Source organism: Microvirga vignae, from assembly GCF_001017175.1.
Classification (GTDB): Bacteria; Pseudomonadota; Alphaproteobacteria; order Rhizobiales; family Beijerinckiaceae; genus Microvirga; species Microvirga vignae.
This window is the reverse complement of the sequence record NZ_LCYG01000056.1, coordinates 1-111,408: the sequence shown is the minus strand read 5'-3', so window position 1 is coordinate 111,408 and position 111,408 is coordinate 1. Positions and strand designations below refer to the sequence as shown.

The window sequence follows — 111,408 nt, the reverse complement described above, 5'->3', positions numbered from 1 at the left end:
TGTTGAACCGCTCGGTCACCGCGGCGCGGTTCGCGCTCCACCAGTTTTCGTCAGCGACCCGCATCTTCTTGAGATTCTCGGGTGAGGTCGGTAGCACCTTCGCCCGCTCCTGCGAGATGCTCTTGTAGGCATCGAGATTGGTCGGTCCGTAAGCCAGAACGTCCGTGAAGGCGGCCTGACGGTCAGGGGCAGAGCAGAACTTGATGAACTGCTTCGCGGCGTCCGCGCGCGGGCAGCCCTTGGGAATTGCCCAGCCCTCGATGGAATAGAGACCCTGCTCCCAGACGATCGTCGCCGGTGCACCGCCGTCGATCGCCGCCTGGAGGCGCGCGTTCCAGCCACTGATGAGATCGACCTCGCCACTCTGAAGGAGCTGGGTCGACTGTGCGCCGCCTGTCCACCACACGGCAATGTGTTGCTTGATCTTGTCGAGGCTCTTGAATGCGCGGTCGACATCGAGCGGATAAAGCTGATCGATGCTTACGCCGTCAGCCATCAAGGCCTGCTCGAGGGAGTCGATGGGGTTCTTGCGCAGAGAGCGGCGGCCGGGGAACTTCTCCACGTTCCAGAAGTCGGCCCAGCTCTTCGGTGCATTGTCCTTGAAGCGATCGTTCCTGTAGGCGAAGACCGTGGAATACACGTCCGTGCCCATCCAGAGATCGGTGATTGCCTCCGGCATCAGGCCGGGCGCTGCATCCCGGGTGAAGCCGATGGGTTCGAGGAGGTTCTGCTTCGCAAGGATGTCCCGCGCCGAAAGGGTCAGCGTGCAGACATCCCAGGTGTAGGACTTGGTTTCGACAATCGCCTTGAACTGGGCCGTGGGTTCGGCCTCGCGGGCCACGCTGACCACCTTGATGCCGGTCGCCTTTTCGAATGGGTCGTAGAAGGCCTTCCGGAAGGCGGGGCTAAAGGGGCCGCCGGGATCGGCGACGGTGATCGTCGTTGCCGCCAGAGCCCGGCCGGAAAGGCCCGGCATTCCGAGGGCCAGGGCTGCGCCGCCTGCCGTCTTGAGCAGGTGCCTCCGGTTCATCGTCAGACTGGTATCGCTCATGTTCGTCCTCCTGTTTCCGCAGGTCGTGAACCCGCATTCCCTCACGTCGTGGCAGGGGCTTCAGCCCTTCTTTGCCGCGGCCTTGCGAGCCAAGAACTGTTCCATCATCCGGGCCGGTTCTCCGGATGCGTATGCTTCGCGCTGAATACGGGCGCCGGCGGCAAGGCTGTCACGAAAACCTTCCTCCGTCATTTCACGAAAGCGCTGACGATCCAGGCGCATGGCGACAGGAGGCTTGCTCGCGAGGAGTTCTGCAAGTGCCAGCGATTCACTCATCACCTTGTCCTGCGGCACCAGGCGGTTGATGACGCCGATATGGTGGCATTCATCCGCATCCATCATGCGGCCAGTCAGCGTCAGGTCAATGGTTCGAGCGAGGCCGATGATCTCGCGCATGATCCAGGGACCGGTGGTGCTGGCGATTCCGGAGTTGATCTCAGGCTGGCCCATGGTCACGCCAGGGTGGCCAACCCGAAGGTCGCAGAGGAGCGCCACCTGAAAGGCCGAGCCAGCTGCGACGCCGTTCAATGCCGCAATAATGGGCTTCGAGAGCGACCGGATGCGGTCATAGAGGCGCTCCCATTCGCCGATCCACTGCTCCGCCCGATCAGGGTCGAAAGTCTTGGTCTCGTTGAGGTCCTGCCCGGCCCCAAAAGCCCGGTCACCTGCGCCGGTGAGGATGATGGCGCGGACTGCGGCATCCTCCTCCATGGCCGTCAGGGCGGCGGTCAGTTCGTCCCGCATGGCCGCGTTCCAGGCATTGAGAACCTGGGGGCGATTCAAGGTGACGATGCCGACAGCACCCTGCCGCTCACTCAAGACAAATTCGGCCATAGCCCGGATCCTTCTACTCGGTTTATTGCAATGCAATAGCTATTATTGTATGTTCTGCCCAATCGGGTGCTATTGTCAACTACCTTCGAGATTTTTATCGAAGCCGTTCCAATGAGAGAGAATTCAAGAATGGCGATCAGCAAAACAAAGAAGATCGAAGAAGAGGCACCGGCAAAGCGCGGCCGTGCCACAGATCCGCTGATGGTGATGTCGGTCGAAAAGGCCTTTCGTGTGCTTTCGGTCTTTGATCAGCAGAGCGCGAACCTGAGCCTTTCCCAGATCGCCGCCGCGACCGAGATGGATGTCAGCGCGGCACAGCGCTTCACACACACGCTGACTCGGCTGGGCTATTTGCGAAAGGACCCCAATACGAAGCGGTTCGAACTGACGGCCAAGACGCTCCAGCTGGGCTCCCATTACCTGCGCAGCAATCGTCTTGTGGAACGGGCGATGCCCTATCTCATGCACCTCTCCAAGGAGACGGAAGAGACGATCAACCTCACCGTGCTCGACGACACCGAGATCATTTTCATCTCTCGCTTCATGAGCCGGCATATGCTGAACACGAATGTCATCATCGGCTCCCGCATGCCGGCCTATTGCACGGCTCCCGGCATGGCGATCCTGTCGCGTCTGCCGGAGGATGAGGCCGTCGCGATCCTCGAGCGCTCCGACCGGAAGCCGATCACTCCCTCAACAACGTGGAAGCTCGACGATCTCGTGAAGAAGCTGCGCGTTTCGCGGGAGCAGGGATACGCCACCGCCTTCGATGAGTTCTATCGCGGCGATGCATCCATCGCCGCAGCGGTCATCGCGGCAAACGATCGTCCGGAAGGCGCAGTCAACATCGCGGTTCCACTCTCGCGTTTCTCAAGCGAGGAAGTCGTGGAGCGCTTTGCAATGCACATCATTTCCGCAGCGCATTCCGTCTCGTCCACCTAAGACGCAAACGCCTGACACCCGGGGAGCCGTATCGTCCCGGAGCCCAGCGTCTTTCCCTTGACAGCGGTTTTCCGACAATCTTACCATTCCACAAAAATTATTGCATCGCGATAAAAGTGTGGTGGTCAAGGATGCCGGACGAGACAAAGCAGACGGCGCACAAGGGACAGTTCGTAAGGGTTGTCCCCCGTCACGGCACAAAGCTGCGTCTTACGATTGACGGGGCCGCGGTCGAGGCTGTCGAGGGCGACAGCCTGCTTGCGGTGCTCCTGCTGAACGGAAGAGTTGTCCGGCATCTCGAATTCGGCGGCGAGCCCCGCGCCGGCTTCTGCCTGATGGGAGCCTGTCAGGATTGCTGGGTCTCTCTCGGAAACAGCGAGCGCGTGCGGGCATGCACGACCCTCGCGGCCGACGGCATGGTCCTATGGACTAATCCTCGGAAGGATAACGTCGATGCCTGATGTGGTGATCGTCGGTGGCGGCCCGGCCGGTATACGGGCAGCATCCATTCTGGTCGAGGCAGGCCTGAGGCCGGTTCTCGTGAATGAGGCACGTGAAGTGGGAGGCCAGGGTTACCGAAAGCCGGCCAGAAGCCTTGCCCTCGATATCAACGCGCTGATGGGCTCGGAGGCAGGGAAATACCAGCGCCTGCATTCACTGTTCGCTTCCCTCCGAGAGCGGATCGATTATCGCCCCGGCACCCTTGTCTGGGGCATCCATGAGAAGACGCTCCACACACTGTCCGATGATGTGGCGGGTACGATCCCGTATGACGCGCTGATCCTCGCAACCGGCGCTACGGATCGCATCATGCCGTTGCCGGGATGGACACTGCCCGGCGTCTTCACCCTGGGCGGCGCACAGGTGATCCTCAAGGATCAGGGTTGCCTGATCGGCAGCCGTATCGTCTTCCTCGGCAGTTCGCCGCTGCTGTTTCTGGCGGCGCTGCAATACCGCAGGTCCGGTGCATCGATTGCGGCAGTCGTGGATACGACTCCGTTCTCCGCAAAACGGGCGGCCATACGCGACCTCGCGGCGAGTCCGCGAACGCTGGCACGGGGGGTCATGTACCGTACGGCACTCCACATGGCCGGTATTCCTGTCCTGGACGGCGCAACGCCGCTCGGGATCGACGGCAAGGATCATGTCGAGGGAGTTCGGGTCAAGGATAGCCGGGGGCGCGAACGGCTCATTTCCTGTGATGCCGTCGCGTATGGCCACGGCCTCAAGCCGGAGACGCAATTGGCCGAGCTGGCCGGGGCTCGTTTCCGGTTCGATCCGGACTTCCGGCTGTGGTTGCCCGAGACGGATCTCGACGGACGAGCCGGAGCCGACCTCTACCTAGCCGGTGATGGGGCAGCTATCGGCGGAGCGGATGCCGCAGAGGCCAGCGGTGCGCTCGCCGCTCACGCGCTGCTCGCGGACATGGGTCGGCCGCAGTCGGAGACCGAGCTAGTGCGCTTGCGGCGGCAGGTCGAGCGCTTGCGGCGATTCCAGAAGGGGCTGGCCCAGGCTTTCGCATGGCCGATCGCGCAGGCGGCTGCACTTCCCGACGAGACCATCGCCTGCCGATGCGAGGCGGTGACAGTGGGCGAAATTCGCGCTGCCGTTCAGGCCCCGCTCGGCCCGCGAGAGGTCAATCGCGTCAAGGCCATCACGCGCTGCGGCATGGGCCGATGCCAGGGGCGCTTCTGCGGTCCGGCCCTGCAGGAGATCGTGGCGGGCGCTTGCGAAGCACCAATCGCGGAAGCCGGTCGATTGCGCATACAGGCGCCGGTGAAGCCCATTCCTCTTCATGCAGCCTTGGAGCTAGAGCCATGACGACAAAGACGACACGGGTTGTCGTTGTCGGGGGCGGGCTCATCGGCACTTGGACAGCGTTCTTCCTGGTCAAGCGCGGATGGGATGTGGTCCTGATCGAGAAAGGCGTCGTCGGGGCCCAGTCGAGCGGGGTGAATTTCGGCAACCTGCGTCTGCAGGGACGCCATCCGGGGCAGTATCCGCTTTCTCTCAGGTCGCAGGCGATCTGGGAGGAAATCGAAGGCCTGATCGGCGACCGTTGCGAGTTCGAGAGAACCGGCCACCTCTACGTTGCGATGAACGAGGCCGAGCAGGAGAAACTGGAGCAGCACGCACGGGTCGCCGAAGGGCATGGACTCGCGATCGAGCGGATCGGCCGTGATGAACTTCGCCGTCGTTGGCCATGGCTGGGGGAGGGACTTCAGGCGGCAACCTATTCGGCACGAGATGCCACGGCCAATCCTCGTCTCGTGTCGTTGGCCGTGGCAAGGGCCGCACAGCGCCTTGGCGCTGAGATCGTCGAGCATACGCGCGTGACGGAGGTGCGTCGGAACGGCGTCGGCTTCACTGTGGAGACCGATACCGGGCTCGTGGTGGACTGCAACGCCGTGGTGAACTCTGCTGGAGCTTGGGCTCTGGCCATTGCCGAAGCCTTCGGCGAGACGGCGCCCATGTTCGCAGCCGGGCCTCCGCAATTCGTGACCGAGCCTATTCCCTATCAGGTCGTGCCCTCCGTGCAGGCGGTGGACGGTTCCGTCATCTTTCGGCAGATTCCGCGCGGCAATGTCATTTTCGCAGGCTATCCGCGGACCGCGGCGGATCCGGTGCTCAACCGGGCTCCCGTGCCGCCGAACAAGACCCTCAGCGGCATGCGCAATCTCGTGAGGATTGCTCCGTTCCTGAGATCGGCGCAGGTCATTCGCGTCTGGTCAGGCATAGAGGGCTATCTGCCCGACATGTTGCCGGTCATCGGCGAGAGCGAGACGACTCCCGGTCTGTTTCATGCCTTCGGGTTCTGCGGGCATGGTTTCCAGGTGGGGCCTGGAGTCGGTGCGGTGCTTGCCGATCTCATCGTGGATGGCAGAACCGACACTCCGATTGCTCCTTTCTCCATCAGTCGCTTCAGGAACGCGGTTCAGGTCTCGGACAAGCTGGCGCATGAATTCGATGCACCGGCTGCTCCCGGCGGTCGAGCAGGGTGAAGCCAATGAGGAGACTGCTTTATCTTTCGAGCGAGGACATTGCCGCACTCGAAATAAAGCCTCGGGCCGCACGAGAGGCGCTTGCGCATGCCTTCCGGCTGCATGCCGAGGGGAGGACCCACGTTCAGCCGAAGCTCACCGTGCCCATCGGTCCAGGGCACTTTTTTCAGTCCCTCTGCGCTGCCATGCCCGATCCGCCATTCGCGACGACGAAATGGATTGGGGTTGCTGCGGACAACGACGAGCGCGGGCTGCCGAACGTCAACGGTCTGATCGTGGTGAGCGATTTCACGACCGGAGTTCCGGTAGCGGTTCTCGACGGAAACAGCCTCACGGTGCTGCGCACGGCTGCCATGTCGGCCCTGGCAGCTTCCTATCTTGCTCGTGCCGACAGTTCCACCATAGGCTTCATCGGATGTGGCGCCCAAGCCTACGGGCATCTCGCCAGTCTCCGGGATGTGCTGCCTGGGCTCCGCAAAGCCGTATGCAACTCACGTCGCCGCTCGTCCGCAGAAAAACTCGCGGTGTACGCGCGGGAAATCGGCCTCGACGCCGAGGTGGCGGATCATCCGGGCGAGGCACTCGCCTGCGACGTGGTCGTTACGACGGTTCCGGCGCAGCCCGGACTCGAGCCGTTTCTTGACGCTTCGCTCCCGAGGCCCGGGTGCTTCGTCGCCGCGGTCGATCTCGGCCGTCCTTGGCGCGGCGAGGCGCTGCGCACGTTCGACATCCTGGCCACCGACGATCATGCTCAGGCGGCCGATCCGGCCAACCGAGCCAAGCTCCGCTACCCGGGTCCCTTCGATGCGGATCTGGCATCCCTCGTGGCCGGGACTGCTACCGGCCGCACGGATGAGGGGCAGCGCGCCATGTTCCTTTTCCCGGGCTTTGCTCTCGGCGATCTCGCCATCGCGGCCGAGGTCATCGCCGAGGCCGGGCGAACCGGCCGCGGACTACATCTGCCACTTTGAGGGAGGGGGCCTTGGCCAACATCGCCATTGTCGGAGCAGGCGTCATCGGGGTCTCGTGTGCTGCCTTCCTCCAGCGGGACGGGCACTCCGTTACGATCTACGATCCGTTGCCACCGGGGAAGGGATGCTCCTTCGGCAATGCCGGAAGCATCGGCCCCGGCTCCGTGGTGCCCCTGTCGACACCGGGCATCGTGCGACAGGCCGTGTCGTGGATCGCAGATCCCGACAGTCCGTTGTGGATCGATTGGCGCTACCTGCCTCGCGCCATGCCCTGGCTCGCCAAATTCATTGCGGCGGGAGCACGGCCGCGCATCGACGGCATCGCAAAGGCGCTCCGTTTGCTCCACGCCGACAGCTTCAGGCATTACCGGACGCTTCTGGGTGTCGATGCCGGAAGCCTGCTTCATGTCTCCGGTCAGCTCTATCTCTACGAAAGCGATGCAGCCTTCGCCAAGGATGCTCTCGGCCGAGAGCTCAGGGCTTCGCTCGGGATCCGTTCGGAAGTTTTGGGTCCCGACGAGATCCGTGAACTGGAGCCTTCACTGGGGCCTCGGTTCGTAAAGGCGATCTACCTTCCTGATTCCGGCCATTGCAGCAATCCGCATCGCCTTGTGGCAACCATAGCCGAAGACGTCGCTCGGAACGGGGGACGCTTCGTCCGGGCATCGGTCAAGGATTTCGAGCAGGATGCCGGACAGGTCCGTGCCGTCATGACGGAGGCTGGCCGCATGCCATGCGATATGGTGGTCATAGCAGCCGGCGCATGGTCCCAGCGGTTGGCCGCGCGGCTCGGCCTTCGGATCCCACTCGAAAGCTTGCGCGGCTATCATGTGATGCTGCCCATGCCGACGCCGGCTCCAAGCCGCCCGCTCTATCCGCTGGCCTCAAAAATCATGATGACGCCGATGGAGCACGGCCTTCGGATTGCGGGAACGGCGGAGATCGCTGGTCTCGACGCACCGATGAACGAGCGGCGTGCCGCCGCACTCGGGAGAATCGCGAAGCGCTATTTCCCCGGCATTGCCGGCGAACCGATCTCCGTTTGGATGGGGCACCGCCCAGCGACACCCGATTCCCTTCCGGTTATTGGACCTTCGCCTCGGCACAGGAACGTTGTGCTTGCTTTCGGCCACGGCCAGACAGGGCTGATCGGCGGCTCAACAACGGGCCTGCTGGTCTCTGACCTGGTCGCAACCAGGAAACCGACAATCGATCCTTATCCTTATCGAGCGAACCGCTTCTAGAGCATCGTGCTTCAGAAGTGGACCCGGTCTTCACTGCCGTGGCCCTTCGGGTCGCTTAAGCGGACCTCCGGTTCCGCCCCGAACGATGCGCTGCTCTCAAGAATGAGCATCGGATCGATCCCAAAAGTGCATTCCACTTTTCACGTGCGAGGCTCTAGCAGCCTGACCTGCGCATGGAAGAGCCTCGCAACCGATCAGGAGATCATTCACCCGTGTGGAGCGAGCCGCAGAGACGAGGCGTGGGCTCGATAGAGCTCAGTTCCAATAACTCATAAGGAAAAGGTAATGTCCGCAAGTGGCACTTCTCGGACCTGCACCGAATGTCTCCTTTAGGGCGGAGAAGCAGACGTTCCTGACCGGTAGGGGAGTTTCCGAGTCTGACCCATTCGAGACCTTCGGCAATGGCGCAAAGGGATGTGATGTCTGGCCGACGATGGCCGGCCAGTGACGGAGCCCGGGAGTGTGAATCTGACGTTGCCTCAGGGAAGGTGCTCAATCCATCATGGCCTGTCCGCCGATGCCGTGGACGTTCCTTTCGACTTCGACGCTTGTCGCGCAGGTGCAGCTACTTCTGCACCGGGTGCTCCGCCTTGCGGATTTGAATGCGAACCCGATCGGGGCCTACCTCATCCGGCCGGCCACTGGTGTCCATGTCGGTTCTGGCCCGGGTCATGTCCGGGGAGCCGGTGAGATCGTGTCCCTCTCCTGTGCCGCCCTGGGCAGGATTGGCGGATCCTGTGAGACTGCCAGCCGGCCCTGCGGCTTCCTGCCATCCTTCGGAGCGCCAGAGGGCCTGCTGCTCCTCGAGGTCCAGCACGCCCTCTTGGTCCAGGATGCTGACGACCTCGTCGATCTCGCCGTCACATTTCACGATGACCAGGGAACCACCGCGGCGCACACCCTCGGCATAGGCATGCGCATCGGCTCGCGACACGCCCTCATCTTCCAAGAGGGGAGCCAGATTGTGCGGGGTCGACCAGATGTCGATTCCATCTCTTGGGATGCCAGCCTGCTCCAGGCGGTTTGCGGCGCTTGTTGCGTGCTGCTCGTTATGGAAGAGGGCGGTGACAGTTTTGGTCATCGGATCGATCTCCTGCAAGGCTGTGCGGTTTCGAACCCGCTTGCGAAGAGCTAAGCCGGTTATGCTGGACGGCAGGCGTACTCGGGAGCGCTGGCGCGGCGGCCCGATCTACAAGGGCTCGGCCGACGGGCCGTCTGGCTCAATCTGCGACCCTGCCAATGTACCACCGAGCACCTAGCTTTACCATCTGCCCGCGCGATCCCTCCTTCGTGAACGGCACCACCTCACCTGAGCAAGTCCGACAGGAGCGGCTTCAAGACTGTGTTTCATGGAGTTCACGCGCAAATCCTCAGAGGTCAAATAGCCGCTTGAGTGGAGAACTCCGAGAGGTCGGCTCATGACACTGAGCGGAAGTAAGCCGAACGTCCCCGTTTGCGGGACGAGCGGACCCTTACACAGCCGCGCTGAAGGGCAGTGCCTGACCCAAAAGCGACCTCCAGCACATAGCGCCAGCCCGATGCCGATGAGTAGACCCCGCTCTCGACTACCCTACCTTGAGTAAAAGCAGCCGGTCTCCGCACGTTGCGTGGAGATGGGTTGGGTCGTCCGCGTTGAGGTCCGGGCAGGACGGTTGAGCAATATGAGCCTATGGAGGGAATGGGCAATGCAGAGCGCGACGTTGAGAGCAGTTGCCGTGGCAGCCGTTGTATTTGGGAGCCTGACAGCCGCGAAGGCGCAGGACACGATCTTCTACTCAACTCAGCTCCGGCCCATCGAGGAAGCCACCAAAGTCCGCGAGGTTTTGCTGAAAGGCGTTCCCGGCAAGGTGACCTATGTGGTGGACGAGCCGCCCGCCTTCGCCGTGCGCCTGAAAGCAGAAACGCAGGCGGGAAAGCGCACGATCAGCCTTGTCGGCGCTCTCCATGGGGAGCTTCAGCCCCACGTTCCGGACGATCTCCAGCCCATCGAAGATGTGGCGGCCAAGGTGAGCAATCTCGGCATACCGGCCAACCTCATGCAACTCGGCAAGCTCGGCACGGACAAGCAACAATACATCCCGTGGATGCAGGCGACCTATATCATGGTCGCCAACAAGCAGGCGCTTCAATATCTGCCGGCCGGCGCCGACATCAATGCGCTCACCTATGAGCAATTGCAGCAATGGGCCAAGGCCATCGCCGACCGCACGGGACAGCGCCGTCTCGGTTGGCCCGCCGGACCGACGGGCCTGATGGCGCGCTTTTTCCAAGGCTACTTCTACCCATCGTTCACGGGCGGCGTGGTGACGCCGTTCAAGTCCGCCGACGCCGAAGCGGGTTGGAACATGATGAAGCAGTTGTGGACGGTCTCAAGCCCCAACTCCACCAGCTACAACTTCATGCAGGAGCCGCTTCTCGGGGGTGAGATCTGGATCGCATGGGATCACGTGGCCCGTGTCAAGGAAGCGCTGGAGGCTCAGCCCGATCAGTTCGTAACCTTCCCGGCGCCCGCAGGCCCGAAAGGGCGCGGCTACATGCCGGTAATCGCCGGCCTTGCGATCCCGAAGGACGCGCCCAATCATGACGGCGCAGTAGCCGTGATCCAGCATCTCACCAAGCCCGAGACGCAAATCAAGACCGCGCAGGAGGTGGGCTTCTTCCCGGTCGTCAAGGCCGAGTTGCCTGCGGATCTGAGCCCAGGTGTGAAGCTGCTGTCCAGCGCCGTGAGCGCGACACAGAATGCCAAGGACGCAGTGGTTTCCCTGCTGCCGGTGGGGCTCGGCGCCAAGGGCGGTGAATTTAACAAGGTCTATATGGACACGTTCCAGCGCATCGTTCAGCGCAATGAGCCGGTGAAGGCCGTTCTTGAGGACCAGGCCAAGGTGCTCGACACCCTGATGAAGCAAACCGGCGCGCCTTGCTGGGCCCCCGACAAGCCAAGCCAGGGGGCCTGCATCGTCGATTGACGTTGCCTCAAGCCCGGCGGGGGCCACCCGCCGGGATCCATCCTGCCCGATGGGAACCGTCATGACCTCGCGCGCCTCCTGGATCCCATATGCACTCATCGCTCCGGCGGTGTTGTTCCTTGCCGCCTTCTTCATCGTGCCGCTGGTGCAGACGATCTGGCTCTCCTTCTCGTCGGAGGAGGGCGTAGGGCTCGCCAACTACGCCCGCATGGCGGGTGACCTCAACTTCTCGCTCGCGATCCGCAACACCTTCCTGCTCACCGCCATTGTCGTGCCGCTGCAGGTGGCGCTCGCACTCCTCATGGCCGTGATGCTGACAAAGATCGAGCGCGGACGCGATCTCGTGCTCTGGGTGCTCACCATCCCGCTCGGCATCTCGGATCTCGCGGCGGGCCTCGCCTGGCTCGCCATCCTGCAGAACACAGGCTACCTCAATTCCGCACTCTATGGGCTCGGCCTCATTCCTGGGCCCACCGGCTGGCTCACTCAGGAAACGCCGGTCGCGCTGTTCATCGGCATCGTGCTGGCCGAACTATGGCGAGCCACAGCCATCGTGCTCGTCATTGTGGTGGCGGGCATCCAGCTCATCCCGAAGGAATTCGCCGAAGCTGCCGAAATCTTCGGCGCGAGGCCCTGGACCCGCTTCAGGAAAATCACGCTTCCGCTGTTGAAGCCGAGCCTGCAGTCGGCTCTGATCCTGCGCACGGTGCTTGCCTTTGAAGTCTTTGCCGTCGTGTATGCCCTCGGCGGAACCAACTTCCCCGTACTCGCCGGGGAAGCCTACACTTGGCAGAACATCAACCAGAACTACGGTGTCGCAGCGGCTTACGCCGTTCTCATCATGGCGATCTCGCTCGCCGCCACCGCGCTTTACCTGAGTATCCTGCGCGTACGTCCGGAGCAGCAGCCATGACGGCCACTGGCATAACCACGCCCCGTCCTGCCCCCACGAGCGGCATCGCGGTGCCAAGTGCGCGCCGATTCCTGCTCTGGACGGGGATCGTGGTTCTGCTCATCTGGGTCCTGCTGCCGATCTATTTCGTGGCGCTCGGCGCGTTCGGCGGACGGCTCGGCGTCTTTCGGTGGCCCAAGTCCATCTGGCCCACTGACGTATCGGTTGCGCCCATGATGCAGTTTCTCGGGATTGAGGGCGTGTTCAGCGCGCTCATCAATTCACTGATCGCTGCAGGACTCACCGTGCTGTTCTCCGTTCTTCTCGGCGCGCCCGCTGGGTACGCTCTTGCGCGCTATGCCTTTCGCGGACAGACGGCGTTTCGCCTGATGGTGCTGCTCACGCGGGCCTTTCCGCTCGCGATCCTGGCGCTGCCGCTGACCGTGTCGTTCATCCGGTTCGGCCTGTACGACACTCCTTTCGGCGTTTCGCTGATCCACACGGTGCTGGCTCTGCCCTTCGCGGTTCTCGTCACGCAGAGCTTGTTCATGGGCATTCCGCGCGAATATGAGGAGGCCGCCTGGGTGTTCGGCTGTACCCGGCTCCAGGCCTTCATGAAGGTCGTGCTGCCGCTCGCTCTGCCGGGACTTGCGGCGACCGCGATCTTCGCCTTCGTGATTTCGTGGAATGAGGTCTTCGCCGCGTCGATCCTCACCGTGCGCGAGCGGACGCTGACGGCCTACCTCCTGAAGGTTCTCTCCGAGAGCCCGCTGCATTACCGCTTCGCAGGCGGCTTCATCCTCATCATTCCATCCGTGCTCTTCATCTTCGCGGTCAGGCGGTACCTGTTCGCGGTCTGGGGCATCGCGAGCAAATAGCGGAGATCACGATGGCCGATATTGTCATCGATCGGGTTGCCAAAAGCTTCGGAGATTTCCAGGCGCTCAAGGAGGTTTCCCTCTCCGTCGGCGACGGCGAATTCGTCGCTCTGCTGGGACCCTCTGGCTGTGGCAAGACCACGCTTTTGCGCATCATCGCCGGGCTCGAAACGCAGAGCTCCGGGCGCGTCGTGATCGGCGGGCGCGATGTGAGCGGGCTTGCGCCGCGTGAGCGCGGGCTCGCCATGGTGTTCCAGAACTATGCCGTCTTTCCACACATGACCGTCTTCGAGAACATCGCCTTCGGCTTGCGGATGCAGAAGGTCGGGCAGGTGGAGGTGAAGCGGCAGGTGGACCGTGCAGCGGCGCTTCTGCACATCGATCAGTATCTTGATCGTTATCCGGCCAAACTGTCAGGCGGTCAGCGTCAGCGCGTGGCAGTGGCCCGCGCCTTGGCCGTGCAGCCCGCCGTGCTTCTGATGGATGAGCCCTTGTCGAACCTCGATGCGTTGCTTCGGCTCGAAATGCGCACCGAGCTGAAGGCGGTTCTGCGGGAGGCCGGCACCACCACGATCTATGTCACGCACGATCAGACCGAAGCGATGGGCTTGGCTGATCGCATCGCCGTCATGTATGGCGGGCGAATCGACCAGATCGGCACACCTCTCGAGGTCTATGCCACGCCCGCTACACGTTTCGTCGGCGGCTTCATCGGCAACCCGCCGATGAACTTCATCAAGGTGAAAGCCTCCGGCGGGCAGATCCGCGTTGGCTCCGCCAGCCTGCCTGCTCCCGTCCGCGACGCGGAGATCGATCTGGGGCTCCGGGGCGAAGATGCCGCCCTGTCGGCAGATGGATCCGGCATTCCGTTCGATGTTCGGGTTGTGGAACCCATGGGCTCGCACCTTCTGCTGACGGGAGCGATCGAGGGTCAGCTCGCCCGCATCGTGACGCCACCAACCGCCAGAGTTCAGGCCGGCGAGCGCGTCGGCTTGACCGTGGATCCTTCACGCCTGACATGGATCGATGCCGCTACCGGGCGCGCTATTGCCCGAACCTGAGGACGCATGATGAGTGACGATATCAAGCTCGACCGGCATGACGACGCGCGCGCGATCCTGGCCCGCAACGACCGGGGTGGCTACACGGTGCCCACCGACAGGCTCTATCCCTTCCAGTGGAACTGGGACTCGGCTTTCGTGGCCATGGGCTTCGCCACCTTCGACATCGACCGCGCCTATCGCGAGTTGGAACGGCTCATCGAAGGTCAGTGGGAAGACGGAATGATTCCTCACATCGTCTTCCATGCGCCGAGCGACACCTATTTTCCAGGTGCTGATGTATGGGGCACCCGCCACAGGATTCCGACCTCCGGCATTACCCAGCCGCCGGTCTTCGGCATGGCGCTCCGTTTTATTCACGATGCTGCCGTCGCTGCAGGGCGGCAGGATGCACTTGAGAGAACACGTCCCTTGTTCGCGGCGGCCCTGCGTTCCCATCGCTGGTGGATGAAGGCGCGCGATCCCGAGAGGAGGGGCCTCGTCGCCATTCTTCACCCATGGGAGAGCGGCAGCGACAATTCTCCGGCCTGGGACGAGGCGCTCGCTCGCGTGCCCACAACCACGACGACGCAGATCCGACGCAAGGATACAGGCCATGTCGATGCGGCCATGCGGCCGCGAGACGTGGACTACCAGCGCTTCATTCATCTGGTCGACACATACCGCGATTGCGGCTGGAACCCGGAGAAGCAATGGGCCTCGGCTCCCTTCAAGGTTGCCGACGTGCAGATGACGGGAATCCTGGCGCGGGCGACGGCGGATCTCATCCGGCTCGCGGCTGTGCTTGGGGCGCAGGATGAAGTCGCCGAATTATCGGAGATGCATCGCCTCCTCACGGAAGGGCTGGGGCGCCGCTGGCGGGATTCTCTCCGGCGCTTCGTGTCGCTCGACCTTGTCTCGGGCGAGGATATTGAAGCGCCCACGCAAGCAGGCTTCATCCCCCTTGTGGCGGTCACCCTTGATGGTCAGCAAAGAGCCGCTGTGGCGGCGGAGATCGCGCGATGGTGTGACGGCATGGTGGTAAGCCTGCCGTCCACGGCGCCCTTCTCCCCGGCTTTTGAGCCGAAGCGCTATTGGCGCGGTCCGGTTTGGGCGGTGATCAACTGGCTCATGGCCGATGGCCTTCGTGCCAATGCCATGAACGAACTCGCCGGTAGCCTTGAACGGGGGACCGTATGGGCTATCGAGCAGGCCGGGTTCTGCGAATATTTCGATCCGACCACGGGTGAAGGATTGGGAGGTAACACATTCTCCTGGACAGCTGCGGCTTACCTTGTCCTCAGCCGTCGTGTCACAGACGGCTGAGATCTTTGTAGTGTCTCGAAGGATCGATTTCGTGAACGAAGGTCAGCTCCTGGCACTTCTCGGAAGGAATGCCTTAGTCCGCTTTCTGCGCAATAAACGGACCTTCATGGAGCGCTTGGAAATTCAGTCTCTGACCCGGAGGCGACCTTCAAGGGGCCATGTTGCCTCGGGCCTATGGGTCTCGCACGAGGTCCGGCAGGACCTGAACCAGGGCCTGAGGGTCGAACGGCTTCTGCCATCGTGGGATGTCCTGGTACCGATCCGGCACGGCGGTCTCGTCATAGCCGGTGGCGAACACAACCGGGATGCCACGGGCTGCGAGAGCCTCCATCACCGGGAAGACCATCTCGCCGTTCAGGTTGATGTCGAGAATGGCGGCATCGAGGCGCTCGCCCGTGGCCAGGATCGCCTGCACCTCATCCCGGGACGCCACCGGCCCGACCACCTCCGCTCCGAGCGCGTGCAGCGCCCGGGCGATGTCGCGGGCGATGAAATACTCATCCTCGGCAATCAGCACCCGGCGGTTCGCCAGAGCGCCACGGGGTGGAGCGGTCATCCCTCTCCCCTAATCTATGCCTCGTCAGGGGCTTCCGGCAGGAGTAAGCTAGCAGCGGTCGCGCCCACAGTAGCACAGGTTCTGCGGCCGTGCTGTTGGATTCGACGGGGAAGGCTGGACGGTCTACCTCCTGACCGCACCGCCGACCATGAGATTAGAGGCTTACGCAAACGTTTGGCTTCCAAGGAAAAGCTGTCTTCGGTTGATAATGTCGGCGTGCAATCGGGAGTAGATTTCGCCCTCCTTGCTGTTGTGAGTTTTGATATCCTTGCCGGGATTGCCCGCGTCCGGTTCCGGGACGTCACGTCGGACCATCCGCAGGCCAAGTTGGACCCTTGCTTCAATGTCGAGTGACAGACCACATTTAACCGTTACCGATGACGGTTCTCGGCGCTTTCCAAGGATCCGCGAGCTGGAAAGGATCGCGGGCGGACACCCGCTTTTGCCCATCCTTGAAGTTTTGCCGGCCGCTGTGTACACCACCGATGCCGCGGGGCGGATCACCTTCTACAACCAGGCCGCCGTTGACCTGTGGGGGTGCCGCCCAGAGCTCGGAAAGAGTGAATGGTGCGGCTCCTGGCGCCTGTTCTGGCCGGATGGGCGGCCAATGCCGCACGATGAGTGCCCCATGGCCGTCGCGCTGAAGGAGGACCGGGCCATCCATGACGGGGAGGCCATCGCCGAGCGTCCCGATGGCACACGGGTTCCTTTTCTGGCCTCTCCGACTCCGCTGCATGACGCTTCCGGGGCGGTGATCGGAGCCGTCAACATGCTGGTCGACATGACCCAGCGCAAGAAGGCCGAGGAGCACCAGAAGGTGCTGCTGGCCGAGTTGCAGCATCGCGTCCGGAACACCCTCGCGGTCATCCGCTCCATCGCGCACCAGACGGCGGAGACAAGCGAGACGATCGAGGACTACGCGATGCATTTCGACGGCCGGCTTGGTGCCCTTGCCCGGGTGCAGGCGGCGGTGACGCGGGATCCCACCGCCGGGATCGCTCTGGCGTCCCTGGTCGCGGAGGAGTTGCTCTCCTTTGCGGCCCAAGAGGGCGAGCAGTTCAGCCTGTCGGGCCCGGACCTTCGTCTCCAGCCCAAGGCGGCCGAGACCTTGGGCTTGGCGATCCATGAGCTGGCGACCAATGCGGTCAAGTATGGGGCGCTGGCGAGCCCCAACGGGGACGTGACGGTAACCTGGCGCCTGGAGGACCAGGACGGCGACCGAAGGCTGAGGATCGAATGGACGGAGGCGGGGGTGCCGGAGCTCTCGCTCTCACCCCGGCGCAGCGGCTTTGGGACCGAGCTTCTGACGCAGACCTTGCCGTACCAGCTCAGGGGAACAACGATGCTGACCTTCAAGCCGGGCGGGCTCCAATGCACCATCGAGCTCCCGGCCAAAAGGGTGTTGCAGTAGCAGGAACCGGCGGATTGGTGCGGCTGGTGCGCTTCATGCCAAATGCTTGGACTTTGCGTGTGCGTCCTATGCCTGGCACGGCTGCGATCCCAGCAGTCGGCACGAAGGTCGCCTCCCGGCACGTTCCAGACCTTGCATTTTGGTCAGCTTGTAAGCGGGAGGCGGACGTTCGAATGGCCAGAGGGATTTCCGCCTTTGACCCGGAGCAGACCTTAAGTTGATCGGCAGGAGGTAGGTATCTACCCCCTGCGCAGGTGACGTGGGCTGACAGAACCAGCCAGCTAACCTCGATGAACCAGGTAGCCACCAGCCGAATGCCTGCAGAAAGGATCGCGGTCACCGTGATCCAGCCGAGCACGTTGGTCCATCGGCTGTTCACCCGATGGCCCATGAGTGCGCCGCCGAGAAAAAGTGCATGACGACGGGTGGTTTGGGACATGATTAGATCCCTACGAGGGCCGGCCGGCAACTAAAACGCTGATGCACGCCCGTCGTCGATGGAGGCCAACCAAGTTCGCCCAGGCTGTCTCTGCCACAGTGATGCGCGGCATCTGGTTTCGACCGAAACCAAGAAAGTCCATCCGGCGTTACCGAACCGTAGCAGTTTGGTTGTGAGGTCAGGTCGATGCGGCAGTTCCTGCGGGACAACGGGTTGTCAGTGACATTGTTTCTGCTGTTCCTGATCTCTCTTATTGGCCAAGCAGTCGTAGGCTGGAGGGCGAATGTCGAGGAGCTTCGCCTGCATGATCTGCCGGAGATCGGCTTTCTCGCGTACCTGACGACCGGCCACTTTATCTCGGCGGTGTTCGAAAACTGGGAAAGCGAGTTCCTCCAGATGGCGGCCTACGTTGTGTTGACTATCTTCCTGTTCCAGAAGGGCTCGTCCGAGTCCAAGAAGCCCGACGAGGACAACCCCGAAGAAGAAGCGCCGGAAAAGCACCGTCACGATCCAGACGCACCCTGGCCCGTTCACCGCGGCGGGCTGGTCTTGAAGCTCTACTCCCATTCGCTCAGCATCGCCTTGGTGGCGCTGTTTCTTCTGTCCTTCTGGTTGCACTTGGCGGGTAGCACACGGCGGGCGAACGAGGAGGCACTCCAGCACCAACAGCCCACCCAAACCATGGTCAAGATGTTGGGTGATCCGGAGTTCTGGTACGAGAGCTTCCAGAACTGGCAGAGCGAATTCCTGTCGATCGGAGTGCTTCTGGTGCTCGGCATCTATCTGCGCGAGCGCGGCTCACCCGAGTCGAAGCCAGTGGCGGCTCCGCACGCTACGACCGGGCACTGATGGCCGTCGGTCCAAAGTCTCATGAGGGACAGCATCTGGCCCCAATCACAGAGCTCTGCGACCTTCAAGTCTCCTGTTCGAGGAACTCGGCCACTGTATATCCGTCTGGATTGTCGCCCAGGCAGATGAAATCCAGGAAGTCCTCCGGAACCTCATCGAGGCTTCTGATCATCCGAGGCTTCTTGTCCCCATCGAAGTAAGGCAAAAGGCTCTCCTCATCCGCATCGCCCTGGTCCTCATACTCAAGGGTATGGAGAAGGCTGTCGACATCCTTGGCCAAGGCGAAGATCGCGGTTGGCTCTCCGTCGGCTGTGACGTTGAGGCGGTACAGCTTCATCGGTTGCAAGCCTCTCTGCAGTTATTCAGGCGATAGGTCCGGCCAATAGAGAAGCCGATGGAAGTTATGTCTGGGTTAAGAGACGTGGATTCGAACCAGACGCCGATCCTATGCTGTTCAGCGATCACGACTTTGGCCGTGTCTCCGGCGATGACACGGTCGTCCCATAGCACCCAGCCTTGCCCGCCGACGCGAACGCCAGATGAAGCGCTTCAAGTCAGCGCGACAGGCGCAGCGCTTTCTCTCGATCCATGACACGATCAGCAACCTGTCTCACCCGCGGCGTCAGCGCATGACCGCCACTCCCTGTCGCCAAGCCCGCAGGGCAGCCTTCGAGGCATGGGCGGACATTATCTCTGTGGTGCGTGTCGCCTGAAACCAATCTCTTCGCCTCCGGAATTCGGCCGAATGCCCGTTGACGTGACGATGCCGGCCAAAGGCGCAGAAGACTGAGAAGAAAATACCCCTTTTGCTTCACCTGTGGTTGGGTTGATCCGCTTGCGAAGCTTGGGCTTGCCCGACACAATTCTGTGGTCGCAGATCCAAGGGATTGCCACCATGAAGCAACAAGCCGTAGGAGTGAGGTCTCCGCGCCTGCTGGATGCCTCAGCCAAGTTCAAGGCTTCGGTACAGGACATCCCGGTGCGCCAGGCTCGCACTTCCGACGAGCCGTCCAATCCGATTTACCTTCTTGCCGCAATCACCATTGGCATTCCGATCCTGTTGATGATCCCGTTGGTCGGGATGAATCCCGGAGTGCAGGAAGGGATGCTCGCAACCCTGACGATGTTCTCCGTGTTTTCTGCCTTCCTCGCTGCTGCGGTCTTCGAGATCAAGAGGCTTGCCGACCAGCCCTCCGATGCCGAACACCATCAGGGCAGAGGTTAGAGGGCCTTCGGATTCTACTCGCCATCAATCCGATTATGGTCGCTTCTTCTCAGGGAACCCACTCTCCCGCGCCTTTTTTGCCGGTGGACCGGCTCAGGTCCTCTGGCTGGTTACGACCGCGAACAGAGGCATGCTCTCGCTCAGGCCCTTGAGAGTATAAGCGCCTCGATCCTCCAGGCGCAGATTGGACCCTGCCACCAGATCGCGCACCGTTCGCGAGACCAGCACCTGCCCAGCCTCTGCCAGCGCAGCGATACGGGCTGCGATGTGAACCGCAATGCCGCCGATGTCCTCGCCCTTTATCTCGATCTCGCCCGTATGGACGCCGCAGCGGACCTCCAGGCCCAGCGTCCTCACGGCTTCGGCAATCGCCGTGGCGCATCTTACCGCTCGGGCGGGACCGTCGAATGTTGCGAGAAAGCCGTCGCCGAGGGTCTTGACCTCACACCCCCGATAGCGAGCAAGCTCCTCCCGAACAAGCTGATCGTGCTGCTCCAGCAACCCCTGCCAGCGCCGGTCACCAAGCTCCACGGCTCTCTTCGTGGAGTCCACGATATCGGTGAACAGGACGGTCGCAAGAACCCGGTCAGGTTCGAGAGTGGCTCGTGCACCTGTCAGGAATTCTTCGATCTCGTCGGCCAGACGATCAACGTCGCCCACCCAAGCCACGTGATCGGAGCCGGGGAGCTCAACGTACTTTGCGCCGGGAATGACAGTCCCGAGGTAACGGCCTGCGTCCACGCTGACCCTCGGATCACTGGTGCGATGCAGGACAAGGGTCGGTACGCGGATCGCCGGAAGGATGTGACGAACGTCGATCTCGTTGTTCATTCGCATGAGCGCAAGCACGGCGGACGGGCTGGCCCCGAGCCGCTCGAAACGTGCCCACCAGCGCTTGAAGCGCTCGTCAGACAGCTTGCTGGGCGCAAAGGCTTTCAGGCTTGCGCCGGTTCCCCAGTCCCGCTCGATCATTTCAAGAAAGGCTGTGAACTTCTCGGGCGGCAGCACCCAGGACGGGAAGTGGCCGTAAGCTCCATAGAGCACCAGCGCTTGCGTGCGCTCAGGGTAGGTTGCGGCAAAGAGCGTGCTCATTGCGCCTCCCTCCGAGATGCCAAAGAGGGCAGCCCGCGTGCTCCCCACCGCATCCATGACGGCGCGCACATCGTCCATACGCTCCTCGAGGGTCGGCAGGTTTCCGAAGCGGTCGGAGAGGCCGGTTTCACGCTTGTCGAACAGGATCAGGCGGCTGAACGAACTCAGGCGGGAGAGGAAGTGCGCCAGGGTTGGTTCGTCCCAGTAATGATCAAGATTGGAGATAAAGCCTGGGACGAAGACCAGATCGAGCGGACCCTTGCCGATTACCTGATAAGCGATGCGAAGATCGCCGCTTCTGGCGTAGCGCGTTTCAACTATCATGACTTGCCCCTTGCATAGAGCGGTTCAGGGACGGCGGCAGATCATCTCGACCGGCGCAATCAGTCCCTGTTCCAGGTTAGCAAGCATGTTCGCCATTTTCGCAGGAGCGTCCTGCCCCATGAGGACATGGAGCCCCAGCGGAGGCGGGCCGCTTTCGGCAATCCGGGCCCGCATCCGCTTGAAGAACTCGATAGCGAAGTCTCGCCGCGTGCGCTCGAAAACGATCTTGAACCCAGCCTCCAGCAACGCTCTCTGGTAGGTTTCCGGCTTCTCAAGAAACGAGGTCGCCTTGTGCGCGGCCCAAGGGACGGGAAAGGTGATCTCCCCATCTCCAATCTGCATCACATCATAGATTGCGAACATTCCTTCCGGCTTGAGGACCCGGTGGACGCCCGCACAGAGGCGCTGCTTGTCGGGAATGTTCATGCCTACGTGCAGCAGGGTTGCCCGGTCGAAGCTCTCGTCGGCGAAGGGCAGGTCAAGGGCACTGGCTATGCGGAACTCCACCTGATTGGACAGGCCCACAAGCTGCGTCAACGACGTGGCGACCTCGACGGATTCCGGTGTGAGGTCGATGCCAACGGCACGGCAACCGTATCGTCGGGCAAAGAACCGTGCGGCTCCGCCGATCCCGGAGCCGATGTCGAGGACAGTTCCGCCTGCCGCGAGATCAAGCCGCTCCGCGATATCAGCCGTGGCCTCATGGCCACCGATGTGGAACTCGTCTATCCCGGCAAGGTCCTCCGGTGTGATGTTGGAGCGGTCTCGGCCCATGGCTTCGAGGCCGGTCAGGATCGCTGCTGCCAGTGATCCGTGGCAGTAGTGCTGTGCGACCTCGCGCTCGACTGTCGTCATTGCCACCTCCACAATCGGAGATTACCTGCCAGGCAGCACCTTCGAGCTGTCGGTCCGGCTGCGCCAGTGGCATGACGATACCTCAAATCCAGGGTCGGTTCAGCCATTCTCACTGAGAATTGCCCGGATCGCCTGCCGAGTTCAGGGAAGCGATGGCGAACGGCCCTTGTCCGCTTACTTCTGCTTGCTCCAATCCAGGAGCCGACGAGTCTTTGCGGCGCTCACGAAGGAGAAGGCATGTACGTCAACTGGAATATCGAAGTCCCTGGTCCCGGAGGACTTCCTCTCCTGGCCTATGGTAGCTATGGAGGACCCGGCTACGTACGCGGTCACCGGCGGATTGTAGGGGCAAGGTAATCAGCGTACCATGGCTCACGAGCAGGCGCCCGTGTCTCCGAGCTGGCGGAAATATATCCGGGTCGGGCGCTTGCCGTTCTTTCAAGAGGGACAATCGCGTTGTCGGCATCATTCGCCGGGCGATGTCGCGGAGATCCGGGGCGGACTGCTCTGATGGGCGTCTCGGAACCGGGTGGGCCGCACTCTCAATCCGGTGGACCTCATCGCCGATGGTCCCGGGACCTCACGTTCAGGCGGCGAGGACGACACGCGTGCCTGCCTCGCTCGGCAAGGGCCGAAGCAATGCCAGTGCAGTATCTAAGTTTCCAGGATTGCGCGAATACCAGACAGGGATTCGCCGAGACAGCGAGGTTTTCTCAGACCTGGGCCTCACTGTTATTGCGAGAGCGAGCGCAGCGTTGACTGTCCGCCTGAACGCCGGATGCCCTGTTGCGGGTCTGGGCTGCGTCGAGCAGACCTTGCTCATTCCCTTTGCTGCACGCGCGCTCGCCCGCCGACTCTTTCCCAGCCGAGGCTTTGCTGATCCGGCTGCCGAAGCAATCGCCGCGCGCCTCGCTTGCGATCTCACTCCGTTCGAAGCTGATCGAGAGATGCTGCGCGGCTTAGTCGAGCGCAGTCTGGTCTTGGATCAACTCTTGCGCGACTTTCTCAAGCATCACCCCGACGCTCAAGTGCTTAGCCTCGGGTCTGGCCTGTCGACCCAGTTCGAGCGGCTTGATAACGGTCGGCTCCGCTGGGTGGATGTCGATCTCCCCGAGGTCGCGGAGCTGCGACGCACTCTCTTCCCGCCCCATCCGCGCAGGCACCTCGTGATCGCCTCGGTCACCGAAGTAGGCTGGACCTCCAGACTTGGATCTCTGCAAGGCCCGACCTTTGTCGTGGCCGAGGGTCTCCTGATGTATCTCGAGCGCGCTCAGGTTCTCCAGTTGGCGCGAGATCTCGCAGAGGTGCAAAGGGGTGGCCCGGCCGAGTTTGCCTACGACTATTATTGTGCCCAGATGGTAGGGCAGGCTTGGCTGAACGCATCCCTGTGTCGGCTCGGCGCCGAGTTCAAATGGGGTCTGGCGGGCTCAGAGGAGCTTTCGCTCGGCGAGCCGCGCTGGCGCGTGATTGACACCTACCCGGTAATGGAGCGGCTGGGTTGGCCCTACGATATTCTCTGGTCGTGGTTTCGCTTGTTCACCGGCGTTCGGCCCTATGGCATCGCACATTTGCGGCTCTCGAACGATGCCTTGGGAGCATGCGGGCCGAGTCCTTGAAGAAAGCTCAGTGGCAATCGGGACGAGCCAACGGCAGTTCGGACTAGCATCGGACGAGAAAAGTGGATTTGCACTTTTCTCGTCCGATGCTCCTTCTTTGGAGGAGCGCAGCGTTTGCGCAGATCTTCGGTTTCGCACGATGCGCTAGGAAGCCGATAGCATCAGCTGCGATGGCCTGTTCCCCTGTGCTCAGCTCTTCACCCGGACATAACTGCCCGGAGCATCCTCGAGGGGGGTGAGCTTGCCCCCGCCGATTCCCCGGGCCGGGACGAGCCTCCTGTCCTGCGCCTCGCTCCAGGACTGCCAGTCGGGCCACCAGGAGCCCGGATGCTCCTGCGCGGCTTCGAGCCAAGTCTCGAGTTCTCCCGCAGGTGGTTCACCAGTCCAGTGTTGATACCGGTTGCGTGCCGGCGGGTTCACAACCCCGGCGATATGACCCGAGCCGGCAACGACGAACCGGACAGGACCACCAAGGAACTGCGCACCCAAGAAAACCGACCGCGCTGGTGCGATATGGTCCTCCCGAGCCGCCAAGTGGTAGATCGGTATCGTCACCTTCGAGAGATCAAGGGTGACGCCTCCCATCTGGATGCGCCTCTGCGAGAGATCATTGTTGATGTAGCAGTGTCGCAGATAGAAGCGGTGGTTGGCTGCAGGGATACGCGTCGAATCCGAGTTCCAGTACAGCAGATCCAAAGGCAGCGGAGTCTTGCCTTTCATGTAAACGTCGACGACGTACGGCCAGATCAGGTCGTTCGAGCGCAGCAGATTGAAGGCGGCCGCCATCTTGTGACCGTCGAAGTATCCGTGCCGGGCCATGTCCCTCTCGATGGCGACAACCTGATCTTCATCCATGAAGACTTTCAAATCACCGGCATGGCTGAAGTCCACCTGGGTGGTAAGGAAGGTGGCACTCTTGACTTGGTTGTCCCGTTTCGCTGCCAAATAGGCCAACGTGGCTGCAAGCAGGGTTCCGCCGACGCAGTAGCCGAGTGCATGGATCGCCCGCTCGCCGGTAGCTTGCCGGACCGTGCCCAGCGCCTCCAGAATGCCCTCGTGCATGTAGTCCTCAAAGGACTTGTTGGCGAGTTCCTTGCCGGGATTCACCCAGGAGATCATGAAAACCGTCTGGCCCTGGTCCACCGCCCATTTGACAAACGACTTCTCAGGGCTGAGATCGAGGATGTAGTACTTGTTGATCCAGGGCGGCACGATCAGGAGCGGACGCTTCAGGACTCGCTCCGTTGCGGCCTCGTACTGGATGAGTTCCATCACAGCATTCTGGTAGATGACCTTGCCAGGGGTGATCGCCAAGTTCTTGCCGACCTCGAACTTGGTCGCATCGGTGTGCCGGATTTTGAGGCGACCGCTCCCGCGCTCGATGTCTTCGGCGAGGAGCTGCATGCCTCGCACCAAGTTCTCTCCATCGGACGCGAAGGTCTCGTGGAGCAGCTCCGGGTTCGTGAACACCCAATTCGATGGGGCGACTGCATTGACGAGCTGCGTCATATAGAACTTGGCTTTGTTCCGGGTGTGTGGATCGAGATCGTCAACCGTATTGACCAGGGATTCGGCCCAATGCGAGGTGATCAGGTAAGATTGCTTCAGCAAGTCAAAGTAGGGGTTCTCTGACCAGGCGGGATGCTGAAACCGGGGATCTTCCGGAAGCGAGACGGCAAGTGGCCTTGATTCCCCGGTCTCCAGTCCCATGAGCCGGCGCATCGAGGAATGCCACAAGTCAAAACAGTTGCTCCAGAGCGCAACCTGGGCGTCCAAGACTTTGTAGGGCTGCTGCATCCAGGCTCGCTGGAGTTGAGCCAGTGTTCTGAGGGCCGGAGCGAGATCATCATAGAGGGCGAAATGCGCCGGGTTGACTGCATGGGGCTGCAGAAAGATTGCAGCCGCCTTGCCCGCTTCCTCGCCCAGCCGTGCCATGTTCTCGGCAAAACGCTGCGGGTTCCTGATTTCGAAGCCAAGGTTCCGTGCCGCCTCAAATTGTTCCTGGCCCATTCTGGCCTCAAGTAACTGGCTGTCACACTGCCTACTGCAGGACAATATCCTAACAATGATACCATCAGTCCTGCTGTAAGATATTAACCTTGATTAAATGGACTGTATCGGAGCGATTTCATCCTGACCTAATGCTCAATCGCTTGGGCCGGCCATGCGAGCAGGGCCTGCACTTCTGGAGTACCACTACAGAACTATGAGGCTTGACCATCTGGCTTGACCTCTCCCGGATGCTGACTTTCCGCGCTCTGGCGAGGATCCAGATACGGTGCACGTTCAGGTGGAGGGCAACGAACCTCATTTCTGAGCAGCCTTGTACTCGCCGTACCTGGACGTGCCACTTGGGAGGGGAGACCGTCCTGGGTGACGAGGCGATTGTTGAAGAGCCATCCGCCGCAAGCGGCCCTCCCTTACTCCCGCGATGAGCCCCAAGCCGTAGGCTGACCCACAGGGGCACAACCCATGACAGCCGCGGCGTCGGTCCAAGCCGTTGCGCGCTGATGGGGCGCCGCACAGATGCTTGCAGAATGAGCAGTCAGCCCGCAAAACAAGCAGCTGTGCCGCAAGTCTCGGATTGAGGGCCACACCTGATCGGGTACAACTGCGAGGCGCTTCATTGGTGGCGGGGGGCCTATGATCTCCCTTGAAGACCTGATCGGCTTCTGCGATCTCACACCTGAGGAAGTCCAAGTTGTGGCCGAGCACGAGCATGTCTCCCAGGCCATGGCCGCCGTGCTTGGCAATTGCCTGCTCCAGAGCCAGCACGGGTGCGGGAGGATCCGGGACATGCTGACGGATGAGATTCGCACGGCCGTTCGACGGCACGATGTTCCTCGTGCTCGGCAGCTTGTCTCGACGCTGCGGCACTTCCTGCACGAACATCCGAATGCTGCGATCCGCCACGCCGCGTGAAACACGACGGGTTGCCTGAAGAGCGACGATCACAGCAAGAGCACGCAGCACAGTGGACGCCGAAGCAACGGTTCACCTGCTTGAGGTGAAACTTCAGCGACCCTGCACAGCCTTGAGGTCAATTCCGTCGATCAATTCAGCTCGACGCATCTCACCCGCTCTTAATTTTGCGGCGATTTGTTCCAAGGAGCCCCGGCTCGAACCGAAGAAGCCTATTCCGGCAATCGTGGCAGCAATTCCAATGATGAGCACCAGAGGATCGGACCGGATCAGTCCAAAGAGAGATGCTCCGGACACCGCGACACCTGCTGCAATCACCACCTTCGCCACGACCATGCTCTTTCGGCACTGCTCTGCGGCATCAGACAAGTGATCGATCTCAGCTTCGAGATCAGTAATCTGCTGGTGGAGGTCAGTCATGAGAGTGTGTAATACGGTGTGAGGGATTTAGCACCCATCAGCCTATGAGGCGAGCCAGCAGGACGACTGCTATCGCTCCTATGGTGGCAGTGATGATGCGATTCGCGGCCTGATTGCGAACACCCAGGTCGATGCCAAGGCGCTCCAGGAGAAAGCCGCCAACGAGTGATCCGGCGAGCCCGCTGACCACGTACTGGAGTAGACCCGAGCCGCCAACAAGCCAGCTTGCCAGCCAGCCTGCCACGACGCCAATCCCGACCTGGGCGGCGATGGCCCGCTTGTCCAGGGCGTTCAGGGCCTCTCGATCCACGCTGATGCGGATCGGCAGCCGAGTGCCGGTTGGTCCAGGTGCTTTGCGCGAGCCTCGCGTTTTGCCAGGGCCCCGCTTCGATGTTTTTGCCATGCCTTCCATATGGCTGGCCGGGGAGAAACAATCCAGGAGCTGGGCTGGGAGAACCTCAGGGCCGGTCATAATCCTGCTGTGGACGTATGCTTCGATGAAATCGCCCACCAATCCGTGACGGAGGCTGCAATGCGAGTTCTCCTCCCTGCGTTGCTGATGGTCACTGCCTTTGGCTCAGCATCGGCCCAAACAGCCGGGCAGACACAAAGTTCTGCCCCTGAGCATGCGATTTACCTGAAACCTCAAGACATGAAGTGGGACAGGATTGTCCCGGAGCTTGGGGCTGGCTCTCCGGAGATTACAATTCTGCACATCGATCAAAAAACCGGTGCGACGAAGCTCATGATCAGGGTGCCCCAGAATTTCCATGTGCCCAAGCACTGGCATACGGCCAATGAGACCCACACCGTCGTCTCCGGAACTTTCATCATGGCTCATGATGGAAACCGGGAGGAGCTTGGGCCCGGGTCGTTCAACTCTGTCCCGAGCAAGCTGGTCCATGAGGCATGGACCAAACCTGATGAGGGAACCCTGCTCTTCATAACCGTAGATGGCCCTTGGGATGTCAATTGGGTCGAGGGTCCACCCAAAGGACCAAGCCAGTAGGAGTTCACGCCAGAACTCATTGAGACACGGGAATTCCGCCAGCGGGACAGCAAACAGATAAGTGGCCGGTGTACCCCGCTCAGGCAGCTGCACTGACTGGAGGCTCTCAATGATCGATACGACCGTCACGAAAGTAAGCAGCGCCTACTCTCCGACCGGTGCCCAGGGAGAGGTCCATCCCGTATCAGGCAAGCGGATGTCCATGCGGCTGTAGCGAGATGAGCAGCCGACCCAAGATAAGCCCACGCGCAAGCACGGGTATGAGGTGGCCGGCTATGTGATTGCAGGGCCGGCCGAAGTGGAGATCAAGGGGCAGATCGTGCGTCTGGAGGCGGGCGACTCCTGGGTAGTGCCCACAGGGGCGGAGCACACCTACTGTATTCTAGAGACGTTCACCGTCGTCGAAGCGACGGCTCCTCCTGCTCAGGTGCATGGGCGGGAACAATCCTGGCAACCCTGCTGCAACGGTGCCGGGGCAGGGTGGCTGCCTTAACACAGGTTATCGCCAAGCTTGCCCGTTCAGGGCAAATTCAAGCCCGATGGGCGAAGGCTTACCGGATGACCACGCATGCCACCAGCAGACCGCTTGTCCTCGTTTTGGAGGACGAAGCCCTGATCGCGCTCAACCTCCAGGACGAGTTGCAGGATGCCGGCTATGATGTGGCTGGTCCTTTCACCACCTGCGCCGCTGCCCTGGAATGGCTCGGGACCGAAACGCCTGGCGCGGCCATTCTGGATGCGGCTCTGAAGGACGGTCCCTGCCGCGAGATTGCGCTGGAGCTTGGCCGCCGTGAGGTGCCGTTCCTGATCTATTCAGGCCACCACGAGGATCGGCAGCTTCTGGCTGAGTTTCAGCACATCACCTGGATAGAGAAGCCAGTCCCGTCTGTGGTGCTGGTCGAAGCCTGCCGGCAGCTTCTCATCGGCTGCCCCTAATTTGCTTGGGATAAGGCCGCTTGAGGTTGAACCCGAGCACAACCAGCACGTTCATACAGGCGGTTCCTGCGGTAACGGGCTCGTGTTGAACGATCAAAGGCTCCCTTCCTGGACAGAGGATGACCGGCTTGCAGCCCTGCGCAGCTACCGGGTTCTCGACACGCACCCGGAGCCTGCGTTCGACGATCTGGTGCAGCTTGCTGCCAGTGCCTGTCAGGCTCCGATAGCTCTCATCAGCCTCATCGACGAGCGCAGGCAATGGTTCAAGGCCGAGGTAGGGCTCGGGGTGCGCGAGACGCCGCTCGACCGCTCGATCTGCCTCAGCGTGATGCTTCAGACCAGACTGACCGTGGTTCCTGACCTCGCCGAGGACCCTCGCTTTGCCCGTAACCCGCTGGTGGCCGGGGAGCCGCGCCTGCGCTTCTATGCCGGGGCGGTGCTGCGAACCCCCGATGGGGTGCCCTTGGGTGCTTTGTGTGTGCTCGATCATGTGCCCCGTGACCTCACAGAGGAGCAGGCTTCCACCCTCACGCTGCTCGCGCGACAGGTGATGTCGCAACTGGAACTGCGCCGGGAGATTGCCGAGCGCGATAAGCGGCTGGAGGCCGCTCGCCAGATCGAGCAGCGACAGGCTTTGCTCGTGCGCGAGCTTCACCACCGGGTCAAGAACACGCTGGCGATGGTCCAGGGGCTCGTCGGTTCCACAGGCCGGTCCACCGACAGCTTCGAGGCGTTCTACCGCTCGGTTTCAAACCGGATCGCCTCCTTGGCGAAGACCCACAACCTGTTGACGGAGGACTACTGGCAGACCGCACCGCTGCGGGAGATCGCCCTCAACGAACTCAAGCCGTTTGCGGAAAGTCGAGAGCCTCGCTTCATGCTGATCGGTCCAACGGTCGAGTTAGCGGCAGATTTGGCGGTGCCGGTTGGCATGGCGCTCCACGAACTGACCACGAATGCCGTCCGGTACGGGGCTCTCTCGGCTCCGACAGGCTACGTCCAGATTCGGTGGAGTGTGAACGAGGTCGAGGGAGCCAGAAAGCTCCATCTGGAATGGCAAGAGCACGGCGGGCCTCCCGTGAACAAGCCGCAGCATCAGGGCTTTGGCTCGATGCTTCTCCAGCGGGTTCTGCCGATGCAATGCAGTGCCGAGGTCGAGGTCCTCTATGACAGGGCGGGCCTGCGCTTCTGTATGGATGCGCCTCTGATCGAACGGCGGTTAGTCCCGCCTTATTAGCTGGCGCGGCTGCCATGATCAAACCGGGCCAGAGCCCCTCAACGCTTCCCGCCCTGCGTCATACTGAGCTTCCGTATCATTGGCGGAAAGTCCAGGGAGCGGAGGGCTGAATGCCTCGAGATCGGTGAGCCGTGCCTTGCATTCGGGGGCATGCTCGTCGGGAGGTCGCTTTCACGGGGGAGACTTTCTCGGACAATCGAAAGCGACCCTGTCGATCACATCGCATAGCGTGAGAGCGACTTCGTACCTCGCGGCCAACCGGGCGAGCCTGCCAGATCGCCAGGGAAGCTCCGTAACAGCGATTCACTCCAATCCTGGCGAAGACCCTTCGCCTAGAGCATCGGACCCAGAAGTGGACTTGCACTTTTGGGATCAATCCGATGCTCGCTCTCTAGAGGAGCGCATCGTTGGGGCGGAAAACCCGGCCCACTTTTGAAGCACGATGCGCTAGTGCTTGGAACTGGCTTTTGCTTCAACGACCTCACTGACGGCCCACTTGCTGGGCTGGGTTTTCATGCTGCCCTTTTCCTTCTTGGGCTTTTTGCTTTCGCGGTTACCATGCTGTTCGCGGTGTGCCATGACCGAACCTCCGGTGCTTCAGGTGGCATGATGTGGTCAGCCAACCATTGCCAAAGTATTCTACACCTTTTGCGGAGCGGCATCTCTGGGGCAGACGTGGTGTCTATAGGCAACCACGGGCTAAATTTACGAGCTACGGTCGAAAGGGGGACGTCGTGCTACCGCTTCATGGCAGGCTGGACCGAGATTATGCTGAGGTTGTAGGTCCCTGACCTCGACGTACGAAGGCTAAGCTCGGCAACAGGAGGGGAGTTATTCATCATGATTGCCCGCGTCTGGCACGGTTGGACAACAGCACAGAAGGCAGATGCCTATGAAGCGCTGCTCCGGACCGAGGTCTTCCCCGGCATCCGGGCCAGGCAGATCGCCGGTTTCGAGCGGATCGAGCTATTCCGACGCCTCTCTGAGACCGCTGACGAGGTCGAGTTCATGACCGTCATGTGGTTCACCACGCTTGATGCAGTGAAGAGCTTCGCGGGTGAGGACTACGAGGCAGCCTATGTGCCTGCGGCGGCTCGCTCTCTCCTGACCCGCTTCGATCATCGCTCACGCCATTACGAGGTGCGCGAACGGCAGAGCGCGTGATGGCGCAACCCCGGTCGAAAGTACGGTGAGGTGATCCTCCACACGTCGCATCTCTCATCTGGGTGATACTACTTCAACAATGGCCTTGAATGGGCTTCGACCCCGATGGAGGCACTGATGATGGAGGCCCGGATGAGCATCTCTGAGAATAGGCTCTCATCTTCCGCCCCCCGCCTGCTGGGGACTCTTCCGGATGGTCAGGTTCAAACGGCGCGAACTGAGGATCAGTCTCGGGTCATTTCGGCTCTTGTTCTTGCGTTCAGCGCGGACCCCGCCAATCGCTGGATGTATCCCGCGCCCGAAGCCTTCCTGAGGTACTTTCCTGACTTTGCAAGGGCCTTAGGCGGCAGGGCCTTTGAGTGCGGGACAGCCTATTTCATAGGCGATGTCCAAGCCGCTGCGCTGTGGCTGCCGCCGGGCGTACAGCCTGACGAGGAAGCTCTGATGATCCTCTTCCAACGAAGCCTCCCCGAGCAGGGTCGGAGAGACCTGTTCACGATCTTCGAGCAGATGGGGAGCTACCATCCTCACGAGCCGCACTGGTACTTGCCGTTGATCGGGGTTGACCCGGTCCATCAACGCAAGGGTTACGGCTCAGCCCTGTTGGACCACGTCCTGAGAGGTTGCGACGAGGAAGGGGTGTCAGCCTTCCTTGAGGCGTCTAGCCTGGAGAGCATTCCTCTCTATCAGCGGCATGGTTTTGAAGTACTTGGGAGCATTCAGGTGGGGACCTCCCCGCCAGTTACACCCATGCTCCGCCGTCCTCATTGAAGAGCGACCACGAACAATAGTGCCTGATGCAATGTAAATCTCGCAGTCCAAGCCAATACAGGTCAGAGCCAGGAGAGATGTAATGCAGGTCGTCTCCAATCGGGTATGCGCTGCGGTGGACAGCTTCGAGCCAATCCGGCAGTTCTATTTCGACTCTCGCTATGCGGAGCGGCGGGGTGCGCCTGACATCTGTGACTTCACCTTCGGCAACCCGCACGAGATGCCGCTGCCGGGACTGGTCGAGGCAATCCGGTATCATGTTGTGCCGCACAACAAGGATTGGTTCGCATACAAGGCCAGCGAGCCTGAGCTCCAGACATTCCTGGCCGAGCGCTTGACGCAAGAGCTGTCGCTGCCGTTTGAGCCTGCTGATATTGCACTGACCAATGGGGCTATGGCGGCCATCGCGGTGGCATTCCGCCTGCTGCTCGATGTGGGGGAGGAGGCGATCTTCTCGACTCCAGCGTGGTTCTGCTACGAGCCCATGCTCCTCGCAGCGGATGCTGTGCCCAGAAAGGTCAGGCTCCAAGGTGAGCGATATGATCTGGACCTCTGTGCCATTGAAGAGGCGATTTCATCGCGAACGCGTCTCGTCATCATCAACACGCCGCATAACCCTACGGGCCGCATCTACAGCCGCGATCAGCTTGTCGCATTGGCAGACCTGCTCGACCGCGCCTCCGAGCGTATCGGGCGGCGCATTTTCCTTCTCTCTGATGAGCCCTACCGTCGCATCCGCTTTGACGGGCATGACTTCGTCAGCCCGGCGGCGGTCTACCCGTGGACGCTGATCTCCTACAGCTATGGCAAGGTGCTGCTGGCTCCGGGGCAGCGGCTGGGCTACCTGGCCCTGTCGCCACTGATGCCAAGCGCAGATAAGCAGGCCCTCCAGAGCAGCTTGTTTGCCACTCAGATGGCGCTGGGGTGGTGCTTTCCCAACGCGGTGATGCAGTACGCTCTGCCTGATCTGGAGGGGCTCAGCATCGACATGCACACGCTCTCGGCCAAGCGGGCCCGGATGACTGAGGCTCTGGAGCAGGCAGGCTACGAAGTGCTCCGACCTGAGGGCACCTTCTACCTGTTCTGCAGGTATCCTGGTGGGGACGGCGAGCAATACTGGGACGCTCTGGCGGATCGTGATGTGTTCGTCATGCCCGGTCGTGTCATGGACGTTCCAGATCACTTTCGCATCAGCCTCACGGGCTCCGAGCCGATGATTGAGCGCAGCCTCCCTGCCTTTGCAGAGGTTGCCCATGCAATTCAGACTGAGCGGCAGGCTGCTGAGTGAGACGACATCCCGATGGAGATGTCCTGTGCCCGTGATAAAGACTAGTTCCTGGACCATCGACTATATCGAAACAGGGAGCGGTCCTTGTGTGATCCTCCTGCACAGTTCAGTGGCGGGTAATCGCCAATGGCGCGCGACGATCGAGGCGCTCCAGGATCAGTATCATGTCATCGCAATCAACCTCTTCGGCTACGGGCAGACGAGCCCCTGGTCCGGTGACCGGGAGCAGACCCTTGTTGATCAGGGCGAGTTGGTTCAGCCGTTCATTGATCAGGCTCCCGGCGATGTCGCCTTGGTCGGGCACTCCTTCGGTGGCGCGGTGGCGATGTCTGTCGCCTTGCGCCGTCCGAACCGAGTATCCCGTCTGATCCTGCTGGAGCCCATTCCCTTCTGTCTGCTCGATGAGGCGGGGCGGACGGAGGCCTACGTCGAGGTCCTCAGGCTGCGTGACACCGTTAAGCGGTGTGGCGGATCGGGTGACTGGGAGAGGGGAGCCGCCTGTTTTGCGGACTATTGGAACGGAGAGGGTACTTGGGCTGCCATGCCGCCCGAGCGGCGGATGACCTTTGCCTCATCCATGCGGCCCAACTGCCATGAATGGGATGCCGTACTCGGGAGGACGGCTCAGCAAGAGTGGCGCAACCTTCATGCCCGGACCCTGGTGGCCTGGACCCGAGATACGAAGCGGCCCATTCGCGAGATCGTTGAGGTGCTGCGGGAACGGGTTCCGCACTGGCAATACTGCGAACTCAGCGAAGGCGGGCATATGTTTCCGTTGATCCAGCCGAATATCACAAACCGCTTGATCTCCAAATTCTTGCGCGACACGGATGTGGGAGTGCAACCCACGCATCACTTTCTTCAACCTGACAGATCGAAACCCGGTACGGGCTATTCCGCAAAGCGGACGAACGCCCTGAGTCCCTTGATCAGCAACTCGCGCTGATCATCCGGGAGATAGCCCTTGCACGTGGCATCGACGAGGGCTGCCAGTTCCTCCCTGCTTGGACGCCGCTCTCTGATCTCGCTCGCCCACATGATGATCTCAGAGGCGCGGTTGGCACAGGATGGGCACTCGTCAGCGATCTGGCGGGCCAGTGCAGCGATGCTGTCGAGAGGTGAGGCTTCAGGATTGTCGGGCATCCTGTGCTATTCCCGTCTTACATCCAGCCAAAGGGCGGTTCGGCCCTTTGGCTCGTGTCTGCTGACTTTTCCGGCGACCGTGATTGCGACCTCAGATGGGCCAGTAGTAAGGGGCTCGCCAGTAATCGTGCAGTTCGCGCTCGCGCTCGCGGTCTGACCAGTCATAGTCGTCACGATCCCGGTAGAACGCCGGAGCCCCGCGTAGCTGCTCTTCGGTGATGTCCGTGCGGTAGCCGCCCAGACTGGTGTCGTAGGTCAGCTTGCTCCAGGGGATGGTGTGCTCATCCTCGCCCATCCCAAGGAATCCACCAAACGACATTACCGCATAGGCGACCTTGCCGCTGATCTTCTCGATCATCAGTCGCTTGATCGAGCCAAGGTGGTTGCCCTGCGGATCATAGACAGCGGTGCCTTCCACGCGGTCACTTTCGATCAGGGGCTTGCCCGTCATCACGCCCGGTGCATCGGTGCGGGCTGTCGTATCTGTCTGGGCCATTGCTCGTCTCCTCTGTCAGTTAGTTCAACAAGGATCGTTTCCTTCGCCTGCTCCGGTGCGCCGATCACTCCTCGTGTTGATCGTCACGGTGAGAGGTATAGCCGCGTCTGGTTCTGGCATATTCCGGCACGTGCCTCTCCCGACCGCGTGCCTCGCCATGGATCATCCAGGCCAGCGCGTAACCAACTGCTCCAGCCATCAGGAGCCAGGGCCAAGGGTTTGCTGTTATCTGCTGGCGCACCAGCCGACGACTCTCCTGGTAGGAGCGCTCAGCCTTGGGATAGCGGTCGCGAGCTTGCCGTAAATAGTGCTGGCCCTCGTGGTAGGCCTCACGTACCGTTCCGGAGGCCGTCTGCGCCACGTCCTGCATGGCCTCCCTCACCTGATCCAGAAGCTTTTCGGCGGTTTCCTGTTCGGCTTGATCCCGACCGTCTCGGCTCTGGCGGCTGGAAGCCGTGGACGCCCCCGCTTGCTGATCGGGAGTGACGGCCGTCTTGGTGACCGTCACCGAGACTGGATCGCTGGTCGGGAAGGTCTCCTCGATGGCATGATCAAGCCTCGCATCAAGGTTCTCCTGGGAGTTTTCAGGCAGCTTGTTGTCCGGAGGACACGCCTCAGACTTACGCTCCTTTCGCTCAGGAGCGGATTGGCTGCTGATACCGGGTGCGTTCACCATATGAGCCCTCCAGAATACTCCGTGCAGGTTGGTCGGCAACTTGCCTCCAAGGCCAACGCCAAGGCGGTGAGCCCGTTCCGGAATTCTTAGCCTATGTGAAAAGCTCGGCTAAGAACCAAGGCATCAATCAGGTTCTGTCGCAAACTCGAAGTATAGGGGTTTTTCAGCGCGATCTTGCGTCACGATAGGGGCGCTAAGCCATTAATTCGACAGCAGCTGGTCGACTAGGCCCGCTAGTACCGACAGGTAAAAAACGAGCTTGCGACAGACCTGCGCGACAGACCCCGTCTTCTGGATTCTGGTTGTGACGCTGATCTTGCTGGCGGCGGTGCCGCAGGCGCTGGCCCGGCGCAAGGTCAAGCTCGGAGGCGCCGCAGCCATGAGCCACTCAGATCAATCCCAGTGCCGTGGTGAGTGAGTCTCTTATCGAGCGCGGGCACTCCGGATGGTCGAGCGACTGGCTGGCGAGCCACCGTAGGTGTATACTGGCGCCATGGCTAAAGGCGAGGCGTCGCCGTGACCAGAACCGCTCACAGTCACAGCCCCGTTCGCCTCGGGACAGGCGCTCCCCTCGACGCACCCGGCGCGGACAAGCAACCTTCGGACAGACACACTTCACGACACGGGCGCAGCATTTGGCCCTCATCGAGGAGGCCCGTGCGGCGCTGCGGAGCGGGCACCACACCGACGTCACCCCTCAGCAGGGAGGAGAACCATGAAAGCAGCTCTCGTGTTTGCCGGCAGTGGACCAATCGTGATCCTGACCTCCTATCCATCCTTGTCTGATCCCGGCTTGCTGCGCACCCTCAAGGCGCATGGGGTCGGCAAGTTCATTGCCTATGAGCTTCCGCTCGAGACCGTGGCGGCCCGCTATGGTGGCCATTTCCAGGTTGTGATGAACGATGCCCAAGACAGTGACGACTTGCGGGTACTCGATGTCAATGGCGACCGCGCCTTCCGGCTCTTTCGGTTCTCCGAGCTTGGTCCGCCGATCATGCATGATGAGGACCAGTCCGAGGGCAGGAGCGAAACTGCGGCGTGACGTGCCAGCGTGAAGGGCACTATCAGCTTAACCTAGCGGCGACTGGCACCGGGCACAGGGATGGCAGACCGATACGCCATCCTCGTTATGCCCTGCCAATCGCTTCCCGGCCGAAGGGATCAGCTATGCCATCTGGCTGTACTTCCGGTTCCGCTCAGCCTGCTCATGGTCGAGGACATGCTCGCGGCTCGGGGTATCCTGGTCAGCCATGAGGATCATGGAGCGTCTCGATAAGATCTCTGGTACTTATGTTGCTGTTGAGAAATCGCTGTTAGTGCATACGCCGGAGCCGTTCTCGGCGAGATTTGGTGTTGCCCAGATCGGTGCCTGAGTTCCTAACGAAGAAGCTGAATTGGCCTATCGGTTGAACCAGCCCATTCGCCAGATCACGACCGATCGGCTGGATATCGCTCTACGGGCGCAAGGCTAATTCTAGCGCATCGTGCGGAAAAGTGGACCCGGTTTTCCGCGCCCAACGATGCGCTCATGAAAGGGGAGTGAGCATCGGACCCAAAAGTGGATTCCACTTTTGGGTCCGATGCTCTAGGCGCCAAATACCAAAGGTTGAAATCGAATCAACTAAAAAGTCCCTCCGTGTCCTTCTACCGACCCGGGTCCGACACCTATGGCTCCGGGACAGGGATGATGTCAGGCGCGATCACCCGTATTCTCGTATCGAACCTGGCAGGAGGCGCGGTGTTTGGTTCAATGCCGCCTGTCGTCTCCGGACCCTTTGAGGAGGACTTCTGAACGGTCGATGCACTGATGGTCGCGCCTTCGGGTTTGCCCCGTTTGGTCTTAGGCCGCCGCAGCACCGGGTTGGCCATCTGCTGAGAGATGGCTTCTGTCACCAAGACGTCGCTCTTCTTGCGCTCGATCATGCCTTCAGCCTTGCGCAGCACATGGGCCCAGCTCTCATCCGGCTTCTTACACGAGCAACTCGGATCATAGGCTTTCCGGTAGCGCAGCGCGTTGGGTAGCTTCATGTACGGCTCACCATTCTCAGACACTGCATCCTCAATGCCGCCCTCACGGGGCGCATGGAAGACCATCACCTGCGCGCTGGGGCACAGGGCGCGGCATAGGGCTGCTGCGCTCTCTCGGCCCTTCGGTTGGCTGTCCAGAGGGAAATAGCCGCCATCGCACGACCGCACGCACACCAGCCGCCCGCGGCCCATCAGCTTGGTCGCTGGAATGGACTCCGGTTCTGCCGAGGCGTCACACACTTTGATGATGGCGGCCCTGAGCTGGCGCTGGCGTTCACCGATGGCCTCAGCATTCGCAGCCTGGCCAACGAGCAATTGGTAGCTCGCCTGCAGGGCGCGGATCTGTCCGGCAATCGGACCGCATTCGGGCCGCGGGCGGAAGAAGAAGCCGCCCCGGTCACAGCCGATGGCGCGGTAGTAGCCCGCCAGCCGCTCGATCTCGCCACGGTGCCGCGCCGCGTTGGCCTCGGCCATGCGAGATGAGGCGCCGCTGCGGTTCAGGGACGCAAGCTCAGCCTTGTACCTCTCGCAATCCGCTGTCTGAGCCAAGGCAACATCCTGTCCCCCAAGGAAGAGTAGGAGTGTCGCTCCGATGGTAAGCAGCGGCTTTTGAATGGGGCCGCATCGCGTCGTCATGCCTGTCTCCCGCACTTGAAGCATCGCGCCTCAACGAGGGATGCCTTGCCCTGCCGGGAGTTAAGGCGACGAAGGCGCCACAGGAGGCGGGAAGGCAGGCGGTGGATGAATTGCGAATGCCTGGCGAGTCAATAAGCCGATGATCGGAGCAGTGGTTTCGGTCTTACTGCTTTTGCGCCAACCATTACCAACTTGGAGGGTTCTGTCGTAAACTTGAAAGATAGGCATTTTTAGCGCCCTCGCGCCGTCATGATAGTGGCACCAAACCATTGATTTTGCGGCATCCGGTCAGTGCAGACGCGCCAGTATCGGTAAGTAAAAGTGAGTTTGCGACAGACCCACCTCCCGACACTTTTGTGTCGTAGGCCAAGTGTGTCGTAGCCCAAGCGAGGCCAGCTTCAAAGCTGCAACAGATCCGCCCGACGGAGCGCAACTCGTTGACGGTTCTGTAGGTTAGTATTACTTTTCATAAGTATTCCAGTGTGTCTATGCTACCGTGTACAGGAGAGCCAGGTCGCCGAGGGCAGGCTGTCACGCAGATTATCGACGCTCCACGGCTGGAGAGCATGCGGGGTTTCCTGAACGCTTTCAGTTGGAGCGGGTAACACTGCCATCCTTTACCTGAAAGGATCGGCGACAGGTATCATCGGGGCGCTGGGGCTTAGGCAGTGAGGAGGCTCGCATGCAGCCTTCGATTGATGCCAGCGCCTTCTTTGCCTGGCTTGAGTCTGGTATCGCTTGGCTCTTCAACGAGCTTTTTACCGCCACCAACATTGTCTACACGGCGATGCAAATCCCTGCTGTCGTCGCGACGGGATTCGCAGCATGGTGGGTGCACGACTTCGTCCATCCACTGGTCCTGCAGCGGATCGAGCGCTCGTCGGCGAATGCCTTCTCGCAGATGATGCTCAGCAAGCTGGCCTCCCTGGTCCTGCCGCTGCTGTGGCTACTCGGCTTGGCCTTGGCGATGGGCCTCGCGGCCAAGTTCGGCTGGCCCTACAACGTCGTGCGTATCGCTATCAACCTTCTGGCCGCCTGGATCGTCATTTGGCTCGCCTCCATCGCCGTGCGCAATCCGCTCTGGTCACGGGCGATCATGGTTTCCGCCTATGCGATCGCGGCCCTCAACATCCTTCACCTGCTGACGCCTACCATGGATGTGCTCGACAGCCTCTCCGTGACGTTCGGCGACCTGCGCGTCTCGGTCCTGACGGTGCTCAGGGGCATGCTGTCGCTTGCCGTCCTCCTGTGGATCGCAATGCTGATTTCCGGCATTCTCGAAAGGCGCATCCAGAGGCTGCCCAACTTCACGCCGTCCGTGCAGGTGCTGATCGGCAAGCTGTTCAAAGCCACCGTCATTACCATTGCGATCGTCGTTTCACTGGCAGGTGTCGGCATCGACCTGACCGCCATCGCGGTATTCAGCGGCGCGGTCGGCGTCGGCATCGGCTTTGGCCTGCAGAAGGTGGTCTCGAATTTGATCAGCGGCATCATCGTGCTGATGGACCGATCCATAAAGCCTGGAGATGTCATTCAGATCGGTGACACTTATGGCTGGGTGTCATCGCTCGGCGCGCGCTATGTCGCGATCGAGACCCGCGATGGCACCGAGTTCCTGATCCCCAATGAGGACGTTGTGACCAAGCAAGTTACGAACTGGACCCACAGGAACGATCTGGTGCGCCTCAAGGCGAAGGTCCCGGTCTCCTTCAAGGCCGACGTGCCCAAGGCATTGGAGCTGATGACGGCCGCTGCCGCCGAGTCGCCCAGGGTCCTGTGTGAGCCCCAACCCACGGCGCTCATGCTTGGCTTCGGCGATTATGCGATCCATCTTGAGCTGCGCTTTTGGATCAAGGACGCCCAGAATGGCGTCCGCAACGTAACGAGCGAGGTCCTGCTCGAGACCCTGAAGCTGTTCCATCAGCACGGCGTCGAGATCCCGTTGCCGCAACGCGACGTATACGTTCACGGCGCGGCGGTGGACCAGCCGCCTGCATTTCGTGTGGCTGCGCCGACGTAGCAGCGGAAGGTGGGTAGCGACTGGCCGCACGCTCGAGCGGCGCAACAACGTGCCTCACGAGTGAGGTGGTGCGGATTCAGACGATCCTCAAAGATCTGGGTTTGCATGCTCAAGGATAGGAATGCCCGATGGAGTCCAAGATCGCGTGGGTCTTCTCCTTCATGATGCTGTATTGGGCATACTGCGTCTTCTGGGGGATCAAGGGAGCATTGCAGGCGCGCACGGCGACTGAGTATTTCATTGCCGGCCGCTCCCTGCCGGCTTGGGTCTTCGTCTTCGCCGCGACAGCAACGTCGTTCTCGGGCGCGACCTTCGTTGGTCATCCGGGTCTCACCTACACGGATGGATTGCCGTACGCTCACCTCTCCTTATGGGCGATCGCGATCCCGCTGACCGGCACTCTCTTCCTCAAGCGCCAATGGATGCTTGGGAAACGCTTCGGCTTCATCACGCCGGGCGAGATGCTGGCCTATTACTTCCAATCCGACCTCATACGCCTCTTGGTTGTCATTGTAGCCTTGTTCTTCTCAGTTCCCTATCTGGGGCTTCAGCTTCGAGCCGTTGGCTTCTTGCTGGCGGTACTGACCGATGGCTTGCTCGGTATCGAATTCGGCATGTGGGTGCTGACATTCGTTCTGATGAGTTATGTCGCCACCGGAGGGCTGCGCACCGTCGCCTACGTGGACGTTGTTCAGGCACCCCTGAAGATGCTTGGAATCGTCATCTTGGGGATGGCCGCCCTGTCGCTCATCGGTGGCTGGGAGCGGCTTGTTGGCGGCATCGCCGCCCTTGCCCAGATGGATGGTAACCGGACGCTGGCCGGCCACAGCCATTATCTCGCCATTCCCGGGCCGATCCAGCTCGTGCGCGAGGGCACGCGCGCGCAAGGCAGCGCCTGGACCGGCAGCATGATTCTTACCTTTCTCTTCGGCTCGATGGGGGTCATGGCGGCGCCGGCCTTTTCGATGTGGGCGTTTGCGAGCAGCAGCTCGCGGGGCTTTGCACCTCAGCAGGTATGGATCTCCTCGTTCGGGATCGGGGCGATCCTGATCCTGTTCACGGTCATTCAGGGGTTGGGAGGTCACCTTCTCGGTGCCGATCAAGCCTTCCTCAAGGCCCATCCGGAGCTCGTCAATCCAATCCTCGTCGAGCGTCTCGGAGGCCAGGATCTTCTGGCAACCCCGGCAAGACAGGAGAGCCTGGTGCCTCAGCTCATGACCGTGATGAGCCACCGCGCTCCGTGGTTGGTCGGTCTGCTCGCCGTCTGCGCCTTGGCGGCGGTGGAGTCCACTGCCTCGTGCTACATGGCGACGGCGGGCGCGATCCTGACGCGCGACGTGCTCAAACGCTTCCTCATGCCGGCGGCCGACGACCGCACGCAGATTTTCATTGGCCGCATGGCCGTCGTCGTCGTCGTGTTTCTGGCGCTGACCATCGCCTCGACCGCAACTGACGCGCTCGTGCCGCTCGGAGGCCTTGCTATCGCCTATGGCCTGCAGATGTGGCCTGCGCTGATTGCCGTCTGCTACTGGCCGTTTCTGACCCGACAGGGCGTCACCTGCGGCCTCATCGTAGGGCTCATCGCCGTCACGTTGACCAACGGATTTGCCTCTACTTGGCTTGGCATCACGGCGTGGGGACGCTGGCCTTTGACGATCCATTCCGCCGCATGGGGCATCTTCTGCAACTTCGCATTGGCCATCGCCGTATCGCTCTTCACCAAAGATGATGCCCGGCGCAAGAGCGAGTTCCATGCCTTCCTGCGCCAGGGCGCTTCGCTTCCAAGCCGAAAGAAGCGTCTTGTGCCATTGGCATGGGGGATGGTGGTGGTCTGGTTCGTCTTTGCCGCTGGCCCCGGAGCCGTAATCGGCAACTCGATCTTCGGCGACCCTGACACCGCCGCCAGCTGGTGGATTGGCATGCCGTCGCTTTGGGCTTGGCAGATCGTAGGATGGATGCTCGGGGTCGGTATGATTTGGTTTCTCGCCTATTACATGGAACTGGCAACTCCTCCAGCACAGCCAGTCGCTATATCTGGCGTGGCAAGCGCTCCCGGGAGCGACGGACCGAGCGGACCTGAATCGGATCAGCCAGCCTACGAAACAGGACAAAGGAGCAGCGCCAGTTCCCAATGACACGCTGGCATTGACAACCAAAGAAGCCCTTCCTCGAAGACTGAGGTTTTGCGCAAGGTCCTGATCTCATGGTTGGCGGCGGGATTAGGAGGTCACAATGGGCGTCGATGCTCGGGCTATGATTTGGCCCAACGAGCAGATTCGTCCCGCATGCGGCGACGCTGCTCCATCGCGCTCGTCGCGGTCGCTGTCGCCCGCGAAGGTCCGTTCCTGGCACATTCCGGAAGTAGGCCGAATGTCCGCTCGCTGGATACGTGGGTCTGACAGACTGCGAAGTGGCTGCGCAAGAAGCCGGATCTACTCTGTCCGCTGTTAACCTCCGGCTGGCTGTGCGTCTTCTCAATTCAGAGCCAGCATCTTGATCAGGTTCGGCAACCCGGCCCCCTGCGCGTATAAATCCCGTCGTAGATCGATACAGCTGTCCAGCAGGATCTCCTTTGCCCGCTCGGGGTAGCCGATGAACTCCCGCCGGAGCGACAGAAACGCCGCGAGGATGCCTGAGACATGCGGCGTTGCCATGCTGGTTCCGCTCATCTGCACATAAAGATCGTTTCGACCAGCCGTGCCGTCAGCGGAGGCGGTTCCCCAATCGTGGCGAGCCGACAGGATCTTCTCGCCAGGCGCAACGACATCCGGCTTGCGGCGCCCATCCGCAGTGGGCCCCCTGGATGAGAAGTACGAGACGCCATAGGTGTGCGGATTGGTCTTGTGCACAGATCCCACGGCGATCGCTTCCTCCAGGTTCGCCGGGTCACCAATCGACAAGTCGAGGTTAGCCTGCACCTCGCCCTCCGAGCCGGACAGGATGACATAGCCTTCATTTCCCGCCGCCAGGCAGACGATGACTCCCTGTCGCCAGAGCCGGCGCAGCTCCTGGCACAGCGGGGTATGGCCGGTGCCGAAGACACTCGGGTCGAAAGTCCCGCCCAGGCTCAGGTTCACCCCGTGGATGACAAGCTGTCCGGCGCTCTCGTTGATCTCGGTGATCTTGTCGAGAGCCTTGATGATCCAGCTGTCCCGACCGCCACCCTGATCATCCAGAACCTTGAAACCGTAGAGAGAACAGCGCGGCGCCATGCCGGCAAAGGTGACGTCCATGCCAGCCTCGTCGGGCACGATGTGTTCGCCCGCGATGATGCCAGCCACATGCGTGCCATGACCGTTCCTGTCCAGTTTGTCGAAGTCAGGCATGCCGCGGCTCAGCTGCCGTGGCTCACCGCGGCGGGTGCAGTCCCACTGCTCGAGCACGTTCCCGTATCTCTGGAAATGTGGGTGATCCGCCCGGATGCCGGTGTCGAGAACGGCCCAGCAGATGTTCTTCCCGTCCGCGCCGTAGCCGAGGTTGGCCGGTCGAGCCTGCACCGTGTGGGTTGACGAGGTCACCAGAGCCCTCTTGGCGTAATTGCGCCAGATCCCGTCAATGCGAAGATCGGCAAACAGTGAGCGCAGCGTCTCGACCTCAAGGCGGGTGAGCTTTGCGGTCACAAAGTGCCTGAGCCGCTCGACCTCTGGATCCGCCGCTGGGTCACCTCCGGCCTCCACCATCTGCCGGATCTTGGTCTCGACTGCGCCGGCCAGTTCATCCAGGCGTTTGCGCTGGGCTGGCTGGCCGGGCCGATCTTCTGCGAGCTGGATCAGGACCTCATGGCGCTCGCCGCGATGCGCGTTCTCAAGATCAGCCGCAAGATCCTTGGCGATGGCAAACGGGGCGATCGCCTGCTGGAAGGCGGTGCCGACCGTCTCGCGCACGGATTCACGCACGTACCTCGTTCTGAGATAGCCGGTTCCGGAATGGGGATGCTGGGGCGAGTCAGGATTGATGCCGATACCCAGCTCTCCCGATCGCGGGACATTCTCGATCCGGCCCTCGAAGTCATCGGACAGATCCACATCGAAAGCCACCGGATCGAGCCGATCGGCTACGTTCAGCCAGCGATCGACACAGGGCGGGAAGGGGAGGGTGCCTCCGGTCCACTGGCGGAGCATGTCCTGCACCTCCTGCATGCCCAGCGGAGATCCCATGGTGACGAACAGCGGCACGTGCAACCGGGCGCGATCGAGCCGTCTCAGCACGTCATAGGCGATCATCGAGCCTTGGCTGTGAGCAATGACCACGAAAGGCCCGCCGCCGGCGGCCAGGCGATCAAGGAAGTTCTGCTCCATCGCATCGCGGCGCTCTTTGACGAAGAGGAAGTCGTTCACGTCCCGCAGGAACGCCCGTGTGATCTTCTGGGCGATCAGCCGGCGCAGGAACTCCGGCAGGGGCAGCACCTTGGCTTGTATGGAACTCACTGAGAGCTGAGCCTCGCTGATCCGGCTTCCAGCGAGCATCTTGCCCGCTACCCTGCCCAGGAAAGCCTGGCGGACAGGATCGTCGCTCAGGGCCGCGATTTCGTTCGCGATTGCCTGTTCCTCGTTGACTCGCTCGCCGCGCGCCAGCGCCATGATGGCCCGCGTGGTGGCCTCGTCATCGTCGATGCTGATGAGATCGCCCGACGCGCAGGTCTCGTTGAGCGGTCGCGGGTAGTACTCCCGGTTGACCCAATAGGCCATCCGGCTGCGGTCGCCGAGCGGGGTCCCGAACAGGGCCGTGTCCCACTGGCACTTGAGCACGGATGCCAGCGGTTTGTTGTTGATGCCGTGAACGTAGATGATGGTGTTGGCAGCTTTTGCCCCGGGCACCCGCGGGGCTGCGGCCTTCGCCCCGAGGTCGGGCATGCTGAGAGCGGTAGGGGGCGCCGCTGCAGGCAGGGGGATCAGCTTGGTTCGCGGGCGCGTGGACGCTCGTGGACTTTTGGATCGGGGCTTGCTCTTCGCCGGCGCAGGTCGCTTGACCATTCCAGGCTCCTCTCGGCCACCGGATGGGTACGGCTGCAGGGCCGATGGTTCGGGTTGTGGTAGTCCGGGTGGCTGAACGCGCGACGTTCGCATGGCTGCGCGGCAGGTACCCGTTCCGGCAATGATAGAAGCCTACCACCGACCTTGACCGCAGGGAATCCGCCCTGCGAGAAGCCCGTGGACCTGTATCTTCCCGGGCGAGTCATCTTGGGGACGGCATCGGAGTGGGCTGCCATCGCCAGTTCCCTTGCCTTCATTGCGATCTGGCTCGGAATCTCATTTGCCTGACACGCGCTTCCGCGAGAGGCTGAGCGGCGAGGCAGCGCGGTCGCCGGCTCTCGTGCGACCGCGCTGCTCCAAGAGAGGGAGGCGGCCATGACTCCACAACTCCGTCCCGTCGAGCCGGCCGATGCGGAGGCCTGCGGGCGCATCATCTTCGAGGCCTTCAGGGGGATAGCGGACCAGCACGGCTTCCCATGGGACTTCCCGTCGGTGGAGGCGGGAACGCAACTTGCCGAGACCTTCATCGCGGCCCCATCCATCTATGGTGTGGTCGCCGAGCTGGACGGGCGGGTGGTCGGCAGCAACTTCATGGCCGAAGGCGACCCGATCCGCGGCATCGGGCCGATCACCGTCGATCCGGCCGTCCAGGGCAGCGGCGTCGGGCGGCGGCTCATGGAAGCGGCTCTCGAGCGCGCCGGTGACGCTATAGGTGTGCGCCTCGTCCAGGATGCCTTCAATACCCGTTCGATGTCGCTTTACGCCTCGCTGGGGTTCGACGTCCGGGAGCCGCTCCTGCTCATGTGCGGCACACCCCACAGCGGGCCGGACCTGGGCTTCTCAGTCCGGCCGATGACCGTCGAGGATGTAGGCGCATGTGGCGCGCTCTGCACGGTTGTCCATGGCATCGGGCGTACCCATGAGCTCCAGGAGGCGCTGCGGGTGTTCATGCCATTCGTGGTCGAGCGGGAGGGTCGCATCACGGGCTATCTTTCGGCGGCAACGTTCTGGCTGATGAACCACGGCGTCGCCGAAACCGAGCTGGACATGAGGGCACTCCTGGCGGGCGCGGGAGCCATGAGCGCGGAGCCGCTCTCCCTGCTCCTGCCGACGCGGCAGGCGAACCTCTTCCGCTGGTGCCTCCACCAAGGGATGAGGGCCATCAAGCCGATGACGCTCATGGCTATGGGCCACTACCAGGAGCCGGAGGGCTGTTACTTCCCTTCCGTCCTCTACTGACCGCGCTCCAGGATCCCTGCCGGTCCTACTCGGCCGCCTTGACCTCGTGGCTCATGGCGGCTGCGGCGCGGCTTCTGACCTCCTTCGCCGCTTCCTTGCGTTCGCTGCGTCTTGGCAGCATCCCCGCATGTGGCGAGGCGGTTCATGACGGTTAACCCGAAAGACCAAGAGTATGATCTCTAACTCCCTGAAGGCGCTTCTGCGACACGCGGGAGACTATCGTGACTTCTATCCGGACGGGACCTGTGGTGAGTAAGAGCCGGGCAAGAGGCGCTGGTAGATGCGCCGGATCCGGCCGTAGCATTCGCAGGTGCTGTCTTCGAGCCCCGCCCGGTCGACCACGGTGATGCTGCCGCGGCTCTGCTGGATCAGTCCGGCCGTCTGCAACGTTCGCAGGACAACGCTCACGGTCGGGCGTTGCACCCCCAGCATCTCGGCCAGGAATTCATGCGTGAGGGAGAGAGTGTCCTGATCCGCCCGGTCATGCGCCATCAGGATCCAGCGGCAGCAGCGTGCCTCGACCGAATGAACGGCATTGCAGGTGAGGATCTGAAACGTCTGGGCCAGCAGCACCTCGCCGTAGTTCTGGATCAACCGCCTGATCTTGGGACGGCCGTTTCTGACCTCCTCAAGGTGTTCGACCGAGATGCGCGAGGCAGTGCCGGCGATCTGCACGACATAGCGGCCGAAGGCTTCCCGCGACACGAGCGCACTCAAGAGACCCAGGACGCCGCCGCGCCCGAACACCGCCACCTCGACGGAGCCGCCATCCTCCAGCACGTTCACGAGCGACACAACGGCATAATGCGGGAAATAGGCGTGGCGGACGGGATCCCCAGGTTCATAGAGTACCTGACCGCGCGACAGTTCGACGAGTTCGAGGTGAGGCCCAAGGGCCGCAAAGTCCTCCGCCTCCAGACTTGCGAGGAGCCAGTTCGTGCGGTGATCGGGTCTCATTCCTTAGCCATGGCGACAACATCACTTCGCCCGGACAACGCAGATGGGCGCAGATCGTCTCAGCGTGTCCGGTTTCATAAATGCGGTTCTGCGAACTACACACGAGTTTTCTCACGCATGCGACTGGCCTGTTCGGTAGCCTCATCCAACCTCCAGAGCTGGCGCATCTTTTGATACTCACAAGTATCTATAGAATAATATATAATAATTGCGATATCTACACATAAAATCATGTATATCTTAAGATAGATATAAGTTACTTGGCACATAAAACTTACGTCCATCACAAGATACGGCAATATTAATTGCCAACTCCAAAAAATTTGCCATTATCAAAACTATGGCATCGCTGTTTGTGCGATGATTGATCGACACAATACATAGCTCTGTTTCCTTGCTTGGAGTTTGCTGCTCTTGCGGACGCGCAGATCCGTGCGGGGGGATCACCTTCGATTGATCTCAGGATAGCGAGCAAGTCCTCCTCGCTAACGATCCCGCTCGGCCCTTGAGGACGGGAGGCAGTGTCATGAGTGAGCAGGACATCAAGTTTGAGAAGACCATTGACGCCGAGATCGACAGCGAGGTGGCGCTTGACTGGGACATCGAGTTCGACAAGGACGTCGAGGCTGATGTGAAGGTCGACTCTGACGTAGACCTGGATGGCAACTCGACCATGGTGACGGTCGATGCCGAGGCCTACGGCGACAACTCGCTTGTCGAGGTCGACACAGCGGTTCTGACGACCGACAAGCTGTCGCATGCTTCCGTTGCCGTCATCTCCGCTGTGAGCGAAGAGGCCAAGCCGCTCTTGATCGACTTCGAGGGGATTGCTCCCGAGGGAGGAACCGCCGAGATCCAGGACGGATACAAGGGCCTGAACTGGGATAATTTCTGGGCGCAAGACGACAGTCAGTTTGCCGCGAGTGGCTATAATAACGTCATCAACTCCCCAGACTCTGCGGGCTATGATGCGTTTGCGAATGGAGCTTCGTTCAGCTCCCCCGATCCCGACGAGGATTTCGATCTCGTGAGCGGCTACTTCGCGGCGGCTTGGAACAATGATCTCGTTGTGACAATCCAGGGTTTTGACGACGGTGTTCTCGTCGGCACCAAGGTTGTCACACTCGATCCGACCAAGACCTTCATCGAGTTCGGCGACGAGTTCGAGAGCATTGACGAGGTTCGCATCGATGGGGCGGGAGGAACCAACGCCGGACTAGACGGAGCTGGTGAGCACGTCGCCATGGATGACCTGCTGCTTCGTGTCCCGGTCGACTTCGCATAGCATTATGACAGAGCGGGTGACAGGCTCGCCTGTCCTCAACAGCGGCTCTCTCCTGGGGAGCCGCTTCTCCCGTTGATAGCGCGTGGCATTCCATAAAGACGCCTCTCGGAAATTCGCGCTCAACGGCTGGGGGACTGTTTTTCGGGTGCCGCTATCCGGACGAGTTCTTCTCGAACGAGTTGCGCGCTCTTGCGCCCGATACCTGGGAGCAGGTGGAGTTGGTCCGCAACAGCCCTGAGCCAGTCGATGTGCATGATACCCTGCGCGCGCAGCGCAACCCAAACGCTTTGGGGCAGACGCAGACCTGGGATATGTCCCTCGCGCCTAGAGCTGTAGTAAGCCTTGGCCATCTACCCTCACCTCCCTGGTTGACGGGCCTAGCCTTCGAAAGGGTCTCGAGTGCAATCTCCTCGGGCTGAGCGGGGGTGGCTCGGCGGTGACAGGCCACCGCCGAGCCTCGCCATGGTAGCTCGACGCCCTTCTCCCACGGCGGAGTCTATTTGTAGTCCTTGCTGCCGCTGTTGTCCCCAACACAGAAGGCGGAACAGGATCATCGGCAGGATGAGGTTCAGACATCGAAGGACGTATGGAAGGCAAAGCCTGGCGCGAGGTCGCCTTCCTTCTGCTGTTCCGTAGACAGTCTTTGCGGAATTGCGCCGTTTATTCCTCGTGCGACGGCTTAGGATCGGTGAACCGATGAGTTCGCCAAGCGGCCCGACCTTTTGGCGTGATGCGGTAGTGCTTGGCCTCTCGACCATTCCAAGCCGGCAACGTCACCCTTTCCAGGTATCCTCCTCGCACAAGCCTCACCACCCCGTCCTCAGGGTAACGACGCAAGGCTTGAGTGTGGCCGCGGACCTCCTCCGCGAGCACGCCGAGCAGATAGTAGTCCCGTTCCGTCAGTTGTATCTCGTGGTCGCTCACTTGGGGATCCTTGGAGGCCAGGGGGAATGACTGGCATCGGGAGGATCATATTGACACGATGAGGGAGAAACCTCCTGGCTCTAGACTTATGGCCCAGGAAAAGTTGGAGTAACGAGGGATGCTCAATCCGACGGGTAGCCATTGCACATATAGGCTTGGCGGAAACACAGGACACGCCTCAGCACTGCAGATGGCTGACACGGCCTCATGCATTCCGGTCGAGCGTCTCAATGAGGTCCGGAAGGCTTGCTCCAGGCTGCAGCACTTGATCCAGAACTACGGCGAGGCCTTGATGATGGCGCAGATCATTCAGCGGGTCTCGTGTAATGTCTTGCATCCGGTCGAGGCGCGCTGCCGCCGCTGGATCCTCAGCATGCAGGGGCGAATCACGGGAATATGCCTGGATGGGACTCCTAAAGGTCCAGGCAAAAAGAAAGCGCCCGTTGTCTCAGGGGCGCTGGGAGGTTCGACCCGTAGGGGCAAATCACAAGGTCGGTATGCCTCACGTACTCAGCCAGACCCGTGCTGTCAGTCGGGTGACAGACAATTCTGAAGAAATTCTGCTGACTATTTATGGGGCCGGTGAGTGCATTTGAGATGATGGTCAGGAACGGGAACTCTCGGGAGATCGACATCATCCGCATAGGCCCAACAAGAAGAACAAGACCTTTAGCCCCGTTTTTGAAGATACCCCTGCCACCCGTCATCCGGTGTACCTGGGCAACCGGAGCCCCTTGGGCAGACCAGGACGAGATTAAACGTAGCACTAGTGGCGTCAGGCAATGATTGTCTCGCCTGCCCCGAGATCTGAAATTTGCGGGACATCGAGTGAGGTGCCGGGTGTCTGATCCCTCCAACTGAGACTCATGGAATACTGCCAAGGCGGAGCCGCTGTCATGCCCTGTCGGCGAGATACTCAACGAAAATCCGTTGGTCCATCTCTTCACCGAGATAAGGGGATACACGGCGTGTGGTGCCTTGGTGCAGCGGTCGCTGAGATCCGCAATCGGCTCATATCGTAATTCGTAATTCGCAGAAGGCCATTTATCGAACAGCGATTAAGTTGTTAAGCTGGCGCTGGCCGATGGGGTTCTCGTTGCAAAGTTCTTCTGCCCCGTCAACGGCGGGCAGGAAATTCGCCGGATCAATCTCTGGCACTGGCAATGTCCCAGTCTCATCGACGCAGCTATCGCGGTTCCCGTCGAGGAAATACCGGCTGGAGCGGAGATCCATGATCAGGAACGGCTTCTGTTCGAGCATGTGGTCACAGGCCATATAGAACGCTGCCATGGCATGAGGGCCTGTGGAGGCGTTGGAATAGTATAGTCCCTTGATCAGTCTGCCGGTCGCCAGCACGTGGGGGTTGCTGCGTAGGATGAGACCGTGCAGGTCCGGCATGGGCTGCTGTCCTGATGAGCAGGATTGCGCTGACGCTACATGGTGGACCGGACGGGCCAGACAGACACCTGCGAGAAGCAAGAAAACCGGAAGGCAGAGTAGGACGGCAAGCATCACAGCCTCCTCTCCTGAGATTGCCGAATATACCTCCGCTCTGACCAGGAGTTAGTGTCTCACACACGCGGCGCATTTGGTGGGCTTATGGTCGGACTCCTGATCCGTCACTTTTTCCGAGATTTCCGAGGCATTACCCGATGCGCCGGTCCTCTGATTTTCGCGGAACGCCCGTCATGGAATTGGGCGGAAGATTATCCCTCCTGCCGTTCGATCATATCGGTGCATTGCTACTGTGGCGGAGCCGGGTGGGACTCGGGGACCTCTGGTGGGCTGACCTGAAAGATCACCAGCTTCACGGGTGTCTGCCCCTTGTTGGTGGCGCGGATGATAGTGTTGACCGGCTCGATCGCAGCCTGCCCCGCCTGGGTATGGACCGTCTCCCCATCCTTTCTTTCTACGGAAAGCGTGCCCTCCACCACGTAGACGATCGGGGGCGTGGGATGGGTATGCCACTGGCCGACTGCGCCCGGTTGGATGGTTGAGGTGCGAACCCGGACCTCAAGCTGCTCCTTGGTTGGCAGAGTCGGGGTGATCTGTTTCAGGACGAAGTTAGGACCAGGGGGTTGCGGTGCTGACTGCTGCGCCTGAGCAGTCGAGGCGACACATACAAAGGCGCATACGAGAACGATGCTCTTCATATCGCGCTCCTCCTCAAGGAGAGAAGCAAGTCTACCACAAAGCACGTGCCGGAGACAGGCTTCACGGGCTCCGTGAGCGGCTCTGCAGCGGCTGCACGGAGCTTCGGACTGCTCACCGCTGCATCAGGTCCAACACCAACAATTCCAGGCCCTGTTAGTTTGCCTGGTGGGGCTTCTTTGTGCCTCTGTCAGCCAAGTTTGGCTGTCTACGGCTTCGGTCGGAACGTTTCCCCTCAGAAGTGAGGTTCAGCGAAGGATGCTGGTGGGAGGAATAGTGTGAAGGAGGGTTCCTTCAGGGCGCACAACGTTGAGCCGCCATCCCGCCCATTCTCCGACGGCTCCACCGAACTCCTGTCGCATGTCATCGATGGCTTTTAACGCCTGGGCCTTCGTGACATCCAGGTTGGGGACTTCAACACCCACGTCATCCAGAATTGCAACGATCCCAACCGACAAACCGGCCTCTTATCCAAAGGCGCTCTGGCGTCTGAAGCGAGACGGTTACTTGGCACATCACGTGGAGCACCGGACGTCGAAATACCTCAACAACGTCATTGAGGCCGATTACGGAGCGATCGGGCGCGTGATCCGGCCGACCCGCGGGTTCCAGAACATGAATATGGCGGGCACCACGTCGAAGGGTTTCGAGATGATGCGCATGATCCGCCGTGGCCACTGCATCCTAACGCAGCCAGGAGCGGCAGGCGAAGTGCGTCTCGCTGACAAGCTGTTCGGTCTTGCCGCCTGACGAAGCACTCCGGGCTCGGATTGCTGTGCCTTAACTTGGATAAGGCAACAGAGCCGGCAGGGCAGTCAATGCGACGACGTCCCAGCGCTCAACTTTCCTGAGGGCGGTAATCGATGTCATCATTCGAAGCATGATGTAGTTGCTGTGTGATCAGACGACGCATTTCATCGACAAGATGATCCACAATCTGGTTCTTGGCAGATTGTGGCGGCTTGACCGCAAGGTATGAGATCGGAATCTCTGGGATGAAAGGCTTTTGCACGAGCTTTACTTCAGCTCCCATCACCGTCACGGGATCAACGATGGCTACACCGGTTCCGGAGGCAGCCAGATAGCAGCAGTTCAGCATGGAGGTTTCGACCGCGGTCGCCGTTGTTAGCTCTTTCCGGGCAAGAATGCGATCAAGTTCGACGCGCAACGGCGTCTTGCGTCCAGGAATAAGTACTCGGAAATTGCACAGATCCTCTATCGTCAGTTTCTCATGAGTGGCCAGTTCGTGGTCTGGTGCAACAGCCGCTACGGCGCGCGTGGTGTAAAGCGTTTCCACACTCGTGGTTGTTGAACGCGGCGAACCATAGATGAAGCCCAGATCATAGCGGTTGGCGGCCATCATTTCAGAAATATGACTGGTGCTTTCCACGTCGATGACGAGCGGAAGGTCCGCCTGCCTGCCCAGCACTCCTGAAATCACTTCATGCAGATAGGGTTTGACGAGCGATGGAACCGTGGCAATTCTCAGGACGATGTTCTTGTGCGACCGAATGTCGTCGGCAGCGCGCGCGATCTGATCGAGGCCGAGATACAGACGATCGACCTCACGGAAGAGCAAGATCGCTTCCGAGCTTGGAGTAAGGCGGCTGCCTTCGCGCTCGAAGAGCTTCAAGGCGACAGATGCCTCAAGATCACGGATGAGTCGGCTGACCGCGGGCTGCGTGACATTCATCATTTCCGCTGCAGGCGTGATCCCCCCAGTGACCATCACGCTGCGAAAAGCTTCTATCTGACGCGGATTCAAGCGAGCCAAGGCCTACTCCTCATAACATTCTGTTATGAAGTCAACAGCAAATGCGATTTTTAATCAACCGGGAAGCGCGATAGCGTGCCCTGCCGGTCGCGCAGCGGGAGCCAAAAGACTGCCGACGACTTGGCGGAGGAACCACCGGAAGGAGTTACCAGAGCCATGAGAACTTCCACTCTCGCTGCCCTTTTGGTGGCGTCGGTTGCTGGCGCACCTGCTGCTGCATGGAGCGCGGATCTGACAATCGGCCTTGCGGCCTCCACGACGTCGATGGACCCGCAGTTTTATGTGGTCGGCCCCAACAGCGCGATGGCCCGCAACATCTTCGACGGGCTGGTGAATCAGGATGGAAAGCAGCAGATCCAGCCAGCCCTCGCGGAATCCTGGACGATCGTTGACGATACCACCTGGGAATTCAAGCTGCGGCCGAACGTCAAATTCCATGATGGCAGCGATTTCAACGCTGATGACGTGATCGCGAGCATCAAGCGCGTGCCGCTGGCATCGCAGAACAGTCCGAGTTCCTTTGCCGCCTACGTCAAGGCTATCGTCGACGTGACGGCCGTCGATCCGCTGACGGTGCGCATAAAGACCGATGCGCCAACACCGCTTCTGCTCAACAATCTGAGCCGCATTGCCATAATGCCGGCGGAGCTCGAAAAGACCCCAACGCAGGAGCTGAATTCCGGCAAGGGCGTTATTGGCACCGGCCCGTTCAAATTCGCGTCCTGGACGCCGGACGACAATGTCGTTCTCGAACGCTTTGACGGCTATTGGGGCGAGAAGGCCCCTTGGGACAAAGTGACATTCCGGGTCTTCAAGAATAGCAGCGCCCGTGTCGCGGCGATGCTTTCGGGCGACGTCGACATGATTGAAAGCATCCCGACCGCCGACACGCGCAGTCTTGAGAAATCCGACACGCTGCATGTGGTCAACGTTCCCGGCAATCGTATCATGTACCTGCACATGGACCAGGGACGAGACGTGTCGCCCTTTGCCAAGGGCCCTGACGGCAAGAACCCGCTGCAGAAGCCGGAAGTTCGCAGGGCGCTGTCGATGTCGATCAACCGCGAGGCGCTTGTGGATCGCATCATGGACGGTCAGGGCGTGCCGGCCGGACAGCTCGTGCCGGAAGGCTACTTTGGCCATGATCCAAACATCAAGATTGATCCATATGATCCCGTGAAGGCTAAGGAGCTTCTCACAAAGGCGGGTTACCCGAACGGCTTCTCGCTGACCTTCCACGCTTCGAACGACCGCTATCCGAATGACGCCAAGCTCGCTCAGGCGATCGGCCAGATGTTCAGTCGGATCGGCGTCAAGACTGAGGTTGTGACGATGCCGGGAAGTGTCTACTTCACCCGAGCTTCGGCACTCGAATTCAGCTTGATTATGGGCGGCGCCGCTGTTGAGACGGGCGAGCCATCGGGTGTGCTTGGACCGCTTCTGGAGACCTACAGCGAGAAGGCGGGACAGGGCAATCGTGGCCGCTACTCTAACCCGGAATTCGACAAGACGCTGATCCAAGCACGCTCGACGCTCGATGCCGCCAAGCGCGAGCAATTGCTTCGATCGGCGACTGAAATCGCCATGAAGGATCTGGGCGTGATCCCGGTGTTCTTCCTCGCCAACACGTGGGCAATGAAGAAGAATTTCACCTATGAAGGTCGCTCGGACGGCTACACGCTGCCTTACTACGTGAAGCCTAGGTGATCGCCTGATTTCCGGCCTCTCTCATCGAATGCTCCAAAATGTCATTCAGCGGTGTGTTTCCCTACCTCGTGTCACCCGTCGACACATGCGGCACTGTACTGACCGGCGTGCTCTCGGATCTGGTCGAGCATCTCGTTGGAGCCGGGGTCCACGGGCTGGCGCCGCTCGGCAGCACCGGCGAGTTCGCCTACCTGTTGCGCGAGCAGCGGTATCAAGTTGTCGAAACTGTGCTCGCGGCCAATCGCGGCCGCGTGCCAGTTGTCGCGGGCGTTGCTTCGACCACCATCGCCGATGCGGTCGCGCAAACTGAGCGGCTGGTGGAAATGGGCGTCCATGGCATATTGGCTATTCTGGAAGCCTACTTCCCGATCAACGACGAGGGCGTCGAGGCCTATTTCACCGCGATTGCCACCGCGGCCAAGGGGCGTTCGGTCGTCCTCTACACGAATCCGCAGTTCCAGCGCTCCGATCTGACGCTGCCGGTTATCGAACGCCTGAGCAAAGTCGATAACATCCTCTATATCAAGGATGCCTCAACCAACACCGGGCGCCTTTTGTCGATCATCGAGCGCACCAAGGGGCGGATGGAGGTCTTCGCCGCCTCTGCCCATATCCCTGCCTGCGTGATGCTGATCGGTGGCGTTGGTTGGATGGCAGGTCCGGCCTGCATCGTTCCGCAGCAGAGCCTCGCGCTCTATCAAGCGGCAAAGGCCGGTGACTGGGCGAGGGCAATGGAGCTTCAGCGCCCGCTTTGGCGCGTCAACGAGATCTTCGCCAAGTATTCGATCGCTGCCTGTATCAAGGCAGCTCTCGATCTTCAGGGCTTCAAGGTCGGTGACCCGCTGCCGCCGCAGCGACCGCTGAACGAAGCAGCCCGCGCGGAAGTGGCCGACGTTCTCAAAAGCGTCGGCGCACTCTGAGCAACTTTTGTATCAATAATTGACAGTAACGGATCGATACCATGACGGCTCTCCCGATCATTATCGATTGCGATCCGGGTATCGACGACACAATCGCTCTCCTCGTCGCATTCGTCTCCCCCGAGTTCAATGTTCTCGGGATCACTCCGGTGTGTGGGAACCAGCCGCTTGAACGAACAATGCGCAATACCCTACAGATTTGCGAGCTGGGCGGGCGCAGCGATGTTCCGGTCTATGCAGGGTGCTTCCGGCCCCTGCTTCGCGACCCGATCCACGGCCAGTTCCACGGAAAGACGGGACTCGGCAACACCGTGCTTCCTGACCCAGTCAAAATGGCGGAGGAGAAATCTGCCGTCGATTTCATGATCGAGAGCTTTGAGGCCGCAGCCGTGAACGGGCAAAGGATCACCGTATGCTGCCTCGGCCCCCTAACCAATATAGCCGTCGCGCTGCGGATGAAGCCCACGATCGCCCATGGCATCGAACGCGTAGTGATGATGGGCGGAGCCTACCGCGAACCCGGCAACCGTACCATGACCTCCGAATTCAACGTGCTGGCTGATCCGCATGCCGCCCATATCGTCTTTTCAAGCGGCATCCCGATCGTGGCGCTGGCACTCGATGCTACGCATCAGGTGATCCTGACACCGAGCCACGTGACACGTTTTGCAGCAGTCAGTGGCCGCATCTCCAAGCCGCTCTCAGAACTGATGGCCTTTTGGGATCGTAATGATGTTCGGCGCTACGGTTCACGTGGCGGCCCGCTGCACGATCCGCTCGTGATCGCCTATCTTCTTGCGCCGCAGCTTTTCGAAGCGCAGAAGGCCCGCGTTTTCGTCGAGCACGAAAGTGAGCTCTGCATGGGGCAGACGATTGCCGATTGGTACGGTAAATCGGGGCTGGAGCCGAATGCCGATATCATTGTGAAGGTTAACGCCGATGGCGTCATTGACCTCTTCCTCGACCGGCTTTCACGTTATGCGCAGGAGCATGTGCAATGAGCCATCAGCGCATCATCATCGATACGGATCCCGGCGTTGACGACGCAGCCGCCATCCTGCTGGCGCTTGCTTCGCCTGAACTCGAGGTCCTGGGCATTTCGGTGGTCGGCGGCAACGTTCCGCTCGAGGCGACGGTCGCCAATGCCTGCAAGATCATGGCGCTTTCTAATCGCGCTGACGTGCCAATCTATGCCGGAGCGCCCGGTCCCCTGATCCGGGAGCAGGTCTATGGCAAATACGCCCATATTGGAGCCTTCAGTGACCAGCTCGTGCCGGCGACCGACATCAAGCCTGAGGCCGAGCATGCGGTAAGCTTTCTTATTCGGACGACGCGGAACGCGGCCGAAGTCGGCGATCCAATCACGATATGTGCGATCGGTCCGCTGACCAATATCGCGTTGGCGCTGGTACAGCATCCAGATGTCGCCCGAGGTATCAAGCAGATCGTCTCAATGGGGGGAGCCTTCACCGCGCTCGGACACCGCACGCCCTGGGCCGAGTTCAACATCTATGCCGATCCGCATGCGGCCGAGATTGTCTATGGATCGGGTGTCCCGCTTGTCATCATGCCGCTCGACACGACGTTCCAGGCACTCCTCACAAGGCAACACATCGAAGGGATTCAGGCGGCGGCCGGCGCGCCGGGCAGGGCGCTTGCCAACCTTCTCCTCGCCTTCGACCGCAGCGATATCGGCCGCTTCGGCAGGCCGGGTGGTCCTATCCATGACGCGACAACCATCGCATGGCTGCTGAAGCCGGAACTGTTTCAAGGACGCAAAGCCGCAATCGGCGTTCAGGTAACCGGCCGGACCGCCGGCTATACCTATGCCGACTATTATGGAAAGACCGACCGCCCCCCGACATCGACCATCATGCACAGTGTCGACGAGCAGGGATTCATCGATCTCCTTTTTGAGCGCCTCAATGTCTACAGCAGATCTAATGACGACCTTAGGGCGTTGGGAGGATAGAAATGGCAAGCTATGTTCTCAGCAGATCTCTCCAGACTGTCCTGACACTGTTCGTCATGTCGATCCTGGTGTTCACCGGCCTCTATTTGGTCGGCAATCCGGTGGACGTGCTGTTAAGCACAACCGCAACGCCGGCTGAACGCCTCGAGGTCATACAGGCGCTTGGACTCGATAAGCCGGTTTGGGAGCAATACTGGTTGTTTCTGGTCAAGGCACTCTCGGGCGATCTTGGGAACTCCTTTGTGTTCAACCAGCCCGCGCTGACGCTCATCCTGAGCCGTATGCCGGCGACGCTCGAACTTGCCTTTGTCGCGCTGGCGATGGCACTCGTCATCGGCGTCCCGCTTGGGGTCTACGCCGGGATCCGTCCTAAGGGACTAATCTCGAAATCGATCATGACATTCTCGATTTTGGGCTTCAGTCTGCCGACCTTCTGGATCGGTCTCGTCATGATCCTGCTCTTTAGCGTTCAGCTCGGTTGGCTTCCTGCCTCTGGCAGAGGCGAGACGACCGATCTGTTTGGTGTGCCAGTAAGCTTTCTCACCTGGGACGGGCTGTCGCACCTCATCCTGCCGGCCATCAATCTCGCGCTGTTCAAGATCTCGCTGGTGATCCGATTGACACGCACTGGTGTTATCGAATGCATGCAGCTTGACTTCGTTCGTTTTGCGCGCGCGAAAGGTTTGCCGGAAACTCGCATCGTGCTCGTCCACGTGCTGAAGAACACGCTCATCCCGCTGATTACGGTGGTCGGCCTCGAGCTCGGTTCGCTTATTGCCTTTGCCGTCGTGACTGAGACGATCTTCGCTTGGCCTGGCATGGGCAAGCTCATCATTGATGCAATTGGCAGGCTCGATCGACCCGTCATTTTGGCATATCTGATGATCACGGTCGTGATGTTCAGCCTCATCAACCTTCTGGTCGACATTCTCTACTCAATCGCTGACCCCCGTGTCCGTCTCGAAGGCAAACCCCAATGAGCACCGACATTCAGACCGACAATTCGGTCCACAACCGTACCACAGGCAATAAACCGGCCGCTCGCTCGCCTTTCCGCGAAACGATCTTTGCGCTGCTGCACGATAAACTCGCACTGACCGGTCTGATTATCATCGCCATTCTGCTTCTGGCCGCGGTCCTTGCGCCAATGATCGCGCCGCAGAACCCCTATGACCTGACACAACTAGACATTATGGACAATCGCCTGCCTCCGGGCTCGAGAAGCATGACCGGTGCCGTCTATCTGATAGGTACTGACGATCAGGGGCGCGATCTATTCAGCGCCATCCTTTACGGTCTGCGTACCAGCGTCATCGTTGGAATCTCGAGCGCGGCAATCGCTCTTGTCATCGGCGCCTCGATCGGCCTGATCAGCGCCTATGCTGGCGGCCGCACCGACTCTTTTCTGATGCGCATCGTCGATATTCAACTCAGCTTTCCGGCAATCCTGATCGCGCTGATCTTTCTCGCAATCTTCGGTCAAGGTATCGACAAGATCATTCTAGCCCTCGTTGTCACCCAATGGGCGTACTATGCCCGCACCATTCGTGGCTCGGCGCTCGTTGAGCGCCGACGCGCTTACGTCGACGCGGCCCGGAGTATGGCGCTGCCCGATCGCCGCATCGTGTTCCGGCATATCCTGCCGAACTGTCTACCGCCGCTGACAGTCGTGGCGACGATGCGGGTAGCCTACGCCATTATGCTTGAAGCAACGCTGTCGTTCCTCGGCATCGGCCTTCCGGTAACTGAGCCCTCGCTAGGCCTATTGATCTCGAACGGCTTCGAGTATCTGCTGTCCGGCGACTACTGGATCAGTTTCTTCCCAGGTCTGGCACTTCTGCTGCTGATCATTGGCATCAACCTCATCGGCGATGCGCTGCGCGACATCCTCAATCCCAGACGCGAGGGGTGAACCATGCCAAGGCCGGTTCTATCAATCTCCAATCTCAATACTTCGTTTCGCGTCGGTGGCGAATGGATGAACGTCGTACGTGACGTCAGTTTCGACATCGCGCCGAAAGAAACGGTCGCTGTTGTCGGCGAATCCGGTTCTGGCAAAAGCGTCACGGCGCTATCGATCATGCGGCTATTGTCACCTGCCAACTCGCGCGTCACCGGCAGGATGGACTTCGACGGGAAAAACCTGCTCGACCTGCCACTCGACGAGATGCAGAAAGTGCGTGGGAACCGCATCGGCATGATCTTCCAGGAGCCGATGACAAGCCTCAATCCCGTGCTGAAGATCGGGCGCCAGATCACCGAGGTGCTGGTTCAGCATCGCGGCATGTCGCACGCTGATGCGGAAGTGGAAGCCGTGCGGCTGCTCGACAGGGTTCGGATTCCATCCGCAAGGTCGCGTCTTAACGAATACCCAATGAGCTTCTCGGGCGGTATGCGCCAGCGGGTTGTCATCGCGGTCGCACTTGCCTGCAGCCCAAAGCTCCTGATTGCGGACGAGCCAACCACTGCGCTCGATGTGACGATTCAGGCGCAAATCCTGGAACTCATTAAGACGTTGCAGGAGGAGGAGGGCATGTCCGTTCTCTTCATCACTCACGATATGGGTGTCGTTGCCGAAATCTCGGATCGGGCGGTCGTCATGTATCGGGGCGAGGCCGTTGAAGCGGGCACAACCCAGGAGATCTTTGCAAACGCCAGACATCCCTATACCCGTGCGCTCCTTTCGGCCGTTCCTCAGCTCGGATCTATGACCGGAACGTCGAAACCGATGCGCTTTCCGCTGGTCGATCTGGCGACCGGCGAGGCGGCGCCGTTGAAGGAGACTGCTGATACAATCAAGACCGGACGCTACCCAATCCTCAAGGTTGAGAACCTGGTGACGCGATTTAATCTGAAATCGGGCCTTTTCGGCCGCGTCTCAGGGCGCGTCCACGCGGTCGAGAACGTATCCTTCAGCGTGCGCGAGGGTGAGACGCTGTCACTTGTTGGTGAATCCGGCTGTGGCAAATCAACCACGGGACGATCGATCATTCGTCTCACCGAAGCGAAGGAGGGCAAAATCGAGATCGCCGGAAAGGATGTGCGTCGCGCGCGCAAGTCGGATCTCGTCGCCATACGCCGCAATGCTCAGATGATTTTCCAGGATCCGTTCGATAGTCTCAATCCACGCGTTCGTGTCGGTTCTGCAATCGCCGAGCCTATACTTACGCACGGATTGGCGACTCAGAAGGAGGCGAGCGAGCGTGTCGCTGACCTGCTCGAACGCGTCGGCCTCTCGGCCGCGATGGCCGATCGTTTTCCGCATGAGTTTTCAGGTGGACAGCGCCAACGAATCTGCATTGCGCGTGCGCTTGCGCTTGAACCAAAACTGATTGTCGCAGATGAATCTGTTTCCGCGCTCGATGTCTCTGTCAAGGCTCAGGTCATTAACCTGATGCTCGACCTACAGGAGAAGCTTGGGCTCGCCTATCTCTTCATCTCGCATGACATGGCGGTCGTCGAGCGGATCAGCCATCGCGTTGCCGTGATGTACCTCGGCGAGATTGTTGAGATTGGCCCCCGCGCCTCACTGTTTGAGAATCCGCAGCATCCCTACACGAAGCGGCTGATGGCTGCAGTTCCGATTGCAGATCCTGTGCGACGCCATCTGCGTCGTATATCAAACGATGAAATCAGGAGCCCGGTTAGGCCTCCGGATTATGTCGCTCCAAAGCGAACCTACCGTGAGGTTTCGCCGGACCATTTCGTTCAGGTCAGCGATCCGTAGGGGTGGCCTTCCATGATTGCGGTTTTCGGCTCGCTGGACGTAGACTTCGTCTTTGACATGTCGGCGATCCCTCATTCTGGCCAGACTCTGCTCGCGCACGGGCTCCGCAGGAGGCGGATGGCTAGGGGCAAATCAAACCGTGGCCGCAGCGCGTGATGGTACCCAGGTGGCGATGGCCGGTGCTGGGGCGGCCGACGCTTTGCGCGATGTCGCGATGCATAATCTCACATTGGTTGGAATTGGCATTTCCCGTGTTCGGGCATCAACATTAGCGGCTGGTTGCGCGTCGATCATGATCGACCGTGTGAGCGCAACGTGATTGCGGCCGCGTTGGGCCAATGCAGATGCTCATGCAGAACAGATTGATGATGAACTCTTGCGCTCGACTCGGATCATTCCTCTCCAAGCGGAAACAGACCGGGGGACATAGCAGGTGTGCTGCGGCGGGCGTCACCCTCCAACAACTTGACGATGCCCGCTGGGTGTTATCTTGCCATCATCATCTGCCGATTCAAAAGGTCTGCTGCCCCCAGGAGGCCGGCATTTGGACCAAGGAGCGCCGGCTTCAGGGAGGGCCGGAGAAGCGCAGGGAAGTGCGATAGAGCTTTCTCGAGGCGGGAAAGATAGCCCGGCGCGAGGCCCACACCACCACCAATCACGATGACCTGCGGATCGATGACGGCCTGCAATCCTGACAGATATGCGGCGAGATGGTTGACCGAGCCGTTAATGATGCACTCGGCCCAACTCTCGCCTGCTGCAGCGGCAGCGAAAACGGCTCTGGCATCCGCCTCATGTCCGGCTTTACGGGCTGCGGCGGCAATGGCGAAACCGGAAGCCACCTCTTCTAAGGAGTGATATTGCATCCCGGACGTCGGCATGGGCATCTGACCGACATGTCCAGCAAGGCCGCTTGATCCGTGCAGGAGCTGTCCGCCGCTTACGATACCCCCGCCGATTCCGCTTGAAATGGTGAGGAAAAGAAGATTACGCCCCTGGCCGGCACCAAAGCGATATTCACCCCATGCGGCTGCCTGGGCGTCGTTGACCGCCACGACAGGTCCCGAAAAGAGCCCCTTCAGTCGCGACGCCAAATCGAAGCGTGCCGGAACAGGCAGTGTTGCCGGATTGACGGCAAACCACCGCCCTTCGCGCACGAGCCCGGTGACGGCAGCTGCAACACCGTCATATTGCCCGCGCCAGTCCTGCGCCATGTCGGCGATCGATTGCAGCCACACCTCCACGCCATCGGCCGGTCTTGTCGGGACCTGTCTTCGCGCGACGACGCCATTCCCCCGGACTAGCGCGACGGCTGTCTTGCTGCCGCCGATATCGATCGCGAGGACAGGTTGAGCGATCGCGGTTTCGGCTGCCATCGCATCCACAAACCAGCGTGTGATGTGCTCCGGTCGTGTGATCGCGGAACCAACGACGACGGCCGTGGCGCCGGCTCGAATGGCGGCCGCCGCGAGGCGTGGCTCGTTGTAGCGGCCTTCCGCGATGACAGGCTTGCCGAGATCACGGGCCTGGACCACCAGATCCATATCGGGCGCTCGGGGTGGCGGCTCCATGCCGGTATAGCCCGACATCGTCGTGCCTATAATGTCGACGCCAAGCCCGGCTGCACTCCTGGCTTCGGCAATCGTCGCGATGTCGGCCATTGCACGACGGCCTTGGGCATGCACCGCTTTGATTAGATCCTCGACTGGTACGGGCCGTGTTCGATCTGTAGCGTCAAAGGCAATGATTGTGGCGCCCGCCTCGGCCAGCGCTTTGACATCCTCGATCCAAGGGGTGATCCGGACTGGCGTATCGGCCAGGTCACGCTTCACGAGGCCGATGATCGGAATCGAACAGGCAGCGGCGACCGCGGCGACGTTCGAAACGCCTTCTATGCGCAAGGCCTTGGCACCAGCGTTCTGTGTCGCCAGCGCGAAGCGCACGACGGAGTCGGGATCATCAAACGGCCCACCCGGCACTGGTTGGCAGGATACGATGAGACCGCCTCGTATTGCGTCGATGAATGCGGCTCGCGGAGCCGCAAGATGCGATGTCATGATAGGTCCCGATCATCAATTCTGGCGCTGTCGGACGACACTCTATTCGAAGCTCGCACTGGGCAGTTGGACTTCACGTCGCTCGGCGCTGGCCTGATAGGCAGCCTCGATGCACGCGATGACATGGCGTCCATAGGTCCCGCTGACGGGGGAGGGCGCATCGTTCATGATGCTGGCGGCCATTGCCTGCCATTCGCGTGCAACGGCCTTGTCCATCCAGTCTGTCTCGATCGAGTCCGGAATCGGATTCCAGACAGCCCCCTGGCCCAGAGAGACGCCGTGATCGAAATCGATCCGGATGATGCCCTTTTCGCACACAAGGTCCATGGCAAACGATACCGCACCATCGCGGTAGCCAATGCTGGCGACTTGACCGATTCGGTCATTGGCGAAGCGCAGTCCGATCAGCGCCGAGTCGTCAGCCTCCTGATCGTGGAAATAGGTGCCAGTCATTGCGGTCACCCCGGTCACGGGCTGTCCCATGAGCCATATCAAGCGATCGAGCGCGTGGATACCCGCAGTCAACAGCATGCCGCCGCCTGAAGCCCGGTTGAGATGCCAGGAGCGGCGGTTGTCCTCCATCCAGAGCTTGATCATCCAGCTTGACCCTAGGATCGGCGCACCAAGTGTGCCCGACTCGACAATCTCCTTGGCTCTGAGACAGGGTAGGGCGAAATGCATGATATGTCCGATCATGAGCTTGATGTTGTTCGCGTCGGCGGCTGCCTGGATCCTGTCGCAGGCGGCCACGCTAGGCGCCATTGGCTTCTCGAGCAGGATGTGCTTGCCCGCTTGTGCGGCACCAATGGCGATCTCCTCGTGACGATGGTGTGGCGTCGCGATCAGAACGGCATCGATCTCCGGATCTTCGAGCAGAGCGCGCCAGTCGGAATAGCTCTTACCGCCATGTTCAGCCGCGAAGGCGGCTGCAGCGGCTCTGTCTTCCCGGCAGGAGGCGACGAGCCGGACCTCTTTCACCCTCGCCATGGCACGGGCGTGAACGGCACCAAAATGACCTGCCCCGATAATGCCTACTCCGATCATGAATTTGCCTTTTCATAGGCCATGTCGATGAGCTGCATGGCCGAATGGTAATCCTGGATCCCGACCGCCGGTGCTGCACCGGTGCGCATCCTGTTGAAGGTATCGGCCATGAACAGCCTGTAACGCGTGCTGGTGGGCTCAGGCGGCAGCGCGCGCACGCTCCCGTCGTCCAGGGTCGCGCATTGAGCCGTTTCTCCCCGATCGATGAGGTAGGCATTGCTGGTGGCGAGCCGCCACTCGAAATCCCCGCCGGGCGCCATCGATGCGTAAGTGTAGCCAGCCTCGATTGTGAAAAGCGTTCCGGCCTCATCCAGGAGCGCGACATGGGCATGATCCTCGACACGCTCGCGATGGATGCGGTTCCCGATCAAGGCCGAGACAACGCGCAATGCTCCCTGCGCAAGAGCGCGGGCCGCGTCGATGCCGTGAATGCCGAGATTGCGCAGCGCCCCGCCACCGCTAATGGCAGGGTCGAGCATCCAGCCGACGCCGTCGTCGCGGTAGCGTTGTGGCGGACCATTGACGATCCGAAAATGACCATGCGCGAGCTTTCCAAGGCGACCTTGGCCCTCAAGTCCGGCTATTTCCCGAAAGATCGGGCTGAAGCGGTTTGGCAGAGGCACGCCGACAAAGCTGCCGCGCCTAAGGGTCTCCTCCACGATCAGTGCCAAACTATGGGTCATGCTGGATGCCGGTTTCTCAAGGATCATGGGCACATCGGCGGCCATGACCTCTAAGGCAATCTCCAGCACGTTTGGAGGGGAGCCCATCAGGACCACGAGGTCGGGCCTCGCGGCGAGGGCTTGTCCCAAGCTCTGACAGGCAGAAAGTCCATGGAGCGCGGCAAAGGTCGCCCCGATATCGGCGTTCCGATCCCAGGTCGCGATGACCTCGCCGCCGGAAAACCGGATCGCGTCCAAGTGCATTCGTGCGTGCCAGTGGCTGACGCCCAGTAAAGCTACCCGCATAAGCCATGCCTCACCTACATCGCTTGCAGGATATCCTACAAGCTGATATGCTACAAGGCACTTGGCAGCTCGTCCGCTACGAATATGGTTCATGTCGCGGTGAGCAGGAGCAACCGATGTCCCGGATGAAAGCCATAAAGCCCGTGAGCAGGCCCCCCTTGCTGCATGTGACCGTGCAGGAGAGCCTGCGCAGCTACATCGAAGAAAATAAGCTCAAGGCCGGCGATCCTCTGCCTCCTGAGTCCTTTCTCGCCCAGCAGCTCGGCGTCAGCCGGAATTCGGTTCGGGAGGCCATCAAGGCCCTCGAATCCATCGGGATTCTTGAGACCCGGCGAGGTATCGGCGTGTTCGTGAAGGAATTTTCCTTCCAGCCGCTGCTCGATAATCTCGCCTACGGTCTCGGCGATAGCTTGCGGGATGTCGAGGAGCTTCGCGAATTGCGCCGCGTCCTCGAGGTAGGCCTCATTCACAAGACCGTCGAGATGGTCGGCGAGGAGGATCTCGCAGCTCTGCGCGAAGTTACGGAGCGGATGCGCCAGCGCGCCGAGCGTAATGAAAGCTTTGCCGAGGAGGACGAGCAGTTTCACCGGTTGCTGTTCCGCTGCCAGAACAACCGGATGCTGACCGGACTCATCGAGATCTTCTGGCGTGCATTCTACAAGGCCTCCAACTTCGCCAATCTCGCCAACTCCGATCCGCTCTCAACGTGGCGGGATCACCACGAAATCGTCGAGGCCGTTGCGGCGCGCGACGTGGAAAGAGCCCGCAAGAGGCTCGCTGAACATTACGAGGGGATTCTTCAGGTCATCGACAAGAACAGGCGGTCGATCTCCGCCTAACGGGAGGAAACGATGCAACTGAGAGCATTAAGACGGGCCTTCGCCGCTGCGGCGCTCCTCGGGGCGACTGCCCTGACATCGCCAGCGACAGCCCAGGAGCAGAAGACGATCACGGGCGGCTTCGACGTTGGTCCGGGCGGCTTCCAAGGCAACTTCAATCCGCTCGCAGCAACGGGCGGCTTTACCTGGCTCAATGTCTATTTCGAGCCATTGGTAAACTACAATGCCGATCTGACGGCGATCGAAGGGGCGCTGGCGACAGAGTATTCCATCAACCCGGACAAGACCGAGTACACGTTCAAGCTTGCCAAAGAGACTTGGCACGACGGCAAGCCGTTCACCTCCAAGGATGTGAAGTTCACCGTCGACCTCGCCAAGAACGGAGAAACCGGAACGGTATTCGCGGCCCGCCTCAATGCCATCTCGTCAGTCGAAATGCCCGACGAGCGCACCGCAGTCATCAAGCTCTCACGCCCCGATGCCGGCCTCCTCGCGACCCTGACCAAGCTCATGATACTGCCCGAGCATGCTCTTTCGGGCTTCACGCCGAAGGAGCTCGCGACCAGCACCTGGTGGGCGACGAATCCCATTGGCACCGGCCCGTTCAAGTTCAAGCAATACGTGACCGACCAATATGTCGAGCTGGTTGCCGATGAGGATTATCGCTTCGGCCGCCCAAAGTCCGACCGACTGATCAACCGCTACTTCAAGAACACTGCCGCCGCTGTCGCCGCCCTGCGCGCCGGCGAGATCCAGTTCACCTACGTCGAGTCCGATGACGTCCCGACTTTCAAGAACAACAACGCCTTCCGGTTGATCGAGGGCCAGTCCTTCGTCGTCAATTACCTGGGCTTCAACCAGCAGGTTCCGCTCTGGAAGGATATCCGCGTTCGCCAAGCAGTGATGCATGCCATCGACCGCCAGGCGATCATCGATAGCCTCTATAGCGGCGCTGCCACCGTGGCCAATTGCGGCTACGTCGCCAAGCATCTCGTTCCAGAAGGGCTCGATCCATACAAGTACGATCCGGCCAAGGCCAAGGCTCTGCTGGCCGATGCCGGCTGGGAAAAGATCAATGGCACTAAGCCGATTACCTGGCTAACCTATTACAACACGCCGCAGGCCGCCAATGTCATGGCCGCCGTGCAAGCCATGCTCGCGCAAGTTGGCATCAACGTGGTTCCACGGGCAGTCGACACACCGACCTACAACGGCATCATCTACGCTGCGAATCCGGATTTTAATCAGTTCCCGCTGGTTTACGCCGGGCTTCAGAACGGGCCCGATCCGTCGGGTCTCAACATCGGCCTGAATGCGGCGCAGAAGCCTCCCGCAGGAGCGAACTTCCTGCGCATCGACATGCCCGAGCTGACTAAAGCGCTGGATGCTGCACTTGCCGAGACCAATCCACAGCAGCTCACCACTCGCTACCAGGAGGTCTGCAAGGCGATGAACGCCAATCTCCCCTGGGCCACGATGTGGGTCGCCAATCGTTATGGCGTCGCCTCAACGAAGCTGAAGGATTTTGTCTGGATGCCTGCTCCGGCTGGCGGACCTTACAACGCCCATCCGGAGAAATGGTCGATCGACAAGTAAGCGGACCCTGCTGACACATCCTTGAGAAGGTGGCCCGGCCAGCTTCGGCTGCCTTCTTATTCAAGTGAGCATGCCCATGCTGACATACATCACTCGACGCCTTGCCACCGGCCTGCTGATGCTCGTCGCCTTGAGCATGCTCGTCTTCATACTGCTACGTCTGGCCCCCGGCGACCCGATTAGCGCCTATATCAATCCCAACGTTGCCATGTCCCAGGCCGAGATGGACGCGCTGCGTGCGCGTCTGGGCCTCGACCAGCCCCTCCCGATCCAGTATCTGGCGTGGCTTCGGGCCGCCGCCAGCGGCGATCTCGGCTTCTCGATCCAGCGCAACGGCGTGAAAGTCCTGCCTCTCGTGCTCGAGCGCATCGGACCGACCGTCTTGCTGATGGTGGCCGGGCTTGCGATTGCAATCGTGGTCGGCATCGCGGCTGGCATAGTCACCGCAGTGCAGCGGAATTCCGCGACCGATATCGGATTTTCCATCGCTGCCTTTTTCGGCATTTCGAGCCCAGCCTTTCTGACCGCTATCCTTGGGCTTTACCTGTTCTCCGTGGTTCTCCGCTGGTCACCTTCCGGGGGCATGCTGACCCCCGGTGCTCCATTTTCCATCGGCGATCTCCTTGCCCATCTCGTCCTGCCCGCCTGCCTTCTGTCGATCGGCCACGCGGCGCTGATCATGCGGTACATGCGCGCGTCGCTGCTCGAGGTTCTGAACCAGGACTACGTGCGCACCGCGCGCGCCAAGGGCGTCAAGGAGTTCTGGGTCATCATGAAGCACGCCGTGCGCAATGCCCTTCTCCCGGTCGTGACTCTCATCGGGTCGACCATCGGCATTGCGGTGGGCGGCGCCATCTTCATCGAAAGCGTCTTCAACTGGCCCGGCATGGGCCTGCTCCTGATCAATGCCGTCGATACCCGTGACTACCCGGTTATCATGGGGGCGACCTTGATCATCGGAGCCTGCGTCATCGTGGTCAATCTCCTGACCGACATCGCTTATGCAGCAATCGATCCACGCATCCAGGTGGCCTGACGATGAGTGCTTCCGCCACCACTGCATCCGCGGCCTCCCACAAAGGGCCGATCCTGCGAGCTCTGAGCCGGTTCGTCATGAACCACGTGGCCGTGACGGGGCTCGTTATCCTTCTCATCATCCTTCTGGCGGTCCTAACCTACCCGCTCTGGTGGACTTATTCCCCCAATCAAATTGACTTGCGGGCCCTCAATAAGGGACCTGGCGCAAGCCACTGGTTCGGCACGGACGGCGTCGGGCGCGACATCCTCGCGCGGCTGATGCAGGGCGGACGCATTTCGCTTCTTGTGGCGGTCATCTCGGTCGCGATTTCGATGGCCATAGGCTTTCTCGTCGGTGCCGTGTCATCCTTTGGCGGCCGTATTGTCGACGGCACCGTCATGCGCCTTGTCGATCTTGCCATGACACTGCCGCCAGTGATCTTCCTGCTTGTTCTCGCCTCGATCGCGGGCACGGGCATTCTGCCGACGATCCTCGTCATTTCGCTCCTGTCGTGGCCCGTTCTGTCGCGCATGGTGCGTGCTCGCCTGCTTGAACTGCGCGAGCGGGACTTCGTGATCGCCGCCCGCGGCATGGGAGCGGGCATGGCCCATCTGCTCTTCCGCCATGGCCTGCCGAACTGCATCGATATTCTGGTGGTCTACGCAACTCTTCAGGTCGCCAACGCCATTCTGCTGGAGGCGGGCCTGTCCTTCCTCGGGCTCGGCATCCCTCCGCCGGAAGCAAGCTGGGGCAACATGCTCAACGCGGCGCGATCAACGATCGTGATCGAGCAATATGCCTGGCAGTGGATGTTCCCGGGTGCGGCTCTCGTGATCACCGTGCTTGCAATCAATTTCGTCGGCGATGGCTTGCGTGACGCATTCGACCCTCGCTCCGATCTTCAATAACTCAACAGAAGGCTCGCTATGACCAACCTCCATGGTGTCGTTCCGCCCGTCGTGACTCCTCTCACCGAGAGTTTCGAGGTCGATTATCAATCCTATACCCAGGTCCTCGAGCACCTGATCGCAGGCGGCGTGCATGGCCTCTTCGTACTCGGTTCGACGAGCGAAGTGATCTTCCACGACGAAGTCACGCGGCGCAATATTCTCGAGCACACGGTCAAGGTTGTGAATGGACGCCTGCCGATCCTGGCCGGCGTCATCGACCCTACGACCGACCGGGTCATCGGGCATGCAAAAGCGGCGCAGTCGATCGGCGTCGATGCGGTTGTCGTAACCGCTCCCTTCTATACCCGAACCAGCCAGCCGGAGATCATGGATCATTTCCGTTACGTACGCGAGGCGCTCGACATCCCGGTGATTGCCTATGATATTCCCGTCTGCGTTCATGCTAAACTCGAGCGGAAGACAACGGTTGCGCTGGCTCGGGAAGGCACCATCGCCGGGCTTAAGGACTCGAGCGGTGATGACGGCAACTTCCGCTATTGCCTGCTCGACCTTGCCGACAAGCCCGACGTCTTTCTCATGACCGGTTCCGAAATCGTCGTCGATAGCGCCCTTCAGATGGGTGCGCATGGTGTCGTTCCGGGGCTGGCCAATGTGGACCCCCATGGCTATGTGCGCCTGTGGAATCATGCTCAGGCAGGTGACTGGAGCGCAGCGCGCCGGGAGCAGGAACGTCTCTGTCGGCTGTTCGAAATGGTCTGGGTTTCCCTGCCCCGCACCAGTGCCGGTTCGGCAGGGGTAGGCGCCTTCAAGACCGCGATGCGCCGCCTCGGTGTCATCGCGACCAACACGATGGCCCGACCGCAGCGTGCGCTCAATGCCGAGGAGACCGTGAGAATTGAAGAAATCATCCGCGCCGTTGGACTTTTGAACTGACGCCATGCACACCGCCCCGGTCCTCGACATCTCCAGTCTCAGAACGGTTTTCCGTATCGGCGGCCGCCAGGTGGCGGCCGTGCAGGACCTGGATCTGACCATTGCGCCGGGTGAAACCTTGGCGCTGGTGGGAGAATCCGGATCGGGCAAGTCCGTGACCAGCCTCTCGATCATGGGCCTTCTGCCGAGGAAGGTGGGGCAGGTGACGGAAGGCAGCATTCTGTTTCGCGGCAAGTCAGGTCAGGTACAGGATCTCACCCGTCTCGACGATGAAGGCCTGCGGCGCATCCGGGGCAACGATATTGCCATGGTTTTCCAGGAGCCCATGACGAGTCTCAACCCGGTTTACACCATCGGAGAACAGATTGCGGAGCCCATGCGGATTCATCTGGGATGCAGTCACAGAAAAGCGGCTGCCGCAGCGATCAAGCTTCTGGAGGATGTCGGCATTCCCGATCCCGAGCGCCGCGCAGGGCAATATCCTCATGAGCTTTCGGGCGGGATGCGCCAGCGCGCCACCATTGCCATGGCGCTCTCCTGCGATCCGGTGCTGCTCATCGCGGACGAGCCGACGACAGCGCTCGATGTGACGATTCAGGCCCAGATTCTCGATCTCCTGCAGAAGCTTCAGGACGAGCGAGGCATGGGCATTCTATTCGTCACCCACAACCTTGGGGTCGTAGCCGAGATCGCCGACCGGGTGGCCGTCATGTATGCGGGCCGCATCGTCGAGACCGGCACCGTTGCCGACGTCTTCACCCACCCACGCCATCCCTACACGGTCGGATTGATGCGCTCCGTTCCGAGGCTGGGAGAGGCAACAGAGTTGAGGCGCCGGGGAATTCCGCTGCCGACCATCGCGGGCTCCGTACCGAGCCTCGTGCATCTTCCCACAGGCTGCTCCTTTGCTCCGCGCTGCCCCTTGGCAATCGACGCGTGCCGGGCCGGCGTGCCGCCCTTGTATGAAACCGGCAATGGCCGAAAGAGCCGATGCATCAGATGGCAGGAGGTCTAGGCATGGTGGAGCCGCTGCTCTCCGTCAGAGGGCTGACCAAGCATTTCACGCCGACGAGCTTTTCCCGTGGTCCTGTTGTGCGTGCGCTCGAGAATGTTTCCTTTGATGTCGCACGCGGCGAGGTCGTCGGCCTCGTCGGAGAATCAGGCAGCGGCAAGACCACCGTCGGGCGCTCCGTGCTGCGCCTTATCGAGCCGACGACAGGTGAGGTTCGTTTCAACGGCATCGATCTCACCAAGCTGTCAGTCGCCGAGATGCGCCGGCAGCGCAAGCACATGCAGTATATCTTTCAGGACCCCTTCGCGAGTCTGTCGCCACGAATGACGATCGGCCAGATCCTGACCGAAGGTCTTCATATTCAACGCATCGGAACGCGCGAGGAAAGAGAGCATCGGGCCAAGGCGGCACTCGAAGCGGTGGACCTGCCGGCCGACGCTTTCGATCGATATGCTCATGAGTTTTCCGGCGGCCAGCGTCAGCGCGTTGGCATTGCGCGTGCCTTGGCACTTGAGCCGCAATTGATCGTGGCCGACGAGCCTGTCTCGGCACTCGATGTCTCGATTCAGGCCCAGATCATCAATCTGCTGCGCAGCCTGCAAATGCGTCTCGGACTGACCATGCTGTTCATTTCGCATGACTTGGCGGTTGTCGAATATATCTGCGACACGGTCATCGTGCTCTATCTCGGACGCATCATGGAGGTCGCACCGAGCGAAGCGCTTTATGCCGATCCACGGCACCCTTATACGCGCGCGCTGCTCTCTGCGATTCCAGACCCGGATCCTGCCAAATCCCGCACCCGGCAGATCCTGAAAGGCGATATCCCAAGCCCGGCAAACCCGCCCTCGGGTTGTGTTTTCCGCACGCGCTGCCCTTACGCAGTCGATCGGTGCGCAGCGGTGGTGCCACCCCTCGAAGAAGTTTCGCCGGGACATTTCAAGGCTTGTATCCGGCATGAGGTTAGCGGGTGAAGTTGGTGAGCGAAGGTTTGTCCAATGAACGGCCTGATCTCTCCCTTGCGTGGCTCTCCCGTACTTTGTGCGGATTATGAACGTAGAATAAACCAAGAGAATCGACGTCCACATGAATCCAGCTTCGGCTCACAGGGGATAGATGAACACTCATATCTTCTGCGGTGCGTTGCATCGTGCGACTTCACTATCCGACACTCGGAGGGTTTGAGGTATGCAGCCGACGGATCACCAAACAGACGCATTGATGCGGCAGTCTGCGAGAAATGGCACGATGTCGCGTTTACGCGGCAATTGGGCGACGCTCCTTCTTCCAATCGCCGATGACGATTCGATCGACTTCGACCGGCTCGACGTCGAAATCGACGCGTTAATCAACGCTAGAGTCGACGGTGTTTATTCGAATGGAACGGCCGGTGAGTTCCACAATCAAACGGAAGCTGAGTATGACAGGATTCAAGAGCTTCTTGCGGATCGCTGTACCGCCGCCGGAGTCCCCTTTGTCATCGGCGCCTGCCACCCGGACCCGCTGGTCTCATGCAACCGGATCCGTCGAGCCGCACGGCTTACTCCTGACGCCATCCAGGTGATCCTGCCAGACTGGGTGCCGGTTACTGATTCCGAGGCCGTAGATTTCCTCTCAATGGCGGCCGATGCCGCATCGGGAGCGCCACTCGTATTGTATAATCCGCCTCACGCCAAACGAGTGTTCGCTCCGGCGGATCTCGGAGCAGTGCTTCGACGGGCAGGTTCTGCTGTGCGTGGCGTCAAACTTGCCGATGGTGATGCTGCTTGGTACTCCGCGGCGCGACAGCATCTCACCGATTGGGCTGTTTTTGTGCCTGGCCACGATCTTGCGACAGGTGTCAGAGAAGGAGTCGCGGCAGGCGCCTTCTCCAATATCGCCTGTCTCAGCCCTCGTGGCGCTCAACTCTGGACCGATTGGATGTCGTCCAATCTTCCCGCTGCTCTCGAACTCGAACGCAGGATCCGGGTGTTTCTGGACACATACATACTGCCATATCGGACCGACAGCGGTTACTCCAATGCTGCGCTCGATAAGCTGCTGGCCGCCATCGGCAATTGGGCCCCGGTCGGGACCCGCTTGCGCCGCCCCTATCGCTGGATCGCAGAGGCAGAGGCCGACCATTTGAGATCAGTTGCGCGTGCAAGTATCCCCGAAATATTTCAGGGTTAAGACATGAACGCCATGGACCTTGATGGCCCGATGATCCTGCTCAATGCGATTATCAAGACAGGCACTTGCCGGATGCGGATGGATTTCAGGCGATGCCTTGATCTGTCGCAAGGGGCGGAAGCTGTCGATGAGCGTGGGCTTTTCGCCCCACGCATAAGTTCCGGTGAGATTGATGGGTTCTGTCGCAAACTCGTTCTGACGTGCCAATACTAGCCGATCCGCACCGACCGGCTCCTGCAGAATCAATGGGTTAATGCCCCTGCCACAGTGGCGAAATGGCGCGAGAAATGCCTCTACTTCGAATTTGCGACAGAACCATCGGTAGAAGTCCGCTCTGCTGCGTTCTTGGACGAGGCTTCATCGCACAGCTGATAAAGGTATTCGCCCATTTGGCCGAGACTCTGCTTGTATCATCCCGCGCCCGCGGAACAGGGCTGCAACGAGATCGGACTGTGTCACGATCCCGACAAGCAGGCTGTCACGATCAACAATCGGGACCTGATGCAGCCCTGCATCTGCCATGCGAGGAACCAGTTCTGCGACAACTGCGTCCTGCCGGGCCGTCTGAACAGGCGATGTCATGATTTCTCCGACCTTGCGATCAAGCCGGATCACCCGCCGGGCAATCTGAGGAACACTCATTTGGAATCCGGTGCGCAAGTCCCAGTCACTGTGCTTGATAAGATCCGTTTGGGTGATGATCCCAATCGCTCTGTGATCGCCAGAGACGACAGGTAGGGCTTTGATGTGATGCTGCCGAAAGAGTTTCCATGCGTCACGCAAGCTCGTCTCTGGGGTGACCGTTGCCACGTCCCGCGACATGATCTCAGCGCAGGTCATCCCTCCAAAGCGGCGGTTGTATGCCTGCATCTCCAGCCGCCGAAACAGATCTTCCAGGCTGTCACGATCCATGTCGATCACTTGGTCGTATTGGTTGAGAACAATATCGAGGTCAGTGGCTTTGACCCCAACCCGCTCCATTGGTGTAGGATCCGAGGTCTTATGGCGGTTTACGGGAGCGGATTTAGACAGGTGGGGATACCGCTTGCCGGTCAGGTTGTTGAAGATCAGGGCAACGACGAGCATAGCCAGCGAGCCCGCCCCAACAGGCCAGACCACAAAGCCAAATCCGGCCGCCTTGATGGTCGGGCCGCCAAGAACAGCCATGAGAGCCAGAGCACCACTAGGCGGGTGAAGGCACCGCAGGACGAACATCATGGCCACTGAGAGTGTTCCGGCCATAGAAGCAGCTATCAGCTCTTCTGGAATCCATCGGGCACAGGCTACCCCGATGGCTGCTGAGATCATATTCCCGCCAAGGATCGACCATGGCTGCGCCAGCGGGCTGCCTGGTAGAGCAAACAGGAGGATTGCAGACGCGCCCAAAGGAGCACTCAGAAGAGGGAGTCCTTCCATCAAATCGCGGGATCTCGTCCCTATGAGGCCCAGGAGGAGAATGCCGATCAGGACGCCGGCGCAGACCCGAAGCTGCTCGATGCGACTGACAGGAGTGAGATCAGGGATGAGGCGTTTGAACAAAGACACAGGCTGAAGCACGTTGTTTTTCGGGAGGGCTGCGAAGAGCAGGTGTCGTAGCCGAGCACCTCTTGCATCGAGTGGAGGCGTTCTTAGTTCGGGAAGAATGTGATTCCTAGAGGTGGGCTTGATGATCTCGGCTCACGAAGGGACAACAAGATCCGCGAGGCTTTGATGATTGCGGCATGACCATCAGGCTGCCGGCGTGGTCCTGCGGGTGTTGTCATATGCGGACGCTCCCTTTTGGCAGGGGTTTTGTTGAACGTGAGCGCAAGCGGCCGGGCGCAGCCATATCGACGGCCTGTCAGTGCGGCTCATGGGCCTGCTGGCCCTGATGGAAGTCCGCGGATCAGGTCCCAGTCACATTAGCGAGCTCGAAGCCCTGCCAATGCCCCGGGTTGTCCTGATCCCGGCTCGACCGGTTTGCATCACGCCACCGTCACCCTTCTCAAACTGAAGACCTCAACTCATGGCGGCGCTCAAGCGGCAGTTCTCACAGGTCCACGATAAACATCTCCTCTGGCCAGAAGCGCCCAAGCGATCCGAGCCATCTTGTTGGCCAGCGCAATCGAGGCCAGCCGGGCTGGCTTCCTGGCCGGCAAAGCTGTGATCCAGGCAGAGCTGACCGCTGTGGCTAAACTGCTTTATTATGTTCTTCGAAGTATTGTCGGAGCGACTTGCCCACGCCTTCGATATGCGTCTTCAGGAGCGCGCAGGCTGCGGAGATCTTGCCATTCTTGCAGAGGCGCACGAGTTCTGCGTGCTCGATCTCAGCGCGCTCCATGCCACCTGTCAGCGACAGCTGGAGCCGTGTATGCCTGTCACATTCCTGAAGAAGGTTCGCAACAATTGCCTGAGCGCGCGGCTGTCCAGCATGTTGGTACAGCACGTTGTGGAACTCGGTATTCAGCTCACCCCAGCGCCTGACATGTTTAGCACGGAGCTCTGAGCCGTATTCCTGAAGGATTCGATCAAGCCTGTCATAGTCCATTTCTGTCAAATATCGGGCAGAGGCTTTGAGTAGCCGCGGCTCAAGTAGCATCCGGAGCTCGAAGAGTTCCTGCACTTCCTCCATCGACAGTTCCGAGACGATTGCGCCACGATGTGGAAGGATCTTCACCAATCCTTCGGCCTCCAGTTGCATCAGGGCCTCGCGGACGGGGATGCGGCTGACACCGAATTCCGCCGCCAAGGCGTCTTGGCGCAGTTGAAGGCCCGACTTCAAGTCACCATCCACGATTCTTCGCCGCAGCTCCTCCGCCACGGCAGAGGCGATAGTCCTATGCTGAAGGGACTTGTGGGCGGGTCTGGAAGACATGGCTCTCAAGATCGTCAGATATAGATGATCAGGATGGGAAAACTTTATAGCGGGCTTGCCCGATGGTGGAACTCAAGTCGATGAACAGCGCTCGTGCGATCCTGGGCAGAGGCGAACAGCTTGCCGGAGCTGACATTGTCATATGTGGTCGCATGCTCGTCTCGGGCTTGTCCCTTGGCATCGGAGGCTCAAATCTGCGTCATCTCACGTTGAGCGTTAGGCTGGAAAATGGTTGGCGGGCATTTCGCCCGCCTCAAGTGATAGAGATGATGTCTCAGAGCGTGGCGCCAACCTTGCGCAGCTCCGCGAGAACGGGAGCCTTCGGGAGCCAGATCTTGTCGTATTCGGCGATCACCGGGTCCGCATCCTTCACATCAGCGACGACGATCTTGACGGGCTGCTTTGAGAAGTTCTCCAAGAGGCCAGGCTGGTTGGCCACGATCTCATCGATCTCGGCATCAAGCGCCGCGCGGGTTACTTTGGAGATCAGCTCACGGTCGGCTGCTGGCAGGGTGGTCCAGACCCGGCCGGAGACCAGCGCGATCATCGGCATGTGAACGGCATTCATCCGCAGGATGGTCTTGGACACTCGATCAAAGCGCTGGTTCCAGGAGAAGTCGAGATCTGCCTCAAGGCCGTCGACCTGGCCGTTGGCCATTGCATCGAACACCTGCGGAGTCGGGATCGGTGTGGGGGCGGCTCCCAGGATCTGGTAGAAATCGCGGAAGGCGGGGGTCGGATTGATACGCAGCTTCATGCCTTTCAAGTCGGCGACGGACGAGATGTCCTTGGCCGAGAAAACCGCGCGGATCGACGTGATGCCCCAACCAAGGCCGATCGTGCCGGTCTCCTTTGGAAGATAATCGAACAGTCCGAGCGCGACCGGATGGCGGACGAGCTTCGCCACAGCCTCCGTGGAACGCACCACGTAAGGAGCATTGATCGCCGCGATCGCCGGGACCCGCGAGCCAAGCTCGGCTGCTTGGATGAAGGCCATATCGAGGGCACCCGACTGGAGCTGCTGCATCATGGCGCCTTCGTTACCGAGCTGACCGGCATGGAAAACGGTGAGCGACAGGCGACCGTTGGTTTCCGCCTTCAGAGTCTCGCCGACTTTCAGGGCAGCGTTGTTCCAGGGATGGTTCGGGGGCGTAATGAGGCCGAGGCGGAACTCACGGCTCTGAGCGCGTAGCACCGTGGGGGCCGCAAGTGGTAGCGCGGCGCCTGCTGCTAGGGCCAAGAGATGTCGGCGGGAAATCGTCATGATTGATGCTCCGTGCATTCTTCGAGTTAGTTGACGAGGGCAAGCGAGAGGGTGGGCCATACTGACAGGATGATCAGCATCAGGAAGGCAATGACAAAGAAGGGGAGTGTCACCATAAACATCTTGCCCGGCTTAGCCCCCGTGACGGCGGCGGCAACGAAGAAGCAGAGGCCGACGGGGGGCGAGAGAAGCCCGAGCACCAGGTTGATCACAACGACAACCCCGAAATGCCGCGGATCGACATGATAGACCTCGGTGGCAATCGGCAGGAGGATAGGCACTGTCATGATCAGGCCCGGTACGCCGTCGATGACCGTACCGATGATGATCAAGATAACGTTCACCAGAAGCATGAAGGTGACCGGATCACGGGCAACCGACTGAATCCAGCCCGCCACTTCCTGAGGAACCTTGCCGAAAATCAGGATCCAAGAGAACACCGCCGCGGCGGCGACCAGGAACAGAACGATCGCCGAGTAGATCCCTGATCGGAGCAACATTTCCGGGACTTGGGAGAAGCGGAACTCGCGTGTCCAGTAGCGGCCAACCAACGCCGCCGCAATTGCTCCCACGGCGGCTGCCTCCGTAGCATTGGCGAGCCCTGTGAGGATGGAGCCGACGATCACCACCGGGATGGACAATGTGGGCAACGCGCGGAGCACCGTCATCAGGCGCTCGCGCGGCGTCATGCGTGCGCCAGACGGAAAATTGTAAACGAAGCCCATCACTGCAATGATCGTGCAAAACAGCACCGTCAGCAGGACTCCCGGAATGATGCCGGAGATCAGCATGTCAGAAACGGGCACTTGCGCCAGCACGCTATAGACAACGAACATCACCGATGGTGGAATGATCGGACCAAGCATTCCCGCGTAGGCAGTGAGACCTGCCGCGAAGGTCTTGTCGTAACCTTGGCGCTCCATCTCGGGCACCATGATCTGCGACATGATGGCGACTTGAGCAGTGGCCGAGCCCAAGATCGATGCGACGAACATGTTGGCGAGCACGTTCACGTAAGCCAAGCCGCCTCGCAAAGCCCCCACGAAGGCCATTGCCATTTCGACGATACGGCGCGTGATACCACCCCCGTTCATGATCTCGCCGATCAGGATGAAGAGCGGAATGGCGATGAGACCATAACTATCGACACCGCTGAACATTTGCAGCGGATAGGATTGGAACAGCACTGGATTGCCTGAGGCCGCGATATAGACGATACCCGCGAGGCAGAGGCACAGGCCAATCGGCACGCCAACCAGCATGATGGCAACAAAGGCGGCTGAAGTGACCATTAGTTGATCCCGTCACTGGTGGTGGCGTGGAATCCCGGAAAGGCGCTTTTCTCGGCGATGCCGAGATCTTCTAATGTGTTAGCAAGGCCATGCAGCGTCATTGAGACGGCGAAGATCGGCAGGGTGAGATACACGACCCAACTCGGCCAGTTCAGCGTCTGGGTCTGTTCCGTATAGAGGAAGTTGAAGGTCTCACCTGCATAAGTCTTGGCATCGAAGCCCGCACGGGCGATGCCGATCGGGTCCATCCACAGCCAGCACATAATACCGAGACCAAAGCCGAAACCAACGACTGCCAATGCGGAGATGATCCGTGCAATCTGCTGTCCGCGTGGAGAGAGCCGTTCGGTAAGCATGGTCACGGCAAAGTCGAGCCGAAGCCTCGTCATCGCCGAGGCCCCGATGAACGTCAGCCAGACTGTCGCATAAACTGCCGATTCATCGATCCAGTAGATCGGCAGACCCGCATAGCGGGTCGAGACATTCACCAGGATCAATAGGGTCAGGAGAGCCATGAGGCCCATGATCGCGAAGCGTTCAACGGCGAGCAGTCCATTGGACAGGCTAGTGACCACGCGAATGGGCAAGGATGTCGTAAATGCATCAGACCATGACGCACGCACCGACTGTGATTGCGATTGGGGCGCTTGCAACAACACGGCTCCTCTGAAGCTGAATACATAAGGAATATAGTATACAATCTACGTGTCAAGCAGACAGAAGAGGCAGTTTTGCCGGTTTCGTCGCAAATCCTCACGTAGCTTGAGTGAAGGCCGGGCAGGAGCTCAGGTCAGGCGGCAGCGCTGAATCGACGAGCAACAAAGTCACTCTGAGCCTTCATATCATCTGCTAATACGCTGATCACTTGACTCGTGCGGATCACCGCCATCACCTGATAGCCGAGAGTCGGCTGCGAGGCAGTTTGAAAACTCTTGAAGCCCAATCCGGCTCCGACCAGACGTTTGATGCGCCGATGCTCCTGCGCGACGATGTTATTTGAGAACCTCACCCGCCGGAGTTTCGCAAAGCGCCATAACGCCCCTCCTGCTTCATAGCTTTTATCGCCATGGGGTAGGCGGCGTTCTTATCCATGGTGCGTGGATTAACCATATGGGGCTGCCCTAAAGCCTTGCGGGAGGGTGTTGTCACGTTAACCCGATCCTGATGATCAGACGGGTACATGGGCCGGCATGACCAAGCCCGTCAGTTACGAACGACATCGCTTTCCTATGTGCTCGACGCCAGATCATGCCGGCCGTTGAGCACCGTTCGCACAAAGGCCTGAACAACCGCGCGGAGAATTCGCATCTGCACGAGCTCGCCGACACAGTCGCGTCGGTATCGGGGTTGATGCACGGGCTTGAGGCGCTGCTTGCGATCCTGTCAGAGGCCCTCGGCCAGCATCCAGCGCCGCACCGTCTCGACGCCAAGATGAAGGCCATGCCGTTCGGACAGCTTCTCACAGGCGAGTGTCGGGCGGAAATCCGCATAGTTGACCCGGATCAGGGCCAAGACTTCGGCCCGCAAGGCTGGTGGGTAGCTGCGGTTGCTGGGCTTGCCGCGGCGGCTCGACACCAGGGCTGTCGGCCCGCGCTGTCGAAACCCCTTCAGGGGACGAAACACATGTCGGCGTGTCAGCCGCAGCAGTTGCGCCGCTTCCTGGACCGTGATGTGCCGCGCCATGACATCGCGCAGCACCTGCATCCGATCGATCTCCAGACGACTCATGGTGATCACCGTCATGGGACCCGAGCTCCCCGTTACCTGCACCCGGGGAGGGTGACATCTGTAACGGGCAGTCCGGTGACATCTCTAACGGTGTTCTACACGGGATCTCCTCGAAGGTGTCGTCTGTCGCCTCAATTACAACGTTGCTTCCGCAGGCTCCGTCAGCGAGGCCATGTCGATCACGAAGCGATAGCGGACGTCGCTGCGCTCCATGCGCTCGAAAGCCTCGTTGATCTCGTCCATGCGGATCGTCTCGGTCTCGGGCAGGATGTTCTTGCGGGCGCAGAAGTCGAGCAACTCCTGCGTCTGGGCGATGCCGCCGATGGGAGAGCCGGCGACGCGCCGCCGCCCGAGCAGGAGCGGCACAGAGGACATTTCGTCGAGAGGGCCAACCTGACCCACGATCACCAGCGTGCCGTCCACGTCCAGCAGCGGGAGGTACGGGTTGAGGTCATGCTTGTTCGGGACGGTGTCGATGATGAGGTCGAAGCCGTTGGCGGCTTGGGCCATTGCGTCCAGATCCGTCGAGACGAGGAGCCGATCGGCCCCGAGCGCGAGTGCATCGGCCTTCTTGTCGGGCGTCCGACTCATGACGGTCACCTGGGCACCAAGGCCGGCGGCGAGCTTGACGGCCATGTGGCCGAGACCACCCAAGCCGATTACGCCGACGCGGCTGCCCGGGCCGATGCCCCAGGTGCGCAGTGGCGAATAGGTGGTGATGCCAGCACACAGCAGCGGAGCCGCCCGGGAGAGATCGAGCCCATCAGGGACACGCAGGACGAATTCCTGCCGGACCACGACATGCTTGGAGTAGCCGCCATGGGTCATCTCCTGCGTGATGCGGTCGAGACCGCCATAGGTCATCGTATTGCCTTCGCGGCAGAGCTGCTCCTCGCCCTTCCGGCACTGGTCACAATGCTGGCAGCTATCGGCCATGCATCCGACGGCGACATGATCGCCCGCCTTGAAGCGCGTGACCTCGGGACCGACCGCGATCACGCGGCCGACGATCTCGTGCCCGGGCACGACCGGGTAGTTCGACCAGCCCCAATCGTTGCGCGCCCAGTGCAGGTCAGAGTGGCAGACCCCGGCATAGAGGATCTCCATCGCGACGTCGTTCGGGCGCAGTGCCCGCCGTTCGAAGGAGAAAGGTTGAAGGCGGGCACCGGCGGACGGAGCGGCGTAGCCGAAGGTCTTGTAGCGAAAGCTGGCCATGGTGTTGGTTCCAATCTCTTGGGCGGACATGTTGAAGGGGTAGTGGATGGACTCCGGCACGGAACCCGACGCCGTGCCGACCGATGGCTGGACCCGATTCCGGCCAGTTCATTGACCGGGGTGTGGGCTGCTCACGTCGGTTCGGGCGACCCTGCCCGCTTCGCCACGAAGGCCAAGAGGCCGGAAGCGACCAGCATGGCTGCGCTGGCGGTGAAGGTGCTCTGATAGCCGCTCATGTCGAACAGGAAGCCGCCGACGGTCGCGCCCAGGGTGATCGCCAGTTGGATGGCGGCGACCATCAGCCCGCCGCCAGCCTCGGCATCCTCGGGCAAGGTCCGAGTCAGCCATGTGTTCCACGCCACGGGGGCGGGGGTGCCGACGAGGCCCCAGACGCCGAGCAAGGCGGCGGTGGCGGCAAGCCGGCTTCCGAGTGCGATCAAGCCGACGGCGATCACGGCCATCGCAAGCGGAATGGCGATCATGACGCCATACACGCCGTTCTTCAGGAAGGATCCGATGAGGAACGTCCCGACGAGGCCGGTCACACCCAGGAACAGCAGGATCAGGGATAATCTTGGGACATCGACACCGGTGACCACTTCGAGGAAGGGACGCAGGTAAGTGAACAGCGCGAACTGGCCCATGAAGAACAGCGTCACCGCCGCCATGCCGTAAGCCACCACGGGCCGACGGAGCAGCCTGAACACGTTCCCCGATCCCGTCCGCTGCCCGGTATGCATGGAGGGCAGGCTCGCCAGCAGCCAGGCCAGCGCGACGGCCGCCAGGGGCACCACGCAGAAGAAGGCCCCACGCCATCCGATGTACCCGCCGAGGAAGCTGCCGAGAGGTGCTGCCACCGTCGCGGACAACGCGGTCCCGCCCTGCAGGATCGCCAGCGCACGGGGCACGCGGTCCTCCGGCACGAGGCGCATCACCGCCGCGGTCGACATCGACCAGAACCCGCCGATGGCAACACCGAGGACCGCTCTGCCGGCCATGAGGATCGTGTAGTTCGGAGCAAGGGCCACGACCGACCCGGAGGCGATCAGGGACAGGGCCAGGACGAGCAGGACGGTTCGCCGGTCCCGCCCTGCCGTCAGGCCCGAGATGAACAGGCTCGTAAGCACCGCGAAGATGCCCGAGACGGAGATGGCTTGCCCGGCTTGCCCTTCCGTCATCCGGAGGTCGGAGGCGATCGGGGTCAGGAGACTGACGGGCATGAATTCCGAGGCAACGAGCACCATGCAGCACAGTGCCATGGCGAGGACCGCACCCCATGCAGGCGCGCGGTCGTGTATCGTGTCGCTTGGGGAAGCGTATCCTACGGTCATCAGGGTCCTGGAACTTGGTTGTCCGCTCCGGGCCGGACCCGGAGCGACGACAGGGATGGGACGACGCGCCGTGTGCCCTCGGGGAGGTCTGGCGGCGCGTCGTGCTGCGGACCCGGAACATAGGCCATCCGCGCAGGGGCGATTAGAGGCCGGGACGCGCATGGACTTATTAGTGTGGCTCATGAATGACGTGTGAGGAGGATCGCGAACTGCCGTGCCTGAACACGATTGATGAGCCGTGCTCATAGGCGCATGCGCCGCAGCGCCCCTAATTCCCTGCAGTTCCGCTTGCTACTGTCCGGCCGAGACCAGGCATCGGCCTGCGCAGGAAAGGACGTGTGTGGGATGAAGGGAAGGGTTTGGCGTTTGGCGCTGTCGTCGATGGCTTCCGCACTGGCTGCGATGAGCGGATACCTTATGTTGCCTGAGGGCAGGGGGCCGACGCCGGCCCGTGCCCACACGAATGCGGTCACGTTCCCGCCGCTCGAGAAACTCGAGCACTACACCACGGTACGGCGCGGCGTGACCCGGGAGCACATGCTCACCAGCCGCGCTGCGCTCGATGCCATCAAGGCCGACCAGGCGGTGCCGACGGGAACGCATGTCGTCCTCGTGGACTACCAGAGCGACGTCCTGCATCGCTACCTCGTCGCCCAGAAGATGGGGAACGGCATCGACGACTGGCAGTACCAGTGGTTCCGGCCGGACCGCTCGATCAAGGCCGATGAGAACACGGCGCAATGTTATGCCTGCCACCAGCGGTCGCGCCGGGATCGGCAGTTCATGTTCACCTTCACCGACGCGCTCAGCTTCAAGTGATGGCGCCGGAACTCCCGTTGAAAGCGAGCACGCCATCATGAAAACCATCGTCGTCAAACGCCTCGCGTTACCCGCCGCGATGGCGGCCCTCCTGCTGCTCGCGCTCGCCTATTGGTGGCTGGAGAACCTGCCGCACGAAATATTCGGCACGGCATTGTTCGCCTTGCTCGCCTGGCACATCGCCGTGAACCGGATCTGGTTCATGAACCTGTTCAGGGGAGACTACGACAGGCGGCGCGTCATCACGCTTGTGCTCCATCTGCTGTTGATCGCCAACATGGCGGTTCTCCTGGTGACGAGCATCGTGATCTCGAAGTCCGTGTTCGGCCTCCTTCCCATTCCGGACAGCATCTACCTGCGCGATGTGCATTGGTTCGCGGCATATTGGGTGATGATCATCGTCGGCGTTCATCTCGGCCTGCACTGGACGCGCGTCATGGCAATGATGCGCACGACCTTGAGGCTCTCGCCGGACAATCCTCCGAGAACGTTCGTGCTCCGCATCGCGGCGGCGATCCTGGCGGGCTTCGGCGCATGGAGTTTCTCGGTGCTCGGCGTGTGGGCCAAGCTGACGTTCACCTACAGCCTGGACTTCTGGGACTTCGACGCCTCGGTGACGCCGTTCTTCGGACATTGGGCAGGTGTTGTGGGCCTTCCGGCCATCATCACCCATTATGGAATGATGGTGCTGAGAAACCACCGCCGTACCGCACCTGCTGGCAGGCAGCAAAGCCGGCTTTCCGCAGGCGCGTCAAAGGAAGCGGCACGTGCGTGAGCGCGTGCCGCCCAGCCGTTCATGTGATGTTCCGAGTTGATCCGCGATGGCGCAGCGCCTCCACCAGAGCGACGAAAGCGGGCGACGACTGGCGGCGGCTCGGGTAGTAAAGATAGTAGCCATCCCAATAAGGGGAATATTTTTGGAGGACGCGCACGAGCCGTCCCTGCTCGACGTATGGCAGGATGATTTCTTCCGCCATGTAGGACAATCCGAAGCCGTCGAGTGTCGCTTCCAGAACGTCGAAGCTGTTGTTGAAGGCTAGTTGACCTTCGACACGGATCTTGATTTCGCGGCCATTCTCCTCGAACTCCCACGCGTAGAAACCGCCGGACGTCGGAAGGCGAAAGTTGATGCATGTGTGACCGACGAGGTCCTTGGGATAGACTGGTTTCGGACGGTTGGCAAAGTAGGATGGCGCACCAACGACCGCCAGGCGGAAATCCGGGCTGATCCGAGCGGAGATCATGTCCTTCGCGAGATGCTCGCCCATGCGCACGCCGGCGTCGAAACGCTCGGTGACGATGTCGGTCAGCCCGTTGTCCTGCACAAGCTCGACCTTGATGTCGGGATAGTTCGGGAGAAACTTTCTCAGCTTGGGCCAGAGGACGTACTTGATCGCATAGTCGGACGCAGTGATGCGGATGGTCCCGGCCGGCTTGTCGCGCAGCTCGCTGAGAGCCTCTACCTGAGCCTCGATCTCGTCGAAGTGCGGGCCGATGCTCTCGAGCAGGCGTTCGCCCGCTTCGGTGACGGAGACGGCCCGTGTCGTGCGAGTGAGCAGGCGGATGCCGAGCCGGGCCTCAAGCTGGCGGATGGTGTGGCTCAGGGCCGACTGCGAAACACCGATCTTGGCCGCGGCCCGCGTGAAGCTGCGCTCCCGGGCGACGGCCAGGAAGGCGATCAGGTCATTGATGTTCTCGCGCGCCATTCATGAATGCCTCTCATGTAATGCTGCCGTTTATAGTGGATAATCGATCGCCCAGACAGAACCCGTGGTCGGAAACCTCGCGACCGTTTCCTGCCGCCGCGCCAACCGCGACGTGCGGAGGTGGAGTTCCCGACAGTAGTGGGCAAGGCAAGAGGCCCTGCCAAGAGATTGGAGTATCTGCGGCTTTCCGCTTCCGGGATCTGCCGGTGACGACGGGCTGCCTCGAGGGCTGCCGGCGATTTATGAATCCGGCTCATGTCAGCATGCGATGGCGCTCATCTAATAGGGATGCGCTTGTGGCGATAAGCTGATGGTGTCGTTTCAGGTGCCGATGACTCGATCGGCGGCAGCGGTCGAGGCACCTCCCGCCGCCGAACGATTTGCTCGCTGGAATGAAGGATTCGGCTGGAGGTCGGCACCACGCGGAGCCGATGATCACGATAAGAAACCAAGAGGCACCGCAAATGAAGTCAGACACCTTCCTCACACGCAGGGGCCTGCTCGGAACGGCACTGTCGGGCGCTGCGTTGCCGCGTTCGACCCTGGCTCAAGCGCAGTCAAGCCGAAAACCGGACACAAAGAGCATGAGAATAGAGATCGCTTTCAGCAGCCACGTCTTTACGGCCGCACTTTACGACAATCCTTCGGCGAGGGACCTCGTCTCGATGCTGCCGCTGGAACTGACGATCGAAGACTACTCCACCAATGAGAAGATCGCATACCTGCCACGGAAACTGACCGAGGAAGAAAGTGGCCCCTTCAGGAATGAGGCCGCGGGCGATCTTTGCTATTATGCCCCATGGGGGAATCTCGCCTTCTTCTACGCCGGCTACAGCTATTCACGCGGGTTGATCCGCCTCGGCCGGCTCGATCACAGCTTCGAGCCGCTCCTCACGCGCGGCAAGTTTCCCCTGCGCATCAAACGCCTGTGAAGCAACACGTGACGGGAAGGCCCGTCCGGTTCGCGGGCTGTGCGACGACCGCGCGGCGGCTGGGGCATGGAGAGGTTCGCGGTTCGTGTCCAAGGTGAGGCCGCCGATGCCGGGTACCGATTGCAATGAGCGCCTCCCGCAACGTGTGGGACAGACGATGGAGAGCCCCTCCCGTTCGGAAGAGGCTCTCCATGCGAGCATTCGGTTCGATCGTCAGCAGGATGATGCTGCCAGCCTCGCTCAGGCCGTGAGATGCCGATCGAAGAAGGCTTCGAGCTTGTCCCACGGGATCAGGTTGACGCGGTCGTACAGGTCGACATGCCCGGCGCCTGGCACGATATGGAGTTCCTTCGGCTCGGCCGCGAGCTTGTAGGCATCCTCGCTGAACTCGCGGGAGTGAGCCTGGTCACCCGTGATGAAGAGCATGGGACGGGGAGAGATCGTCTCAATGTCATTGAACGGGTAGAAGTTCATGAACTTGACGTTGCTGGTCAGGGTCGGATGCGTGGTGAGCTGCGGCGACTGACCCTTGGAAGTGAACTCACCCCTGGGAGTGCGGTAGAAGTCGTAGAACTCACGCTCAATGGCGTTGGAACTTGGGGTGATCTCATGGACCGTCCCGCTCGTGTACCGAGTCTGGCCGCCCGTGTACTCCACATAGCGCTGCTCGGCCGCGGCCTCGATAATCTTCTTCCGCTGCTCGACGGTCTGCGAGCGTCTGAGCGCGTTGCGGTTGGCGGCACCCATGTCGTACATGCTGACGGTCGCAATGGCCTTCATGCGCGGATCGATCTTGGCCGCACTGATGACGAAGCTCCCGCTGCCGCAGATCCCGATCGCTCCGATCCGGTTCCTGTCGACGAACGGCTGGGTTCCCAGGAAGTCGACCGTGGCACTGAAAGCCTCGGCATAGATGTCCGGCGAGACGAGGTTGCGGGGCTCGCCATCACTCTCGCCCCAGAAAGGCAGATCGATGGACACAGTGACGAATCCCTGCTCGGCCATCTTCGTGGCATACAGGTTCGCGCTCTGCTCCTTCACCGCACCCATCGGATGCCCGACGATGATCGCCGGATGTCTCGCATTCCGGTTGAGGTCGTTGGGAGTGAAGAGGTTCCCCGCGACGTCCATCTGATACTGGTTCCTGAAGGTGACCTTCTGCACGGTCACTCTGTCGCTGGTATAGAAGTTGTTAGCACCGTTCGACATGTCTTGAGCCCTTGCAGATGGGACGTTGGCGGCCGCCGCGATGCCGAGTGCCGCGACACCCACGCCGGCCATCTTCAGGAGGTCGCGCCGACCGATGTCGAGGCCGGGCTCCCGGTCCGTTGAGGTTTCGGTTCCAATCTGCTTGTTCATGTCTGGATCTCCTTTGACGCTTGAAAACGTAGTCCAGACGAGGCGATTGGATTAGGCTCCTTCCTTCGCTTGTACTTATGAGAAGGGCTCATCAGTCGTGCCGATTGCGCTCGCCGGCAAAAGGCGTCAGGTCATCTGATCGGTATTGACGACGATGGCAGCGCCGAGCGTAGAGACCGCGGCGTCGGATTTACCGCTGTGGCCTATGTCGAATGGACGCCGGATGGAGATCGATCGTTGTTGCCGGGCCGGTGAAGTGAGAAGCCAGGCCATTGGCACGCTTCCTCGATCAGGCCGTATCGGTTTCGGCGCGAGGGACATCAGCGCAAGGCTCTCAGCCGGCTAGGACGACGGACTTTCCTCCACACGGTAGTGGAGCCACACCATGCCGCCTTCCAGAGTTTCCGTGGTGAGAAGCCGGAGCGATTGACCGGCCGCGGGCTTCTCATCGGGCTCACCTGCATACCCGAAGATGCTGGGCACCCCGGCCAGTCCATCGATGCCTGGATAGACGAGAAGGCTGATCTCGTCGATCAACCCCACCTTCAGGAACGCGCCGTTGATCGTCCCACCGCCTTCCAAGAGAAGGGTCTTGATGCCGAAGGTCCCGCCGAGGATGTCCATCGCACGGTGCAGATCATGTCCGTCCGGACCCGCGAACAGGTAGGATACGCCGTCCTCATGCAACTCGGCCAAATACTCGTCCGTCACCTGCTCTCCAATGACGGTCACGATATGGTCGCTGCCTGCATTGTCGCTTCCGTAGTGCAGCCGTCCATGTGGGTCGATGGCAACCGCAACGTTGCGCCCCTTGCGATCGGCGACATGCGGCGCGCGAAGGTTGTCCGGACACGATCGAGGCGTCCGTGCAGTGCCTCCGGCGTAGTCCTCCATTGTCTTCCGACCGACGATCCATCCGTCGGCATCGAACCTTGCCGCGACCTGATCGTAGTATCGATGTACGATGTCGCTGTCGATCCCCGCTGCCGGGGGCGTCCAACGATCGACGAGCAAACGCCCATCGATTGAGCTGACCATGTGGCAGATGATCGTGGGACGCATGCGGTTCTTCTCTCTTCCGTTATCCAGGCAGCCAATTGAGCGTGCCTCAGTTGGCTGCCTTCTCGAGGATGGCGCCTTGCTTTCGGAGACCGTCTCAGGTGTCGGGATCCGGATGGACACCTTCCTTACTGATCAGTTCCGATATTGCTCGTCGGTGACGTGCTCAAGCCAGTCGACGTTCTTGCCGTCGACCATGTTCGTGATGGCGATGTGACCCACTCCGGTGGTTGCGGTGGCTCCGTGCCAGTGCTTGACGCCGGGCGGTGTCCAGATCACGTCGCTTGGCTTGATCTCGCGCTTCTGGCCACCTTCCTCCTGAACCCAAGCCGGTCCCGGATGTGACGATCAGGATCTGGCCTGCCGGATGGGTATGCCAAGCGGAGCGCGCACCCGGCTCGAACGTGACGAGACCACCCGACGAGGTCGTGTTCGCGTTGGGCGCGTACAGAGGGTCGACGGTCACGGACCCTGTGAAGGTCGGCGCAGGCCCCTTGGCCGAGGGGCGCGAGCCGTTCGGGGAGATGACGGTGCTCTCCGCAAGGGCCGGGGTCACGGCAAGAAGCGCGAGCGAAACGGCGGTGCCGAGAAGGTTCCTCATGTCTGTCCCGTCTCATGTCTCAGGTTGCGGGTTGGGTGCCCACGGCAGTCAGTGCCGCCGTGGGTGAGATGACCAGCATGAGGGTCACCGCTGGTACTGCTCTTCGCTGACCTTCTCCATCCAATCGACGGCTTTGCCTTCGAGCGATTCCTGGATGGCGATGTGGGTCATGGCCGTAGTCGGCGACGCGCCGTGCCAGTGCTTCTCGCCCGGCGGGAACCAGACCACGTCGCCGGGACGGATCTCCTCGATCGGACCGCCCTCGCGCTGAACCCAGCCGAGACCTGCCGTCACGATGAGGGTCTGGCCGAGGGGATGGGTGTGCCATGCTGTGCGGGCACCCGGTTCGAACGTCACACTGGCGCCGCCGACCCGTGCCGGATCGCTGGCCTGAAAGAGGGGATCGATGCGAACGGTGCCGGTGAACCAATCGGCGGGCCCTTTGCCGGATGGCTGAGAGCCGACTCTCTTGATGTCCATGGTTTCAATCCTTGTGACTGTGCGCAGAACGGATCTGCTGTCGATTACGGAACTAGGGGCTGGAGGCCTACGCGATTAGGGATCCAAATCAGCATGCACCTATTAGCCGTGGTTATGAATGGGCTGGGACTTCACGAGCCGCGCCGCAATGACGGCTGCCCCGAGCACCACCATCGCGCTGATCAGGAACACCGTGCCGACGTCTGCGCAGCTCGCGACCAACCCCAGGAGCGGGCTGGTGATGCCGAGTGCCAAGTCCAGGAATGCGGTGTAGGCCCCCATGGCGAGGCCGCGGCTATCCGGCGGCGTGCCGTGCACGGCCTCGATGCCGAGACCAGGGTAGACCAGTGAGTAGCCGACGCCGGTGAGGACAGCCCCTCCCAAGGCGACGGGTGCTCCAGGGGCGAGCCAGATGAGCGCCTGTCCGGCAGCCTCGATCAGCACGCTGACCAGGGCCACCCTGGCGCCGCCGAACCTGTCCGGCAGGTGGCCAAAGAAAATGCGCACCACCATGAAGGACGATGCAAAGGCGGTGAAGGCAAGCCACGCCGGACTCCAGCCGCGGTTGACGAAGAGCAGCGAGATGAATGCGGTGATCGCGCCGAATCCGATGCTGCTGAACGCCAAGCCGAGCCCGGGCACCCAGACCGCGCCGATCACCTTCGTGAAGGCAGGATTGCCGCGATGCTGCGGCGTGATCGGCCTCAGTGGTGCAACCAGCAGAAGGGTCGCGAGGGGCATCAGGGTGGTAGCCAGAGCAATCGCCGGGAAGCCGTAGCTCGCGTAGAGGAAGGAGCCCAGCGGGGCACCCAGTGCGAAGGCGGCGTACATTGACGTTCCGACCCAGGCCATGACCCTGCCTGCCGAACGGATATCGACAAGCGCCAGTCCCCAACTCAGCGCCCCCGTGATGATGAAGCTTTCCGCGGCTCCGAGCAGCGCTCGACCCAGCAGCAGGATCGTGGCCGATGCCGCAGGAGTGCCGACGAAGGCAAGCGACACGAGATAAAGCAGCCCCGCTCCAGCAGCCATCAGCAGGCCGACGGCGACCGCGTGCTTGGCACCACGGCTGTCGGAATAATGGCCCGACCACAGTCGCGAGATGAGAGCGGCCGCGAACTGGCTTCCGGTGATGAGGCCGACCATGAAGGTGCCCAGGCCAAGGCCTTGGTTCACGTGCAGGGGAAGCACCGGCAGGGCGAGGCCGATGATCAGGAACGCGATCAGCACCACCGCCATGATCGGCACGAGCGGCGCCACCGGCGAACGGGGAGAGCTGACGGACATACGGCCTCATCAAGAAGTGATGACGGAAAGCTAGCAGGTGTCGCATCATGCGATTAGACGACATTATCCGCATGGGCTCATTAGAGGGACTTATGAATGCCGGGTGAGAACCTGAACGATCTCCTCGCGTTCCTTGCCGTTGCGAGGGAGCGTAGCTTCACGAAGGCCGCGGCACAGATCGGGGTCTCGCAATCCGCCTTGAGTCAGACGATCCGCCAGCTTGAGGAGCGGCTTGGGCTGCGGCTTCTTACCCGGACCACCCGTAGCGTCTCGCCGACCGAGGCCGGGACGCGCCTGCTCCAAAGCGTCGGCCCGCGGCTGGACGAGATCGAGGCTGAGATCGAGGCCCTGAGCGAATTCCGGGAAAAGCCCGCCGGGACCATCCGGATCACGGCCACCGACTACGCGATCGAACACCTTCTTTGGCCGAAGCTGGAAAGGTTCCTGCCCGATTACCCGGACATCAAGGTCGAGTTGAGCAATGATTACGGGCTGACGGACATTGCCGCCCAAGCCTATGATGCCGGCGTGCGCCTCGGAGAGCAGGTCGCCAAGGACATGATCTCTGTGCGGATCGGACCGGATATCCGCTTTGCCGTGATCGGGGCGAGGTCCTATTTCGACAAGCATCCGGTTCCCCAGACACCCGAGGACCTGATCAACCACACCTGCATCAACCTGCGCCTGCCCACCCATGGCGGGCTGTATGCGTGGGAGTTCGAGAAGGATGATCACGAACTGAGGGTGCGCGTGGACGGCCAGCTCGTCTTCAACGGCATCAACCAGATCGTGAATGCGGCGGTGGCCGGGTTCGGTCTCGCACATGTGCCGGAGGACTTGGCACGCCCCTATCTGGCCCAGGGGCGTCTCATCCGCGTGCTGGAGGATTGGTGCCCGATCTGGCCGGGATATCACTTGTATTATCCAAGCCGCCGCCAAGCTTCGCCGGCCTTTGCCCTACTGGTTGACTCGCTCCGCCACCGGGAACGGTGAGGCGATCCCGGCCGGGATCGCCTCCTGGTGGATCAGCTAGGACACCGTGACGGCGATCCAGCCCCTGACCTTGTCGCCGATCGAACACAGCAGCTTGGGATCCAGCGCGGATGGACTTTCCATCTCCTTCGCACCGGCTGCGTAAATATCCTGCGGCTGCATGGGTGCTTCCACGGCCGACATCGCGACCAAGAGAACGGTGAGAAGTCCCACCGCCACGACCAACTGCGAACCGATCGGTCTGGCGCCGTCCATCACGTCGACGGCGAAGTCGGGCTTGTCCCGGTGTCGAATGCGGGGCATGTCGGCACTCCTTTCCATTGTTGCGTTCCATGAGCATTATCGGGAGGGGAGTAGATCCGACCGAAAGAGTGGCCGGATCATTCACAACTCCGCCCGTCGGCGGGCATAGCCCACTAGCTGGGACGGCCTTCGAAGACGCTCTTGGCCACTGGAAGCGCCGAGAAGACGTTCGGCCAGCCAGCATAGAACGCGAGGTGCGTCAGGATCTCCGAGGCCTGCTCCTTCGTCAGTCCGTTATCCATTGCCCTGTTCAGGTGATACGGGATCTGGCCCACTTGGCCGGAGGCGATCAGGGAACTGACCGTGACGAGGCTCCTGTCCCGGGGGGCGAGGTCCGGGCGCAGCCACAGGTCCTTGAACAGGATATCGGTCGTGTACTGCACGACACCTGGGGCGACCTGACCGAAGTTCTGCTGGACGCCCATGGCACGTTGGGCTTCGGCGGTCTCGTTGAGCGGGAGCAGTTGCGGCGAGGCCGCGGGAAGCTGATCGGCGCCGATGCCGCGCTGGACAAAGACTTCCTTCGTGACGGCAACCGCCGACATGGCATTCGCCCAGCCCGAGTAGAAGGCCAGATGGGTGATGATTTCAGAGATTTCTGCTGGCTTGACGCCGTTCTCGAGCGCCAGGGCAATGTGACGTGGCAGCTCGACGGCCTGGTTGCGAGCGATCAGCGTGGCCACGGTGACGATGCTGCGGTCGCGCGGTGTCAGGCCGGGCCGCTTCCACAGGTCCTCCTGGATCGTGCCGCTGGCGTACTTCTCGAGTGCAGGCGAAACCCGGCCAATGTCGCCGGAGGTCAGCGAGAGGTTCTCCCCGGTGGTGCCCTGAGCCTGATTGGCATGGGCCAGTGACGCACCAAGGAGCGAAAGCGACGCCAGGGTCGCTGCAAGCAGTCTCATGTCCGTGTCCTTTTGATCGGGTCGAGCCGTCGGGCGCGTCAGGTGCCGCGCTCCGCTGACACCAATGATAAGTGCCCGTTCGGCTCCGATTAGCCTCTCAGTCCCGATAGGACTTATCGCTCCGGCTTATGAATGCGCCGAAAGCTCAGAAGGCATCCAGCATGTCGGGCACCGCATGGGTCGGCAACCGGGATGCGAGGCATTCATAAGTCACGCTAATAGCCCCATCCGAATTTCAGCATCTAGTCATCGCGGTGCCCGGAAGTAGCATTCGTGGCCGGGGCCAGCGCCTTCCATCGAAGCAGACGGTGGGGCGCGGTGGGCCTTGCCTCGGAAAGCCTGAAACCTGGAGCGACTGCATGCGCAACGAACGTGGCAATCTTCATCCTGACCATGGTCGGATGTCGCGGAGCCGCGGGAAGGCCCTTTACGCTGCTGTCGCGCTCGCCGCCGCGACGTTCCTGGCTTTCCTGCCGACCGCTCCGGTCGTCGCCCACCATGGGTGGAGTTCCTTCGACACGCGGCGTGCTTTCTACGTGACGGGCACCGTCACCTACGTGCGCTGGGGCAATCCCCACAGTGAGGTTACCCTTCGGATCGAGAAGGCAGGCCTCCCGGCCAACTGGGCCGCAAGGGAACTGCCCCAAGGCGCGGACGAGCGGGACGGTCGGGCGACGATGGCATCCGCACGCCCCTATGAAGGCGAGCACAGCGAACTGCATCTGGTCCTTGTGGGACCGAGCTGGATGGAACGGTGGGGCTTGAACCGTCCGTTGCGGGTCGGCGAAAGGATCGAGGCAGTGGGATATGTCAGTGCCAACGGAGCCGATGACCTGCGTCCCGTGATGTTCTGGCTCGCGGACGGGCAGGGCGTCTGGCAGCAGCTGACGGCGTTTCCGCAGCGTCCGGAGCCTGCTCCGCAGGGCCGGGACTGATCGAAGGGATCGAACGCTCTTTCGGGACAACTGTTTCGAGGGAGCATCCGGCGAGATAACGACAAGGACCGCCCATGGGAATCATGAGCTGGCTCGCGCAGGTAGGTGGCTGGTTGGAGCAGTCGGGCATCGGCGAAGCCGTGCGGATGACGCCGTTCCTGTATCCGATCCTGGAAAGTCTACACATTCTCGGGATCGCGCTGCTGGTCGGCCCGGCGATGGCGGTGGACCTGCGTCTCCTGGGCATCGGCCGAAGCATCCTGCCGGTCACGATCGTGTCCCGATACCTGCTGCCGCTGTCCCACGCGGGTTTCGGCCTGGTGGCCGCCACCGGGGCCGCGATGTTCACCGGCATCGCCCTGTCCGTCACCATGAGCCCGGCGGCTCCGTAGAAATTCGGATTGATCGGCATCGCGGGCCTGAACATCCTCGTCTTCCACACGGGAGTGTACCGCACGGTGAAGGATTGGGACCTTCTGGCCCGACCACCGTTCCGGGCGCAGCTTGCGGCAGTGGTCTCGGCATTGTCGTGGATGGGCGTCATCGTCGCAGGGCGCTTCCTGGCATACTGACCGGCACGGCTCCAGTCGAACATTCGCCGCGTCAGAAGCCACGACGACATCTGGCACTTGGACGAGGTCTCCGTTACGATCTCTGGCAGGAGGCACTGGCTGTGGCGGGCTGTCGATCAGGATGGCTGTGTGCTCGACGAAATCGCCCCGACGCGGCGCGACACCAGAGCGGCCGAGCGCCTTCTGACCCGTCTCATGAAGAAGCAAGACTGCCACCGCGGCGAATGATCACCGACAGGCTGGGCTCCTATGCAGCCGCCCGACGCCAGATCATGCCGGCCTCGAATCCGTGGGCAAGAATGCCATTGCACAACAAGCGCTCGCAAGACAGTTCTAGCCTTTGTCATTCGCCCAGGTTGATCCGTAATGATCAACTCTCGCCGATGTCGAGTGGTCAGCGGCTATTCAAGCGCTTCAGTGTCTCCAAGAGCCGCGTGCCAACCTCCATGGCTTGCTCTGCTACGTCTGGATCAACATCAAGGCCATGCGAGGCCTGATTCATCGCCTGCAGCGCGATCTCAAACTCACCGACTCCCTCGATGGCGACGCCATTCCGCTCCAACTCCTGGAGCATAGGACCGATTCCTATACCGCCAGTGCTTCGGCCATGTGCTTGCAGCAGCAAGCGCAACTCGCGCTCGATCTCGATCCGGAGCTTCACAGCCGACATCAAGGGGAATTCGCGAGCAAGCTCCTCGGCGGTCGGCAGGTTGCCCTGGAGCTGGATCGGCAGCGACGGAGAGAGCCGATACTCAGCGACACCCATCGGCTTCACGGATTCGCGCAATGCATACTCCACCACCACCGCATTCTTGCCTTTGCAAAGAATGATCCCAATGCTCGCCCCGTCGGTTTCGTGGCGAAGCTGGTCGTCGACGGCGGAGAGATAGAAGTTCATCTTTCCGGCGAACTCCGGCTTGAACTCCTCGATCTTGAGTTCGAGGACTACGAAACAGCGCAGGCGCAGATGATAGAAAAGCAGATCGAGGTAGTAGTCCTGGCCACCAACCTGAAGGGGATACTGACTTCCGACGAACGCAAAGCCCTTGCCGAGTTCAAGGATGAGGGAGCGGAGATGATCCAGGAGGCTGCGCTCAAGCTCCCGCTCGGACATGTCTGGACCGAGTGCCAAGAAATCGAAGCTGTAGGGATCCTTGACCAGCTCCTTTGCGAGTTCTGATTGGGGCGCTGGCAGGGTCCGTTCGAAGTTGGTGATCGCTCGGCCCTGGCGATGGTACAGATCGCTTTCGATCTGATGGACCAGGATGGTGCGGCTCCAGCCATGCTCAATGGCCTGACCGGCATACCAGAGACGCTCTGCCGGATCCTTCACGGCCTCGACCAAGCGGACATTGTGGCCCCACGGCAATCGTGCAACAACCTGTTGCACGATCTCCTGGTCGGGATAGGCTTCAGCGAACGCCCGCATGTATTTGAGGTTTCGTCCCGAGAGGCCAGTCATCTCCGGAAATGCCCGGCGAAGATCTTCGCCGAGCCGGTCGATCACGCGAGCCCCCCAGCCCTCCGTCGCCTGCCGGACGAGGATGTCACGGCCGATGCTCCAGTAGAGGAGGATCAGCTCCTGGTTCACCGCGACAGCGGCTCGAAGGCGAGCGTCGCGGATTCGCTCCTTCAGCTCGCTCAGGAGCGCCGTGTATCCGTTGAGTTCCGGTGTGGAGGGTATGCGCACCATGGCATGACTTTAGCAGGGGACAGCGTGAATCGCTTTAGCCGAAAGCTGTTACTTTTAGCTCGCTGATGCAAAGTGATGGTTAACGGGATATCATTTCGCATAATCAGTGTTTTGACAAGAAGTTTGTAACCCGTGCCGTGGCAAAGTCCTCTCGACCAGGAGGATTCCATGCGCGCCAACCGACGGCTGGCACAGCTGTGGCTCGATGCGCTCGCCACCGAGCTCGGCGCTTCAGCCGGCACCATTGAGACCTATACCGACGATCTCAACTGCTATCTGGCCTGGCTCGATGCGAACGGCCTCGGCCTGGACGATGTCGGCCTGGAGCAGGTCCGAGACTACATCGCCGCTCTTGATCAGCGCGGCTATGCCGGATCGACTATCGCCCGGCGCATCACGGTCGTCCGTGGTCTTCATCGCTTTCTGATTGTTGAGGACCTGGGCTCGAACGACCCCACCTCTACTATGTCGGCCATGAAGCAGTCCCGGAAGCTTCCCTTCGTGCTCTCGATCGACCAGACGGAAGCCCTCCTGGAGACGGCCCACAAGCTCGCGGCCGATCCCTCAGTGGGCCTTTACCGGCAGGCCGGCTACGCCCGCCGCGTGGCCCTCTTCGAGACGCTCTACGCCTCGGGCATGCGCATCAGCGAGGCGCTTTCGCTACCCTCTGATGCCGCTCGTCCGGGAACCCGCATGCTGCTGATTCGGGGCAAAGGCAACAAGCAGCGGCTCGTGCCGCTCCATGGCCAAGCCATCAAGGCCATTGCCCAATGGCAGAAGCTGGCCACCGCCTATTCCGGAGGGGCGCCCTCCCCATGGCTGTTCCACTCGGTTCGCAACGGCACGAAGGCTCTGACGAGGCAAGCGGCCCTCCTTGAGATCAAAGAGGCTGCCGTGGCGGCAGGGCTGACCAATCCTGAGCGGGTGTCGCCTCACGTCCTGCGGCATGCGTTTGCCACCCACATGCATGCAGGTGGGACAGACCTGCGAGTGCTGCAGGAGCTTCTGGGCCATGCTGGCATCGAGACCACTCAGATCTACACCCATCTCGACACCTCGCGCCTGCACCAGATGGTTCGAGACTTACACCCGCTCAGCGAGCAGCAGGACGAGCGCACCACCGACTGAGGAATGACGCAGCTGCATCATCGCCGTGCCTTGGACAGAGGATCACGCTCGTTACGGCAATACGCTTAAGGTGAAATCAACGGTGGGATGGAGGATTGAGCTGGAGACCTCGCCCGGAATCGAACCGGTCTGATCAACGCTTACCTCAATAACCACATCGAGCAGGATTATCGCGCTGTAAGGCGCCGCGTCTGCCCGATGCTCAGGTCCAGGTCGATGAACAGCGCTCGCACAGTCCTCGGCATTCTCCGAAGGACGGCCGATCCGATTTTTGCCTCTTTATTGCCACGGTTATCTAGGCCAACTAGCCTCCTTCGCGTGACGCTCACGTCACCGGAGAGGTGAACCATCATGGTTCACTGGAGGGAAGCACTACGCACAAGGAAGGCCCATGGCTACGGGTATCGTTAAGTGGTTCAATGAAACCAAAGGATACGGGTTCATTACGCCGGATGGCGGCAACAAGGACGTTTTCGTGCATATCAGCGCCGTTGAACGTGCAGGATTGCACACTCTTAAAGAGGCCCAGAAGATCTCCTATGAGATTCAAACGGACCGCCGCACAGGCAGAGAAGCAGCCGCAGACCTGAAGGTTTTGTAAGTCCTCATTCCTCGCACTGCCGAGCTGTATTTCAGATTGGGCCACTCCACTGGAGTGGCCTTTTTGTTTTCCTTTCCCCGTCTTCAATCCTCAAGCGTTCTGCTGATGTCTGCTGAGGCAGATTTCCCTCTGGTCGCGACATCGTCTGCCGGAGCGATGCCCAAACCTGATCGTCAATGATACAAACGAAGTGAGCGATGTCTTCGCATCGGCCAGCGATAATTGTAATAGGGCACTCGAACATGAGCAGGCGCAGGACGTTTGGAAACCTCACTGTCCAGTCGTCATGAGTTGGAGCGATTTCATTCTATGAGAGCAAACGCATCAGACGAACACTTTCGTGTCGGACGATCTGAGACAGGCTTGGGTCTGTTCGCGACAGAGGCGATTGAGAAGGGCACGTTCATCATCGAGTACCTGGGTCCGAAGATCTCGAACGAGGAAGTTCACCACCGCCGAAGCACGCGCTATCTGTTCGAGGTGAACAGCCGCTGGACGATTGACGGCTCGCCGCGCTGGAACACCGCCCGCTACATCAATCATTCCTGCCGCCCGAATGCCGAGGCGGTGGTGTCCCGGGGCCGGATCCGCATCAAAGCCATCAAGCGCATCCGGCCGGGTGACGAGATCACCTACAACTATGGCAAGAACTACTTCGATACGTTCATCAAGCCGATTGGATGCAAGTGCCTGGCCTGCAGAACAGCTCAATCCAAACGGATGAAGGCTTCAAGACTTCGGTGAACAGCGCTTTTGGACTTTGCACAGCACCGACATTGATGCTGCAGTTCTAAGCCACCCTGCCGATCCTGGTGGCGAAGGCCTGGTCTGCTGCGGCATCGTTCTCGTGCTGCCGCCGGCGGAACTCCGCCAGTTCGCGTTTCACGTCCTGGTACAGAGGGCGATGGGCAGCACCGTGCTGTTCAACGATATCAGCCAGGATGTTGACGGCCCGGATGAGCTTCTCCTCAGTGACCGGTCCCCGTTCGCGGGGTTGCCATGCTGTCATCGTACGTACTCCTTACTCACAAGGAGGCACAGTGCGGTGGTTGCCTTGACAACAGGTAAACGCGGGCTCCTCGAACCGTTCATTCGCAACCCGACTACAGATCTTTGTATCCGCGCTGCCGCTGTGCCTGAGCGATGGTCTCAAGCGCCCAGCCAGCCTCAGTCTCGCTGTCGAAGATCTCGACCCGTTCCTGGCCGCGGGAGCCGACCGGACCCCAGTTGCGCACGAGGCGGATGGTGCCGAACAGATCGCGCTCAATCATCAGACTGTAAAAGCGCGCCCTTCCCTGCTCCGAATCTCTCCGGTGCAGCACCAGATGGTGCCGGATGGGGGAACGCTCGTCGGGCATTGGAGTGTCGGCTCGGCGGGGCTGGCCGGCGAACCCTCGCTAGTGGGGCCACTGGCTCTGCTGAGCCCGTTCCATCTCCCGCATCATGGCCGCCTGAACATCACCGAGATTGGCCTGATGCAGCTGACCGCTCCCATTGAGACGCGATCCGCTCGGCTGCGGATCGGGCTCCGGGAGGCGGGTCTGCCTGGGCGCAGGCCGGTTGATCTGCGCGCGCTGCTGAGACCGCACGTCAGTGAACCGGTTCTCCAGAGTGTCCAGCAAGCTCCCTAGGGCTGCGTCGGAGAGCTCCACCTCCCTTCTCTCCGTGATTCCGTCCATGGCCAACGCCAGATTGCTGAAGTGGCGATCAGTCGTGACCTCAGGGCCGAACCACGGCAGGGGATGAAGATCCCGAACCTCGGCCTCGCTCGCGAACTCCACCGTGATCACGTGCAGCGGGCTGGGCCTGATGAACTGGTCGACAAAAACGTCCCGGCCGCCGACCGAGAGCCTGGTGCGGACATAGTCGACCTCGCCGGCCGTCACATCGAGCAAGGCTTCCGCATGCGATTGAGGCACTTCCGTGCGCTCTTCGGTGAAGCCATTCCGGTGGCGATATCTGAGGACGAGAAAACTCTTGCGATCGTTGAGAAGCACGTAAGAGCTCCGGCCCTCCCGTTCCGGGAAGTAGCCTTCGATTTGCCTCGCGCCGCCACGCTCCCTCAGGATGAGGCGGGCCAGGGAGGGGGCAAGGAGAAAGCGGCGGGTCGTTGTCATAGGGCGATGACACTCAATGGAAGATGGAACTTGCTGCGGCTTTCGTATAGGCAGGACGAACGCATAAGCAAGACAGAACAAGGCTATTGCTTAATATCGGCGCTTGTCCTGTCGCCGGCCCAGACACCTATCAGCCGGAGGAACCCCAAACCGCTCGCACCCGCATGCATCGGCATGCGCTTCGGGTGTGCTCAGGGTTCTACCGGATGAGAAGGGCGCTTCCGTAGAGGCCGAAGCCGAAGACAACGTGACCAAGGATGTTGAGAGCCCTGATCTGGTTGGCATTCGGGCGTTTGGCGGCCGCGATGCCAGCTCCCATCCCGGGTTGGAGCAGAAACCAGCCCGCGCCGACAGTGACGACCCCGACGATCAAGGGAGGGGCCGGTGTCGGCTGCGCGGCCCAGCCGGATGGTGCAATGGCAAGGAGAATGCCAGCGAAGGTGATGCCGACGATGTAGTGCGCCATCCATCCGGCTGCCAGCTCGAAGGGAACGGCGCGGGCCTTGGCGATGTCCTGGTGAAACACCTTGCCTCCTGCGAGATGGCAGAACCAGCGTCCCACGAGAGCCCAGTTGGCGGTGGGAAACCCAAAGATCCGGTTCAGCAGAAGTCCCCACAGGTCGAAAAGCGCCGTCGCTCCAACGCCGATCAGAAGAGAACGATACAGGAAGTCGGTCACGAAGGGATCCTCATGGATTGGTCGCTGCATCCATTGCTGCTCAGGAAGCTGCGATAGGCGGGATTGTCGGTCTCGTCCCAATAGGGATAGCCAAGCTCCTCCAGGCTGCGCTTCAATCGTGGCCGCTCCTCTTTCGGAACTTGGATGCCAGCCAGCACCCGTCCGTAATCGGCACCATGGTTACGGTAATGAAACAACGAGATGTTCCAGTTGCCGGATAGCCCATTGAGGAATTTGAGCAGGGCGCCGGGCCGTTCCGGGAACTGGAAGCGGAAGATCAACTCGTCCTTCAGACCGGGGGTACGCCCGCCGACCATGTAGCGCACGTGCAGCTTGGCCATCTCATTGTCGCTCATGTCGAGCACGGGATAGCCCTGCTCCCGCAGCATCGCGACAATCTGGTGCTTTTCCTGATCACCTTCGGAGAGCTGCACGCCGACGAAGATCTGCGCCGCCCGAGGATCCGAATAGCGATAGTTGAACTCGGTGATCGAGCGCTTGCCCAACAGCTGGATGAACCGGCGATAGCTGCCCGGCCGCTCCGGGATGGTCACCGCCAGCAAGGCCTCCCGGTGCTCGCCGATCTCGGCCCGTTCGGCGATGTGGCGGAGCCGGTCGAAGTTCATGTTGGCGCCGCTGTTGATCGCAACCAGTCCGCACGGCCGCGCTCCCTCACGTTCCACATACTTCTTCAATCCGGCGAGACTGACGGCCCCGGAGGGCTCGGCAATGGCCCGGGTGTCCTCGAAGATGTCCTTGACGGCCGCGCAGATCTCATCCGTGCTGACGGTGATCACCTCATCGAGCAGCTCGCGGCAGAGGCGGAAGGTCTCCTCGCCGGCCTGCCGCACGGCGACCCCGTCAGCGAAGAGCCCGACCTGGTTCAGGATGACCCGCTCGCCGGCTGACAGGGCCGCAGCCATACTGGCGGCGTCCTCCGGCTCGACGCCGATCACTTTTACATCGGGGCGCAGGAACCTGGTGTAGACTGCAACTCCCGCGGCAAGCCCGCCACCGCCGATCGCGACGAAGACGGCCTCGAGCGGATCGGGATGCTGGCGCAGGATCTCCATGCCGACCGTCCCCTGGCCGGCGATGACGTCAGGATCATCATAAGGGTGAATGAAGGTCAGGCCCTTTTCGGCCTCGAGCTGCCGGGCATGGGTGTAGGCCTCGTCGAAGCTCTCGCCATGGAGTACCACGCGCCCGCCCTGCCCCCGAACAGCCTGAACCTTGATGGCCGGCGTGGTGCGCGGCATCACGATGGTTGCCCTGGCACCCAGCTTCTGAGCGGCGAGGGCGACCCCTTGGGCGTGGTTGCCGGCCGAGGCACAGATCACGCCTCGTTCGAGAGCATCCCGCGGCAGACTTGCCATCTTGTTATAGGCGCCGCGCAGCTTGAACGAGAACACCGGCTGCAGATCCTCGCGCTTGAGGCGGACCGGGCTGCTGAGCCGTTGCGACAGACGCGGCATGGGATCGAGCGGGCTTTCGATCGCCACGTCATAGACCCGGGCTGTCAGGATCTTTCGGATGTAGTCCTGCACGTCTGATACGCTCCTGTGCCGTGGAAGCCGTCCTGCGCCTTATCCACCAAGTGTGCAGGCCAGCTCAAGAGCGTCTATCGCCCGTTAAGCTGAGCGGATCACAATACAAGAGCAATGCACCGAGAGCACTTGAACTGGAACGGGAGATCAGAGGCGGGCTGGCCATGCGCGAGTTGGTCTGCGCCTACACCATACGGTTCAGCATCACGATGGCGTCATGCTACTAAAGCATAACTGCCTTCTATAATTTCCGCTCCTCAGGCCGCTCGCGCATCTTTATATGCTGCATCGCAACAAGAGCAACGATCGCTGGTCATGGTGATCGGCCAACTGCTGGGGCTTTCCATGTTCGTTACCTACATCCTGTCGAAGATCCGCGCCTACAAGCTCTACCGTCAGACCGTCAGCGAATTGTCGGAGCTCTCCGACCGCGAGTTGGCCGATCTGGGTGTGTCCCGCTTTGAGATCACCGCTGTGGCCCGCAAGGCCACCTTCGCGTAAGCAGCCGCCCGGCTCCGGATCAGGCTCTCGCCCGCCGGAACGGCGGGCGTTCGCTATCGAGCATGAGCCGTCCGATTGTGCAAAGATCTGACTCGTCCTGTTAGAACCGACATCGATGCCATCACCCAAGAAGAGGCAATCCGGCGTCCGGATCCCGCTCCGCTTCGAACCGCCTACCTTGGAGGAGGCGATCTATGCCGCGCAGGGGCTGACCGATGACGTCGATGGCCAGGCAGAGATTGCCGCAAGGCTGATGGGATTGCCGGAGGCGGATGTTAGAATGGCGATCCTGAAGGCGGCACCCGGCAGGCCCCGTCTCCCCAGCCGCCCGTCAGCCCAGGCTCGGTTTACGCCGGGCCGGCAGCCGGTCGTGGTCGAGCGCAGAACGCCCCGCGTCCTGATCCGCCGAGGGCTGGCTTCCCTTTCACCCGATCACCTCTGATCTCAAGAGACCGTCCCCCGGTTGGTCCCTGTGCACCCAGGGTGCCTGAAGGTCGTGCCTCTGCCCACATCCAAAGTTCGTCTCGACCGAGGGAGCCAAGCGACCTATCGTGGCCCTCTCGTATCTTGTGCGCTTCTGAGTACCCATGGTGTCTTCCTCTTCCGCTCGGCGACCAAAGGCTCGCGTGCAGCATCATGCGGCCCCGACCGTCGATCTCAGCGCTGTCATCATGGCCGCCACGCCCGACGAGCCACGGGTCCTCACGGTCCGGGGTCAGCCTCATCAGCTTGACGGCTTGCCGTCTGGCCCCTTGCGGTCCGAGCACCGGACGCTGGAGGCGGGACTGCGCACGTGGGTGGCCGAACAGACCCAGCTGACCCTGGGCTATGTCGAGCAGCTCTACACGTTTGGGGACCGCGACCGAGCCGAAGCGGATATCCAGGGCGGCGGGCATGCCCTGTCGATCGCCTATCTCGCCCTTGTGCGCGAGGCGCGCCCCGCCGGACTGGCGCATGCTGCCTGGCAGAACTGGTATGGCTATCTGCCGTGGGAGGACTGGCGGAACGGCCGGCCCAAGGCGCTTGGGGTCATCGAACCCGCCTTGAAGGCGTGGGCACGGGCGGGCGGCAAAACCTTGAGGCAGTTCCGCGAGGAGCGCATCGAACTCACGTTCGGGTTCGAATCCGGCACTTGGACCGATGAGCGGGTGCTGGAGCGTTATGAGCTGCTCTACGAGGCGGGTCTCGTTTCCGAGGCCCTCCGGGACGCACAGAAGCCGGTCTCCTCCAAGGTACGGCTCGCACCCGGTCAGCCGATGGCGCTGGACCACAGGCGGATCCTGGCTACGGCCATCGGACGCCTGCGCGGCAAGATCAAATACCGGCCGGTCATTTTCGAGCTGATGCCTGCGTCCTTCACGCTGCTGGACCTCCAACGGACGGTCGAGGCCCTGTCGGGCGTGCGCCTCCACAAGCAGAATTTTCGTCGCCTCGTCGAGATGCAGGGCTTGGTCGAGGAAACGGGCGAGATCACAACCGAAACGGGTGGACGCCCTGCCCGTCTCGTGCGCTTCCGGCGCGAGGTTCTGATCGAACGGCCCGCTCCTGGCGTCCGACTGCCTCGCTTACGGTGAGCCACTGTTAAAGCACATGGTGGGTTGACGCGTGCTTATGCTCGCGTCTAGCATAAGCTGTATGCCGGCTATGCAGCCGGCTTTATCGTGCTCTTCTAATACTCATGATGAGCATACATATGACTCACTAATGCTCTCTATGAGCATAGGAGGCTGCTATGTCCGGTGCTGCTTCAATGGTGTCCACGTCCCTGCCCTTGCCCGATCTCTACGCCCGTGTCAGGCACCACGTACCGGCCATGGAGTGGCCGGTCTACGCAAATGACATCGAGGCGATCCTTGCCCTCAAGCGCGAGCACAAGGCGGTCATTCTGGCCCACAACTACCAGACGCCCGAGATCTTTCACACGGTAGCCGACATTGTTGGCGACAGCCTGGCCCTGGCCCGTGAAGCTGTGAATACGGATGCTGACGTGATCGTGCTCGCGGGTGTGCATTTCATGGCGGAGACCGCCAAACTGCTCAATCCGGACAAGACAGTGCTCATTCCGGATGCTGAGGCAGGCTGCTCGCTTGCCGAATCCATCACTGCAGAGGACGTGCGCCAGTTGCGGGCGCGCTACCCGGACGTACCTGTGGTCACCTATGTGAACACGTCAGCCGCCGTGAAGGCCGAGTCGGACATCTGCTGCACCTCGGGCAATGCCAAGAAGGTCATTGAATCCCTCGGGGTCGACCGCGTGATCATGCTGCCGGATGAGTTCCTGGCGCAGAACACAGCGGCGCAGGTACCGGGGATTGAGATCATCACTTGGGCCGGTCACTGCGAGGTCCATGAGCGCTTCACCGCCGACGACATCCGCGCGGTGCGCGAGAGCTACCCGGACGTGGTGGTGTTGGCTCACCCAGAGGCGCCTCCGGAGGTGGTGGCGGAAGCGGACTTTGCCGGATCGACGGCGGGCATGGCCGACTTCGTGGGCAAGCAGCGCCCGGCGCGTGTTGCCCTCGTGACCGAGTGCTCGATGAGCGACAATGTGGCGGCACTTTATCCAGAGGTCGAGTTCGTGCGGCCGTGCAATCTCTGCCCGCACATGAAGCGGATCACCCTGCCCAAGATCCGCCGAGCCTTGGAGCAGCGCCAGCACGAGGTCACGATCGATCCGACGGTGGCTGAGCGGGCGCGGCTGGCGGTTGAACGCATGCTCGCAGTTCGCTGAGGCCTGACCATGACAACAGCCAATCCGCACGATCGTATCGTGGTCGTCGGCGGCGGCATCGCGGGGCTGGCAACAGCCCTGCACTTGGCGCCGCTGCCCGTGACCCTGCTTGTGGCCTCGCCTCTCGGACAGCAAGCCTCCACGCCTCTGGCGCAGGGCGGGATCGCGGCCGCCCTGGGAGCCGATGACGATCCTGCCCTGCACGCGACCGACACCCTTCAGGCGGGTGCTGGTCTCAGCAATCCCGATGTCGCGGCGCGTGTTGCAAGAGCCGCTCCCTCCTGCATCGAATGGCTGGTTGCTCAAGGCGCCTCCTTTGATCGGACAGCATCTGGTGATGGGCTGATCCTGGGATTGGAAGCCGCGCACTCGCGCCGTCGGATCGTTCATGCACAGGGTGACCGAACCGGCAGAAGTGTTCTGGAGGCACTCATCCACGCCGTCAGGAAAACTCCCTCAATTCAGATCATGGAGAACCATCGCGTCACTGATCTGGCGCTGGACGCCAATGGCGCGGCGGCAGGTGCATTCTGCGCGCCATGGGGATCTGAAGGCAGCGAGGAGCCCATCCTGATCCCCGGCCGGGCCGTGGTCTTGGCGACAGGCGGGATCGGAGGTCTTTACGCACACACCACCAACCCTCTGACCGCACAGGGAGGAGGACTGGCGCTGGCAGCCCGTGCAGGGGCTGTCTTGCGCGATCTCGAATTCGTTCAGTTCCATCCCACGGCCATTGCCGCTGGTCTTGATCCGATGCCGCTGGCAACCGAAGCCCTGCGCGGCGAAGGTGCAATGCTCGTCAACAGTCGCGGTGAGCGCTTCATGCAAGCGGTTCCCGGAGCGGAACTTGCACCCCGCGATGTGGTGGCACGGGCGATCTTTGCCCAGATCTGTGCGGGTGAGCGCGTCTTCCTTGATACGCGACACGTGCTTGGTGAGCACATCACCAGCAAATTCCCGGGTGTGACAGCGCTATGCCGGGCCGCCGGCATTGACCCAATTCGCGATCCTGTTCCCGTGCGCCCTGCCGCTCATTACCACATGGGCGGGATCAAGGTGGATGATCAGAGCCGCAGCTCTGTCGAAGGGCTCTGGGCCTGCGGCGAGGTCGCTTCGACCGGCCTGCACGGGGCCAACCGGCTGGCGAGCAACTCTCTGCTTGAGGCACTGGCCTATGCGGCCTGGATTGCCGACGGCATCAGGGGAATGGAAAGCAGGCCGTCGATGGTCCAGCCCCCCTCTCCTTCCTTTGCCCCGTGGCATCGATCCAACTCTCGTAATCAGCAGTCCTTGTGTTTGCAGCAGATCCGGTCTGTCATGGATCGGCAGGTTGGCGTGCTTCGCGATGCGGCGGGATTGCACCAGGCTGTCCGCCACTGCAGTGCGCTGACTCATGAGGCGCGTTCGATACGCGAGCGCGATGCTGTCTTGGTCAGCCTGATGATCGCGACAGCCGCTTATAGTCGGAACGAGAGCCGGGGCGCTCATCAGCGGCTGGACCATCCTCACCTGATGCCGGAACAGCATACCGAGATGACCCTCGATCAGGCGCTGCGCATTGCAGCGGAGATCGACAACGAGACAGCCGCACCCGTCAGGAGAGTCGCATGAAACCGATCGTCGCCACACACGACGTCTTGGCTCCGCTCCCGCGCCTGCTGGTGGAGCCTATTGTGCGCTCCGCGTTGCTCGAGGATCTGGGTCGGGCCGGAGACATCACGACGGATGCCGTCATTCCCACAGGCGCCAGACTGCGTGGAGCCATTATGGCGCGTGAGCCAGGCGTCGTCGCCGGCGTGGATGTGGCGCTTCTGGCATTCAACTTGATCGACCCTGCCGTCGCGGTAGCCGTTGACCGACCCGACGGCAGTCGTGTTGAACGAGGAGAGGCCGTTCTCCGGGTGGAAGGCCCGGCCCGGAGCATTCTCTCGGCGGAGCGCGTTGCCCTGAACCTCGTCTGCCGGATGTCGGGCATTGCAACGGCGACGGCTGCTCTCGTCGACGCCGTTCGTCCCCATGGACATGCCCGGATCGTCTGTACGCGCAAGACGACACCAGGGCTGCGCTCGCTTGAGAAGCATGCCGTCCGGGCCGGAGGAGGAGCCAATCATCGCTTCGGACTCGATGATGCCGTTCTGATCAAGGACAACCACATCGCCATCGCCGGAGGTGTCAGGCCAGCCCTGGAGCGAGCGCGTGCCGCTGTTGGCCATCTCGTCAAGATCGAGATCGAGGTGGACACCCTCGATCAGCTGGATGAGGTGCTGGCGGTTGGAGCCGACGTAATCCTTCTCGACAACATGGGCCCGGACACTCTCTCGGAGGCAGTCAGGCGGGTGGACAAGCGAGCCATCACGGAAGCCTCTGGCCGGATCACGGCGGCAACAGCGCCCGCGATCGCAGCAACAGGCGTCGATTTGATCTCTGCGGGCTGGATCACGCACAGCGCTCCTATCCTCGATCTGGGCTTAGACCTGGCCTAGCGCAGATTGCGGGATCTCGAAGCCCTAAGAAGTGGCGGTGTGCTCGATAGGTACTTTGTTCCAGGCGAGGCTACTTTTGACGTTGGAAGCGCCTACCAATCTTCAGGGTCCTGGTCGGCTTACCATCAGCGTTGCCGCGGCTGCAGAGAGCGGGCCAGCTCGCGGATGACTGCATCCTCGATGCCGAGGTCATCGACCTCCTGATCCGCCTCGGTCGCCGGCTGGGATACAGGAGCCTCCGAGGGTGGAGAGGCATCGGCTCCTGGTTCGTCCGACCCCACCGCTTGCCCCGGCAGCGGCCAAGTCGTAAATCTATCCTCAAGAAGGTCGAGCAAGCTGTTGAGTGCTGCGTTCGTGAGTTCAACCTCAGGAGCGTCTGGGCGACCATCCAGAGCCAGACGCCGGCGCTGGTAGGCGGGCTCGGCGCTGACCTCCGGGCCAAACCAGGGCAGCGGAGGCAAGTCCTGCCCGTCCTCGGGCGCACTGGCTACTGCGACCAGATCAAGGGGACCAGGCTTGACGAAATGAAGGGCCCGGATCTCGCGCGCGCCAATCGAGAGCCTGGTTCGCACATACTCCGCCTGGCCCTGGCTGACCGCGAGCAAGGCCTGCGCATGGGCCAGGGGGAGGTCCGCCGGTTCCTCGGACGCTCCGTCACCCTCGGCCTCAAGGATCAGGCTGCTCCCGGTCTCCTCGATCTGCACGAAGGTGCTGTGCTGCGGCTGGTCCGGGAAGTAGCCCTCCAGCACGCGTTCGCCTCCCCTCTCCTTCTGGATCAGACGAGCCAGCGAGGGAGCAATCCTGAACAGGCGATGCGCAGGCACGCGGTGTGACCTCTCTCATAGGCTGTTGACGGGCTTTTGCCGTGGCCCTGAACTTAGAGCGTACCTATGAGAGAAAAAGCAGCTTCCCGCTGATGTCTGGCTGGCTAATAGGCGCGTACCTCGGGAGATGCCCCGTTAGAGGCACGCCAGCAGGAGGCTCACGCCAATCAAGGCTCCCACCGAGGCGACAAAGCGGATGGCTGCTTGGGTGAGCTTGGCGCCCAGCATGAGATCAAAATCATGGGCTGCGACATCGGTCTGACGCATGGCAAATACCTTCAGGATGAACTTGGTGCGGGCAATGGAAGTTCGCTGCTGCCAGCAGCGCTAATCAGCCAGCGTCCTATGCTCGATTGGCGGGATAATGTCTGTACCCGAGAGGACACAGAGCGCTCAATTGTTCCTGCCCATGGTGGGCTGTCGTGTTCCGTCACTCACACGGTCCGCAAGCCTATGGGGAGCGGATCAGAAGCGCTCAGGCCGCGACCTGGCCAATCATCTATATGTCAGCGGATTTAATTGATGAGGGCTTTTTGCGCGCCTTCCTCTTACCTCACCCAGTGAGCGAGAGCATCGTGCAAGAATGTAGACCTGTTTTTCTCGCGGCGAGCGATGCAATCCCGGACGGGAAAGCCTCGGACGCTCCGATCCCAACAGCGCCTCCGAAGCCCTCTTCTTCCCAAGCCGCATCGTCGAGCAAGCTCTCCGATGAATTCTTGTCAGCAATCTAAGGGCGGCGGATCCCGGCGGCAGCAAGCCTCGCCTCCCTGGCCCTCATGTGCTCACGGTGGGCCGTGTAGAGGCCGCTCGCCGCGATGACGACCCCGCCGACGAGGGTCATGGCCCCTGGGACGGTGCCGAAGATGGCGAAGCCGAGCAGCCCGGCGAACAGGAGCTGGACATAGGAGAACGGGGCGATGGTGGACGCTGCGGCCTTGCGGTAGGCCAGGATGATGAGCCAGTGGCCCATGGTCGAGAAGGCGCCCATCAGGACGGCCAGGCCGATCTCCCCAGCGGTGGGTGTGCGCCAGTTG

112 protein-coding genes and 7 pseudogenes (1 of these 119 only partly in view) are annotated in these 111,408 nt (G+C 61.2%); 65 read left to right on the top strand and 54 right to left on the bottom strand.

The genetic code is table 11. From position 1 onward, the window contains the following. A protein-coding gene (locus AA309_RS21080; protein ID WP_047190976.1) for an ABC transporter substrate-binding protein crosses the window boundary here: on the bottom strand, positions 1–1,051 show its 5' portion. 17 nt of this gene lie to the left of the window's left edge; the window shows 1,051 of its 1,068 coding nt (coding positions 1–1,051); its start codon is at positions 1,049–1,051; its stop codon lies off the left edge, out of view. A 60-nt stretch (positions 1,052–1,111) separates the two neighbouring features. Continuing rightward, complete coding sequence (locus AA309_RS21075) at positions 1,112–1,885, bottom strand: enoyl-CoA hydratase/isomerase family protein (protein WP_047190975.1); 774 nt, start codon at positions 1,883–1,885, stop codon at positions 1,112–1,114. Positions 1,886–2,014: 129 nt separating this feature from the next. Here AA309_RS21075 and AA309_RS21070 point away from each other — a divergent pair, with 129 nt between their 5' ends. The 6 genes from AA309_RS21070 (at position 2,015) to AA309_RS21045 (ending at position 8,044) form a co-directional block, all read left to right on the top strand. Beyond that, entirely contained in the window at positions 2,015–2,827 is an 813-nt protein-coding gene (locus AA309_RS21070; protein WP_047190974.1) for an IclR family transcriptional regulator, read from the top strand. Between the two features lie 131 nt (positions 2,828–2,958). After that, on the top strand, positions 2,959–3,288 hold the full coding sequence (locus AA309_RS21065; RefSeq protein ID WP_047190973.1) for a (2Fe-2S)-binding protein: 330 nt from the start codon (positions 2,959–2,961) through the stop codon (positions 3,286–3,288). Continuing rightward, positions 3,281–4,648 carry an FAD/NAD(P)-dependent oxidoreductase gene (locus AA309_RS21060; protein ID WP_047190972.1) on the top strand — a complete coding sequence of 456 codons (1,368 nt, stop codon included), beginning with the start codon at positions 3,281–3,283 and terminating at the stop codon, positions 4,646–4,648. The genes AA309_RS21065 and AA309_RS21060 overlap by 8 nt, the downstream gene beginning before the upstream one ends. Then, a complete protein-coding gene (locus AA309_RS21055) occupies positions 4,645–5,829 on the top strand; it encodes an NAD(P)/FAD-dependent oxidoreductase (protein ID WP_047190971.1) in 1,185 nt (394 codons plus the stop codon). The genes AA309_RS21060 and AA309_RS21055 overlap by 4 nt, the downstream gene beginning before the upstream one ends. A 5-nt stretch (positions 5,830–5,834) precedes the next feature. Beyond that, positions 5,835–6,800 carry an ornithine cyclodeaminase family protein gene (locus AA309_RS21050; RefSeq protein WP_047190970.1) on the top strand — a complete coding sequence of 322 codons (966 nt, stop codon included), beginning with the start codon at positions 5,835–5,837 and terminating at the stop codon, positions 6,798–6,800. 11 nt (positions 6,801–6,811) lie between these two features. After that, entirely contained in the window at positions 6,812–8,044 is a 1,233-nt protein-coding gene (locus tag AA309_RS21045; RefSeq protein ID WP_052954901.1) for an NAD(P)/FAD-dependent oxidoreductase, read from the top strand. A gap of 565 nt (positions 8,045–8,609) precedes the next feature. Here the strand turns inward: AA309_RS21045 and AA309_RS21040 are convergent. Continuing rightward, positions 8,610–9,125: a hypothetical protein gene (locus tag AA309_RS21040; protein WP_150117673.1), complete on the bottom strand. Its 516-nt coding sequence runs from the start codon at positions 9,123–9,125 to the stop codon at positions 8,610–8,612. A 604-nt stretch (positions 9,126–9,729) separates the two neighbouring features. Between AA309_RS21040 and AA309_RS21035 the strand changes: the two genes are divergently transcribed. From AA309_RS21035 to AA309_RS21015, 5 genes are all read left to right on the top strand, one after another. Then, positions 9,730–11,010: an ABC transporter substrate-binding protein gene (locus AA309_RS21035; protein WP_047190968.1), complete on the top strand. Its 1,281-nt coding sequence runs from the start codon at positions 9,730–9,732 to the stop codon at positions 11,008–11,010. Positions 11,011–11,071: 61 nt separating this feature from the next. Then, on the top strand, positions 11,072–11,923 hold the full coding sequence (locus tag AA309_RS21030; RefSeq protein ID WP_047191013.1) for a carbohydrate ABC transporter permease: 852 nt from the start codon (positions 11,072–11,074) through the stop codon (positions 11,921–11,923). Further along, positions 11,920–12,780, top strand: a complete 861-nt coding sequence (locus tag AA309_RS21025) for a carbohydrate ABC transporter permease (protein WP_047190967.1) — start codon at positions 11,920–11,922, stop codon at positions 12,778–12,780. The genes AA309_RS21030 and AA309_RS21025 overlap by 4 nt, the downstream gene beginning before the upstream one ends. 11 nt (positions 12,781–12,791) lie before the next feature. Continuing rightward, on the top strand, positions 12,792–13,841 hold the full coding sequence (locus tag AA309_RS21020) for an ABC transporter ATP-binding protein (RefSeq protein ID WP_047190966.1): 1,050 nt from the start codon (positions 12,792–12,794) through the stop codon (positions 13,839–13,841). Positions 13,842–13,847: 6 nt separating this feature from the next. Then, positions 13,848–15,146, top strand: a complete 1,299-nt coding sequence (locus AA309_RS21015) for an MGH1-like glycoside hydrolase domain-containing protein (RefSeq protein ID WP_244470431.1) — start codon at positions 13,848–13,850, stop codon at positions 15,144–15,146. A 172-nt stretch (positions 15,147–15,318) separates the two neighbouring features. Here AA309_RS21015 and AA309_RS21010 read toward each other — a convergent pair whose 3' ends face one another. Beyond that, positions 15,319–15,702, bottom strand: a complete 384-nt coding sequence (locus AA309_RS21010) for a response regulator (RefSeq protein ID WP_047190965.1) — start codon at positions 15,700–15,702, stop codon at positions 15,319–15,321. Between the two features lie 442 nt (positions 15,703–16,144). On the opposite strand from AA309_RS21010, the gene AA309_RS20995 reads away from it, so the two are divergent. Both AA309_RS20995 and AA309_RS20990 read left to right on the top strand, forming a co-directional pair. Next, entirely contained in the window at positions 16,145–17,113 is a 969-nt protein-coding gene (locus tag AA309_RS20995; RefSeq protein ID WP_160310519.1) for a sensor histidine kinase, read from the top strand. 625 nt (positions 17,114–17,738) lie between these two features. Further along, positions 17,739–18,401, top strand: a complete 663-nt coding sequence (locus AA309_RS20990) for a DUF6766 family protein (RefSeq protein ID WP_047190961.1) — start codon at positions 17,739–17,741, stop codon at positions 18,399–18,401. Positions 18,402–18,465: 64 nt separating this feature from the next. Here the strand turns inward: AA309_RS20990 and AA309_RS20985 are convergent, their stop codons facing one another. Beyond that, entirely contained in the window at positions 18,466–18,738 is a 273-nt protein-coding gene (locus AA309_RS20985) for a hypothetical protein (RefSeq protein ID WP_047190960.1), read from the bottom strand. Between the two features lie 202 nt (positions 18,739–18,940). On the opposite strand from AA309_RS20985, the gene AA309_RS35400 reads away from it, so the two are divergent. Together AA309_RS35400 and AA309_RS20980 are read left to right on the top strand one after the other, a co-directional pair. Further along, positions 18,941–19,114, top strand: a complete 174-nt coding sequence (locus AA309_RS35400; RefSeq protein ID WP_160310518.1) for a hypothetical protein — start codon at positions 18,941–18,943, stop codon at positions 19,112–19,114. 182 nt (positions 19,115–19,296) lie between these two features. Further along, on the top strand, positions 19,297–19,626 hold the full coding sequence (locus AA309_RS20980) for a hypothetical protein (RefSeq protein ID WP_150117672.1): 330 nt from the start codon (positions 19,297–19,299) through the stop codon (positions 19,624–19,626). A 93-nt stretch (positions 19,627–19,719) separates the two neighbouring features. On the opposite strand, the gene AA309_RS20975 is transcribed toward AA309_RS20980, so the two are convergent. Next, entirely contained in the window at positions 19,720–21,042 is a 1,323-nt protein-coding gene (locus AA309_RS20975) for an adenylate/guanylate cyclase domain-containing protein (protein ID WP_047190958.1), read from the bottom strand. Positions 21,043–21,066: 24 nt separating this feature from the next. Then, positions 21,067–21,897, bottom strand: coding sequence for an SAM-dependent methyltransferase (locus AA309_RS20970; RefSeq protein WP_047190957.1), 831 nt, complete (start codon positions 21,895–21,897; stop codon positions 21,067–21,069). A gap of 755 nt (positions 21,898–22,652) precedes the next feature. Between AA309_RS20970 and AA309_RS32315 the strand changes: the two genes are divergently transcribed. Then, a complete protein-coding gene (locus tag AA309_RS32315; RefSeq protein WP_052954899.1) occupies positions 22,653–23,513 on the top strand; it encodes a class I SAM-dependent methyltransferase in 861 nt (286 codons plus the stop codon). A gap of 189 nt (positions 23,514–23,702) precedes the next feature. Here the strand turns inward: AA309_RS32315 and phaC are convergent, their stop codons facing one another. Beyond that, positions 23,703–25,523 (bottom strand): class I poly(R)-hydroxyalkanoic acid synthase, encoded by a 1,821-nt coding sequence (gene phaC, locus AA309_RS20960; protein ID WP_047190956.1) that lies wholly within the window; start codon positions 25,521–25,523, stop codon positions 23,703–23,705. A 633-nt stretch (positions 25,524–26,156) separates the two neighbouring features. On the opposite strand from phaC, the gene AA309_RS20955 reads away from it, so the two are divergent. Beyond that, positions 26,157–26,435 carry a hypothetical protein gene (locus AA309_RS20955; RefSeq protein ID WP_047190955.1) on the top strand — a complete coding sequence of 93 codons (279 nt, stop codon included), beginning with the start codon at positions 26,157–26,159 and terminating at the stop codon, positions 26,433–26,435. Between the two features lie 93 nt (positions 26,436–26,528). Here AA309_RS20955 and AA309_RS20950 read toward each other — a convergent pair whose 3' ends face one another. Next, positions 26,529–26,855, bottom strand: a complete 327-nt coding sequence (locus AA309_RS20950; protein WP_047190954.1) for a hypothetical protein — start codon at positions 26,853–26,855, stop codon at positions 26,529–26,531. A 37-nt stretch (positions 26,856–26,892) separates the two neighbouring features. Then, complete coding sequence (locus AA309_RS20945) at positions 26,893–27,258, bottom strand: GlsB/YeaQ/YmgE family stress response membrane protein (protein ID WP_150117671.1); 366 nt, start codon at positions 27,256–27,258, stop codon at positions 26,893–26,895. A 9-nt stretch (positions 27,259–27,267) separates the two neighbouring features. On the opposite strand from AA309_RS20945, the gene AA309_RS37810 reads away from it, so the two are divergent. The 4 genes and pseudogenes from AA309_RS37810 to AA309_RS20925 all read left to right on the top strand — a co-directional run bounded on the left by AA309_RS37810 (position 27,268) and on the right by AA309_RS20925 (position 30,037). Then, entirely contained in the window at positions 27,268–27,864 is a 597-nt protein-coding gene (locus AA309_RS37810; RefSeq protein WP_084731466.1) for a cupin domain-containing protein, read from the top strand. A gap of 238 nt (positions 27,865–28,102) precedes the next feature. Then, positions 28,103–28,357, top strand: a pseudogene (locus AA309_RS20935) (cupin domain-containing protein); the annotation flags it as partial. A gap of 65 nt (positions 28,358–28,422) precedes the next feature. Beyond that, entirely contained in the window at positions 28,423–28,800 is a 378-nt protein-coding gene (locus AA309_RS20930) for a response regulator (protein ID WP_047190953.1), read from the top strand. 82 nt (positions 28,801–28,882) lie between these two features. After that, a complete protein-coding gene (locus AA309_RS20925; protein WP_047191008.1) occupies positions 28,883–30,037 on the top strand; it encodes a sensor histidine kinase in 1,155 nt (384 codons plus the stop codon). Between the two features lie 447 nt (positions 30,038–30,484). On the opposite strand, the gene AA309_RS37270 is transcribed toward AA309_RS20925, so the two are convergent. Next, positions 30,485–30,616: a hypothetical protein gene (locus tag AA309_RS37270; protein WP_280136916.1), complete on the bottom strand. Its 132-nt coding sequence runs from the start codon at positions 30,614–30,616 to the stop codon at positions 30,485–30,487. Positions 30,617–30,877: 261 nt separating this feature from the next. On the opposite strand from AA309_RS37270, the gene AA309_RS36660 reads away from it, so the two are divergent. The 4 genes from AA309_RS36660 (at position 30,878) to AA309_RS32310 (ending at position 34,206) form a co-directional block, all read left to right on the top strand. Next, entirely contained in the window at positions 30,878–31,201 is a 324-nt protein-coding gene (locus AA309_RS36660) for a hypothetical protein (RefSeq protein ID WP_047190952.1), read from the top strand. A gap of 117 nt (positions 31,202–31,318) precedes the next feature. Then, positions 31,319–31,972: a GNAT family N-acetyltransferase gene (locus AA309_RS20915; protein ID WP_200902020.1), complete on the top strand. Its 654-nt coding sequence runs from the start codon at positions 31,319–31,321 to the stop codon at positions 31,970–31,972. 82 nt (positions 31,973–32,054) lie between these two features. Further along, entirely contained in the window at positions 32,055–33,260 is a 1,206-nt protein-coding gene (locus tag AA309_RS20910) for an aminotransferase class I/II-fold pyridoxal phosphate-dependent enzyme (protein ID WP_047190951.1), read from the top strand. Between the two features lie 31 nt (positions 33,261–33,291). Then, a complete protein-coding gene (locus tag AA309_RS32310) occupies positions 33,292–34,206 on the top strand; it encodes an alpha/beta fold hydrolase (RefSeq protein WP_160310517.1) in 915 nt (304 codons plus the stop codon). Here the strand turns inward: AA309_RS32310 and AA309_RS33345 are convergent. The 3 genes from AA309_RS33345 to AA309_RS36655 form a co-directional block, all read right to left on the bottom strand. Next, the gene (locus tag AA309_RS33345) at positions 34,152–34,403 is read right to left on the bottom strand and encodes a hypothetical protein (RefSeq protein WP_047190950.1); all 252 of its coding nucleotides are present in this window, start codon (positions 34,401–34,403) and stop codon (positions 34,152–34,154) included. The genes AA309_RS32310 and AA309_RS33345 overlap by 55 nt on opposite strands. A gap of 91 nt (positions 34,404–34,494) precedes the next feature. Further along, positions 34,495–34,899, bottom strand: coding sequence for a PRC-barrel domain-containing protein (locus AA309_RS20895; RefSeq protein WP_047190949.1), 405 nt, complete (start codon positions 34,897–34,899; stop codon positions 34,495–34,497). A 64-nt stretch (positions 34,900–34,963) separates the two neighbouring features. Then, entirely contained in the window at positions 34,964–35,575 is a 612-nt protein-coding gene (locus tag AA309_RS36655) for a hypothetical protein (RefSeq protein ID WP_084731462.1), read from the bottom strand. Between the two features lie 715 nt (positions 35,576–36,290). On the opposite strand from AA309_RS36655, the gene AA309_RS20880 reads away from it, so the two are divergent. Together AA309_RS20880 and AA309_RS36650 are read left to right on the top strand one after the other, a co-directional pair. After that, positions 36,291–36,617: a hypothetical protein gene (locus AA309_RS20880; protein ID WP_047190947.1), complete on the top strand. Its 327-nt coding sequence runs from the start codon at positions 36,291–36,293 to the stop codon at positions 36,615–36,617. 118 nt (positions 36,618–36,735) lie between these two features. Further along, positions 36,736–36,830 (top strand): annotated as a pseudogene (locus AA309_RS36650) (IS6 family transposase); the annotation flags it as partial. Positions 36,831–37,240: 410 nt separating this feature from the next. Here AA309_RS36650 and AA309_RS20875 read toward each other — a convergent pair. Continuing rightward, positions 37,241–38,239 carry a DUF2865 domain-containing protein gene (locus AA309_RS20875; protein WP_160310516.1) on the bottom strand — a complete coding sequence of 333 codons (999 nt, stop codon included), beginning with the start codon at positions 38,237–38,239 and terminating at the stop codon, positions 37,241–37,243. 682 nt (positions 38,240–38,921) lie between these two features. On the opposite strand from AA309_RS20875, the gene AA309_RS20870 reads away from it, so the two are divergent. Then, complete coding sequence (locus AA309_RS20870) at positions 38,922–40,259, top strand: mechanosensitive ion channel family protein (RefSeq protein ID WP_047190946.1); 1,338 nt, start codon at positions 38,922–38,924, stop codon at positions 40,257–40,259. A gap of 128 nt (positions 40,260–40,387) precedes the next feature. Continuing rightward, complete coding sequence (locus AA309_RS20865) at positions 40,388–42,394, top strand: sodium:solute symporter family protein (RefSeq protein ID WP_084731460.1); 2,007 nt, start codon at positions 40,388–40,390, stop codon at positions 42,392–42,394. Between the two features lie 339 nt (positions 42,395–42,733). Here AA309_RS20865 and AA309_RS20860 read toward each other — a convergent pair whose 3' ends face one another. Next, positions 42,734–45,232 carry a S8 family serine peptidase gene (locus AA309_RS20860; protein ID WP_200902019.1) on the bottom strand — a complete coding sequence of 833 codons (2,499 nt, stop codon included), beginning with the start codon at positions 45,230–45,232 and terminating at the stop codon, positions 42,734–42,736. 375 nt (positions 45,233–45,607) lie between these two features. Between AA309_RS20860 and AA309_RS20855 the strand changes: the two genes are divergently transcribed. After that, positions 45,608–46,471 (top strand): GNAT family N-acetyltransferase, encoded by an 864-nt coding sequence (locus AA309_RS20855; RefSeq protein ID WP_047190945.1) that lies wholly within the window; start codon positions 45,608–45,610, stop codon positions 46,469–46,471. Positions 46,472–46,699: 228 nt separating this feature from the next. On the opposite strand, the gene AA309_RS20850 is transcribed toward AA309_RS20855, so the two are convergent. After that, on the bottom strand, positions 46,700–47,428 hold the full coding sequence (locus AA309_RS20850; protein ID WP_047190944.1) for a Crp/Fnr family transcriptional regulator: 729 nt from the start codon (positions 47,426–47,428) through the stop codon (positions 46,700–46,702). A gap of 526 nt (positions 47,429–47,954) precedes the next feature. Between AA309_RS20850 and AA309_RS20840 the strand changes: the two genes are divergently transcribed. Continuing rightward, positions 47,955–48,713, top strand: a complete 759-nt coding sequence (locus AA309_RS20840; protein ID WP_047190942.1) for a hypothetical protein — start codon at positions 47,955–47,957, stop codon at positions 48,711–48,713. Between the two features lie 660 nt (positions 48,714–49,373). On the opposite strand, the gene AA309_RS34510 is transcribed toward AA309_RS20840, so the two are convergent. The 4 genes from AA309_RS34510 to AA309_RS37805 all read right to left on the bottom strand — a co-directional run bounded on the left by AA309_RS34510 (position 49,374) and on the right by AA309_RS37805 (position 52,246). Beyond that, complete coding sequence (locus AA309_RS34510; RefSeq protein ID WP_150117670.1) at positions 49,374–49,637, bottom strand: helix-turn-helix domain-containing protein; 264 nt, start codon at positions 49,635–49,637, stop codon at positions 49,374–49,376. A gap of 1,044 nt (positions 49,638–50,681) precedes the next feature. Then, positions 50,682–51,035, bottom strand: a complete 354-nt coding sequence (locus AA309_RS20820) for a hypothetical protein (RefSeq protein ID WP_150117669.1) — start codon at positions 51,033–51,035, stop codon at positions 50,682–50,684. A 344-nt stretch (positions 51,036–51,379) separates the two neighbouring features. After that, entirely contained in the window at positions 51,380–51,790 is a 411-nt protein-coding gene (locus AA309_RS32305; RefSeq protein WP_052954895.1) for a cupin domain-containing protein, read from the bottom strand. A gap of 246 nt (positions 51,791–52,036) precedes the next feature. Then, the gene (locus tag AA309_RS37805; protein ID WP_052954894.1) at positions 52,037–52,246 is read right to left on the bottom strand and encodes a DUF6894 family protein; all 210 of its coding nucleotides are present in this window, start codon (positions 52,244–52,246) and stop codon (positions 52,037–52,039) included. Here AA309_RS37805 and AA309_RS33335 point away from each other — a divergent pair. Next, positions 52,149–52,538 carry a DDE-type integrase/transposase/recombinase gene (locus AA309_RS33335; RefSeq protein ID WP_084731458.1) on the top strand — a complete coding sequence of 130 codons (390 nt, stop codon included), beginning with the start codon at positions 52,149–52,151 and terminating at the stop codon, positions 52,536–52,538. The genes AA309_RS37805 and AA309_RS33335 overlap by 98 nt on opposite strands. Positions 52,539–52,626: 88 nt before the next feature. On the opposite strand, the gene AA309_RS20805 is transcribed toward AA309_RS33335, so the two are convergent. Next, complete coding sequence (locus AA309_RS20805; protein WP_047190937.1) at positions 52,627–53,562, bottom strand: LysR substrate-binding domain-containing protein; 936 nt, start codon at positions 53,560–53,562, stop codon at positions 52,627–52,629. 156 nt (positions 53,563–53,718) lie between these two features. On the opposite strand from AA309_RS20805, the gene AA309_RS20800 reads away from it, so the two are divergent. From AA309_RS20800 to AA309_RS20770, 7 genes are read left to right on the top strand one after another with little or no spacing between them, the layout of a single operon-like run. Beyond that, a complete protein-coding gene (locus AA309_RS20800) occupies positions 53,719–55,269 on the top strand; it encodes an ABC transporter substrate-binding protein (RefSeq protein WP_047190936.1) in 1,551 nt (516 codons plus the stop codon). 38 nt (positions 55,270–55,307) lie between these two features. Continuing rightward, positions 55,308–56,189 carry a dihydrodipicolinate synthase family protein gene (locus tag AA309_RS20795; RefSeq protein WP_047190935.1) on the top strand — a complete coding sequence of 294 codons (882 nt, stop codon included), beginning with the start codon at positions 55,308–55,310 and terminating at the stop codon, positions 56,187–56,189. A 41-nt stretch (positions 56,190–56,230) separates the two neighbouring features. Next, positions 56,231–57,190, top strand: a complete 960-nt coding sequence (locus AA309_RS20790) for a nucleoside hydrolase (protein WP_047190934.1) — start codon at positions 56,231–56,233, stop codon at positions 57,188–57,190. Then, the gene (locus tag AA309_RS20785; protein WP_047190933.1) at positions 57,187–58,161 is read left to right on the top strand and encodes a nucleoside hydrolase; all 975 of its coding nucleotides are present in this window, start codon (positions 57,187–57,189) and stop codon (positions 58,159–58,161) included. Before AA309_RS20790 ends, AA309_RS20785 begins: the two co-directional genes overlap by 4 nt. A gap of 2 nt (positions 58,162–58,163) precedes the next feature. Beyond that, positions 58,164–59,141: an ABC transporter permease gene (locus AA309_RS20780; protein ID WP_047190932.1), complete on the top strand. Its 978-nt coding sequence runs from the start codon at positions 58,164–58,166 to the stop codon at positions 59,139–59,141. Next, positions 59,138–60,073 (top strand): ABC transporter permease, encoded by a 936-nt coding sequence (locus tag AA309_RS20775; RefSeq protein WP_047190931.1) that lies wholly within the window; start codon positions 59,138–59,140, stop codon positions 60,071–60,073. Before AA309_RS20780 ends, AA309_RS20775 begins: the two co-directional genes overlap by 4 nt. 3 nt (positions 60,074–60,076) lie before the next feature. Continuing rightward, entirely contained in the window at positions 60,077–61,888 is a 1,812-nt protein-coding gene (locus tag AA309_RS20770) for an ABC transporter ATP-binding protein (RefSeq protein ID WP_047190930.1), read from the top strand. 485 nt (positions 61,889–62,373) lie between these two features. Here the strand turns inward: AA309_RS20770 and AA309_RS20765 are convergent, their stop codons facing one another. The 3 genes from AA309_RS20765 to AA309_RS20755 are packed head-to-tail and all read right to left on the bottom strand — an operon-like array spanning position 62,374 to position 65,957. After that, positions 62,374–63,945 carry a putative N-acetylmannosamine-6-phosphate 2-epimerase gene (locus AA309_RS20765; RefSeq protein WP_047190929.1) on the bottom strand — a complete coding sequence of 524 codons (1,572 nt, stop codon included), beginning with the start codon at positions 63,943–63,945 and terminating at the stop codon, positions 62,374–62,376. Positions 63,946–63,987: 42 nt separating this feature from the next. Further along, positions 63,988–64,989 carry a Gfo/Idh/MocA family protein gene (locus tag AA309_RS20760; protein ID WP_047190928.1) on the bottom strand — a complete coding sequence of 334 codons (1,002 nt, stop codon included), beginning with the start codon at positions 64,987–64,989 and terminating at the stop codon, positions 63,988–63,990. Beyond that, a complete protein-coding gene (locus tag AA309_RS20755) occupies positions 64,986–65,957 on the bottom strand; it encodes a Gfo/Idh/MocA family protein (protein ID WP_047190927.1) in 972 nt (323 codons plus the stop codon). The genes AA309_RS20760 and AA309_RS20755 overlap by 4 nt, the downstream gene beginning before the upstream one ends. 116 nt (positions 65,958–66,073) lie before the next feature. Here AA309_RS20755 and AA309_RS20750 point away from each other — a divergent pair, with 116 nt between their 5' ends. From AA309_RS20750 to AA309_RS20715, 8 genes are all read left to right on the top strand, one after another. Then, positions 66,074–66,796, top strand: a complete 723-nt coding sequence (locus AA309_RS20750; protein ID WP_425286895.1) for a FadR/GntR family transcriptional regulator — start codon at positions 66,074–66,076, stop codon at positions 66,794–66,796. A 12-nt stretch (positions 66,797–66,808) separates the two neighbouring features. Next, complete coding sequence (locus AA309_RS20745) at positions 66,809–68,392, top strand: ABC transporter substrate-binding protein (RefSeq protein ID WP_047190926.1); 1,584 nt, start codon at positions 66,809–66,811, stop codon at positions 68,390–68,392. Between the two features lie 76 nt (positions 68,393–68,468). Next, positions 68,469–69,428: an ABC transporter permease gene (locus AA309_RS20740; RefSeq protein ID WP_047190998.1), complete on the top strand. Its 960-nt coding sequence runs from the start codon at positions 68,469–68,471 to the stop codon at positions 69,426–69,428. A gap of 2 nt (positions 69,429–69,430) precedes the next feature. After that, a complete protein-coding gene (locus AA309_RS20735; protein ID WP_047190925.1) occupies positions 69,431–70,318 on the top strand; it encodes an ABC transporter permease in 888 nt (295 codons plus the stop codon). 18 nt (positions 70,319–70,336) lie between these two features. After that, positions 70,337–71,254, top strand: coding sequence for a dihydrodipicolinate synthase family protein (locus tag AA309_RS20730; protein WP_047190924.1), 918 nt, complete (start codon positions 70,337–70,339; stop codon positions 71,252–71,254). 4 nt (positions 71,255–71,258) lie between these two features. Further along, positions 71,259–72,269, top strand: coding sequence for an ABC transporter ATP-binding protein (locus tag AA309_RS20725; RefSeq protein ID WP_047190923.1), 1,011 nt, complete (start codon positions 71,259–71,261; stop codon positions 72,267–72,269). A 2-nt stretch (positions 72,270–72,271) separates the two neighbouring features. After that, a complete protein-coding gene (locus AA309_RS20720; RefSeq protein ID WP_047190922.1) occupies positions 72,272–73,240 on the top strand; it encodes an ABC transporter ATP-binding protein in 969 nt (322 codons plus the stop codon). Positions 73,241–73,514: 274 nt separating this feature from the next. Then, on the top strand, positions 73,515–74,438 hold the full coding sequence (locus tag AA309_RS20715; RefSeq protein WP_047190997.1) for a dihydrodipicolinate synthase family protein: 924 nt from the start codon (positions 73,515–73,517) through the stop codon (positions 74,436–74,438). Here the strand turns inward: AA309_RS20715 and AA309_RS36125 are convergent. The 8 genes and pseudogenes from AA309_RS36125 to AA309_RS32295 all read right to left on the bottom strand — a co-directional run bounded on the left by AA309_RS36125 (position 74,397) and on the right by AA309_RS32295 (position 80,857). Then, the gene (locus AA309_RS36125; RefSeq protein ID WP_210166518.1) at positions 74,397–74,684 is read right to left on the bottom strand and encodes a hypothetical protein; all 288 of its coding nucleotides are present in this window, start codon (positions 74,682–74,684) and stop codon (positions 74,397–74,399) included. The genes AA309_RS20715 and AA309_RS36125 overlap by 42 nt on opposite strands. Positions 74,685–74,795: 111 nt before the next feature. Further along, the gene (locus tag AA309_RS20705; protein WP_047190996.1) at positions 74,796–75,983 is read right to left on the bottom strand and encodes an HPP family protein; all 1,188 of its coding nucleotides are present in this window, start codon (positions 75,981–75,983) and stop codon (positions 74,796–74,798) included. Between the two features lie 470 nt (positions 75,984–76,453). Further along, positions 76,454–76,591: pseudogene (locus AA309_RS34505) on the bottom strand (IS110 family transposase); the annotation flags it as partial. A 17-nt stretch (positions 76,592–76,608) separates the two neighbouring features. After that, entirely contained in the window at positions 76,609–77,292 is a 684-nt protein-coding gene (locus tag AA309_RS20700; RefSeq protein WP_047190920.1) for a GntR family transcriptional regulator, read from the bottom strand. Positions 77,293–77,566: 274 nt separating this feature from the next. Continuing rightward, positions 77,567–78,556: a TRAP transporter substrate-binding protein gene (locus tag AA309_RS20695; RefSeq protein WP_047190919.1), complete on the bottom strand. Its 990-nt coding sequence runs from the start codon at positions 78,554–78,556 to the stop codon at positions 77,567–77,569. A gap of 26 nt (positions 78,557–78,582) precedes the next feature. Then, positions 78,583–79,848 carry a TRAP transporter large permease gene (locus AA309_RS20690; RefSeq protein WP_047190918.1) on the bottom strand — a complete coding sequence of 422 codons (1,266 nt, stop codon included), beginning with the start codon at positions 79,846–79,848 and terminating at the stop codon, positions 78,583–78,585. Then, positions 79,848–80,372 (bottom strand): TRAP transporter small permease subunit, encoded by a 525-nt coding sequence (locus tag AA309_RS20685; protein ID WP_084731456.1) that lies wholly within the window; start codon positions 80,370–80,372, stop codon positions 79,848–79,850. Before AA309_RS20685 ends, AA309_RS20690 begins: the two co-directional genes overlap by 1 nt. A gap of 266 nt (positions 80,373–80,638) precedes the next feature. Beyond that, the gene (locus AA309_RS32295) at positions 80,639–80,857 is read right to left on the bottom strand and encodes a hypothetical protein (protein ID WP_052954891.1); all 219 of its coding nucleotides are present in this window, start codon (positions 80,855–80,857) and stop codon (positions 80,639–80,641) included. A gap of 221 nt (positions 80,858–81,078) precedes the next feature. Between AA309_RS32295 and AA309_RS34500 the strand changes: the two are divergent. Then, a pseudogene (locus AA309_RS34500) lies at positions 81,079–81,159 on the top strand (IS6 family transposase); the annotation flags it as partial. A 72-nt stretch (positions 81,160–81,231) separates the two neighbouring features. Here the strand turns inward: AA309_RS34500 and AA309_RS20675 are convergent. From AA309_RS20675 to AA309_RS20665, 3 genes are all read right to left on the bottom strand, one after another. After that, positions 81,232–81,591, bottom strand: coding sequence for a helix-turn-helix domain-containing protein (locus tag AA309_RS20675; RefSeq protein ID WP_047190916.1), 360 nt, complete (start codon positions 81,589–81,591; stop codon positions 81,232–81,234). A 120-nt stretch (positions 81,592–81,711) separates the two neighbouring features. Continuing rightward, the gene (locus AA309_RS20670) at positions 81,712–82,791 is read right to left on the bottom strand and encodes an NAD(P)-dependent alcohol dehydrogenase (RefSeq protein WP_047190915.1); all 1,080 of its coding nucleotides are present in this window, start codon (positions 82,789–82,791) and stop codon (positions 81,712–81,714) included. Between the two features lie 131 nt (positions 82,792–82,922). Next, positions 82,923–84,122, bottom strand: a complete 1,200-nt coding sequence (locus tag AA309_RS20665; protein ID WP_084731453.1) for an MFS transporter — start codon at positions 84,120–84,122, stop codon at positions 82,923–82,925. A gap of 345 nt (positions 84,123–84,467) precedes the next feature. Here AA309_RS20665 and AA309_RS20660 point away from each other — a divergent pair, with 345 nt between their 5' ends. Further along, positions 84,468–84,941, top strand: coding sequence for a cytochrome P460 family protein (locus tag AA309_RS20660; protein ID WP_150117668.1), 474 nt, complete (start codon positions 84,468–84,470; stop codon positions 84,939–84,941). A gap of 37 nt (positions 84,942–84,978) precedes the next feature. Next, complete coding sequence (locus AA309_RS20655; RefSeq protein WP_047190912.1) at positions 84,979–85,716, top strand: DUF4405 domain-containing protein; 738 nt, start codon at positions 84,979–84,981, stop codon at positions 85,714–85,716. A 19-nt stretch (positions 85,717–85,735) separates the two neighbouring features. On the opposite strand, the gene AA309_RS20650 is transcribed toward AA309_RS20655, so the two are convergent. Next, a complete protein-coding gene (locus AA309_RS20650; RefSeq protein ID WP_047190911.1) occupies positions 85,736–86,647 on the bottom strand; it encodes a LysR family transcriptional regulator in 912 nt (303 codons plus the stop codon). Positions 86,648–87,111: 464 nt separating this feature from the next. Here AA309_RS20650 and AA309_RS20645 point away from each other — a divergent pair, with 464 nt between their 5' ends. After that, the gene (locus AA309_RS20645; protein ID WP_047190910.1) at positions 87,112–87,579 is read left to right on the top strand and encodes a cyclophilin-like fold protein; all 468 of its coding nucleotides are present in this window, start codon (positions 87,112–87,114) and stop codon (positions 87,577–87,579) included. 240 nt (positions 87,580–87,819) lie between these two features. Here AA309_RS20645 and AA309_RS20640 read toward each other — a convergent pair whose 3' ends face one another. The 6 genes and pseudogenes from AA309_RS20640 to AA309_RS20620 all read right to left on the bottom strand — a co-directional run bounded on the left by AA309_RS20640 (position 87,820) and on the right by AA309_RS20620 (position 92,365). Further along, positions 87,820–88,938 (bottom strand): alpha/beta hydrolase, encoded by a 1,119-nt coding sequence (locus AA309_RS20640; RefSeq protein ID WP_047190909.1) that lies wholly within the window; start codon positions 88,936–88,938, stop codon positions 87,820–87,822. 126 nt (positions 88,939–89,064) lie between these two features. Next, complete coding sequence (locus AA309_RS35395; RefSeq protein WP_160310514.1) at positions 89,065–89,211, bottom strand: hypothetical protein; 147 nt, start codon at positions 89,209–89,211, stop codon at positions 89,065–89,067. A 69-nt stretch (positions 89,212–89,280) separates the two neighbouring features. Continuing rightward, on the bottom strand, positions 89,281–90,000 hold the full coding sequence (locus AA309_RS20635; protein ID WP_084731451.1) for a RibD family protein: 720 nt from the start codon (positions 89,998–90,000) through the stop codon (positions 89,281–89,283). 132 nt (positions 90,001–90,132) lie between these two features. After that, positions 90,133–90,598: pseudogene (locus tag AA309_RS20630) on the bottom strand ((R)-mandelonitrile lyase). A gap of 84 nt (positions 90,599–90,682) precedes the next feature. Then, entirely contained in the window at positions 90,683–91,078 is a 396-nt protein-coding gene (locus AA309_RS20625; RefSeq protein WP_047190908.1) for a (R)-mandelonitrile lyase, read from the bottom strand. Positions 91,079–91,180: 102 nt separating this feature from the next. Further along, positions 91,181–92,365, bottom strand: a complete 1,185-nt coding sequence (locus tag AA309_RS20620) for an arabinose transporter (RefSeq protein ID WP_047190907.1) — start codon at positions 92,363–92,365, stop codon at positions 91,181–91,183. Positions 92,366–92,461: 96 nt separating this feature from the next. Between AA309_RS20620 and AA309_RS20615 the strand changes: the two genes are divergently transcribed. Next, the gene (locus AA309_RS20615) at positions 92,462–93,358 is read left to right on the top strand and encodes a LysR family transcriptional regulator (RefSeq protein WP_047190906.1); all 897 of its coding nucleotides are present in this window, start codon (positions 92,462–92,464) and stop codon (positions 93,356–93,358) included. 36 nt (positions 93,359–93,394) lie between these two features. Here the strand turns inward: AA309_RS20615 and AA309_RS20610 are convergent, their stop codons facing one another. Together AA309_RS20610 and AA309_RS20605 are read right to left on the bottom strand one after the other, a co-directional pair. Further along, complete coding sequence (locus AA309_RS20610; RefSeq protein WP_047190905.1) at positions 93,395–93,661, bottom strand: hypothetical protein; 267 nt, start codon at positions 93,659–93,661, stop codon at positions 93,395–93,397. 113 nt (positions 93,662–93,774) lie between these two features. Beyond that, positions 93,775–94,563 carry a carboxymuconolactone decarboxylase family protein gene (locus AA309_RS20605; RefSeq protein ID WP_047190904.1) on the bottom strand — a complete coding sequence of 263 codons (789 nt, stop codon included), beginning with the start codon at positions 94,561–94,563 and terminating at the stop codon, positions 93,775–93,777. A gap of 359 nt (positions 94,564–94,922) precedes the next feature. On the opposite strand from AA309_RS20605, the gene AA309_RS32290 reads away from it, so the two are divergent. The 4 genes and pseudogenes from AA309_RS32290 to AA309_RS33330 form a co-directional block, all read left to right on the top strand. Beyond that, the gene (locus AA309_RS32290; protein ID WP_052954890.1) at positions 94,923–95,498 is read left to right on the top strand and encodes a DUF6152 family protein; all 576 of its coding nucleotides are present in this window, start codon (positions 94,923–94,925) and stop codon (positions 95,496–95,498) included. Positions 95,499–95,572: 74 nt separating this feature from the next. Next, positions 95,573–95,890, top strand: coding sequence for a hypothetical protein (locus AA309_RS35915; RefSeq protein WP_200902018.1), 318 nt, complete (start codon positions 95,573–95,575; stop codon positions 95,888–95,890). A 9-nt stretch (positions 95,891–95,899) separates the two neighbouring features. Beyond that, entirely contained in the window at positions 95,900–96,070 is a 171-nt protein-coding gene (locus AA309_RS35910) for a hypothetical protein (protein ID WP_200902017.1), read from the top strand. A 36-nt stretch (positions 96,071–96,106) separates the two neighbouring features. Then, a pseudogene (locus tag AA309_RS33330) lies at positions 96,107–96,355 on the top strand (DDE-type integrase/transposase/recombinase); the annotation flags it as partial. 109 nt (positions 96,356–96,464) lie between these two features. Here the strand turns inward: AA309_RS33330 and AA309_RS20590 are convergent. Then, the gene (locus AA309_RS20590; RefSeq protein ID WP_047190903.1) at positions 96,465–97,763 is read right to left on the bottom strand and encodes a PDDEXK nuclease domain-containing protein; all 1,299 of its coding nucleotides are present in this window, start codon (positions 97,761–97,763) and stop codon (positions 96,465–96,467) included. Positions 97,764–97,931: 168 nt separating this feature from the next. On the opposite strand from AA309_RS20590, the gene AA309_RS20585 reads away from it, so the two are divergent. From AA309_RS20585 to AA309_RS20575, 3 genes are all read left to right on the top strand, one after another. Further along, complete coding sequence (locus AA309_RS20585) at positions 97,932–98,891, top strand: tyrosine recombinase (protein ID WP_047190902.1); 960 nt, start codon at positions 97,932–97,934, stop codon at positions 98,889–98,891. 391 nt (positions 98,892–99,282) lie between these two features. Further along, entirely contained in the window at positions 99,283–99,492 is a 210-nt protein-coding gene (locus tag AA309_RS20580; RefSeq protein WP_047190901.1) for a cold-shock protein, read from the top strand. A gap of 363 nt (positions 99,493–99,855) precedes the next feature. After that, a complete protein-coding gene (locus AA309_RS20575; protein ID WP_052954889.1) occupies positions 99,856–100,236 on the top strand; it encodes an SET domain-containing protein in 381 nt (126 codons plus the stop codon). Positions 100,237–100,282: 46 nt separating this feature from the next. Here the strand turns inward: AA309_RS20575 and AA309_RS20570 are convergent, their stop codons facing one another. From AA309_RS20570 to ilvA, 5 genes are all read right to left on the bottom strand, one after another. Further along, positions 100,283–100,501 (bottom strand): hypothetical protein, encoded by a 219-nt coding sequence (locus AA309_RS20570; protein WP_047190900.1) that lies wholly within the window; start codon positions 100,499–100,501, stop codon positions 100,283–100,285. Between the two features lie 94 nt (positions 100,502–100,595). Further along, positions 100,596–100,850, bottom strand: coding sequence for a WGR domain-containing protein (locus AA309_RS20565; protein ID WP_047190899.1), 255 nt, complete (start codon positions 100,848–100,850; stop codon positions 100,596–100,598). Positions 100,851–100,889: 39 nt separating this feature from the next. Continuing rightward, a complete protein-coding gene (locus AA309_RS20560) occupies positions 100,890–101,609 on the bottom strand; it encodes a CYTH domain-containing protein (protein WP_052954888.1) in 720 nt (239 codons plus the stop codon). A 199-nt stretch (positions 101,610–101,808) separates the two neighbouring features. After that, a complete protein-coding gene (locus AA309_RS20555) occupies positions 101,809–102,288 on the bottom strand; it encodes a DUF2938 domain-containing protein (RefSeq protein WP_047190898.1) in 480 nt (159 codons plus the stop codon). Further along, positions 102,285–103,835 (bottom strand): threonine ammonia-lyase, biosynthetic, encoded by a 1,551-nt coding sequence (gene ilvA, locus AA309_RS20550; protein ID WP_047190897.1) that lies wholly within the window; start codon positions 103,833–103,835, stop codon positions 102,285–102,287. The genes AA309_RS20555 and ilvA overlap by 4 nt, the downstream gene beginning before the upstream one ends. A gap of 345 nt (positions 103,836–104,180) precedes the next feature. On the opposite strand from ilvA, the gene AA309_RS20545 reads away from it, so the two are divergent. The 6 genes from AA309_RS20545 (at position 104,181) to nadC (ending at position 109,550) form a co-directional block, all read left to right on the top strand. Beyond that, a complete protein-coding gene (locus AA309_RS20545; protein WP_084731472.1) occupies positions 104,181–104,336 on the top strand; it encodes a DUF1127 domain-containing protein in 156 nt (51 codons plus the stop codon). Positions 104,337–104,451: 115 nt separating this feature from the next. Next, positions 104,452–104,778 (top strand): hypothetical protein, encoded by a 327-nt coding sequence (locus AA309_RS20540; protein WP_047190895.1) that lies wholly within the window; start codon positions 104,452–104,454, stop codon positions 104,776–104,778. Between the two features lie 145 nt (positions 104,779–104,923). After that, the gene (locus AA309_RS20535) at positions 104,924–105,910 is read left to right on the top strand and encodes an NUDIX hydrolase (protein ID WP_047190894.1); all 987 of its coding nucleotides are present in this window, start codon (positions 104,924–104,926) and stop codon (positions 105,908–105,910) included. A gap of 158 nt (positions 105,911–106,068) precedes the next feature. Then, entirely contained in the window at positions 106,069–107,067 is a 999-nt protein-coding gene (gene nadA / locus AA309_RS20530; RefSeq protein WP_047190893.1) for a quinolinate synthase NadA, read from the top strand. A 9-nt stretch (positions 107,068–107,076) separates the two neighbouring features. Continuing rightward, a complete protein-coding gene (locus AA309_RS20525; RefSeq protein WP_084731449.1) occupies positions 107,077–108,678 on the top strand; it encodes an L-aspartate oxidase in 1,602 nt (533 codons plus the stop codon). Continuing rightward, positions 108,675–109,550: a carboxylating nicotinate-nucleotide diphosphorylase gene (nadC, locus tag AA309_RS20520; RefSeq protein WP_047190891.1), complete on the top strand. Its 876-nt coding sequence runs from the start codon at positions 108,675–108,677 to the stop codon at positions 109,548–109,550. Before AA309_RS20525 ends, nadC begins: the two co-directional genes overlap by 4 nt. A gap of 125 nt (positions 109,551–109,675) precedes the next feature. On the opposite strand, the gene AA309_RS20515 is transcribed toward nadC, so the two are convergent. The 3 genes and pseudogenes from AA309_RS20515 to AA309_RS35390 all read right to left on the bottom strand — a co-directional run. Beyond that, a complete protein-coding gene (locus AA309_RS20515; RefSeq protein WP_052954887.1) occupies positions 109,676–110,374 on the bottom strand; it encodes a hypothetical protein in 699 nt (232 codons plus the stop codon). 135 nt (positions 110,375–110,509) lie between these two features. Further along, positions 110,510–110,641, bottom strand: a complete 132-nt coding sequence (locus AA309_RS37265) for a hypothetical protein (protein WP_280136915.1) — start codon at positions 110,639–110,641, stop codon at positions 110,510–110,512. Between the two features lie 460 nt (positions 110,642–111,101). Then, positions 111,102–111,408: pseudogene (locus AA309_RS35390) on the bottom strand (DMT family transporter); the annotation flags it as partial.

Excerpts from the sequence above, each read along its gene's own strand:
- AA309_RS35395 (WP_160310514.1), bottom strand. The coding sequence starts at position 89,211 with ATGGCCTGGCTTCTCACTTCACCGGCCCGGCAACAACGATCGATCTCC.
- AA309_RS20915 (WP_200902020.1), top strand. The coding sequence starts at position 31,319 with ATGATGGAGGCCCGGATGAGCATCTCTGAGAATAGGCTCTCATCTTCC.
- AA309_RS20750 (WP_425286895.1), top strand. The coding sequence starts at position 66,074 with ATGTCCCGGATGAAAGCCATAAAGCCCGTGAGCAGGCCCCCCTTGCTG.
- AA309_RS20870 (WP_047190946.1), top strand. The coding sequence starts at position 38,922 with ATGCAGCCTTCGATTGATGCCAGCGCCTTCTTTGCCTGGCTTGAGTCT.
- AA309_RS21040 (WP_150117673.1), bottom strand. The coding sequence starts at position 9,125 with ATGACCAAAACTGTCACCGCCCTCTTCCATAACGAGCAGCACGCAACA.
- AA309_RS20695 (WP_047190919.1), bottom strand. The coding sequence starts at position 78,556 with ATGACGATTTCCCGCCGACATCTCTTGGCCCTAGCAGCAGGCGCCGCG.
- AA309_RS20865 (WP_084731460.1), top strand. The coding sequence starts at position 40,388 with ATGGAGTCCAAGATCGCGTGGGTCTTCTCCTTCATGATGCTGTATTGG.
- AA309_RS20765 (WP_047190929.1), bottom strand. The coding sequence starts at position 63,945 with ATGACATCGCATCTTGCGGCTCCGCGAGCCGCATTCATCGACGCAATA.
- AA309_RS20580 (WP_047190901.1), top strand. The coding sequence starts at position 99,283 with ATGGCTACGGGTATCGTTAAGTGGTTCAATGAAACCAAAGGATACGGG.
- AA309_RS20565 (WP_047190899.1), bottom strand. The coding sequence starts at position 100,850 with ATGCCCGACGAGCGTTCCCCCATCCGGCACCATCTGGTGCTGCACCGG.
- AA309_RS20615 (WP_047190906.1), top strand. The coding sequence starts at position 92,462 with ATGCCGGGTGAGAACCTGAACGATCTCCTCGCGTTCCTTGCCGTTGCG.
- AA309_RS21065 (WP_047190973.1), top strand. The coding sequence starts at position 2,959 with ATGCCGGACGAGACAAAGCAGACGGCGCACAAGGGACAGTTCGTAAGG.
- AA309_RS20880 (WP_047190947.1), top strand. The coding sequence starts at position 36,291 with ATGAAAGCAGCTCTCGTGTTTGCCGGCAGTGGACCAATCGTGATCCTG.
- AA309_RS20850 (WP_047190944.1), bottom strand. The coding sequence starts at position 47,428 with ATGAGACCCGATCACCGCACGAACTGGCTCCTCGCAAGTCTGGAGGCG.
- AA309_RS20635 (WP_084731451.1), bottom strand. The coding sequence starts at position 90,000 with ATGCGTCCCACGATCATCTGCCACATGGTCAGCTCAATCGATGGGCGT.
- AA309_RS20675 (WP_047190916.1), bottom strand. The coding sequence starts at position 81,591 with ATGACGGTGATCACCATGAGTCGTCTGGAGATCGATCGGATGCAGGTG.
- AA309_RS20745 (WP_047190926.1), top strand. The coding sequence starts at position 66,809 with ATGCAACTGAGAGCATTAAGACGGGCCTTCGCCGCTGCGGCGCTCCTC.
- AA309_RS20730 (WP_047190924.1), top strand. The coding sequence starts at position 70,337 with ATGACCAACCTCCATGGTGTCGTTCCGCCCGTCGTGACTCCTCTCACC.
- nadC (WP_047190891.1), top strand. The coding sequence starts at position 108,675 with ATGAAACCGATCGTCGCCACACACGACGTCTTGGCTCCGCTCCCGCGC.
- AA309_RS37270 (WP_280136916.1), bottom strand. The coding sequence starts at position 30,616 with ATGGCACACCGCGAACAGCATGGTAACCGCGAAAGCAAAAAGCCCAAG.
- AA309_RS21035 (WP_047190968.1), top strand. The coding sequence starts at position 9,730 with ATGCAGAGCGCGACGTTGAGAGCAGTTGCCGTGGCAGCCGTTGTATTT.
- AA309_RS20640 (WP_047190909.1), bottom strand. The coding sequence starts at position 88,938 with ATGAACAAGCAGATTGGAACCGAAACCTCAACGGACCGGGAGCCCGGC.
- AA309_RS20700 (WP_047190920.1), bottom strand. The coding sequence starts at position 77,292 with ATGTCTTCCAGACCCGCCCACAAGTCCCTTCAGCATAGGACTATCGCC.
- AA309_RS20665 (WP_084731453.1), bottom strand. The coding sequence starts at position 84,122 with ATGACCGTAGGATACGCTTCCCCAAGCGACACGATACACGACCGCGCG.
- AA309_RS20525 (WP_084731449.1), top strand. The coding sequence starts at position 107,077 with ATGACAACAGCCAATCCGCACGATCGTATCGTGGTCGTCGGCGGCGGC.
- AA309_RS20875 (WP_160310516.1), bottom strand. The coding sequence starts at position 38,239 with ATGACGACGCGATGCGGCCCCATTCAAAAGCCGCTGCTTACCATCGGA.
- AA309_RS20725 (WP_047190923.1), top strand. The coding sequence starts at position 71,259 with ATGCACACCGCCCCGGTCCTCGACATCTCCAGTCTCAGAACGGTTTTC.
- AA309_RS20930 (WP_047190953.1), top strand. The coding sequence starts at position 28,423 with ATGACCACGCATGCCACCAGCAGACCGCTTGTCCTCGTTTTGGAGGAC.
- AA309_RS20585 (WP_047190902.1), top strand. The coding sequence starts at position 97,932 with ATGCGCGCCAACCGACGGCTGGCACAGCTGTGGCTCGATGCGCTCGCC.
- AA309_RS20645 (WP_047190910.1), top strand. The coding sequence starts at position 87,112 with ATGAAGTCAGACACCTTCCTCACACGCAGGGGCCTGCTCGGAACGGCA.
- AA309_RS35915 (WP_200902018.1), top strand. The coding sequence starts at position 95,573 with ATGGGAATCATGAGCTGGCTCGCGCAGGTAGGTGGCTGGTTGGAGCAG.
- AA309_RS20735 (WP_047190925.1), top strand. The coding sequence starts at position 69,431 with ATGAGTGCTTCCGCCACCACTGCATCCGCGGCCTCCCACAAAGGGCCG.
- AA309_RS20560 (WP_052954888.1), bottom strand. The coding sequence starts at position 101,609 with ATGACAACGACCCGCCGCTTTCTCCTTGCCCCCTCCCTGGCCCGCCTC.
- AA309_RS37265 (WP_280136915.1), bottom strand. The coding sequence starts at position 110,641 with ATGCGTCAGACCGATGTCGCAGCCCATGATTTTGATCTCATGCTGGGC.
- AA309_RS20780 (WP_047190932.1), top strand. The coding sequence starts at position 58,164 with ATGGCAAGCTATGTTCTCAGCAGATCTCTCCAGACTGTCCTGACACTG.
- AA309_RS33335 (WP_084731458.1), top strand. The coding sequence starts at position 52,149 with ATGTCATCGATGGCTTTTAACGCCTGGGCCTTCGTGACATCCAGGTTG.
- AA309_RS20760 (WP_047190928.1), bottom strand. The coding sequence starts at position 64,989 with ATGATCGGAGTAGGCATTATCGGGGCAGGTCATTTTGGTGCCGTTCAC.
- AA309_RS20655 (WP_047190912.1), top strand. The coding sequence starts at position 84,979 with ATGAAAACCATCGTCGTCAAACGCCTCGCGTTACCCGCCGCGATGGCG.
- AA309_RS20800 (WP_047190936.1), top strand. The coding sequence starts at position 53,719 with ATGAGAACTTCCACTCTCGCTGCCCTTTTGGTGGCGTCGGTTGCTGGC.
- AA309_RS37810 (WP_084731466.1), top strand. The coding sequence starts at position 27,268 with ATGGCTGGCCGGGGAGAAACAATCCAGGAGCTGGGCTGGGAGAACCTC.
- AA309_RS35400 (WP_160310518.1), top strand. The coding sequence starts at position 18,941 with ATGAAGCGCTTCAAGTCAGCGCGACAGGCGCAGCGCTTTCTCTCGATC.
- AA309_RS20720 (WP_047190922.1), top strand. The coding sequence starts at position 72,272 with ATGGTGGAGCCGCTGCTCTCCGTCAGAGGGCTGACCAAGCATTTCACG.
- AA309_RS21020 (WP_047190966.1), top strand. The coding sequence starts at position 12,792 with ATGGCCGATATTGTCATCGATCGGGTTGCCAAAAGCTTCGGAGATTTC.
- AA309_RS20990 (WP_047190961.1), top strand. The coding sequence starts at position 17,739 with ATGCGGCAGTTCCTGCGGGACAACGGGTTGTCAGTGACATTGTTTCTG.
- AA309_RS20855 (WP_047190945.1), top strand. The coding sequence starts at position 45,608 with ATGACTCCACAACTCCGTCCCGTCGAGCCGGCCGATGCGGAGGCCTGC.
- AA309_RS20685 (WP_084731456.1), bottom strand. The coding sequence starts at position 80,372 with ATGGGCCTCATGGCTCTCCTGACCCTATTGATCCTGGTGAATGTCTCG.
- AA309_RS20840 (WP_047190942.1), top strand. The coding sequence starts at position 47,955 with ATGAGTGAGCAGGACATCAAGTTTGAGAAGACCATTGACGCCGAGATC.
- AA309_RS20970 (WP_047190957.1), bottom strand. The coding sequence starts at position 21,897 with ATGACGACAGTCGAGCGCGAGGTCGCACAGCACTACTGCCACGGATCA.
- AA309_RS20540 (WP_047190895.1), top strand. The coding sequence starts at position 104,452 with ATGCCATCACCCAAGAAGAGGCAATCCGGCGTCCGGATCCCGCTCCGC.
- AA309_RS20790 (WP_047190934.1), top strand. The coding sequence starts at position 56,231 with ATGACGGCTCTCCCGATCATTATCGATTGCGATCCGGGTATCGACGAC.
- AA309_RS20985 (WP_047190960.1), bottom strand. The coding sequence starts at position 18,738 with ATGAAGCTGTACCGCCTCAACGTCACAGCCGACGGAGAGCCAACCGCG.
- AA309_RS20590 (WP_047190903.1), bottom strand. The coding sequence starts at position 97,763 with ATGGTGCGCATACCCTCCACACCGGAACTCAACGGATACACGGCGCTC.
- AA309_RS20795 (WP_047190935.1), top strand. The coding sequence starts at position 55,308 with ATGTCATTCAGCGGTGTGTTTCCCTACCTCGTGTCACCCGTCGACACA.
- nadA (WP_047190893.1), top strand. The coding sequence starts at position 106,069 with ATGTCCGGTGCTGCTTCAATGGTGTCCACGTCCCTGCCCTTGCCCGAT.
- AA309_RS21030 (WP_047191013.1), top strand. The coding sequence starts at position 11,072 with ATGACCTCGCGCGCCTCCTGGATCCCATATGCACTCATCGCTCCGGCG.
- AA309_RS36660 (WP_047190952.1), top strand. The coding sequence starts at position 30,878 with ATGATTGCCCGCGTCTGGCACGGTTGGACAACAGCACAGAAGGCAGAT.
- AA309_RS33345 (WP_047190950.1), bottom strand. The coding sequence starts at position 34,403 with ATGCCCGACAATCCTGAAGCCTCACCTCTCGACAGCATCGCTGCACTG.
- AA309_RS36655 (WP_084731462.1), bottom strand. The coding sequence starts at position 35,575 with ATGGTGAACGCACCCGGTATCAGCAGCCAATCCGCTCCTGAGCGAAAG.
- AA309_RS32305 (WP_052954895.1), bottom strand. The coding sequence starts at position 51,790 with ATGAAGAGCATCGTTCTCGTATGCGCCTTTGTATGTGTCGCCTCGACT.
- AA309_RS20670 (WP_047190915.1), bottom strand. The coding sequence starts at position 82,791 with ATGGCCAGCTTTCGCTACAAGACCTTCGGCTACGCCGCTCCGTCCGCC.
- AA309_RS20860 (WP_200902019.1), bottom strand. The coding sequence starts at position 45,232 with ATGGTCAAGCGACCTGCGCCGGCGAAGAGCAAGCCCCGATCCAAAAGT.
- AA309_RS20945 (WP_150117671.1), bottom strand. The coding sequence starts at position 27,258 with ATGGCAAAAACATCGAAGCGGGGCCCTGGCAAAACGCGAGGCTCGCGC.
- AA309_RS20690 (WP_047190918.1), bottom strand. The coding sequence starts at position 79,848 with ATGGTCACTTCAGCCGCCTTTGTTGCCATCATGCTGGTTGGCGTGCCG.
- AA309_RS20650 (WP_047190911.1), bottom strand. The coding sequence starts at position 86,647 with ATGGCGCGCGAGAACATCAATGACCTGATCGCCTTCCTGGCCGTCGCC.
- AA309_RS20895 (WP_047190949.1), bottom strand. The coding sequence starts at position 34,899 with ATGGCCCAGACAGATACGACAGCCCGCACCGATGCACCGGGCGTGATG.
- AA309_RS20610 (WP_047190905.1), bottom strand. The coding sequence starts at position 93,661 with ATGCCCCGCATTCGACACCGGGACAAGCCCGACTTCGCCGTCGACGTG.
- AA309_RS20715 (WP_047190997.1), top strand. The coding sequence starts at position 73,515 with ATGTCGCGTTTACGCGGCAATTGGGCGACGCTCCTTCTTCCAATCGCC.
- AA309_RS20975 (WP_047190958.1), bottom strand. The coding sequence starts at position 21,042 with ATGATAGTTGAAACGCGCTACGCCAGAAGCGGCGATCTTCGCATCGCT.
- AA309_RS20770 (WP_047190930.1), top strand. The coding sequence starts at position 60,077 with ATGCCAAGGCCGGTTCTATCAATCTCCAATCTCAATACTTCGTTTCGC.
- AA309_RS20660 (WP_150117668.1), top strand. The coding sequence starts at position 84,468 with ATGAAGGGAAGGGTTTGGCGTTTGGCGCTGTCGTCGATGGCTTCCGCA.
- AA309_RS20605 (WP_047190904.1), bottom strand. The coding sequence starts at position 94,563 with ATGAGACTGCTTGCAGCGACCCTGGCGTCGCTTTCGCTCCTTGGTGCG.
- AA309_RS20620 (WP_047190907.1), bottom strand. The coding sequence starts at position 92,365 with ATGTCCGTCAGCTCTCCCCGTTCGCCGGTGGCGCCGCTCGTGCCGATC.
- AA309_RS21060 (WP_047190972.1), top strand. The coding sequence starts at position 3,281 with ATGCCTGATGTGGTGATCGTCGGTGGCGGCCCGGCCGGTATACGGGCA.
- AA309_RS20980 (WP_150117672.1), top strand. The coding sequence starts at position 19,297 with ATGAAGCAACAAGCCGTAGGAGTGAGGTCTCCGCGCCTGCTGGATGCC.
- AA309_RS20785 (WP_047190933.1), top strand. The coding sequence starts at position 57,187 with ATGAGCCATCAGCGCATCATCATCGATACGGATCCCGGCGTTGACGAC.
- AA309_RS21010 (WP_047190965.1), bottom strand. The coding sequence starts at position 15,702 with ATGACCGCTCCACCCCGTGGCGCTCTGGCGAACCGCCGGGTGCTGATT.
- phaC (WP_047190956.1), bottom strand. The coding sequence starts at position 25,523 with ATGGGCCAGGAACAATTTGAGGCGGCACGGAACCTTGGCTTCGAAATC.
- AA309_RS20545 (WP_084731472.1), top strand. The coding sequence starts at position 104,181 with ATGTTCGTTACCTACATCCTGTCGAAGATCCGCGCCTACAAGCTCTAC.
- AA309_RS20740 (WP_047190998.1), top strand. The coding sequence starts at position 68,469 with ATGCTGACATACATCACTCGACGCCTTGCCACCGGCCTGCTGATGCTC.
- AA309_RS20775 (WP_047190931.1), top strand. The coding sequence starts at position 59,138 with ATGAGCACCGACATTCAGACCGACAATTCGGTCCACAACCGTACCACA.
- AA309_RS21015 (WP_244470431.1), top strand. The coding sequence starts at position 13,848 with ATGATGAGTGACGATATCAAGCTCGACCGGCATGACGACGCGCGCGCG.
- AA309_RS20570 (WP_047190900.1), bottom strand. The coding sequence starts at position 100,501 with ATGACAGCATGGCAACCCCGCGAACGGGGACCGGTCACTGAGGAGAAG.
- AA309_RS21025 (WP_047190967.1), top strand. The coding sequence starts at position 11,920 with ATGACGGCCACTGGCATAACCACGCCCCGTCCTGCCCCCACGAGCGGC.
- AA309_RS21050 (WP_047190970.1), top strand. The coding sequence starts at position 5,835 with ATGAGGAGACTGCTTTATCTTTCGAGCGAGGACATTGCCGCACTCGAA.
- AA309_RS20950 (WP_047190954.1), bottom strand. The coding sequence starts at position 26,855 with ATGACTGACCTCCACCAGCAGATTACTGATCTCGAAGCTGAGATCGAT.
- AA309_RS20755 (WP_047190927.1), bottom strand. The coding sequence starts at position 65,957 with ATGCGGGTAGCTTTACTGGGCGTCAGCCACTGGCACGCACGAATGCAC.
- AA309_RS20535 (WP_047190894.1), top strand. The coding sequence starts at position 104,924 with ATGGTGTCTTCCTCTTCCGCTCGGCGACCAAAGGCTCGCGTGCAGCAT.
- AA309_RS21075 (WP_047190975.1), bottom strand. The coding sequence starts at position 1,885 with ATGGCCGAATTTGTCTTGAGTGAGCGGCAGGGTGCTGTCGGCATCGTC.
- AA309_RS21070 (WP_047190974.1), top strand. The coding sequence starts at position 2,015 with ATGGCGATCAGCAAAACAAAGAAGATCGAAGAAGAGGCACCGGCAAAG.
- AA309_RS20625 (WP_047190908.1), bottom strand. The coding sequence starts at position 91,078 with ATGGACATCAAGAGAGTCGGCTCTCAGCCATCCGGCAAAGGGCCCGCC.
- AA309_RS21055 (WP_047190971.1), top strand. The coding sequence starts at position 4,645 with ATGACGACAAAGACGACACGGGTTGTCGTTGTCGGGGGCGGGCTCATC.
- AA309_RS20820 (WP_150117669.1), bottom strand. The coding sequence starts at position 51,035 with ATGCCGGACCTGCACGGTCTCATCCTACGCAGCAACCCCCACGTGCTG.
- AA309_RS32290 (WP_052954890.1), top strand. The coding sequence starts at position 94,923 with ATGCGCAACGAACGTGGCAATCTTCATCCTGACCATGGTCGGATGTCG.
- AA309_RS20910 (WP_047190951.1), top strand. The coding sequence starts at position 32,055 with ATGCAGGTCGTCTCCAATCGGGTATGCGCTGCGGTGGACAGCTTCGAG.
- AA309_RS20955 (WP_047190955.1), top strand. The coding sequence starts at position 26,157 with ATGATCTCCCTTGAAGACCTGATCGGCTTCTGCGATCTCACACCTGAG.